Annotated in this window: 104 protein-coding genes, 1 tRNA gene and 1 riboswitch (2 of these 106 only partly in view); of the genes, 44 read left to right on the top strand and 61 right to left on the bottom strand. The window is 60.2% G+C overall.

Features of this window, described 5'->3' with window-relative positions:
* Positions 1–405 carry the beginning of a glycoside hydrolase family 43 protein gene (locus tag PY308_RS13000; protein ID WP_275783166.1) on the bottom strand. Its footprint begins 1,212 nt before the window's first position, so 405 of the gene's 1,617 nt are visible here — the first part of the coding sequence; it begins with the start codon at positions 403–405; its stop codon lies off the left edge, out of view.
* Positions 406–668: 263 nt separating this feature from the next.
* Between PY308_RS13000 and PY308_RS13005 the strand changes: the two genes are divergently transcribed.
* Together PY308_RS13005 and PY308_RS13010 are read left to right on the top strand one after the other, a co-directional pair.
* Complete coding sequence (locus tag PY308_RS13005) at positions 669–1,259, top strand: TRAP transporter small permease subunit (RefSeq protein WP_275783169.1); 591 nt, start codon at positions 669–671, stop codon at positions 1,257–1,259.
* On the top strand, positions 1,256–3,046 hold the full coding sequence (locus tag PY308_RS13010; protein ID WP_275783172.1) for a TRAP transporter large permease: 1,791 nt from the start codon (positions 1,256–1,258) through the stop codon (positions 3,044–3,046). The genes PY308_RS13005 and PY308_RS13010 overlap by 4 nt, the downstream gene beginning before the upstream one ends.
* Positions 3,047–3,154: 108 nt before the next feature.
* Here the strand turns inward: PY308_RS13010 and PY308_RS13015 are convergent, their stop codons facing one another.
* The 9 genes from PY308_RS13015 to PY308_RS13055 all read right to left on the bottom strand — a co-directional run bounded on the left by PY308_RS13015 (position 3,155) and on the right by PY308_RS13055 (position 14,511).
* The gene (locus PY308_RS13015) at positions 3,155–4,261 is read right to left on the bottom strand and encodes a TRAP transporter substrate-binding protein (RefSeq protein WP_275783175.1); all 1,107 of its coding nucleotides are present in this window, start codon (positions 4,259–4,261) and stop codon (positions 3,155–3,157) included.
* Between the two features lie 185 nt (positions 4,262–4,446).
* On the bottom strand, positions 4,447–5,478 hold the full coding sequence (mgrA, locus tag PY308_RS13020) for an L-glyceraldehyde 3-phosphate reductase (RefSeq protein ID WP_275783177.1): 1,032 nt from the start codon (positions 5,476–5,478) through the stop codon (positions 4,447–4,449).
* 123 nt (positions 5,479–5,601) lie between these two features.
* Positions 5,602–6,735, bottom strand: a complete 1,134-nt coding sequence (locus tag PY308_RS13025; RefSeq protein ID WP_275791113.1) for a Gfo/Idh/MocA family protein — start codon at positions 6,733–6,735, stop codon at positions 5,602–5,604.
* 30 nt (positions 6,736–6,765) lie between these two features.
* Positions 6,766–7,527 (bottom strand): sugar phosphate isomerase/epimerase family protein, encoded by a 762-nt coding sequence (locus PY308_RS13030; protein ID WP_275783179.1) that lies wholly within the window; start codon positions 7,525–7,527, stop codon positions 6,766–6,768.
* Between the two features lie 28 nt (positions 7,528–7,555).
* Positions 7,556–10,006, bottom strand: coding sequence for a beta-mannosidase (locus PY308_RS13035; protein WP_275783182.1), 2,451 nt, complete (start codon positions 10,004–10,006; stop codon positions 7,556–7,558).
* A gap of 187 nt (positions 10,007–10,193) precedes the next feature.
* Positions 10,194–11,285 (bottom strand): ABC transporter ATP-binding protein, encoded by a 1,092-nt coding sequence (locus tag PY308_RS13040; RefSeq protein ID WP_275783184.1) that lies wholly within the window; start codon positions 11,283–11,285, stop codon positions 10,194–10,196.
* A gap of 4 nt (positions 11,286–11,289) precedes the next feature.
* Positions 11,290–12,117, bottom strand: coding sequence for a carbohydrate ABC transporter permease (locus PY308_RS13045; RefSeq protein WP_275791114.1), 828 nt, complete (start codon positions 12,115–12,117; stop codon positions 11,290–11,292).
* A 97-nt stretch (positions 12,118–12,214) separates the two neighbouring features.
* Complete coding sequence (locus PY308_RS13050) at positions 12,215–13,117, bottom strand: carbohydrate ABC transporter permease (protein WP_275783186.1); 903 nt, start codon at positions 13,115–13,117, stop codon at positions 12,215–12,217.
* Positions 13,118–13,275: 158 nt separating this feature from the next.
* Positions 13,276–14,511, bottom strand: a complete 1,236-nt coding sequence (locus tag PY308_RS13055; RefSeq protein WP_275783189.1) for an ABC transporter substrate-binding protein — start codon at positions 14,509–14,511, stop codon at positions 13,276–13,278.
* Between the two features lie 438 nt (positions 14,512–14,949).
* Here PY308_RS13055 and PY308_RS13060 point away from each other — a divergent pair, with 438 nt between their 5' ends.
* Positions 14,950–15,975 (top strand): LacI family transcriptional regulator, encoded by a 1,026-nt coding sequence (locus tag PY308_RS13060; RefSeq protein WP_275783192.1) that lies wholly within the window; start codon positions 14,950–14,952, stop codon positions 15,973–15,975.
* 71 nt (positions 15,976–16,046) lie between these two features.
* Here the strand turns inward: PY308_RS13060 and gnd are convergent, their stop codons facing one another.
* Entirely contained in the window at positions 16,047–17,477 is a 1,431-nt protein-coding gene (gene gnd / locus PY308_RS13065) for an NADP-dependent phosphogluconate dehydrogenase (protein WP_275783195.1), read from the bottom strand.
* Between the two features lie 312 nt (positions 17,478–17,789).
* Here gnd and PY308_RS13070 point away from each other — a divergent pair, with 312 nt between their 5' ends.
* Both PY308_RS13070 and PY308_RS13075 read left to right on the top strand, forming a co-directional pair.
* On the top strand, positions 17,790–18,188 hold the full coding sequence (locus PY308_RS13070) for an SRPBCC family protein (RefSeq protein ID WP_275783197.1): 399 nt from the start codon (positions 17,790–17,792) through the stop codon (positions 18,186–18,188).
* Positions 18,189–18,234: 46 nt separating this feature from the next.
* On the top strand, positions 18,235–18,585 hold the full coding sequence (locus PY308_RS13075; RefSeq protein WP_275783200.1) for a VOC family protein: 351 nt from the start codon (positions 18,235–18,237) through the stop codon (positions 18,583–18,585).
* Between the two features lie 31 nt (positions 18,586–18,616).
* Here the strand turns inward: PY308_RS13075 and PY308_RS13080 are convergent, their stop codons facing one another.
* From PY308_RS13080 to PY308_RS13140, 13 genes are all read right to left on the bottom strand, one after another.
* Positions 18,617–19,327, bottom strand: coding sequence for a PAS domain-containing protein (locus tag PY308_RS13080; protein WP_275783202.1), 711 nt, complete (start codon positions 19,325–19,327; stop codon positions 18,617–18,619).
* A gap of 257 nt (positions 19,328–19,584) precedes the next feature.
* Positions 19,585–20,517 (bottom strand): lipid A biosynthesis lauroyl acyltransferase, encoded by a 933-nt coding sequence (locus tag PY308_RS13085; protein WP_275791115.1) that lies wholly within the window; start codon positions 20,515–20,517, stop codon positions 19,585–19,587.
* Between the two features lie 9 nt (positions 20,518–20,526).
* Entirely contained in the window at positions 20,527–21,555 is a 1,029-nt protein-coding gene (locus PY308_RS13090; RefSeq protein WP_275783204.1) for a zinc-binding dehydrogenase, read from the bottom strand.
* Between the two features lie 48 nt (positions 21,556–21,603).
* Positions 21,604–22,887, bottom strand: a complete 1,284-nt coding sequence (locus tag PY308_RS13095; RefSeq protein WP_275783207.1) for a beta-ketoacyl-ACP synthase — start codon at positions 22,885–22,887, stop codon at positions 21,604–21,606.
* Between the two features lie 12 nt (positions 22,888–22,899).
* A complete protein-coding gene (locus PY308_RS13100; protein WP_275783209.1) occupies positions 22,900–24,105 on the bottom strand; it encodes a beta-ketoacyl-ACP synthase in 1,206 nt (401 codons plus the stop codon).
* A 2-nt stretch (positions 24,106–24,107) separates the two neighbouring features.
* Positions 24,108–24,608 carry a 3-hydroxyacyl-ACP dehydratase FabZ family protein gene (locus PY308_RS13105; protein ID WP_275783211.1) on the bottom strand — a complete coding sequence of 167 codons (501 nt, stop codon included), beginning with the start codon at positions 24,606–24,608 and terminating at the stop codon, positions 24,108–24,110.
* A 215-nt stretch (positions 24,609–24,823) separates the two neighbouring features.
* Positions 24,824–25,108, bottom strand: a complete 285-nt coding sequence (locus PY308_RS13110) for an acyl carrier protein (RefSeq protein ID WP_112834592.1) — start codon at positions 25,106–25,108, stop codon at positions 24,824–24,826.
* 128 nt (positions 25,109–25,236) lie between these two features.
* Entirely contained in the window at positions 25,237–25,665 is a 429-nt protein-coding gene (locus tag PY308_RS13115) for a L,D-transpeptidase (protein WP_275783214.1), read from the bottom strand.
* 146 nt (positions 25,666–25,811) lie between these two features.
* Entirely contained in the window at positions 25,812–26,789 is a 978-nt protein-coding gene (gene cbiB, locus PY308_RS13120; protein ID WP_275783217.1) for an adenosylcobinamide-phosphate synthase CbiB, read from the bottom strand.
* Positions 26,790–26,800: 11 nt separating this feature from the next.
* Entirely contained in the window at positions 26,801–27,820 is a 1,020-nt protein-coding gene (cobD, locus tag PY308_RS13125; RefSeq protein ID WP_275783219.1) for a threonine-phosphate decarboxylase CobD, read from the bottom strand.
* Positions 27,820–29,118 (bottom strand): cobyrinic acid a,c-diamide synthase CobB, encoded by a 1,299-nt coding sequence (locus tag PY308_RS13130; RefSeq protein ID WP_275783223.1) that lies wholly within the window; start codon positions 29,116–29,118, stop codon positions 27,820–27,822. Before PY308_RS13130 ends, cobD begins: the two co-directional genes overlap by 1 nt.
* On the bottom strand, positions 29,115–29,957 hold the full coding sequence (gene cobA / locus PY308_RS13135) for a uroporphyrinogen-III C-methyltransferase (RefSeq protein ID WP_275783226.1): 843 nt from the start codon (positions 29,955–29,957) through the stop codon (positions 29,115–29,117). Before cobA ends, PY308_RS13130 begins: the two co-directional genes overlap by 4 nt.
* Positions 29,954–30,475 carry a cobalamin biosynthesis protein gene (locus tag PY308_RS13140; RefSeq protein ID WP_338051068.1) on the bottom strand — a complete coding sequence of 174 codons (522 nt, stop codon included), beginning with the start codon at positions 30,473–30,475 and terminating at the stop codon, positions 29,954–29,956. Before PY308_RS13140 ends, cobA begins: the two co-directional genes overlap by 4 nt.
* Positions 30,476–30,819: 344 nt before the next feature.
* On the opposite strand from PY308_RS13140, the gene PY308_RS13145 reads away from it, so the two are divergent.
* Complete coding sequence (locus PY308_RS13145) at positions 30,820–31,605, top strand: TSUP family transporter (RefSeq protein ID WP_275783228.1); 786 nt, start codon at positions 30,820–30,822, stop codon at positions 31,603–31,605.
* 13 nt (positions 31,606–31,618) lie between these two features.
* Here the strand turns inward: PY308_RS13145 and cobO are convergent, their stop codons facing one another.
* The 5 genes from cobO to PY308_RS13170 form a co-directional block, all read right to left on the bottom strand.
* Positions 31,619–32,263 (bottom strand): cob(I)yrinic acid a,c-diamide adenosyltransferase, encoded by a 645-nt coding sequence (gene cobO, locus PY308_RS13150; protein ID WP_275791116.1) that lies wholly within the window; start codon positions 32,261–32,263, stop codon positions 31,619–31,621.
* 48 nt (positions 32,264–32,311) lie between these two features.
* Positions 32,312–36,409: a cobaltochelatase subunit CobN gene (gene cobN / locus PY308_RS13155; RefSeq protein ID WP_275783229.1), complete on the bottom strand. Its 4,098-nt coding sequence runs from the start codon at positions 36,407–36,409 to the stop codon at positions 32,312–32,314.
* A 199-nt stretch (positions 36,410–36,608) separates the two neighbouring features.
* Positions 36,609–37,673: a cobalamin biosynthesis protein CobW gene (gene cobW, locus PY308_RS13160; protein WP_275783232.1), complete on the bottom strand. Its 1,065-nt coding sequence runs from the start codon at positions 37,671–37,673 to the stop codon at positions 36,609–36,611.
* Between the two features lie 3 nt (positions 37,674–37,676).
* The gene (cobU, locus tag PY308_RS13165) at positions 37,677–38,201 is read right to left on the bottom strand and encodes a bifunctional adenosylcobinamide kinase/adenosylcobinamide-phosphate guanylyltransferase (protein ID WP_275783233.1); all 525 of its coding nucleotides are present in this window, start codon (positions 38,199–38,201) and stop codon (positions 37,677–37,679) included.
* Between the two features lie 153 nt (positions 38,202–38,354).
* A riboswitch (cobalamin riboswitch) is annotated at positions 38,355–38,752 on the bottom strand.
* A 43-nt stretch (positions 38,753–38,795) separates the two neighbouring features.
* The gene (locus tag PY308_RS13170) at positions 38,796–40,250 is read right to left on the bottom strand and encodes a cobyric acid synthase (protein WP_275783236.1); all 1,455 of its coding nucleotides are present in this window, start codon (positions 40,248–40,250) and stop codon (positions 38,796–38,798) included.
* Positions 40,251–41,001: 751 nt separating this feature from the next.
* Here PY308_RS13170 and PY308_RS13175 point away from each other — a divergent pair.
* The 3 genes from PY308_RS13175 to PY308_RS13185 all read left to right on the top strand — a co-directional run bounded on the left by PY308_RS13175 (position 41,002) and on the right by PY308_RS13185 (position 44,109).
* Positions 41,002–42,000, top strand: coding sequence for an ABC transporter substrate-binding protein (locus PY308_RS13175; RefSeq protein ID WP_275783238.1), 999 nt, complete (start codon positions 41,002–41,004; stop codon positions 41,998–42,000).
* A 164-nt stretch (positions 42,001–42,164) separates the two neighbouring features.
* The gene (locus PY308_RS13180; protein ID WP_275783239.1) at positions 42,165–43,076 is read left to right on the top strand and encodes an ABC transporter permease; all 912 of its coding nucleotides are present in this window, start codon (positions 42,165–42,167) and stop codon (positions 43,074–43,076) included.
* Positions 43,069–44,109: a quaternary amine ABC transporter ATP-binding protein gene (locus tag PY308_RS13185; protein ID WP_275783241.1), complete on the top strand. Its 1,041-nt coding sequence runs from the start codon at positions 43,069–43,071 to the stop codon at positions 44,107–44,109. Before PY308_RS13180 ends, PY308_RS13185 begins: the two co-directional genes overlap by 8 nt.
* A gap of 30 nt (positions 44,110–44,139) precedes the next feature.
* Here the strand turns inward: PY308_RS13185 and PY308_RS13190 are convergent, their stop codons facing one another.
* The gene (locus PY308_RS13190) at positions 44,140–45,420 is read right to left on the bottom strand and encodes an acyltransferase family protein (protein WP_275783244.1); all 1,281 of its coding nucleotides are present in this window, start codon (positions 45,418–45,420) and stop codon (positions 44,140–44,142) included.
* Between the two features lie 282 nt (positions 45,421–45,702).
* On the opposite strand from PY308_RS13190, the gene PY308_RS13195 reads away from it, so the two are divergent.
* The 3 genes from PY308_RS13195 (at position 45,703) to PY308_RS13205 (ending at position 48,572) form a co-directional block, all read left to right on the top strand.
* The gene (locus tag PY308_RS13195) at positions 45,703–47,043 is read left to right on the top strand and encodes an O-antigen ligase family protein (RefSeq protein WP_275783247.1); all 1,341 of its coding nucleotides are present in this window, start codon (positions 45,703–45,705) and stop codon (positions 47,041–47,043) included.
* A 68-nt stretch (positions 47,044–47,111) separates the two neighbouring features.
* Positions 47,112–48,131: a betaine--homocysteine S-methyltransferase gene (gene bmt / locus PY308_RS13200; RefSeq protein WP_275783250.1), complete on the top strand. Its 1,020-nt coding sequence runs from the start codon at positions 47,112–47,114 to the stop codon at positions 48,129–48,131.
* A gap of 96 nt (positions 48,132–48,227) precedes the next feature.
* Entirely contained in the window at positions 48,228–48,572 is a 345-nt protein-coding gene (locus PY308_RS13205; protein ID WP_275783252.1) for a hypothetical protein, read from the top strand.
* A gap of 12 nt (positions 48,573–48,584) precedes the next feature.
* On the opposite strand, the gene PY308_RS13210 is transcribed toward PY308_RS13205, so the two are convergent.
* The 5 genes from PY308_RS13210 to PY308_RS13230 all read right to left on the bottom strand — a co-directional run bounded on the left by PY308_RS13210 (position 48,585) and on the right by PY308_RS13230 (position 54,553).
* A complete protein-coding gene (locus PY308_RS13210; RefSeq protein WP_434064152.1) occupies positions 48,585–50,765 on the bottom strand; it encodes a vWA domain-containing protein in 2,181 nt (726 codons plus the stop codon).
* Positions 50,762–51,283, bottom strand: a complete 522-nt coding sequence (locus tag PY308_RS13215) for an RNA polymerase sigma factor (protein ID WP_275783255.1) — start codon at positions 51,281–51,283, stop codon at positions 50,762–50,764. Before PY308_RS13215 ends, PY308_RS13210 begins: the two co-directional genes overlap by 4 nt.
* A gap of 79 nt (positions 51,284–51,362) precedes the next feature.
* Entirely contained in the window at positions 51,363–52,112 is a 750-nt protein-coding gene (locus PY308_RS13220) for a phosphodiester glycosidase family protein (protein WP_275783258.1), read from the bottom strand.
* Positions 52,113–52,175: 63 nt separating this feature from the next.
* A complete protein-coding gene (locus tag PY308_RS13225; protein ID WP_275783261.1) occupies positions 52,176–52,874 on the bottom strand; it encodes a ferredoxin in 699 nt (232 codons plus the stop codon).
* Between the two features lie 107 nt (positions 52,875–52,981).
* Complete coding sequence (locus tag PY308_RS13230) at positions 52,982–54,553, bottom strand: trimethylamine methyltransferase family protein (RefSeq protein ID WP_275783264.1); 1,572 nt, start codon at positions 54,551–54,553, stop codon at positions 52,982–52,984.
* Between the two features lie 360 nt (positions 54,554–54,913).
* Here PY308_RS13230 and PY308_RS13235 point away from each other — a divergent pair, with 360 nt between their 5' ends.
* Positions 54,914–55,612: a corrinoid protein gene (locus PY308_RS13235; protein WP_275783266.1), complete on the top strand. Its 699-nt coding sequence runs from the start codon at positions 54,914–54,916 to the stop codon at positions 55,610–55,612.
* A gap of 71 nt (positions 55,613–55,683) precedes the next feature.
* Here the strand turns inward: PY308_RS13235 and PY308_RS13240 are convergent, their stop codons facing one another.
* Positions 55,684–55,842, bottom strand: a complete 159-nt coding sequence (locus PY308_RS13240) for an entericidin domain-containing protein (protein WP_060640439.1) — start codon at positions 55,840–55,842, stop codon at positions 55,684–55,686.
* A 59-nt stretch (positions 55,843–55,901) separates the two neighbouring features.
* Between PY308_RS13240 and PY308_RS13245 the strand changes: the two genes are divergently transcribed.
* The 10 genes from PY308_RS13245 to PY308_RS13290 all read left to right on the top strand — a co-directional run bounded on the left by PY308_RS13245 (position 55,902) and on the right by PY308_RS13290 (position 64,831).
* Positions 55,902–56,504, top strand: a complete 603-nt coding sequence (locus PY308_RS13245; protein WP_434064153.1) for a DUF1638 domain-containing protein — start codon at positions 55,902–55,904, stop codon at positions 56,502–56,504.
* A 122-nt stretch (positions 56,505–56,626) separates the two neighbouring features.
* A complete protein-coding gene (locus PY308_RS13250; RefSeq protein ID WP_275783270.1) occupies positions 56,627–57,268 on the top strand; it encodes an exopolysaccharide biosynthesis protein in 642 nt (213 codons plus the stop codon).
* A 15-nt stretch (positions 57,269–57,283) separates the two neighbouring features.
* Positions 57,284–58,060, top strand: coding sequence for a formyl transferase (locus PY308_RS13255; RefSeq protein WP_275783272.1), 777 nt, complete (start codon positions 57,284–57,286; stop codon positions 58,058–58,060).
* A gap of 112 nt (positions 58,061–58,172) precedes the next feature.
* A complete protein-coding gene (locus tag PY308_RS13260) occupies positions 58,173–58,475 on the top strand; it encodes a virulence factor (RefSeq protein WP_275783275.1) in 303 nt (100 codons plus the stop codon).
* Positions 58,468–59,067, top strand: a complete 600-nt coding sequence (locus PY308_RS13265) for a methylenetetrahydrofolate reductase C-terminal domain-containing protein (RefSeq protein WP_275783278.1) — start codon at positions 58,468–58,470, stop codon at positions 59,065–59,067. Before PY308_RS13260 ends, PY308_RS13265 begins: the two co-directional genes overlap by 8 nt.
* Positions 59,068–59,070: 3 nt before the next feature.
* Positions 59,071–60,165 (top strand): methylenetetrahydrofolate reductase, encoded by a 1,095-nt coding sequence (locus PY308_RS13270; RefSeq protein WP_275783281.1) that lies wholly within the window; start codon positions 59,071–59,073, stop codon positions 60,163–60,165.
* Between the two features lie 94 nt (positions 60,166–60,259).
* Positions 60,260–61,207, top strand: a complete 948-nt coding sequence (locus PY308_RS13275) for a methyltetrahydrofolate cobalamin methyltransferase (RefSeq protein WP_275783283.1) — start codon at positions 60,260–60,262, stop codon at positions 61,205–61,207.
* A gap of 47 nt (positions 61,208–61,254) precedes the next feature.
* Positions 61,255–61,599, top strand: a complete 345-nt coding sequence (locus PY308_RS13280; protein WP_275783285.1) for a hypothetical protein — start codon at positions 61,255–61,257, stop codon at positions 61,597–61,599.
* Between the two features lie 84 nt (positions 61,600–61,683).
* Complete coding sequence (locus PY308_RS13285) at positions 61,684–63,684, top strand: ASKHA domain-containing protein (protein WP_275791119.1); 2,001 nt, start codon at positions 61,684–61,686, stop codon at positions 63,682–63,684.
* 70 nt (positions 63,685–63,754) lie between these two features.
* Entirely contained in the window at positions 63,755–64,831 is a 1,077-nt protein-coding gene (locus PY308_RS13290) for a DNA topoisomerase IB (RefSeq protein ID WP_434064154.1), read from the top strand.
* A gap of 2 nt (positions 64,832–64,833) precedes the next feature.
* On the opposite strand, the gene PY308_RS13295 is transcribed toward PY308_RS13290, so the two are convergent.
* Positions 64,834–65,718, bottom strand: a complete 885-nt coding sequence (locus PY308_RS13295) for a LysR family transcriptional regulator (protein ID WP_275783288.1) — start codon at positions 65,716–65,718, stop codon at positions 64,834–64,836.
* Positions 65,719–65,831: 113 nt separating this feature from the next.
* Between PY308_RS13295 and PY308_RS13300 the strand changes: the two genes are divergently transcribed.
* The 8 genes from PY308_RS13300 to PY308_RS13335 all read left to right on the top strand — a co-directional run bounded on the left by PY308_RS13300 (position 65,832) and on the right by PY308_RS13335 (position 74,581).
* Entirely contained in the window at positions 65,832–66,077 is a 246-nt protein-coding gene (locus PY308_RS13300) for a hypothetical protein (RefSeq protein WP_275783290.1), read from the top strand.
* 139 nt (positions 66,078–66,216) lie between these two features.
* Complete coding sequence (locus PY308_RS13305) at positions 66,217–68,034, top strand: sensor histidine kinase (RefSeq protein ID WP_275783293.1); 1,818 nt, start codon at positions 66,217–66,219, stop codon at positions 68,032–68,034.
* Complete coding sequence (locus PY308_RS13310; RefSeq protein ID WP_275783296.1) at positions 68,031–69,389, top strand: sigma-54-dependent transcriptional regulator; 1,359 nt, start codon at positions 68,031–68,033, stop codon at positions 69,387–69,389. The genes PY308_RS13305 and PY308_RS13310 overlap by 4 nt, the downstream gene beginning before the upstream one ends.
* 195 nt (positions 69,390–69,584) lie before the next feature.
* On the top strand, positions 69,585–70,568 hold the full coding sequence (locus PY308_RS13315; protein ID WP_275783299.1) for a tripartite tricarboxylate transporter substrate-binding protein: 984 nt from the start codon (positions 69,585–69,587) through the stop codon (positions 70,566–70,568).
* A 219-nt stretch (positions 70,569–70,787) separates the two neighbouring features.
* On the top strand, positions 70,788–71,249 hold the full coding sequence (locus tag PY308_RS13320) for a tripartite tricarboxylate transporter TctB family protein (protein WP_275783301.1): 462 nt from the start codon (positions 70,788–70,790) through the stop codon (positions 71,247–71,249).
* A 9-nt stretch (positions 71,250–71,258) separates the two neighbouring features.
* Positions 71,259–72,764 (top strand): tripartite tricarboxylate transporter permease, encoded by a 1,506-nt coding sequence (locus PY308_RS13325; protein WP_275783302.1) that lies wholly within the window; start codon positions 71,259–71,261, stop codon positions 72,762–72,764.
* Positions 72,765–72,936: 172 nt separating this feature from the next.
* The gene (locus tag PY308_RS13330) at positions 72,937–73,143 is read left to right on the top strand and encodes a hypothetical protein (protein WP_275783304.1); all 207 of its coding nucleotides are present in this window, start codon (positions 72,937–72,939) and stop codon (positions 73,141–73,143) included.
* A gap of 433 nt (positions 73,144–73,576) precedes the next feature.
* The gene (locus tag PY308_RS13335) at positions 73,577–74,581 is read left to right on the top strand and encodes a GlxA family transcriptional regulator (RefSeq protein ID WP_275783307.1); all 1,005 of its coding nucleotides are present in this window, start codon (positions 73,577–73,579) and stop codon (positions 74,579–74,581) included.
* A 34-nt stretch (positions 74,582–74,615) separates the two neighbouring features.
* Here PY308_RS13335 and PY308_RS13340 read toward each other — a convergent pair whose 3' ends face one another.
* The 5 genes from PY308_RS13340 to PY308_RS13360 form a co-directional block, all read right to left on the bottom strand.
* The gene (locus tag PY308_RS13340) at positions 74,616–75,881 is read right to left on the bottom strand and encodes a GGDEF domain-containing response regulator (RefSeq protein WP_275783310.1); all 1,266 of its coding nucleotides are present in this window, start codon (positions 75,879–75,881) and stop codon (positions 74,616–74,618) included.
* A 248-nt stretch (positions 75,882–76,129) separates the two neighbouring features.
* Positions 76,130–76,969 carry a response regulator gene (locus PY308_RS13345; RefSeq protein WP_275783312.1) on the bottom strand — a complete coding sequence of 280 codons (840 nt, stop codon included), beginning with the start codon at positions 76,967–76,969 and terminating at the stop codon, positions 76,130–76,132.
* A gap of 161 nt (positions 76,970–77,130) precedes the next feature.
* Positions 77,131–77,394: a hypothetical protein gene (locus PY308_RS13350; RefSeq protein WP_275783314.1), complete on the bottom strand. Its 264-nt coding sequence runs from the start codon at positions 77,392–77,394 to the stop codon at positions 77,131–77,133.
* A gap of 235 nt (positions 77,395–77,629) precedes the next feature.
* Complete coding sequence (locus PY308_RS13355) at positions 77,630–80,191, bottom strand: GcvT family protein (RefSeq protein ID WP_275783317.1); 2,562 nt, start codon at positions 80,189–80,191, stop codon at positions 77,630–77,632.
* Between the two features lie 151 nt (positions 80,192–80,342).
* Positions 80,343–82,883: a mechanosensitive ion channel family protein gene (locus PY308_RS13360; protein ID WP_275783320.1), complete on the bottom strand. Its 2,541-nt coding sequence runs from the start codon at positions 82,881–82,883 to the stop codon at positions 80,343–80,345.
* Between the two features lie 575 nt (positions 82,884–83,458).
* Here PY308_RS13360 and PY308_RS13365 point away from each other — a divergent pair.
* The 6 genes from PY308_RS13365 to PY308_RS13390 all read left to right on the top strand — a co-directional run bounded on the left by PY308_RS13365 (position 83,459) and on the right by PY308_RS13390 (position 89,795).
* Positions 83,459–84,466, top strand: a complete 1,008-nt coding sequence (locus PY308_RS13365) for a sulfate ABC transporter substrate-binding protein (RefSeq protein ID WP_434064256.1) — start codon at positions 83,459–83,461, stop codon at positions 84,464–84,466.
* A 6-nt stretch (positions 84,467–84,472) separates the two neighbouring features.
* Positions 84,473–85,330: a sulfate ABC transporter permease subunit CysT gene (gene cysT / locus PY308_RS13370; protein WP_275783326.1), complete on the top strand. Its 858-nt coding sequence runs from the start codon at positions 84,473–84,475 to the stop codon at positions 85,328–85,330.
* Entirely contained in the window at positions 85,320–86,210 is an 891-nt protein-coding gene (gene cysW / locus PY308_RS13375) for a sulfate ABC transporter permease subunit CysW (protein ID WP_275783329.1), read from the top strand. Before cysT ends, cysW begins: the two co-directional genes overlap by 11 nt.
* Before the next feature lie 14 nt (positions 86,211–86,224).
* Positions 86,225–87,262, top strand: coding sequence for a sulfate/molybdate ABC transporter ATP-binding protein (locus PY308_RS13380; RefSeq protein WP_275783332.1), 1,038 nt, complete (start codon positions 86,225–86,227; stop codon positions 87,260–87,262).
* Positions 87,263–87,405: 143 nt separating this feature from the next.
* Complete coding sequence (locus tag PY308_RS13385; protein WP_275783334.1) at positions 87,406–89,454, top strand: acyltransferase family protein; 2,049 nt, start codon at positions 87,406–87,408, stop codon at positions 89,452–89,454.
* A 116-nt stretch (positions 89,455–89,570) separates the two neighbouring features.
* A complete protein-coding gene (locus PY308_RS13390) occupies positions 89,571–89,795 on the top strand; it encodes a hypothetical protein (RefSeq protein WP_275783335.1) in 225 nt (74 codons plus the stop codon).
* A 236-nt stretch (positions 89,796–90,031) separates the two neighbouring features.
* Here the strand turns inward: PY308_RS13390 and PY308_RS13395 are convergent, their stop codons facing one another.
* The 5 genes from PY308_RS13395 to PY308_RS13415 form a co-directional block, all read right to left on the bottom strand.
* Positions 90,032–90,268, bottom strand: coding sequence for a hypothetical protein (locus PY308_RS13395; protein ID WP_275783339.1), 237 nt, complete (start codon positions 90,266–90,268; stop codon positions 90,032–90,034).
* 175 nt (positions 90,269–90,443) lie between these two features.
* A tRNA-Lys gene (locus PY308_RS13400) sits at positions 90,444–90,519 on the bottom strand.
* 127 nt (positions 90,520–90,646) lie between these two features.
* Positions 90,647–91,564 carry a PhzF family phenazine biosynthesis protein gene (locus PY308_RS13405; RefSeq protein WP_275783342.1) on the bottom strand — a complete coding sequence of 306 codons (918 nt, stop codon included), beginning with the start codon at positions 91,562–91,564 and terminating at the stop codon, positions 90,647–90,649.
* A gap of 64 nt (positions 91,565–91,628) precedes the next feature.
* On the bottom strand, positions 91,629–92,357 hold the full coding sequence (locus PY308_RS13410; protein WP_275783344.1) for an NUDIX hydrolase: 729 nt from the start codon (positions 92,355–92,357) through the stop codon (positions 91,629–91,631).
* Positions 92,358–92,369: 12 nt separating this feature from the next.
* A complete protein-coding gene (locus PY308_RS13415) occupies positions 92,370–93,476 on the bottom strand; it encodes an endonuclease/exonuclease/phosphatase family protein (RefSeq protein WP_275783346.1) in 1,107 nt (368 codons plus the stop codon).
* Positions 93,477–93,638: 162 nt separating this feature from the next.
* Here PY308_RS13415 and PY308_RS13420 point away from each other — a divergent pair, with 162 nt between their 5' ends.
* From PY308_RS13420 to PY308_RS13430, 3 genes are all read left to right on the top strand, one after another.
* Entirely contained in the window at positions 93,639–95,540 is a 1,902-nt protein-coding gene (locus PY308_RS13420) for a CASTOR/POLLUX-related putative ion channel (protein ID WP_275783348.1), read from the top strand.
* A gap of 101 nt (positions 95,541–95,641) precedes the next feature.
* Positions 95,642–96,691, top strand: coding sequence for an aldo/keto reductase (locus PY308_RS13425; protein WP_275783350.1), 1,050 nt, complete (start codon positions 95,642–95,644; stop codon positions 96,689–96,691).
* Positions 96,692–96,812: 121 nt separating this feature from the next.
* Complete coding sequence (locus PY308_RS13430; protein WP_275783353.1) at positions 96,813–98,486, top strand: M20/M25/M40 family metallo-hydrolase; 1,674 nt, start codon at positions 96,813–96,815, stop codon at positions 98,484–98,486.
* Here the strand turns inward: PY308_RS13430 and PY308_RS13435 are convergent.
* The 3 genes from PY308_RS13435 to PY308_RS13445 all read right to left on the bottom strand — a co-directional run bounded on the left by PY308_RS13435 (position 98,483) and on the right by PY308_RS13445 (position 101,905).
* A complete protein-coding gene (locus tag PY308_RS13435) occupies positions 98,483–99,709 on the bottom strand; it encodes an aminotransferase-like domain-containing protein (protein WP_275783354.1) in 1,227 nt (408 codons plus the stop codon). The genes PY308_RS13430 and PY308_RS13435 overlap by 4 nt on opposite strands.
* Positions 99,710–100,175: 466 nt before the next feature.
* Positions 100,176–101,195 (bottom strand): ketol-acid reductoisomerase, encoded by a 1,020-nt coding sequence (gene ilvC, locus PY308_RS13440; RefSeq protein ID WP_275783356.1) that lies wholly within the window; start codon positions 101,193–101,195, stop codon positions 100,176–100,178.
* Between the two features lie 47 nt (positions 101,196–101,242).
* Positions 101,243–101,905, bottom strand: a complete 663-nt coding sequence (locus PY308_RS13445; protein WP_275783358.1) for a TetR/AcrR family transcriptional regulator C-terminal domain-containing protein — start codon at positions 101,903–101,905, stop codon at positions 101,243–101,245.
* A gap of 224 nt (positions 101,906–102,129) precedes the next feature.
* Between PY308_RS13445 and PY308_RS13450 the strand changes: the two genes are divergently transcribed.
* Positions 102,130–102,576, top strand: coding sequence for a hypothetical protein (locus tag PY308_RS13450; protein WP_275783360.1), 447 nt, complete (start codon positions 102,130–102,132; stop codon positions 102,574–102,576).
* Positions 102,577–102,599: 23 nt separating this feature from the next.
* Here the strand turns inward: PY308_RS13450 and PY308_RS13455 are convergent, their stop codons facing one another.
* A complete protein-coding gene (locus tag PY308_RS13455; RefSeq protein WP_275783361.1) occupies positions 102,600–103,853 on the bottom strand; it encodes an FAD-dependent oxidoreductase in 1,254 nt (417 codons plus the stop codon).
* Between the two features lie 87 nt (positions 103,854–103,940).
* Positions 103,941–104,348, bottom strand: a complete 408-nt coding sequence (locus PY308_RS13460; RefSeq protein ID WP_275783365.1) for a winged helix-turn-helix transcriptional regulator — start codon at positions 104,346–104,348, stop codon at positions 103,941–103,943.
* A 158-nt stretch (positions 104,349–104,506) separates the two neighbouring features.
* On the opposite strand from PY308_RS13460, the gene PY308_RS13465 reads away from it, so the two are divergent.
* A complete protein-coding gene (locus tag PY308_RS13465) occupies positions 104,507–105,394 on the top strand; it encodes an SDR family oxidoreductase (protein WP_275783367.1) in 888 nt (295 codons plus the stop codon).
* A gap of 50 nt (positions 105,395–105,444) precedes the next feature.
* On the opposite strand, the gene PY308_RS13470 is transcribed toward PY308_RS13465, so the two are convergent.
* Complete coding sequence (locus PY308_RS13470) at positions 105,445–106,197, bottom strand: pyridoxine 5'-phosphate synthase (RefSeq protein WP_275783370.1); 753 nt, start codon at positions 106,195–106,197, stop codon at positions 105,445–105,447.
* A gap of 337 nt (positions 106,198–106,534) precedes the next feature.
* Here PY308_RS13470 and PY308_RS13475 point away from each other — a divergent pair, with 337 nt between their 5' ends.
* Positions 106,535–107,632, top strand: coding sequence for a hypothetical protein (locus tag PY308_RS13475; RefSeq protein WP_275783373.1), 1,098 nt, complete (start codon positions 106,535–106,537; stop codon positions 107,630–107,632).
* Between the two features lie 30 nt (positions 107,633–107,662).
* On the opposite strand, the gene PY308_RS13480 is transcribed toward PY308_RS13475, so the two are convergent.
* The 6 genes from PY308_RS13480 to PY308_RS13505 form a co-directional block, all read right to left on the bottom strand.
* Entirely contained in the window at positions 107,663–108,793 is a 1,131-nt protein-coding gene (locus PY308_RS13480; RefSeq protein ID WP_275783376.1) for an ATP-dependent DNA helicase, read from the bottom strand.
* A 313-nt stretch (positions 108,794–109,106) separates the two neighbouring features.
* Positions 109,107–109,472, bottom strand: a complete 366-nt coding sequence (locus PY308_RS13485; protein WP_275791121.1) for a nitrile hydratase accessory protein — start codon at positions 109,470–109,472, stop codon at positions 109,107–109,109.
* Positions 109,465–110,124, bottom strand: a complete 660-nt coding sequence (gene nthB / locus PY308_RS13490) for a nitrile hydratase subunit beta (RefSeq protein WP_275783379.1) — start codon at positions 110,122–110,124, stop codon at positions 109,465–109,467. Before nthB ends, PY308_RS13485 begins: the two co-directional genes overlap by 8 nt.
* On the bottom strand, positions 110,121–110,750 hold the full coding sequence (gene nthA, locus PY308_RS13495; RefSeq protein WP_275783380.1) for a nitrile hydratase subunit alpha: 630 nt from the start codon (positions 110,748–110,750) through the stop codon (positions 110,121–110,123). The genes nthB and nthA overlap by 4 nt, the downstream gene beginning before the upstream one ends.
* A 14-nt stretch (positions 110,751–110,764) precedes the next feature.
* Complete coding sequence (locus tag PY308_RS13500) at positions 110,765–111,574, bottom strand: bestrophin-like domain (protein WP_275783384.1); 810 nt, start codon at positions 111,572–111,574, stop codon at positions 110,765–110,767.
* Positions 111,575–111,635: 61 nt separating this feature from the next.
* Entirely contained in the window at positions 111,636–112,229 is a 594-nt protein-coding gene (locus tag PY308_RS13505; protein WP_275783385.1) for a LysE family translocator, read from the bottom strand.
* Between the two features lie 192 nt (positions 112,230–112,421).
* On the opposite strand from PY308_RS13505, the gene PY308_RS13510 reads away from it, so the two are divergent.
* Complete coding sequence (locus PY308_RS13510; RefSeq protein ID WP_275783388.1) at positions 112,422–113,267, top strand: aldo/keto reductase; 846 nt, start codon at positions 112,422–112,424, stop codon at positions 113,265–113,267.
* A gap of 51 nt (positions 113,268–113,318) precedes the next feature.
* On the opposite strand, the gene ilvN is transcribed toward PY308_RS13510, so the two are convergent.
* A complete protein-coding gene (gene ilvN, locus PY308_RS13515; protein ID WP_275783389.1) occupies positions 113,319–113,891 on the bottom strand; it encodes an acetolactate synthase small subunit in 573 nt (190 codons plus the stop codon).
* A 22-nt stretch (positions 113,892–113,913) separates the two neighbouring features.
* Positions 113,914–114,729, bottom strand: partial view of an acetolactate synthase 3 large subunit gene (locus tag PY308_RS13520; protein WP_275783392.1) — the final stretch only. It continues 978 nt past the right edge of the window; only the last 816 of its 1,794 coding nucleotides appear in the window; the start codon falls outside the window, past its right edge; the stop codon is at positions 113,914–113,916.

Here is a 114,729-nt window from a genome sequence, read left to right on the forward strand (position 1 = left end):
ATCGTCGTGAAAGAGCGAGGGATCGAAGCCCGAGGAATTGACGTAGATCGGATCGGACCATGCGCCCTCAATCGTCGGCGAGGTCACGATATAGTTGTGAGCATCCTTGAAGTTGCCGTCCAGCCGCTTGACGTCGGTATAGACCAGCCAGAACAGGCCGTCGGCGTAAGAAAGGCAAGGCGCCCAGACACCGCAGCTGTCGGGATTACCGCGCATGTCGAGCTGGCTTGCCCGCTCCAGCGGCCGACGGACCAGACTCCAGTTCACAAGATCCCGCGAATGATGAATCTGCACGCCAGGATACCATTCGAAGGTGGAGGTAGCGATATAATAATCGCCACCGACACGGCAGATCGAAGGATCCGGATTGAAGCCCGGCAGGATGGGATTGCGAATCGTCGTCATCGTGTGAATCCACCTTGTTACGCGCAGGAATCGAATCGTGCCGCTGGCAGTTTTGCCCGGCGCAACGCAGCTGCGCAACCTTCGCCTCGTCCGTTTCTGCCCAAGACTTGAGCATATTCGCAAAGCCAATATTCGACTTTCGGACGACGCTTGGCGGCGAACCGGGAAAATCACGATCCAGACTTGAATCACCACTTGAAATCGGCAGTGTGAACGTGCTTGGCAAAAAACACGAAGAACCAGCCATTGCGGGGAGGAACCGAATGACATCGTTACTCGGCATAAGCCGACTGATTGACACCATCACCGAAGCCATCGGCAAGTCCGTTTCCTGGCTGATCCTGATCGCCGTTCTGGTCAGCGCCGGAAATGCCGTCATTCGAAAGACATTCAACATGTCTTCGAATGCCTGGCTCGAAGCGCAATGGTACCTTTTCGGCGGGGCCTTCATGCTCGCTGCCGCCTATACTTTGCGTCAGAATGAACATATCCGCATCGACGTCGTCTACGGCGCGTTCTCGCGGCGGGTGCAACACTGGATCGACCTGCTCGGACACTGCCTGTTCCTGATGCCCTTCGTGGCGCTGATGATCTACTATCTCGTTCCCTATGTGCTCATGTCCTATCGCAATGGCGAGGTTTCCTCGAGCGCCGGAGGGCTGATCATCTGGCCGGCCAAGGGCATCCTGCTCGCCGGCTTCCTGCTTCTCGCGCTGCAGGGCGTCTCGGAAATCATCAAGAAGATTGCCATCATGCGCGGCGACATGGAGGATCCGACGCCCTATGTGCCGACCCATGCCCCCCTCGACATGGATACGGTTACGGATGCGACCGTAGGGGAGAAGCGCACATGATCGAATTCATTGCCCAGAACATGGCGCCGATCATGTTCATTTCGCTTATCGTCTTTCTGCTAATCGGTTACCCCGTGGCGTTCGCGCTGGCGGCCAATGGCCTGGTGTTTTTCATCATCGGAGTCGAGCTTGCCCCCTTTTCCGACTCAATCAACCTGTCCTGGCCGCTGCTGAATGCGCTTCCGGAACGTTTTTGGGGAGTGATGTCGAACGATACGCTGCTCGCCATCCCCTTCTTCACCTTCATGGGCATCGTGCTGGAACGCTCTGGCATGGCGGAAGACCTGCTCGACACGATCGGGCAATTGTTCGGTCCGATCCGCGGAGGCCTTGCCTATGCCGTCATCTTCGTCGGCGCGCTGCTTGCAGCAACCACCGGCGTGGTGGCTGCCTCGGTCATCGCCATGGGCCTGATCTCGCTGCCGATCATGCTGCGCTACGGCTATGATCGCCGCGTCGCATCGGGCGTCATCGCCGCCTCCGGCACGCTCGCCCAGATCATCCCGCCATCGCTGGTGCTGATCGTTCTTGCCGACCAGCTCGGCCGCTCCGTTGGCGACATGTATGCAGGCGCGCTGATTCCGGGCATGATCCTGACCGGGCTTTACATGGGCTATATCCTGCTCATGAGCTTCATCCGGCGTGATTCCATGCCGGCCCTGCCGCTTGAGGCGCGCACGCTCGGACATGGTGTCACGTCCCTGTTTGTCGCGCTGCTGGTTGCCGCAGGCATTGCGTATGCTGCCCATGTTTACTTCTCACCGACCCAGGGCGACAACGCCGACATTCTTGGTGCTACAGTGGGCATCGCCGTCATTTACATCGTCGCGATCATCGATCGTGCAACCAAGACCAACATGATGTCGCGGCTGGCCCAGCAGGTCATCATCGTCCTCATTCCGCCGCTGGCGCTGATCTTCCTCGTTCTCGGCACGATCTTCCTCGGCATCGCCACGCCGACCGAAGGCGGCGCCATGGGCGCTGTCGGCGCGCTTGTCATGGCGGCGGCCAAGGGACGGCTCAGCATGGACGTCATCAAGCAGGCGCTGGCGTCCACCACGCGGCTGTCGTCCTTCGTGCTGTTCATCCTGATCGGCGCGCGCGTCTTCTCGTTAACCTTCTACGGCGTCAACGGCCATATCTGGGTCGAGCACCTGCTCACCTCCATGCCCGGCGGCGAGGTCGGCTTCCTGATCGCGGTCAACCTGCTCGTCTTCTTCCTGGCCTTCTTCCTCGATTTCTTCGAGCTTGCCTTCATCATCGTGCCACTGCTCGCGCCGGCGGCGAATGCGCTCGGCATCGACCTGATCTGGTTCGGGGTCCTGCTCGGCATCAACATGCAGACGAGCTTCATGCATCCGCCCTTTGGTTTTGCGCTCTTTTACCTGCGTTCCGTTGCTGCCAAGGTGCCCTATCTCGACAAGGTGACGGGCAAGACCATGCAGCCGGTGACGACAGGGCAGATCTATTGGGGTGCTGTACCCTTCGTCGGCATCCAGATCCTCATGGTGGCACTGACGATCATGTTCCCGCAGATGGTCATGCATTACAAGGGCGAAGGCACCGGCATCGATCCGAACACCATCAAGATCGAGGTGCCCGGTTTCGGCGCCGGCAATGGGACGCCGGGCCTTGGTTTGCCCGACAATGGCGGCGGTCTTGGCCTGCCCGGCGGATTGCAACTTCCGGCGGGAAATCCGCTCGACGCCAAGCCTGCGGACGGTGCAAACCAGCAGCCGGAAACCAAGCCGGCCAATGATCTGAACACACCGCCTTCGTTTAATTGAAGCTCAGCGGCCGGCAAAACCGGCCGCTATTCTCTTCAAAGATAAACGCAAAAGCCCCGGAACATCACTGTTCCGAGGCTTTTTTTGATCGGGCAGGTCAGGCAGCGCTTAGAGCTTGCCGTTGCGCTGCTGGATCATCATGAAGGTATCGTAGTTGTATTCGGCGATCTGCGCATTGAGGAAATACTCGCCGCGGAAAGCCTTGATCGATCCCCAGATCTTCTTGAAGGTCGGGTTCGAGGCTTCCATTTCGGCATAGACCGTGTTGGCCGCGTCGAAACAGGCCGACAGGATTTCCTGGCTGAACGGGCTGAGCTTGGCGCCCCCAGCCACAAGACGCTTGATCGCCGACGGATTGAGGAAATCGTATTTCTGCAGCATGTTGGCGTCGGCGGCCTGGCAGGCCGTGCGCAGCAGGGACTGGTACGCCTTTGGCAGGCCATCGAAGGCGGCCTTATTGAAAATCGCGTGGACCGTCGGGCCACCTTCCCACCAGCCAGGATAGTAGTAATAGGGCGCGACCTTGTAAAAGCCGAGCTTTTCGTCGTCATAGGGGCCAACCCATTCCGCCGCATCGATCGTGCCCTTTTCGAGCGACGGATAGATATCGCCGCCAGCGATCTGCTGCGGAACGACGCCAAGCTTCTCCACGACCTTGCCGGCGAAGCCGCCGATGCGCATCTTCAGGCCCTGCATGTCGGCGACGGTCTTAATCTCCTTGCGGAACCAGCCGCCCATCTGCACGCCCGTATTGCCCCCGGGATAGCCAACGAGACCCTGTGTCGCCAGGAATTCGTTGAACATGTCGATGCCGCCGCCGTGATACTGCCAGGCGTTCATGCCGCGTGCGTTGAGCGCGAAGGGAACAGCAGCGCCAAGCGCCCAGACCGGATCCTTGCCCCAGTAGTAGTAGGAGACGGTGTGGCAGGCTTCGACGGTGCCGGCGGCGGCCGCATCCGCAGCCTGCAGGCCGGGGACGATTTCACCGGCGGCAAAAACCTGGATCTGAAAATTACCGTCCGTCGCTTCGGACACATATTTCGAGATGACTTCTGCGCCGCCATAGATCGTGTCGAGCGACTTCGGGAATGACGACGTTAGACGCCAATTGATCTTCGGGGTCGTTTGCGCGATTGCGGGCGCGGCCAGCGTGGTGGCAGCAACGGCTCCGACGCCGCCAAGGCCTGCGCGCGTAATGAATGAACGGCGATCCATAGTTCCTCCTCTTGAATTCAACTGCGGCAAGCCACGGGAAACCCCGGCCTTCTCCTCCGCACGGGCAGCTTACACGCTGCCCTACTCATGTCCAGCAGGGCTTTTTCGCCCCGCCCACTACTTTTGTCTAAGACGGCAAAAAATATCGAAACCGCCTAAAACATAGGCAAATCAACGGCCTGCGCCTATTCGAGTTCGGCCGACGAGGTCCAGAGATTGATGTCGGCTTCCTTGGCGTAGAGATCGATCTCGGCCAGTTCCTGCGCCGTGAAGCTGTCGTTCTTCAGCGCATTGACGCAATCGACGATCTGGCTCGAACGGCTGGCGCCGATCAGTGCCGAGGTGATCCGGCCCTCGCGCAGAACCCAGGCTATGGCCATCTGGGCCAGCGTCTGACCACGCTCTTCGGCAATTTCGTTGAGCTTCCTGATGTTGTCGATGATGGAGGGGCGAATAAAGTCCTTCTTGAGGAAGTGATTCTGCGCCGCGCGGCTGTCGGCCGGGATGCCGCCCAGATATTTCGTCGTCAACATACCTTGCGCCAGCGGTGAAAAGACGATCGAGCCGACCCCGAGGTCGTCAAGCGCATCAACCAGACCGTCATCCTCAATCCAACGGTTCAGCATGGAATAGCTTGGCTGGTGGATCAGGAGCGGTGTGCCCAGTTCCTTCAGGATCGCAGCCGCCTCGCGTGTCCGTTGCGCATTGTAGGAGGAAATCCCGACATAGAGTGCCCTGCCCGACCGGACGATCTGGTCAAGCGCGCCGCACGTTTCCTCAAGCGGCGTGTTGGGATCGAAACGGTGGGAATAGAAGATGTCGACGTAGTCGAGACCCATGCGCTTCAGGCTCTGGTCGCAGGACGCGATCATGTATTTGCGGCTGCCCCATTCGCCGTAAGGGCCGGGCCACATGTCATATCCGGCCTTGGAGGAGATGATCAGTTCATCGCGAAAACCGGCGAAATCGGTGCGCATGATGTCGCCGAAGGCAGTTTCCGCTGAGCCGGCGGGCGGGCCGTAGTTGTTAGCCAGATCGAAATGGGTGATACCAAGATCGAACGCCGTGCGGCACATGTCCAGCTTGCGCTCATGCGGTGTGTCATGGCCGAAATTGTGCCAGAGGCCAAGCGAGACCGCCGGGAGCTTCAATCCGCTTTTGCCGCAGCGATTGTATTTCATGGTGTCGTAACGGGTCTCTGCCGGTTGCCAGCTCATGTTTCGTCCTGCCTTGCCCTGAAAAATGCCAATCCCGAAGCAGCGCTTCGGGATTGGCGGATGTGCGATCGTTATATTTCCGCGGCGGCCCACGCAAGCGTATCGCGCCGCCTCTCCAGTCCATCAGCGCAAGAGCGCTTTCGCCTCTTCGATGCCGAGCGCGGCCGGCTGTGTGCAGGTGGTTGTCAGTTCGACAAACTGGCCGGTTTCACCGGAGTGCAGGATCGACACCATCACATCGACGCCGTGCAACGCCCGCTCCAGCGAGCAACGTGCGTCGCGACCATCGAGGATGGCGAGCGCCATGTCGGCAAGGCCAGCCGTCCGGTAGTTGGCCATCGGCCCCTGCGGATGCTCCTGGTTGGCGACGGCAAAGGGATGATCCCACATTTCGACGGGCTCGATGATCTTGTCGCGGCCGCTTGCCAGCACCGTGCCGCCGAAGAAGTTCGGATCGGGCACAAAGAGAGAGCCGTCGGTGCCGTAGAGTTCCATATTGCCGTGCCGGTGCGACCAGACATCCCAGCTTGCCGACAGCGTGATGGTGGCGCCGTTCTGGAATTCGAGCAATGCATGAATATTGGTCGGGGTTTCCACCGGAATGACCTCACCCTTGCGTGGCGCGCTGGTAATGGTCCGGGTTGTATTGGCCATGGAGGTCAGGGCGGCCACACGCTTGACCGGGCCGATCAGGTTGACGAGATTGGCGATATAATATGGCCCGAGATCAAGGATAGGCCCACCGCCCGGCAGGAAGAAGAAGTCGGGATTGGGGTGCCACATTTCCATTCCGGGGCTCATCACGTGGCAGGTGCCGGATGTGACGCGGCCGATCCTGCCCTGGTCGATATAGTCGCGCGCCAGCTGATGCGCGCCGCCGAGAAACGTATCCGGCGCGCAGCCGACCTTGAGATTGTTGGCCGTGGCAATGCCGCGCAACTGCTCGCCCTGCGCCAGAGACAGAACCAGCGGCTTTTCCGAATAGACATGCTTGCCAGCGTCGAGGATCATCTTCGAGACCGGGAAATGCGCCTCCGGAATCGTCAGGTTGACGACGATATCGATGGCCGGATTGGCGAGCAGTTCCTCGATCGTCTGTGCCTCGACGCCATATTCCGAGGCGCGGATTTCGGCGGCTGCCGGATTGATATCCGCGCAGGCAAGCACCTTGATGCCCTTGAAGAGCGGAGAGAGCTTGAAATAGGTGGTGGAGATGTTGCCGCATCCGATGATGCCGACCCCCAGCTCCCCGGCGATGTTGTCCTGTGTCATGGCCTGATCTTTCTGTCAGTAGGTCTTGATCGACGCGATCGAGCGCTCGGCCGTCGCTTTGAAATCCTTGGGATTGTCGTGCTCGACGACATAGTATCTGGCGGGCGTTGCCGACAGCGCCGTGAAAAGCTTCGCCCAATCGACGGTGCCGTGACCGACATCCGCCCAGCCGTCCTGGTCCGTATTTTCTCCGGCTGCGGCGATGTCCTTGACATGAACCGCGGTAATGCGATTGCCGTATTTCTCGATATAGCCAAAGGGATCGCCGCCGCCGTGGACGACCCAGGCGATGTCCGCTTCCCAGGAAAGATTGGGGCCCCCGGCAAAGATGTGATCCTGCGGAACCGATCCATCCGGCAGAGCCGCAAATTCGAAATCATGGTTGTGCCAGCCGAAATCGATCCCTGCCTCGCGGAACGGCTTGCCGGCCGCTTCCAGTCGCTCGCCGAAAGCGTGCCAGCCGGCAGCATCGCCCGGACGCTGATCAGCTGCGATATGCGGGCAATAGATGGACTTGATGCCCAGCACATTGGCAATCTGCAGCGCGCGCACCGGATCGGCCTCCAGAAGGTCGATGCCGAAATGGGCAGAGGGCATGGTCAAGCCATTTGCTGCAAGATCGGAGCGAAGCGCCTCGATCGCCACGTCATCAAGCGACGCATAGAGTGCACCATACCCTTCGACCTGCGTGTAGCCGGCGGCGGCCACCGTTTTGAGAACATCGGAAAGCGGCGGAAAATTGCGGGCACTGTAGAGCTGGAAACTGATGTCTTTCATCGGGATTCTCCTTGTAAGCTGGGATGGGCTAGCCGTTGCCCTGGCAGGATTGAAGATCGAAGGCCACGAAGCGCGGAACGTTGCCGGGTGGATTCTTCGGGGTAAAGCGGATGATGCGGCTGTCTCCTGCCGTCAGGTCGAAAGCATTGTCGCTGTAGCGGCCTTCGATATCGGCCTCGATCATCACATGCAGAGCAAGGCCGGATGCCGAAACCTCGACATCGTAGGTGCCGTTGCCCGCTGGACGTGCCGAGATGGAAAGGCCGGACGGTTCAAGATCCAGGGCTTTATAGCTTCCCTGCACATGATGCCCCTCGCCGCGCATTCCGTTCGAGGCCTCGAAAGACCAAAAGAGCAGCATGTCGGGGGATATGTCGGAGGCAGCGATCGTCAGCAATGGTGCGGCCCGGTCGGGGCTGCAGGTTCCGGCTGCCGCCGTCAGCGGCTGCTTTTCGCCGGCGAGCGACACCAGGAAGGTTTGCAGTTCGACGGTGACCGGTTCAGCGGTGTCGTTGACCATGGAGAGGCTGATCGTCTCGCCGTCGTCCGACGGGATGGCAGCGACGGCGACCGGCTGGAAGAACCGGCGCGCCATATAGTGCATGGCCTTCCAGTTCCCGCCGTAGTCGAGGCTGGCCCAGGAGGCGACCGGCCAGGTGTCGTTGAGCTGCCAGTAGAGCGTGCCCATGCAATGGGGTTTCAGCGACCGCCAGAAATCGACGGCCGTGCGGATCGCCAGCCCCTGCTGGATCTGGCTGAGATAGACGAAACTGGCGAAATCCTTGGGGAATCGGAAATAGCGGAACATGGTGCCGGCGATACGCTCGTTGCCGCCGACATTCTTCTGATGAGCTTCCATGACGGGAGACGCAACGTTCAGGTCCTTCTGCTCGGCGAACTGCCTGACGATCGGCATCGAGGTATAGGACTGAAAGCCGAATTCGGAGCAGAAGCGCGGCCGCACCGTACGGTAGTTGTCGAACGACTTGTTCTCGTGCCAGACCGACCAATAATGCATGTCGCCGGAACCATCGGCATGCCAGGCATCACCGAAGTTGAGATAGCCGACCGACGGACTCGACGGCCACCAGATAGCGTCAGGTGCCGCGGCCTTGAAGCTGGTCTCGATGACGCGGTTGAGGCGGTCGTAAGACACGAGATAGCGGTCGCGATCCCTGCGGCTTTCCTCGAACCAGGTCAGTGCGCCCACCAGTTCGTTGTCGCCGCACCACAGGACGATCGACGGGTGGGACGAAAGCCGCTTGACCTGATAATCGACCTCCACGGCGACATTGTCGAGGAAGTCCGGCGTCGATGGATAGAGGTTGCAGGCGAACATGAAATCCTGCCAAACCATCAGCCCGAGGCGGTCGCAGAGATCGTAGAACCAGTCCGGCTCATAGAAGCCGCCGCCCCAGACACGGATCATGTTCATATTGGCATCGACCGCCGAACGCAGCAGATCCTCGACGGCCTCCGGCGTCACCCGCCCGGCCAGCGCATCGGCCGGAATCCAATTGGCACCGCGGCAGAAGATTTCGCGCCCGTTCACCCGAAAGGCAAAACGGCTGCCCGCCTCGTCCTTGTCCGTCAAAAGCTCGACGGTGCGAAAACCGATCTGGTGGGTGATGCTGTCGCCGGCAAGCGAAACCGTGAGTTCCGAGAGCGCCTGCTCGCCGCTGCCCGCCGGCCACCAGAGGCTGGGCTCATCGACCACAAAGACATGGGTGACCTCGGTCTGGCCTGGATTGACGCCCCAATCGAGATGTTCTCTCATCCCGTTCAGAGAGAAATCCAGGCCTACGACACCCGGCTCTTCCGCAAAAAGCGAAACCGTGACTTGCAGATCCACAGCACCGCCCGGCTGCGGTACCTGTCGCGTCTGCACATGCTCGATACGCGCAGCGCCGAGCTTCTTCAGAGCGACGACCCCGTAGATGCCGAGCGGCGCAATGGCGATGTTCCAGTCCCAGCCAAAATGGCATTGCGGCTTGCGCAGCATATTGCCGTTGGCAATCGGTGAATTGCCTGTGGAATAAGGAACGTAGAAAGGCTGCGCCGCCTGGCGTTCCGCTGCCGCTGCAATGGAAGAGTGGATCACGACCCGCAGCCGGTTGCCACCGGCCACGAGGACCGAACCGACCGATGGCCGGTACCGGCGAAAACTGTTGTCGGCCTCCAGCACCAGCTCATCATTGATATAGACGGATGCAACGGTATCGAGGCCGTCTATATCGAGATACCAGGCACCAGAGAGATCGCCGCCATCCAGATCGAAGGTTCGCTCCAGCACCCAGTCCTTCCGTGCCACCCACTGCACATCGTCTTCGGTACGGCCCGCATAGGGATCACCGATCATCCCCGCCGTCTGCAACGCGGTGTGCACATCGCCCGGAATGGCCATTGTCAGCGCGTGGCTGTTGTCCAGCGATGCGAGCAGCCAGTCGCCGGATAGATCAATGATGTTTTGCGTGGTCATGCTGAATACCCGATATGTTTTCGTGTCCGAGGAGGTATATGCCCCTCTGTCCTTCCGGCGAATCTCCCCTTCATGGGGCGGTATCGGCCGCTAGAATGCCGTGCGATGGCGGCAGCTTCCATGCCTCTTGAGGGCGAGATGCCAGCATCGCGAACAGGGGGTAAGCCCACAACAACCGTTCACCCGACTAGATGCGGTCCTCTGTCACGGCGTCGAAGACCGAGGCCATTGCCATGTCGAAACTGATTTTCACCGCCGTACCGGGCGTATAGCGGCGGGATCCGGCAATCCGGACCGACATGGTCTGCCCGGCATGTTTCAGCCACAGCAGGTTGTCGGCTCCCATCGGCTCCTCGATATCGACGACCGCATCGTGAACCTCGAAGCCCGACACACGCTCATCCACTTTGACATGTTCCGGGCGAACACCGAGCACGACCTTGCGGCCGGCTTCCAACGGACCGCGGGCAGGATAAGTCTCCATGCCAAAATCGACGCCCTTGACCTCGATTACCTTTCGCCCAGCCTTCTCCCTGATCTCGCCGTGGAAGAAATTCATCGATGGCGATCCGATGAAACCTGCAACAAAGAGGTTTTCGGGAAAATTGTAGATCGTCATGGGATCGGCGAGTTGCTGGATGACGCCGCTTTTCATGACGGCAATCCGGTCGGCAAGCGTCAAGGCTTCGATCTGGTCATGGGTGACATAGATCATCGTGTTCTTCAGCGCCTGGTGGAGACGCTTGATTTCGACACGCAGTTCGGACCGCAGCTTGGCGTCCAGATTGGACAGAGGCTCGTCGAACAGGAAGACATCGACATCCCGCACCAGCGCCCGGCCGATGGCCACACGCTGACGCTGGCCACCCGACAGTTCCGACGGCTTGCGCTTCAGGAGTGGCTGGATCTGCAGGATTTCAGCAGCGCGCGCGACACGCTTGTCGATTTCCGCCTGCGGCAGCTTGGCGACGCGCAGGCCAAAGGAAAGGTTCTTCTCCACGGTCATCTGCGGGTAGAGCGCATAGGACTGGAACACCATGCCAATGCCCCGATCCTTGGGTTCTTCCCAGGTGACATTCTTGTCCTTGATGAAGATCTGGCCGCCGGTGACGTCGAGAAGACCTGCGATGCAGTTCAAAAGCGTGGACTTGCCGCAGCCGGACGAGCCAAGCAGGACGAGGAATTCACCGTCTTTGATGTCGATGTTCAACGTATCGAGCACGGTAACCGCGCCGAAACTCAACGACAGATCCTTGACGGAAACGCTGACGTTATTCATGCACTCACCCTTTCACTGCGCCGGCGGCGATACCGCGGACGAAAAGCCGCCCGGAAACAAAATAGACGAACAGCGGAACGGCACCGGTCAGGATGGTTGCCGCCATGTTGACGTTGTATTCCTTCACGCCCTGGACTGAATTGACGATATTGTTGAGCTGGACGGTCATCGGGTAATATTCCGGGCGGGTGAAGACCACGCCGAACAGAAAGTCGTTCCAGATGCCGGTGACCTGCAGGATCATGGCCACCACGAAGATCGGCAGAGACATCGGCAGCATGATCTTGAAGTAGATCGTCCAGAACCCGGCGCCATCGACGCGCGCCGCCTTGAACAGTTCCTCCGGCAGCGAGGTGAAGTAGTTGCGGAACAACAGCGTGAGGATCGGCATGCCGAAGATCGTGTGAACGATGATCAGACCGGTCAGCGAACCGTAGAGGCCCATTTCCCTCAGCACGATGACGATCGGATATATCATGACCTGATAGGGAATGAAGGCACCGACGATCAGGATCGTGAAGAAGAAATCCGCGCCCTTGAAGCGCCAGTTTGCCAGCGCATAGCCGTTGATCGACGCGATCACGATCGAGACGAGCGTTGAGGGAATGGTGATGCGTACGGAGTTCCAGAAGCCTCGCGACAGGCCATCGCAATTGAGGCCCGTGCAGGCGCTCGACCAAGCTTTGATCCAGGGTTCGAAAGTGATTTCGACAGGTGGCGAGAAGATATTGCCGAGTCGGATTTCCGGCATGCCCTTGAGCGATGTCACGACCATCACGTAAAGCGGCAATAGATAGTAGCAGGCGAACAGCAGCAGCGTGCCGTAGATCATGATGTTCCGCGGCGAAAATGTCGGGCGGGGCTTCTTGCCGCTCGGTCCTTGCACCTGTCTTGAGGCCGAACCGGCCGGACCTCCAAAAGCTCGTGTATCAGCCACGCTTGCGTCCTCCGAATTCCAGATAGGCCCATGGCACGATGATAATGGCGACGGTGATCAGCATCATGGTCGATGCCGCGAAACCCTGGCCGAGATTTTGTGCCTGGAACATGTAATCGTAGACATATTTGGCGGGCACTTCCGAGGAGATGCCGGGACCGCCGCTGGTCTGCGCCACGACGAGATCGTAGACCCGGACGATACCGCTGGCGATGATCACGAGCGTGGTGATGAAAACCGGGCGCATCATGGGAATGACGATGAGCAGATAGGTTTTCCACATCGGAATCCCGTCTACGCGGGACGCTTTCCAGATGTCCTCATCGATCCCGCGCAGGCCGGCGAGCATCAGGCACATGACAAGCCCCGTTCCCTGCCAGAGCGCGGCAATGAGGATGCCATAAATGACGATACTTTGATTATAGAGAGGGTCGAAGGCAAAGCTCGTCCAGCCCAGCGACCGCACCACCGACTGGATTCCGAATTCCGGGTTGAGAACCCATTGCCAGACAAGGCCTGTGACGATGAAGGACAGCGCGAAAGGATACAGAAAGATTGTGCGAAACGTGTTCTCGAAGCGGATTTTCTGGTCCATCAACGCGGCAAGGATAAAACCGATCGTGAGGCTGAAGATCAGCGAGAAAACACCGTAGACCGCAAGATTCTCGATCGACACCAGCCAGCGGGGCGCGGACCAGAGGCGCTCATACTGGTCGAGACCGACAAAATTCAATCGCGGCAGCAACTTGGAATTCGTGAAAGAATAAAAGACCGTCCAGAGCGTCCCGCCGAGAAAAATAACAACAGCGGTCAGCATCATGGGAATGGAGGCAATCTTGGAATTAAGATTGCGCAGCAACTGGTTCGGCCGGCCGGCATGCGCTTGGCCCGTCATGGATCACTCCTCTGCTGGATCGGTTATCGGGTAAGCCCCGGGGCAATCGTGCTACGACCCTGCCTCGCTCACGCCACCGCCGCATCGACGACACGGCGACGGTTGAGCCTGGGTTCTGCCGGCCCGCCTTGCGGAGCCGGCATCACACGTGAGATCGGTCAATCGGCGGCTGCGATGATGTCCGCAAAGCGCTTCTGCGCATCTTCCGGCGTCATGGACGCGGTCGCAAAGAACTCGGAGAAAAGATCTTCCGTTTGCTTCTGCGTGTCGGCGGAGACCATCTGGTCGGTGCTGGTCACGACATTGCCCTTGGCAAGGATTTCCAGACCCTTCTTCATGCAGTCGTTTGCAGCGGCAAGATCGACATCGCCGCGAACAGGAAGCGAGCCTTTCTTCAGATTGAAGGCGACCTGAGTTTTTGGATCAAGCAGCGTCGATGCCAGCGCCTCCTGCGCCTTTGCCTTTTCCTCGTCCTCCAGCAGCGGGAAATAGAAGGCGTCGCCACCGGTGGAGATGATTTCGTTCACACCGAGACCCGGAAGGCAGGTGTAGTCCGTGCCGGCTTTCTGACCCGCCAGTTGGAACTCGCCCTGTGCCCAATCGCCCATGATCTGACCGGCAGCCTTGCCGGTGATCACGAGATTGGTCGCCTGGTTCCAATCCTGGACATTGCTCCCTTTGGACAGGCGGCGCGCATCGTCGGCCGCCTTAAACACTTTTGCCATCTCGGCGCCGCCTGCCGCCTCGGCGTCCTTGTCAGCAAAAACCTTCTGGTACAGATCCTTGCCGCCGATCGCGATCATGAGAACGCCAAAAGCGCCATTGGCCTGCCAGGCCTGACCACCGACAGCCAGAGGGATGATCCCGGCCTTTTCAAGAGCCGGACCCGCCGCAACGAATTCGTCCCAGTTTTTCGGAACCTCGACGCCAGCCTGTTTGAACGCCGCATTCGAAAGCCACAACCATTGCCAGGAATGAATATTGACCGGCGCGCAATAGATCTTGCCGTCGATCGTGCAGGAGTCGAGCAGGCTGATCGGCTTGATGATATCCTTCCAGTTTTCCCGGGTCGCGACATCGGTCAGGTCGCGAATAAGTCCGGACTGAACCAGTTCTTCTGCCTGACGGCCATGATTGAACTGGGTTGCCCCCATCGGATCACCGCCTGTGAGGCGGCTGACCATGATCGGCCGCGCCGTACTACCGCCGCCGGCAATGGCTCCATCGACCCATTTATTGCCGGTCGCATCGAAAGCCTTGGCCAGCTCGGCGACGGCCGCAGCCTCACCACCCGAGGTCCACCAATGGGTCACCTCAAGATCGGCAGCACGGACCGCACCAAGCGGAAATACGACAGTCGCCGCCAGGACAGCAGCCAACAAACGCAATTTCATGAGTTTTTCCTCCCTCACTGTAACGTTACCGTAAAAACTTAGTTGAAAGGATTTCGAGACGCAACAGTCAGCGCTAAAATTTTCTTGGGAAAAGGTCAAGTACAATCTAAGGTTACAAGATATCCGTATGCAAGAAGATCGAGACGTCTTGATCAGATCCGGCTGTTATCCGTTTTTTTTTCAAGATATTCGATGATTATTGTGCTTTCCTCCTTATTTCTTCGGTCAAAAAATCTCGCGTTTGCACAAAATTTTTTTGCACTGCAATATTCAACTTCGTGTTTAAGTTTAGTATCGGGCGTCAAAAAAAGCACTCGACAATCTTCCTGCATCGTTACAGTTTCGCGAAATCATACGAGCGCAGGACGAGTTTCACTTGGCCGTATTTTTCATATAGGGCATAGGTCGCCATAGAGCGCAGGAGAAGAGGCATCGGGCATGGATGACAAGACCACGAGGAGGCCGGCCCTGCCGCCATCGTTGCAGGATCGCCCGACTTTGAAGACGATCGCCTTTATGACGGGGCTTGGCATTACCACTGTATCGCGCGCCCTGAAGGATGCGTCCGATATCGGTGCCGAAACCAAACAGCGTGTCCGGCTTGTGGCGCAGCAGGTGGGTTACCAGCCGAACCGGGCGGGCGTCCGCCTTCGGACAGGCAAGACCAATGTCATCAGCCTCGTACTGTCGCTTGAGGAAGAGGTCATGGGACTGACGAGCCCTATCGTCGTCGGCATTTCGGAAATCCTCGCATCGACGCCCTACCATCTGGTGATTACGCCCTATCGGACATCAAAGGACGCCCTTCAGCCAGTTCGGTACGTTCTCGACACAAGTGCCGCCGACGGCGTGATCATTTCCCGTACCGAGCCGAAAGATCCACGCGTTGCGCTGATGATGGAGAGGAACTTCCCCTTCGCCACCCATGGCCGGACCGATATGGGACTTGTTCATCCATACCACGACTTCGACAACGAGGGCTTCGCCTATGAATCCGTGCGGCGGCTGGCCGCTCTCGGGCGAAGGAAACTGGTGCTTCTGCAACCACCGCCGCATCTCACCTTCCATCGCCACATGCGCAGCGGCTTTGATCGCGGCATACGCGATTTCGGCCTTGAGTCCGTCGCGCTCGACATCGTCGATCTCGACAGCAGCCTTCTGGAGATACGGGCCGCCTTCGAGACGCTGATGCGTGCTGAGGACGCGCCGGACGGCATCGTCTCAGGCTCAGGCGCCGGCTCGATTGCGGTCGTGGCCGGGCTGGAATCGGCTGGAAAAAAGTTGAAACGCGACGTCGACATGGTCTCAAAAGTGCCGAGCGATTTCCTGAGCTGGCTGCGGCCGGAACTCATCACCATGAACGAAGATATTCGCCATGCAGGCAGGGAGCTTGCAAAGGCCGTAATCGGCCGCATTGCCGGGCTGCCCGCCGTCGAACTTCAGAGCTTGAGCAAGGCACTCTGACATCCGCCGGCGGAATTCAAAGCCGCGCGAACCTATCGCGCGGCTTGAAGATCGTTCCAGTCTGATTGCACTCAGGCGTTCAGGCCGCTACCCCAGGGGCCATGATGGGCATCAACGCCATCGGTGCGGTCGAAGCCATGGGCACCGAAGAAATCCCGTTGCGCCTGGATGACATTGGCAGTCCCGCGCGCGCGGCGGTAGCTGTCGAAATAGCCGAGCGCCGAGGCGAGAGCCGGAACCGGCAGGCCGGCCAGAACTGCGGATGAGACGACACGGCGCAGAGGGCCGTCGCTGTCCTTGACCATCTTGGCGAAAGCAGGGGTGACGATCAGGTTGGCAACATGCGGATCCTTGGTGAAGGCGGTGGTGATTTCATCCAGGAACTGCGAACGGATGATGCAGCCGGCACGCCATATACGGGCGATCGTCGGCATCGGCAGGTTCCAGCCGAATTCCCTGGATGCCGCAGACATCACCGCGAACCCTTGCGCATAGGCGCCGATCTTCGATGCCAGCAGAGCGCTTTCCAGATCCTTGAGGAAAGCCGCCTTGTCCGCTATCCGGAACTCGCCGACATCCGGCAGGCCGAGCACCTGCTCCGCGGCCTCGCGCTCCGCCTTGACCGAAGAAATGCTGCGAGCGGCAACGGCGGCTTCGATCGCCGTTGCGGGAACACCCATGTTCTGCGCCTCGATGACCGACCATTTTCCGGTGCCTTTCTGGCCGGCCTTGTCGAGAATGAGATCGACGATCGGCTTGCCGGTGATCGGATCAGCGGCGTTCAGAACCGTCTCGGTGATCTCGATCAGGTAGGAATTCAGCCGTCCCTTGTTCCACTCGCCGAAGACCGCGCCGATTTCCGTCGCACTCATCTTGAGGCCGTCGCGCAGGATGCCGTAGATCTCGGCGATCATCTGCATGTCGGCATATTCGATGCCGTTGTGGATGGTCTTGACGAAATGGCCCGCGCCGTTTTCACCGAGCCATGCGACGCAAGGATCGTCTCCGTATTTCGCGGCGATCGAGGTCAGCACCGTCTCGACACGCTTCCACGACTCTTCCTTGCCGCCCACCATGATCGACGGGCCGTGACGTGCGCCCTCCTCGCCCCCGGACACCCCCATGCCGATAAAGGTCAGGCCACTATCCTTGAGGTTGTCGAAACGGCGCATCGTGTCGCGGAAGTTGGCATTTCCCGCATCGATCATGATGTCGTTTGTCTCGAGATAAGGCTTGAGAAGTTCCATCTGCTGATCGACGGGATCACCAGCCTTGATCATGATGATGATCGGGCGCGGCGGGCGGATGGCGGCAACGAATTCCTCGATCGTCTCGCAGGGAACAATCTGGCCCTGCAGGGCGCCAGCCTCGGCATAAAATTTGCGGGTGGCATCGACGGTGCGGTTGAAGACCGCGATCGTGTTGCCTTTTTCCGCAATGTTGAGCGCCAGATTCGATCCCATGACGCCGAGACCGATAAGGCCGATTTCTGCCTGTGCCACGTATGTGCCTCCGTTGAACGGTGAAGATGCCCTGCCCATTGACACGAAAGCCGCTTCACCAGATTGATTGAAGCAAGACGTTTTCCCCGCTTGGGAAGCCGGACCACACCTTGCGGATGCCGGGGGAGTTTTGGCACTCAAATCGATTAACGACAAGGGATTGTTGCTGAAATCGAGACTTTTCCGAATGGCGTCCGGAGCCTCGCAGAAAGATGCAGGCGCGGTGGTGACGGAACGCCTGCAGGGACGCATACTGCAATGGGAACGAGGTCCGGCAAGCTTGCCGGAACTGCTGACACGGAGAATCCCGCAATGAGCGTCATGGAAGCGCAAATCGTCCATCTCGGCATAGAAAAGACCTGGCAGGAGGTCTACGCCTTCGCCTGCCGGCCGGAAAACATGCCGCTCTGGGCTTCAGGGCTTAGCGACGGGTTGGAACGCGAGGGTGATCATTGGGTCGCGCGGGGCCCCCTCGGTGTGGTTCGCGTCCGCTTTGCAGAAGAGAATGATTTCGGCGTGATGGACCATACCGTCACCATGGAAACAGGGCTCAACGTCAACAATGCCTTCCGCGTCGTGCCAAACGGCAGCGGCGCCGAGATTATGTTCACAGTGCTGAAATTGCCGGATATGGATGATGAACAGTTCCGGCGGGATTCGGATTGGGTCCTGAAGGACCTTAAGACGCTGAAGGCCCTTCTGGAAGCCTGAAGCATGTCCCCGAGATAAACCAGGAAGCTCTAACCGAGGTCACACAATGGCGCAGAAGGGTATCGATCGTCAGATCGACAACATTGAGTTTGCCGTCGCCGATATCCCGCGCTCCAAGACATTTTACGGCGCAGCCTTCGGCTGGTCGTTCACCGATTACGGCCCGGATTACTGCGAGTTCAGCGATGGCCGGCTGACAGGTGGCCTCACGACGGGCGAGGCAAAGCCAGGCGGACCGTTGGTCATTCTCTACGCCGATGATCTCACCGCGACGCAGGCGCGTCTTGAGGCTGCGGGCGCGCGGATCGTCAAGGAAACCTTCTCCTTTCCGGGTGGTAGCCGGTTCCAGTTCCTGGATCCGGACGGCTACGAACTCGCCGTATGGTCTGACCGATAGCAGCAGCAGAGCGGCCGGATCCTGACGTCCATCAGGCAGCGATCATGCGGCGGCGGTCGGCGATTTCCTGCAGGGTGAGAATTGCGCCGATAATCTTTCCGGTATTCGACTTGCAGGGGGTCATGCGGCACCGCACCACGACCGTATGACTGTTGAGGTCCTTCGCAAAAGTATAGTCGATCATTTCTCCGCAAAAACATCTGTCGAGATTCGGTTTTACTCGCTGTTCGAAGCGCCGGAAGCCCACGAACTCGACGATATGGCGACCGACGAGATCCATCGGCCGCTCGTTGAGGCGCTCCGCATTGGCAGGGTTGGTGTAGAGATAACGGTAATCCGTCGTGATCACCGCGATACGATCCGGCATGCAGTTCAAGATAGCCTCGTTGAGAAAGCCCTCATCCCAAGGATTGTTCTGCCGGCACTGCGCAGACACGGTCGCACGGCTATTTTCGAATTTCTCGCCGTGGTCCGCGGAAAAATAGCGGTCCACCAATGCCTGCAATGCTTCGCATTGCCGAAGCACGCTCGACATGTCGTCTGCCTCCTTTTGAAGGAGATCCACTATGAACTGGAACTGTAACCGCGCGTCGGTTGCCGTCAAAGCGTCTTGCTGATGTATGGCATTGAGCAGGGGTAGCATTTCGCGGTCAAGAACATTAACCAGCACTGTATCTCCAGATTTCACCGCCTGCCGCAACTGGCGATATTTCAACCAGAAAAGATCGATCGATTTCTGCAAATCTGCCCCCACCCCTCAAGCCGCTTTCAAAGGCAGCCGCATCTTCACCCAGAGATGCATATCAGCTCTAACTGTACACTACCGCGATTTGCATACAACTCCTGGACAGTAAACTTTATCGCATGTTTCCACGAGATTGGTCCCAATATGAAACCTGCAAATCCATCTCGGGGAAGAGGTTCGCGCAAGAAAACAGTCTTTTGCAGATTGCCAAGGAATGCCCTACACGGCTTTCACCATTGCCAGAGGCTGCAAGGTCAGAACTTGAGCTTGCGCTTGATGCTCCAGCGATCATGATACCACAGCCACTGGCCCGGATATTCCCGCACCCAGCTCTCTACCTTGTCGTTCAGAACCTGGGCAGTCGCATTGACATCGACGCTGCCATCGGGCTTTCGCGGAATGGCAATGGCGGGCTCGAGTTCCAGACGAAAACGGCCGTTCGGCAGGCGAATCGACCGGGCAGGATAAACCTCGCAGTTGAACTGTCGCACCAGTTTGGCAAGCAGCGGATTGGTGCGCACGTTGCGCCCGAAAAATTTCGTCGTCAGGCCCTTTTTGAACTTCTGATCGACCAGCACGCCAACCGATCCGCCCGCTTCGAGCTTGCGGGCGAGTGTAAACGAAGATCCGGCATGCGAAGGAACGAGATTGCCCATCCGCTGCTTTCGGAACTCGAAAACCTTGTCTGCGACAAAAGGGTTGTTCGGCGGCCGGAAAAGCACTGTGACATCAAGCCCGAAAGCGGCGCTTGCGACGGGTAACAGCTCGAAATTCCCGGTATGGGCGGTGAAAACGATAAAGGGCCTGGGATTGTCGCGCAATTCAAGAAACAGAGATATTCCAGACACTTCGATACGGCCGGGCTTCACGTTTTGCGGATCGAAATCGAAAATCTCGTCGAGAAACACATATTCCGCCGCAAGCCGGCCGATGCTCCCCCAGCTTTCGAGCGCAATCGCCTCGATTTCCGCCGCGGTTTTTTCAGGAAAGGCGTTGCGCAGATTGGTTGTCGTCAGCGCGTGACGCTGCTTGAGCTTCGGTCCCAGCCAGCGGGTAAATTTCTCGGAAAACCGGATGGCCGGATCGGCCGGGAAAAGCTTGAGAAGACCCAGAAGAAGAAACACAAACTGCGCGATCGACCACTGGCGGAAACGCTCAAGCCTCAGAACCAGCCTTGTGATCAGCATGCGCACGGATCAGTCCATCCGTAGAATGATTTTGCCAAAGACCTGACGGGTCTCCATCCGCTCCAACGCCTTGTCGATCTCGGAGAAGCCGACCTCGGTGTCGATGACGGGATGGACAAGACCGCGGGCCATCTTCTGCATGGCATTCGCCATGTTTTCCATGCGGCAGCCGAAGGAGCCGATCAGCTTCAGCTGCTGCTGGAACAGCATCATCAGATTGATGTCGGTGGAGACGCCGGAGGTGGAACCGCAGGTGACGAGCCGGCCGCCGCGCTTGAGAATGAACATCGAACCGGCCCAGGTATCCTTGCCGACATGTTCGAAAACCACGTCGACCCCCTTTTTCTTGGTGATCTTGCGGGCCACACCCTCGAAACGGTCGGTGCGGTAATTGATGACGTGATCGGCGCCAAGCGCCTTCGCCCTCTCGATCTTGTCGTCGGACCCGACGGTAGTGATCACGGTGCAGCCGATCTTCTTGGCAAGCTGGATCGCCGCAGAGCCGATGCCGGACCCGCCGGCATGGATGAGGATCGTTTCGCCCGGTTCAAGCTTGGCATTGTCGAACAGCATGTGTTCGACCGTGCCGAAGGTGACAGGCGCCACGGCGGCGCCGATGGCATCGACGCCCGGAGGGGCGGGAACCAGCAGCCGTGCCGGGAGATTGACCTTTTCCTGCGCGAAACCGTCCAGGTGAAAGCCATGCACGCCGCCGACGTGCTCGCAGAGATTGTCGCGGCCTTCCCGGCAGGGGCGGCAGAGGCCGCAGGTGCGCGCGCCATAGATGGAGACGAGCTGTCCCGGCAGGACATTGGCGACGCCGGGGCCGATTTGGTCCACCACCCCTGACGCTTCCGCGCCGATCACAAGCGGCATCTTGCGCTTGGCAAACGCCATGCCGCGCCAGCCCCAGACGTCGATGTGATTGAGGGCGACGGCCTTGACGCGCAAGGTCACCTCGCCCGGACCCGGGGCCTCGGGCTCGGGCAGATCGGTGATTTCGAGCTTACGGTCGTCGACCAGTTGCAAGGCGCGCATGATACAGTCTCCCGCCCCAAGGCGTGTTCGTCAAAATAGGCTGTGCGATTAAGCCGGTTCGGCCGCCATGACAAGGCTGGCATTCTGGCCGCCAAAGCCGAACGAGTTCGACAGAACGGCGGTAACCTGCGCATCGCGTTTCACGTTCGGCACGACATCGAGCACGATGGCCGGGTCCGGGTTCTGGTAGTTGATCGTCGGCGGCAAGGTCCCCGTCAACATCGTCTGCAAGGAGAAGACCGCCTCGACCGCGCCGGCGGCTGTCAGCGTATGGCCGATCATCGACTTGTTGGACGAGACCGGAATGGATGGCAAGGCCTCGCCAAACACCGACAGCATCGCGCCATATTCCATCTTGTCGTTCTCAGGCGTCGAGGTGCCGTGCGCATTGATATAGCCGATATCGCTTTCGTTCAGACCGGCATCGGCAAGCGCCGCGCGGATCGTCGCGATCGCGGGGGCGCCATCCGGCGAGGAGCGGGTACGATGAAAGGAATCAGCCTTCTCGCCGCATCCCTTCAGGATGCCGTAGATTTTCGCGCCGCGCGCGACGGCTGCTTCCAGCGATTCGAGCACCAGGGTCGCGGCGCCTTCGGCGATGACGAAGCCGTCGCGGTCCTTTGAGAATGGCTTGGATGCTCTTTCCGGCGGATCGTTCTGCGTCGAAAGAGCGGACAGAAGGGAGAAGCGGATCAGGGCTTCGGCACTGACCGAACCGTCCGTCGCGACCGTCAATGCGCGATCGGTGCGTCCCTGACGGATCGCCTCCACGCCGAGCTGGATTGCGGTTGCGCCGGAGGCGCAGGCGGTCGACAGCGTCACCGGCAGGCCACGTGTTCCGAAGCGGTCCGACAGGCGCTCGGATATGGCGCCGAACAGCGAGGCTTCGTGGAAAGCCGGATCGGCACGCTCGCGCATGGCGGCGAGGAAACGATCATAGGCATCACCCGGCTTTTCAGACGGCTTTGCACGGTCGGCAAGCTCGAAACGGGCGCTCCATTCCGGCTCGATCGGTGGAGCCGCCAGAAACAGCGGACCGTTGAAGTCACCGGACAGGCCTGCCTGGGCCAGGGCTTCCGCCGTGGTTTCGCGGGCAAAGGCGTAGGAACGCTCAACCGAGTTTTCGACTGGAATTTCAATGAAATCAACGGTTCCGCAGATTCGCGTCGAAAGCCCCTCTGACGGAAACCGGCTGATCTTGTGGATGCCTGAAACGCCTGACGTCAGCGCCTTCCAATTGTCTTCCACGCCCTGGCCAAGAGAGGTGATGACGCCCATGCCTGTCACCGCGATCAGCGGGCGGCCGAGATGATCCTTATAAGCGCTGGTCATGCCCGCCGCTCCTTATTCTTCTGCCGAGAGAACGGCAATGCCTTCGCCGCGTGCATGACCGATGGTCGTAACAATGGCCGTCTTGGCAGCGTCTTCCATGGGCGTTTCCACCGTTGCATCGAAAGGAGGAACCTTTGCCCCGGAACCGAGCGTCAAGGCAGCGAAGGCGAGACCGAGCGGAAACTGGGCCTCCAGCCCGTGACCGGCAAGCCCGCCATAGGCGCGGATCGCTGCCTTCGGGAACTGCGCGTCCAGAAATGCCTTTTCGCGTGCTGCGAGATCGTGAAACCCCGACGTGCCGGAAAACACGATGGTCGAGGCCGGATCGGCATCGGCGGCAGGCGTCGTCAAATAGTCCAGGCGCTGCTCGAGACGGTCGCCGTCACGGCTGCCGCGATCGCCGCCGATCGCATCGATCGTGGCATAGATGCGGGCACCGCGGGCTGTCGCATGCCCGCGCGATTCCAGCACGAGAAAGGCGCCGACCGATCCGAGTATCATGCCGCCGCCGTGTTCGGGCTTGCGCGACCAGATCGGCTGCCAGTTGCCAAGCGCATGGCCCTGAATGGCTTCGACGAGAAGGATCATATCGAGACGCTCGGCGGAAAATGCGCCACCGACCAGCGTATGGGTGGATTGCCCCGCCTTGATGCGCGCAAAGGCCGTCTCGATCGCCGAGATGCCGGCGCCCTCCTCGCCCATGAAGGTACGCGACGAACCGGTGACCTTGTGGACAATGGAGATATTGCCGGCGAGCAGGTTCGACAGTTGCGCCAGAAACAGCGTCGGGCGCAGTTCGGTCGTCAGCTTCTCGTTCAGCAGGTGCTCGCGGTCGTTCCGCTTCAGCGCCTCATCAACGATCAGCGAATCGACAGTGATGTCCCGCTCGCCACCGCCCGCAGCGACGATCATATCCATGCTGCCGCAGGCTTCCAGATCGTCCTTCAGCCCGGCATCGTCCAGTGCCAGCCCCGCGCTGAAAACGCCGAGCCGCTGCCAGTTCTCCATCTGCCGCTGATCGCCACGCTTCGGAATTTGCTGCGACCAGTCGATCTCGGGCAGCGGATGGACCGGATAGGGCGCAAAACGCTCGGTCTCGACCCGGACTGCGGGTGGCTGCACAGCTGTCAGCAGCGTCGTATGCACATCTGTGCCGACGCCCTGGCTGGTCACGATACCAATACCGGTGATGACGACGTCGTTTGCAGATTTGCCCATCGTCATTCCCCCACTACCCCGGCCCCTGGCAGCCCGGCGCGTTCCATCGCAGCCACCAACCCGACCTCTTTGGCCCGCTTCCTGACGATCGGGCCGAGCGGCACCTGGTCGAACGGCATGGTGCGCAGCTTCAGTTGCGCATCGCAGACCTTTTTGCCCTGCGACGTGATCTTCGCCTTCGTCACGGCAAAACCGGACCCGTCATGCTCCAGGAAGGCCTCTATATCGAGCACGGCCTCGGGCTCGACGAACGTCCGCATCTTGGCTCCATCAACCGACATCAGAAACGGCATGGCGGCAAAATTCGTGGCGGCAAGCACAAGAAAACCGGAGGCCTGCGCCATGGTCTCGATCAGAAGAACGCCGGGAACCAGCGGGTAGCCGGGAAAATGTCCTTCGAAGACCGGGCTTTTGGCCGGAACGACCGAACGCGCCGTCAAGGTTCCAGTGGTGAGATCAAGGCTTTCGACCCGGTCGATCATTTGAAAATATTCAAGAAGCATCAGGATGAAATCCAGCTTGGCCCGGAACGCAGTGCAGCGGAAACAGCACTTGGAATGCTCCGGATTTCTAATCAGCGCGGCACCTGTCGGCTATGTCCGGCAGCATGTTCGCCAAGCGTCAAGTAAAAACGCGAATGCCGCCTGTCAAGCGCGGGAGTGCGCCACAAGCGGCATCGATCTCGTCGAGGGCACCATCATGAGGCACCCATTCTTCGTCAGCCCTTGGCGGCTTTCAACTCGTCGATCTTGGCGCAGAGGTTCTTGAGGACGAAATATTCCTCGGTCGAAACCTTGCCTTCGTTGACCTCCTGGGTCCACTGCTCAAGCGGGATCTTGATGCCGAATTCCTTATCGATCGCAAAGACGATGTCGAGGAAGTCCAGGCTGTCGATGCCCAGATCGTCAATGGTGTGGCTTTCAGGCGTAATGGTTTCGCGGTCGATCTCGCTCGTTTCCGCAATAATGTCCGCAACCTTGTCGAATGTAGCTGTCACGCGCATACCTCTTTAGAATTCGTGGTTGCGCGAACCTATAGGTAACTGCGGCTGAAAAGCCAATGGCCTCACGCCCATGTGTTGCATTTCTGCTGGCTGTGTTGCGCAAACGTCAGACGGAGATGATCGATTGTTCAGCGGGTCACGACGATCCGCGTATTCTTCAAGCCGTTCCGGCTGGCGAGCGAAAAGAACGCCGCCGCATCGTCTGGATGAAGACGGATGCAGCCATGTGAAGCCGGACGGCCGAGACGCTTCAGGTCGTATGTGGCGTGTACGGCATATCCGCCGTTGAAAAACACCGCAAATGGCATGGGCGCATTGTCGTATTTGCGCGACCGATGATGGCGCGACAGCCATTTTGCGCGCCAGCTGCCCTTTGGCGTGACGTAACCCTTGCGGGCCGTCGAAACCTTCCACCGATAACGGACAATGCCGTTCTGCGAGACGACCATGGTTTGAGACGAAAGACTGATATTGGCAGTAAGATTGGCGGCAAAGGCGGGAACCGCTTGGAAGACCATGAAAGAAAGCGCCAGAATGGCCATAACGAAGCTGCGCATAAGGTCCCCCTCAGGACGAAATATGATTTTTACTGAAAAGTACGCAAGGACAAAACTTAGACGACGAGAAATGACATCGGCTTAATACGAATGGGAAACAGATCATTAAAAATGACACTGGTGTCGTCAATAGACAGTATTTCAAACTATAAGGAAAGGAGCGCCGCCAAAGCGGTAACCCCGAACAGCATCCCGCATGCAGCATAGAATATCGCAACGCCCCGATCGACATCGCCGGCCGTGGCGACGGGACGTCCTGCAGCATGGATCATCGGCTCCTGGACCAGGGAACCGGAATAGATGCGTGGCCCGGCCAGTTGAAGACCGAGCGCGCCAGCCATCGCGGCTTCCGGCCAGCCGGAATTCGGCGAACGGTGAAGACCATGGTCCCGCAGGGCTGCATCCATGGCGCTGCGCCCTGCACCGCGGCTGACGCTCGCTGCTGCACCGGCGGCAATCAGAAGAACTGAAAACCGAGCAGGCACAAGGTTGGCCAGATCGTCGAGGCGCGCCGATGCCCAGCCGAAATACAGATATTTTTCGTTTTTGTGGCCGATCATCGAATCGGCGGTGTTCAACATCTTGTAGGCAAAAAGACCCGGAAGACCGAATAACGCATACCAGAACGCCGGGGCAACGACACCGTCGGAGAAATTCTCGGCGAGGCTTTCGATCGCGGCCCGGCAGACGGCCGGTTCGTCCAGCGTTTCCGGATCGCGGCCGACGATCATTGACACCGCCTGTCTTCCCCCCGCAAGACCGTGCGATCTCAAGCCGGAAGCAACACGTCCGACGTGATCGGCAAGGCTTTTCTGCGCAAGAAAGACCGCGACCACAAGCGCTTCCAGGGCGATCCCGGCAAGCCCCAGCGGCATCAGCAACCAATGCAGCAGCCAGCCGCAGGCGAAGCTCCACAGGAGAAGCAGGAGAATGACGACAAGGCCACCAAGCCTGCGCTTGTCGCTGCCGACCGGCGGACGGTTGAAGCGTCCGTCGGCCCAGCCGATCATTGCGCCGAACAGCACGATCGGATGCGGCAGCCGGCGCCAGAGCCAGTCCGGATCACCGAAGACACGATCGAGAATCAGAGCAACCGACAGGACAAGAAAGATTTCGGTCGACATGCAGGGTCCGTTCAGGCGGTATCGAAGTGGCGCAAGGCTTCTCTCAACCGTGTATCGCCTGCGGCGTCGGGCGCAAGACCCACCCTCAACCAGAACGGTGCATAGTCGAACTTTCTCGTCAGGATTTTTGCGCGGCACAGATGCGCGTGCAGCCGGTCAGCATGATCATGGACAACGAGCGAAAATAGAGCGGTGCCGCCGACGGGGAGCAACCCTGCTTCCGTCAGAACGCCATCCAGTGCCGTCTTGCGCTCTCGAATGAGGGCGTGAACAGCGTGCCGATTGCCGGTGAGCAATGATGCGGCGATGCTCAGCGCAGGCCCCGAGACCGGCCAGGGTCCGAGCCATTCCTCAAAGGGGGAGAGAACCGGCGCGGCGGCAATGACGAAACCGAGCCTCAATCCTGCCAGCCCGAAGAATTTGCCGAACGAGCGGAAGACGATGAGGTTTGGGTGGTCATGGACCAGCGATGCCGCGCTCCGCTCCGGCTGCATGTCGCCGAAGGCTTCATCGACCAGGAGCAGGCCGCCGGTCTGCGCCAAACCTCGCGCCATGCCTGAGATGTCCTGCACGGAAAAGGCCCGGCCCGTCGGGTTGTTCGGGTTGACGAGCACGACCATCCCGTGATCCGCGAGCCCTTGCCCGATGGCTTCGACCCCGATGGTTTCGACAGGATCGATGACAAAGCCCCCAGCGTCAAAGACCCGGGCATATTCGCCATAGGTCGGCGTGAAGATCGCGACGCGGCGGCCAGGCACGACCAGTCGGGGCAAAAGCTGGATGACTGACTGGGTTCCCGGGACGGGCAATGGCCGAATGCCGCCCGAGCCGTAGTAGTGGGCTGCAGCCGTCCTCGCCGCATCGGCAAGATAGGCATCCGGCAGCCTGTGCCAGGCTTCGGGCGGGATAGGCGGCAGCGCGACCGGATTGGGATTGATACCGGTGGAAAGATCGAGCCAGTCCTTCGGATCGCCACCGTAGAGGCTTGCCGCTTCCGTGATGCCGCCGCCATGAATGATCGGAGAAGGCATCAAGCCGCCCTGTCGATGATATGCATGAAGGACCCGGCGACCATGCCGCGCCGCAAGCCGGCAGGACCCAGCCGTGTCTCCGCGGCGTCCGCCGTGTCGAACAGCCGGTCGGCATCCCCTTCGGATACGATCGAGGCATAGTGAAATTCATGTGCCATCAACGGCCCGTCGAAGAAGCTGGCATCAAGCGGGCTCACACGCCGATAGCCGAGGTGACGCTTGCGTTCGGCAAAGCTCGTCACCAGCGGCAGGAAGCCAAGCATTTCGTGGCGAATGCCGTCGGCCGCGACGAGGCCCTCACCGAGTGTCATGTAGCCGCCGCATTCGCCGAAAATACGGGCTCCCCGGTCCCGGGCGTCGATCATGCCGGCTCTGAAACGACCGGCATGTGCCAAAGCCGCGGCGTGAAGCTCCGGGTAACCACCAGGCAGATAGACCGCATCGGCGTCCGCGTCCGGCCCTTCATCGGCAAGCGGCGAGAAGAACGACATCTCGGCGCCCGCCCGCTGCCAGCCTGAGAGAAGATGCTCGTAACAGAAGGCAAAGGCGATATCGCGGGCGATCGCGATCGTCTGTCCGAGCGGCTTCAGCGGCATTGCCGGGCAAGCGGGCGGATGCGCCATGCCCGTCTGCGTCACAGCGAGGATGGCATCCAGATCGCATTGTTCAACAACCATCCGCGCCGCATTCTGGATGAACAGATCGAGGTCGCCATGTTCTCCGGCCTGCACGAGCCCGAGGTGACGTTCGGGCAGCTTCAGGGTCTTGTGCTGTCTCAGCGCCCCGAGGATAGGCATATCTATGGACGCCAGCGCGACACGCAGCATCGCCTCGTGACGCTCGCTGCCGACCTTGTTGAGGATGACGCCGGCGATATGGATGTCCGCCCGGTAACCGGCAAAGCCGCTGACAAGCGCCGCCACGGAATGGGCCATGCGGCCGCAATCGACGACGAGGATGACGGGAAGACCGAGGAGCGCCGCGAGATCGGCCGGCGAGCCCCTGCCGTCTACCGCCGCGTCGTAAAGCCCCATCATGGCCTCGATGACAAGTGTTTCGCCGCCTGCGGTCGCTTCCGCGGCGTTGCTCAGCAGAAGATCGGCACGCATCGCCCAGGGGTCGTAGTTCAGGCAAGGACGCCCGGAGGCCGCCGTATGGAAGGCAGGATCGATATAGTCCGGCCCGGCCTTGCCCGGCGCCAGACGCACGTTGCGGTCTCTCAACGCCCGCATCAGCCCAAGCGTAATCGTCGTCTTTCCGGATCCGGAGGACGGTGCGGCGATCAGGAAACCTGTCATGCCCCGCCCCTGACTGCACGGCTGGCAAAGGGATCGCCGACCAGCACCCGCCCCTCCAGTGCGCCCATCCAATCGAGCGATTGGCGCAACAGCACAACCTCGCCGACGACAACGATGGCCGGCGGCTGAAGTCCGGACGCGACAACGTCGGCCTCGGCCCGGCCCAAGGTCGTTTCAAGCACTGTCTGCTCGCGGGTTGCAGCATTGCAGACGAAAGCAACGGGCTCGTCCGGTGACCGCCCAGCCGCAATAAGATTGCTGGCGATCTGGCCGATATGCTTCATGGCCATATACATGACGATGACGGGTGAGCCCTTGGCGATACCCTCCCAGTTGATGCGATCGGGAACGAGACCGGACGAATCATGGCCCGTCAGAAAGGTGACGGCGTGATTGACCTCGCGATGCGTCACCGGAATGCCGGCATAGGCCAAACCACCGATGCCGGCGGTAATGCCGGGCACGATGCGGAACGAAACGCCATGCTCGACCAGCGTCAAGGCCTCTTCGCCGCCCCGTCCGAAAACGAAGGGATCGCCGCCCTTCAGCCTGAGAACGCGTTTGCCCTGCCGTGCAAGCTCCACCAGGCGAAGCGAGATGTCACGCTGCTTCGGCGACGGCTTCCCGCCGCGTTTTCCCGCGAACTCCAGAACGGCGCCGGGCTTGGAGAGCGCCAGACAATCCGAATTGACGAGCGCATCATGGACGATGACATCTGCCTGGCGCAGCGCATTGACCGCATGCAGCGTCAACAGGCCGGGATCGCCGGGACCGGCGCCGACGAGCCAGACGGACCCGGGATCAATGTTCGGCAGCCCTGAAAACAGCGCGTCGCTCATGATGCGGTCTCTGGCGAGATCGCCTGCCAACGACCTGAATCGGATTGTGAAGACCGCGATTCTCTTTCGTCAAAACCCGCAGCAAACCGTTGATCCCACCCATAAACGTCGCCTTGCGCGATTGCCACCGTGGCACGCGCCGACTTGATCTTCGGGACGACCAGTCGGCTTGAGCCACCTGCGGCGGCGAGCGCCGCAGCCTCCGCCACGCCATGACAGCCGGTCAGGGCAAAGACGATATCGGACGGTGTCTGCAGCTTGTCTTTCTCGGCCGCAAGTTTTGCCGCATCGAACACCTCGAAGGGAACGGCAAAATATTCGGCGGCGGCCATCATCGCGGGTTCGGCGGCACGGACATCGAGCGAGGCAATGCAGGACAGCGCCTGCCGGCCGATGCCGGCAGCCTCCATCGCCGCCTCGGCCAGCCGGATCAGTTCATCACCCGGCGTTCCGCGCTCGCAGCCAAGCCCCAGCGCGAAAATTGTGTGCCGGGCAGGATCTCCGCTCTGTGACTGCATCCGAAAGACGGCCTCCCGCGCCAAAACAATCATGCGCGGGCCTGCGAAGCCGTTGAACTTCACAGTGATTGGACAGCACCGGATGGAAGCCCCCTGACTGGGTCGGCCGCACCGGACGCTCTTTCAGCCTATCGGAATAGGCACCGTCGCATCGGAGCATTGTTACCGGAGGGAAAAGGGCCGGTCAAACCGGTTTGCGGCGTTCACCCTGCCGCCTGCGCCATGGCGTGGATATAAGGTCAGGCATTAAATTGCATCGGGCGACCTATGCTTTCCCTACCCGGTCTGACAAAGAGGGCACGAATTGTCGCATCCATGAATCGCCACATCGTCGAGTTCCCGCCTTGCAAGACCTTGCGCTACACCTTTTCGCCCTTCTCTTCCTCGCAGCCTTTCTCGCCGGCTTCATCGATTCCATTGCCGGCGGCGGCGGGATGATCTCCATTCCCGCCATGCTGCTGGCCGGCATTCCGCCGCTGGAAACGCTTGGCACGAACAAGCTGCAATCCCTGTTCGGCTCGGGCTCCGCAACGATCGCTTATGCGCGCAGCGGCCATGTCGATCTGCGCGGGCAGATGCCGATGGCCGCCACCTCGGCGCTCGGTGCGGCACTCGGCGCCGTGCTCGCGACCTTCGTGCCGGGCGACGTCTTGAAAGTGCTTCTGCCCTTTCTGCTGATGGCGATCGCGCTCTATTTCGCGTTCAAGCCGAATGTCGGCGATGTCGACAGGTCGCAACGGATGACATCGTTTGTGTTTTCGTTGACGCTGGTGCCACTGATCGGCTTTTATGACGGGGTCTTCGGTCCCGGCACCGGCTCGTTTTTCATGCTCGCCTTCATCGCCCTTGCCGGCTTTGGCGTGCTGAAAGCGACGGCCCACACGAAATTCCTCAACTTCGGCTCCAATCTCGGCGCCTTCGTCGTTTTCGTCTTTTATGGCGTCGTGTTGTGGAAGGTCGGCCTGATCATGGGCGCCGGCCAGTTCGCCGGAGCGCAGGTCGGCTCGCGCTTTGCGATGAAGAACGGCGCCCGAATCATCAAGCCGTTGCTCGTCATCACCTCCATTGCGCTCGCAATCCGGCTTCTGGCCGATCCGGCGCATCCGATCCGGCTGTGGCTCGGTCTCTGAGCGCCCGGCCTTTTCAGTATTCGACCCCGACCTGCGCCTTGATGCCGGAGCGGAAAGGATGCTTGATCAGCTCCATTTCAGTGACCAGATCGGCCACCTCGATCAGCTCTTCCTTGGCATTGCGACCGGTCAGAACGACATGGGTCATGGGCGGCTTCTCATCTTTTAGAAACTGCACGACCTCGGCGACATCGATATAGTCGTAGCGCAGCGCAATGTTGATTTCGTCGAGCAGCACCATGGAATTGCGCTCGTCGCGAATCAGCTCCTTGGCCTTTTCCCAGGCCTTGTGCGCCATGGCGACGTCGCGTGACCGGTCCTGCGTTTCCCAGGTGAACCCCTCGCCCAGCGTATAGAACTGGCAGACATCGCCGAAATGTTTCTCGATCAGGTCGCGTTCGCCGGTCTGCCAGGCGCCCTTGATGAACTGGACGACGGCAGACGGCATGCCGTGGGCGATGTGGCGGAAGATCATGCCAAAACCGGCCGTCGACTTGCCCTTGCCCTTGCCGGTGTTGACGATGATCAGGCCCTTCCGGTCCGTTTTGGTCGCCATGATTTTTTCGCGCGCGGTCTTCTTCTTCGCCATTTTCATGGCATGGCGGGCCTCGTCCTGGACGGGAACGGTCTCGGTTGCCGATACGTCTTCTTCGTTCATCATGTGTCCTCTCAGAATCCGATTTTTATAAATGCGGCCTTTTGTGACCTATTCCGCAGCCACCGGTCGGCCCTGCAGCTCGAAGCGGGCCGAATTCGACCGCGGCGACCACAGCCCCCGGTCGATCGCCTCCATCAATTTTTCTCTCATCTCGCGAAATGCCGCCGGGTTCTTGTCTTCCATGAAGCGCCGGACACGCTCGTCCATCACATAGGCCTGATAGACCGCCTCGAAGTGATGGTCGCGCACGGCGCCGGTCGTCGCCGCGAAGGCGAACATGTAGTCGACGGTCGCCGCCATCTCGAAGGCGCCCTTGTAGCCATGGCGCATGACGCCCTCGATCCATTTCGGATTGACCACGCGCCCGCGCACGATGCGGCCGATTTCCTCTTCCAGCGAGCGGATCACCGGTTTTTCCGGCCGCGAATGGTCGTTGTGGTAGATAACGGGCCGGCGGCCGGCCATCTCCTCCACGGCAAGGCTCATGCCGCCTTCGAACTGGTAATAGTCGTCGCTGTCGAGCAGGTCGTGCTCGCGGTTGTCCTGGTTCTGCACGACGGCCTCGACGGTCTTCAGCCGCGCTTCGAGCAGCCCGCGTTCGGCCTTCCCGTCCTCGCCGGCGCCATAGGCATAGCTTCCCCAGGTGAGATAGGCATCGGCAAGATCGGTTTTGCTCTCCCAGCCCTTCTCATCCATGACAGCCTGCAACCCGGCGCCATAGGCGCCCGGTTTCGCGCCGAAGACGCGGTAGGACGCACGCCGCGCCGCCTCCTTCGGCGACAGGCCGGAGGCTTCGAGTTCTGCCGTCTGCAGCCGCATCCGCGCTGCGATCATATTGTCTGCATCCTCCTCCTCAAGCGCGCCGACCGCCCGGATGGCGGTGTCGAACAGCGCGATCTGATCGGGAAAGGCGTCGCGGAAGAAGCCGGAGATGCGCAGGGTCACATCGACACGCGGACGGCCAAGCACCGCCAGCGGCAGGATTTCATAGCCGGTAACCCGGCGGGACATCATGTCCCAGACAGGCTTGGTTCCAATCAGCGCCATCGCCTGGGCGATGTCGTCACCACCGGTGCGCATGTTCGACGTGCCCCAGGCAGTCAGGCCGATCGAGGTCGGCCAGTCGCCGTGATCCTGCAGGTAGCGGCGAATCAAAAGGTCTGCCGATTTCTTGCCGAGTTCGAACGCCGCCGGCGTCGGCACCGCGCGGCTGTCGACGGAGTAGAAATTCCGGCCCGTCGGCAGCACATCCGGCCGTCCGCGCGTCGGTGCACCGGAGGGACCGGGCGCGACGAACCGTCCGTCGAGCCCTGCCATCAGCGCGGCGATCTCGGCCGGACCGGATTGCACGATGGACGGCTTGAGGCGTGTTTCGACCTCGTCGAGCACGGTCCGGGTGACCGGCCAGTCCGGCGGGCATGGCACTTCGCCGGAGACAAATTTCGCGGCCAGAAGCTCGATCCGTTCCACCGCGTCCCCGGCGGTGCGCCACGGGGCGTCCGTCTGGTCGTCGAGTATGGCGGGTTTGTCGCCGGCCCAGGGGTCGGAGAGGACGCAGTCGAGGGGATCGAAGAGTCGCTCCGGATTGATCTCCCCCCTTGTGGGGGAGATGTCGGCCCGGCCGACAGAGGGGGGTATGGCAGACTCTGAACTGGAGGAGGCTTTACCCCGCTCTGTCTTGTCGGACATCTTCCCCACAAGCGGGGAGATCAATGAGGAGATTTCCAGCCGGGCATCCCGCGCAATCGCCCGCTGCAGGCTCATGTCGCGCCCCTCGCCCTGCCCGCGCGGCACCCGTGCAAGTGCCACCGTCAAATCGGTCAGCAGACGTCCCTCGGGAGCCACGCCAAACACATGCAGGCCGTCACGAATCTGTAGCTCCTTGAGGTCGCAGAGATAGGCGTCGAGCTTTTCGAGCGCCTTGTCCTCACCATCAGCCTGTTCGATCCCGGCATCCTGATCGAGGCCGATATCGCGAACGAGATCGAGGATCTGACCGCTCAGAAGCCGCAATCGGCGCGGATCGCCGCCGGCCGCATCGTAATATTCATCGACCAGCGCCTCCAGATCCTTCAACGGGCCGTAGGATTCGGCACGCGTCAGGGGCGGTGTCAGGTGATCGATAATGACGGCGCTGGTGCGGCGCTTGGCCTGCGTGCCCTCGCCCGGATCGTTGACGATGAACGGATAGAGATGCGGCATCGGGCCGAGGACAGCTTCCGGATAACAGGTCTCGGACAAGGCCAGCGCCTTGCCGGGCAGCCATTCGAGATTGCCGTGCTTGCCCATGTGGATGATCGCATGCGCCCCATAGTCCTGCCGCAGGAAGGCGTAGAAGGCGAGATAGCCATGCGGCGGCACGAGATCAGGCGAATGATAGGTTTCCTTCGGATCGATGTTGTAGCCGCGCGCCGGCTGGATACCGATCAGCGTCCTGCCGAAGCGCGCCAGCGGCAGGGCAAAGCAGCCGTGTCGGAAGAAGGGATCGCTCTCCGGCTCACCCCATTTGTCACGCACTTGATTCTGAATCTGAACCGGAAGAGACGCAAAGAAGCTGTTGTAATCACAAAGTGAAAACGTCTCGCGGATGTCGCAATCGACGCGGACGGAGTTGGTCGGGCCGCGCATGAGGTGGTCGATCAGCGCGTCACCGCTCGCTGGAATATCATCAATGCCGTAGCCGGCGGCGGCCATGGCCTTCAGCACTTCGATGGTGCCGGCAGGTGTATCGAGGCCGACGCCATTGCCGAGACGCCCGTCGCGGTTCGGATAATTTGCGAGAATGATCGCAACACGGCGGTCGCCGGCAGCGGTGCGGCGGAGCTTCGCCCAGTTGGCGGCGAGTGCCGCTGCGAAGGCAACACGGTCGGTCACGGGCTCATGGCCGACGATGTTGGCCTCGACGGCGCTGTCATAGACCGCTGCGGCCTTGAAGGACACCGCCCGCGACAGGATGCGGCCATCGACCTCCGGCAGCGCGACGTTCATCGCGAGGTCTCGCGCCATCAGCCCCTGCGCCGAGGCTTGCCAGGCGGCACGGGAAGAGCCCGAAAAAATCACCTGCAGCACCGGCGCATCGCTGCTCTCCAGCACAGTCGGCTTGCGGTCGGCGCCCGGTGCCGAAACCGCGAAGCCGGTGGCGTTCATCACCACATCCGGCGGCACATCGGCAAAGATCGCCTCCAACGTGCCGACGGACACCGGATCCTTGAGGCTGGACACAAACACCGGCAGCGCCGCCATGCCTTCGGCCGCAAGGGCCGCGATCAGGGCTTCGACAGGTCTGGTTTCGCCGCTCTGGACGAGCGCACGGTAGAAGCAAAGGGCAACGACGGGACGCGTGGAAGCGATAGCCGCGGTCGGGGTGGGCTTACCCCCCTCTGCCCTGTCGGGCATCTCCCCCACAAGGGGGGAGATCGATGCAGCGCGCCCCGGCTTTCCCCATTCACTTTTACGAATATCAACATCGACCTGCGACTGATGCAGTTGGTCAATCTCCCCACTTGAGGGGGAGATGTCAGCGAAGCTGACAGAGGGGGGTGCCTCTCCGGCGACACCAAACCCGATGGCTTTCCTCCACGCCTCGACCCCGATCACGCCCAAACCCGGCCACCAGATGCCTGCCTTCAGCAAGGGCGCTGCGGGTTCCGGCTTTTCCGAGCCGTCGATCAGCGCCTCGCCATAGCCAAGCAGCCGGCCCATATTGTCGGCACCGCCCTCGGTGAAATAGGCCCACATCCGGTTGCGGTCGTCTGCGGAAACCGTGGAAAACCGCTCAAGACCCGGATCGGGCTTGTCGCAACCCGGCAAGACCGCGATCTGGAACCTGTTTGTCACCGCAGCCGCATGCAGGGCTTCCAACACATAGTGGAAATAGCTATCGCCGCCGAGCGGACGCACGATAATGAGCCGGGCATGCCGCGCGGTGCGCTCGACATAGGTATCGACGGACATCGGATGCTTGAGCGTGAGCAGGCTTGCCACCCTCAGGGTTGCGCCGCCCTGTCGGGTCCGGTGCGCGGCAGCGATCGAGGACAGCTCGGTATCGGCGGCCGACAGAAACAGGACGTCGGCGGGAGACTGACCGAGATCAATCGCCTCCTCGCCATCGGTGATGGTGCCCTTCTGGGCTAGGAGAAGGTGCATGACGGCCTCCGGGGGCAGCAATACCCCCCTCTGTCCTGTCGGACATCTCCCTCACCAGGGGGGAGATCGATTGCGGCAACCCTAAGCACAGCCTTGGCTTTGGTAGAGATCGGACGACGCTGCCTTCCGATCTCCCCCCTTGTGGCGGAGATGTCACGCAGTGACAGAGGGGGGTAATCCGCGAACGCCCACATCAATTTCAAACCGCCGCTTCAATCGCAGCCCGTACGGCAGCCTGATCCATGTCATGCAGGCCGATGACGACGAGCCGTGTCCGGCGCACCTCGCCAGCAGCCCAGGCGCGATCGAAATACTGGTCGATGCGCGTGCCGACCCCTTGAATCAAAAGCCGCATCGGCTTGCCCGGCACATCGGCAAACCCCTTCAGACGCAGCACGTCGTGCGTGGCGATGACAACCTTCAGCTTTTCGAGGAAAGCGGCGGGATCGGCAAGCGGACCCAGTTCAACGACGAAGCTGTCGAATTCGTCGTGATCATGCTCCTCGCCGGCCTCGTGCTCCATCTCGTGATGCGACTTGCGGTTGGCAATGTCGCTTTCCGTGCCAATGCCCAGCCCCAGAAGAATGGCGGCGGAAACCTCGCCATTTTTCGCTTCGATCATCGTCGGCTTGCGGCTGGTGCGCGACGACACCTCCCTGCGAACGAAAGCCAACTCGACCGAATCGAGCAGGTCCGTCTTGTTGAGAATGATCAGGTCGGCCGCCGTCAGCTGGTCCTCGAACAGTTCCTCGATTGGGCTTTCATGGTCGAGATTGTCGTCGCCGACGCGCAGCGCATCGACCTTGTCGTGATCGTCGGCGAAACGGCCAGCGGCCACGGCGGCGCTGTCGACGACGGTAATGACGCCGTCGACGGTCACTTCGCTGCGGATGTTCGGCCAGTTGAAGGCGGCGATCAGCGGTTGCGGCAAGGCAAGGCCCGAGGTTTCGATGATGATATGGTCAGGCCGGTCCGGGCGGTCGAGCAGCTTGCTCATGGTCGGGATGAAATCGTCGGCCACGGTGCAGCAGATGCAGCCATTGGTAAGTTCGATGATATCGTCTTCGGTACAGGCCTCAGCGCCGCACCCCTTCAACACGTCGCCGTCGATACCGAGATCGCCGAACTCGTTGATGATCAGGGCGATCCGGCGCCCTCCGGCATTCTGTAGGATGTTGCGGATCATCGTCGTCTTGCCGGCGCCAAGGAAACCGGTGATGACGGTCGCCGGGATCTTACCCTGGGCGGACTTTGCAGTGGTCATGGATCAACCCTTCATTTTCAGCGGCAATCCGGCCGCGATAAAATAGACATCCGCAGATCTCGCGGCAATGATCTGGTGCAACCGGCCGGCATGGTCGCGAAAATCGCGCGCCATGCGGTTGTCCGGCACGATGCCGAGACCGACTTCGTTTGACACGAACACGAGCCTGGCCTGCGCTTGCGTGACAAAGCCCGCCAACCCTTCAAATTCCGCGGTTACGTCCTTGTTCTCCATCATCAGATTGGTCACCCACAGGGTCAGGCAATCGACGAGAACAGCCCGTCCGGACGCATCGATCCTGTGCAGGCACTCAACAAGATGGAGCGGCTCCTCATGCGTCTGCCAATCAGGGCCACGGCTGTCGCGGTGCAGGGCTATTCTTGCCCGCATTTCGTCGTCCCAAGCCCGCCCCGTCGCGACATAGTGCCTGTCCAGACCCGACCGAACGATCCATTGCTCGGCAAATGCCGATTTGCCGGAACGGGCGCCGCCGAGGACCAGCATGGATCCTGCTGCAATCGATGTCATGAAATTATACCGGCCTCAGCACATGCCGGAGGGATCGCAAGCCGCGGGCCGCGAGATGAAGGGCAAGCCGCGTGAGCGGGATGATAGAGCCATGACAACCTCCGTGCTGGCATCGGGAGTATCTCTCCCTGGGTCGGGCGGACCCCTGGCGAAGACGGGGCCCTGCGGATGGCAGGTCTCCTGGCTCACGGCGTCACGAACCTCTCTCTGAGGCCCGAACGGGTCCGCCTCGCCTTCCCGGAGTTTTGACGCCATATTGCAGGACTGCAATCGACGGGCAGAACGAAGAGGTGGACGATTCGTAGAGTGAGAGGCGTCCGGCCCCGGCTGATCGCACTGCAACTCCAGTGGCTTTTCCGGTTGGACCGCAGATTGCGCCGCCGCACCATGCGGCCGGTGGAAACGACGGCTTTCCCGGATGGCGAACCCTGACCGTTCTACAGTCGCGGGGTCGGCTGCGATAAGAATGCCCGGTTTGGGTCCACTCCTCCACATTCCCATTTACTCCCGAGCCGGAAACCGGCACGGGAACCATCCAATCATCGATGATTAGGCCCTCTGGCGGAAGCTGTCAATCGAGAGCGGAACCGGCGATCAGGGCATCAGCCCGTCAAGCCAGCCCGGGTCGAGAACGGCTTCGAGTTCAACGGCGACGTCGTCCAGCGCCGTGTCAACAGACTGGCGATAGTTCTGTCCGCCCGCCTCGATGCCGAAGCTCTTGAGAAGGGCGGCGCGGTAGGCGTCGCTGGCGAAAAGCCCGTGCAGATAGGTTCCGCTCACCCTGCCATCCGGCGAGACAGCGCCGTCCGCGCGACCGTCGATGAGGACCATCGGACTGGCGCAATCCGGGCCGGTCGTGCGTCCGAGATGAATTTCATACCCCTCCAGCACCACATCGAAAACCGCCGAGCGGGCACTGCTGTTGCGAACGGTCTTTTCAGGCGCCATCTCCGTTTCGACAGCGAGAAGGCCCAGACCGGCAAGCTCTGCGACATTGCCCTCGATGCCGTGCGGGTCGCGGACGCACTGGCCGAGCATCTGGTAGCCGCCGCAGATACCGATGACATGGCCCCCACGCCGAACATGGGCCTGCAGATCGCGATCCCAGCCGTTGGCCCGCACATCGGCGAGGTCTGAAATTGTCGCTTTCGAGCCCGGAATGATCACCAGCCCCGCATCGTCCGGGATGGGTTCACCGGCGGGCACGAAGACGAGATCGACCTCCGGCTCGGCAGCCAGCGGATCGAGATCGTCAAAATTGGCAATGCGGGAAAGGACGGGAACCGCCACTTTCAGCGCCCGGCCGTTGGCGCGCGTCAGCCGTTCCAGAACGACGGAATCCTCGGCCGGCAGACGCTTGGCGCTTCTCAGCCATGGGACGACACCGAAACACGGCCAGCCGGTAAAGCCGCGGATCGCATCGATCCCCGCGTCGAAAAGCGTCACGTCTCCTCGAAACTTGTTGATGATATAGCCGCTGATCATGCGGCGATCGTCGTCCGTCAGGATGGTATGCGTGCCGACAAGCGAGGCCATGACACCGCCACGATCAATGTCGCCGACCAAAACCACCGGAACGCCGGCGCGGGTCGCAAAGCCCATATTGGCGATGTCGCCGGCCCGAAGATTGATCTCTGCGGGCGACCCCGCACCTTCGACGATAACAAGATCGCGGCCCCGGCTCACCTGCTCGAAGCTTTCAAGGACGGCGCCCATCAGTTTCGGCTTCAACGCCTGATAGTCCCGTCCCCTCGCCTGTCCGGCGACCTTGCCCTGGACGACGACCTGACTGCCGGTTTCCGATTGCGGCTTCAGGAGAACGGGATTCATATGCACGGACGACGGCACCCGCGCCGCCATCGACTGCAGCCACTGGGCGCGCCCGATCTCTCCACCGTCATCGGAGACGGCGGCATTGTTCGACATATTCTGCGGCTTGAAAGGCGCGACCTTGACGCCGCGATTGGCCATCAGGCGGCACAGCCCCGCCACGAGCACCGTTTTCCCGACATCCGAGCCGGTCCCCTGAAGCATGATCCTTTTTGCCATGCCGATCCTCTAGCACCGCATCCGCCCGAAGTCGTCCCTTTCGCAATCCGGCGACGCTTTTTGCTGACGCAACCAGTATGATGACAGATGTTCAACGCAAAAGCCGCACCGGTTCCTCAACGAAACCGTGCGGCTTGCCATGACAATCCGGCTCTCCGGCGTACACCCGAAGAAAGCGCCGATCCGGGACGCAGTACCTGATCCGGTCGGGCGGCAGTGTTTGCTGCCGCAGGGAACAATTAGCCTGACAGGCGTTACCGGATGGTTATTAAGACCTTAAGCAAAGGTGAATTCGCGATTTTTTCGATTTTTTTTTAAATGCCGAAAAAATCCGGGACGGCGTAGACTGAACAGAATCCGTCTGCAATCAGCCGCGCTTTCTTGAAAGCCTATGAGTGCGGACCGTTTTTTCGGCCAATCGTCACGCATCTGCACAAAAATTTCGCGCACAGCTATATATTTCAACAGCTTGCACGCCAGGTGCCATGAGAGCGACGGCTGTCATCACGGCCGTTTGACAAGGGAGAGGTTGATTTCTTCCTAAGAATATCTAGGCTTACCCATACGGCAAGAGAGAGGGCTGACATGCGATGAAAGCAAGCAGACAAACCTCCGGATACCGTGGCAGCGGGGAATACGGCGACCTCGCCAAACAGCCCCTCGCTTCGACTTGAGCAATGGCCGCCAGGGCAAGCAGTATTCTGGCCGGCCCCGATTTTTTGGCTGCATTAAGACTGGGAGGTCTTAAATCATGAAGAAGCTTCTCGCTTCCACCATCCTCGCCGCCGGCGTCTATGCTATGGCCGGTTCGGCTCAGGCCGCAGATTGCGGCGATGTCAGCATTGCCGAAATGAACTGGGCTTCCGCTGGCGTAGCCGCGCAGGTCGATGCCTTCATCCTCAGCAATGGCTATGGCTGCAACGCGTCTCTCGTCGTCGGCGACACGATGCCGACCTTCACCTCGATGAACGAAAAAGGCCAACCGGACGTCGCCCCGGAAATGTGGATGGACTCGCTGCGCGTCCCGCTCGATGCGGCCGTCAAGGAAGGCCGGTTGATCCAGGCTGCGGAAATCCTCAGCGACGGTGGCGTACAGGGCTGGTGGGTTCCGAAATATTTCGCCGATGCCCATCCGGATATCAAGACCGTCCAGGATGCGATCAAGCATCCCGACCTGTTCCCCGCGCCTGAAGATTCGTCGAAAGGCGCCGTCTTCAACTGCCCGGCGGGATGGAGCTGCCAGATTTCCACCACCAATCTCTACAAGGCGATCGACGGCGATGCCGCCGGCTTCACGCTGGTCGACACGGGCTCGGCAGCCGGCCTGGACGGTTCTATCGCCAACGCCTACGAAAAGAAGGCCGGCTGGCTTGGATATTATTGGGCACCGACGGCTATTCTCGGCAAATACGAGATGACAAAGCTCGGCTTTGGCATGGAGACGGACAAGGCTGAATGGGATCGCTGCACCAGCGTGACCGACTGCCCCGACCCCAAGGTCAACGGCTATCCGACGTCCGAAGTCTACACCATCGTTACCAAGGGCTTTGCCGAAAAGGCCGAAGTCGCGATGGATTATATCAAGAAGCGCAGCTGGGAAAACGCGACGGTGAACAAGGTTCTGGCCTGGATGGACGAGAACCAGGGCAACAATGCCGACGCCGCCAAGCACTTCCTGGAAACTTATCCGGAAGTCTGGACCACCTGGGTCACACCGGATGTAGCGGAAAAGGTCAAGGCCGCTCTGTAGCATCGAGAACTGACAGAAGGCCGCCGGACATGGGGCATTGGCGGCCTTCTGCAGCAAAGCACTTCCGGACGAAAAGAAACAACACCGGACCTCTGTCCGACGGCGTTTCGAGCCGCCGCCCGCCATCGAAGGTTGAGCGATTTCGGCATATAAAGGGGGACTGAATGGCAACTGTTTGCAGCTATCTGCCGACCGTTCTATGCAAATTTCCATCCATCAGCGATGGCGCGATCCGCGTCGTCCGAAAATTTATCGATGACGGTTTCAAGGCCTTCGTTCGTGCCTGGGGCGATGTCATCGACACCCTCATTCAGCCATTGCAATGGTTTTTGAATACGCTCGAAGGAATTTTCACCGGCTCTCCCTGGCCGATCATCCTCATCATCATGGTCGCGATCGTCTACTACGGCAGCCGCGACCTTAAAATCGTTATCGGCACCGTCTTTTCGATGATGGCCATCGGTGTGGTCGGACTCTGGAACGACACGATGATCACGCTTGCCATGGTCACTGTCTGTACCCTGATCTCGGTTATCGTCGGCATTCCCATCGGCATCGCCATGGCGCGCTCCAACCGGACGCAGTCGGTCGTCAATCCGATCCTGGATGTGATGCAGACCCTGCCCAGTTTCGTCTATCTCATTCCCGTCGTCATGATTTTCGGCATCGGCAAGGTGCCCGGCCTGATCGCCGTGGTCATCTACGCCATTCCGCCGATGATCCGGCTGACCAATCTCGGCATCCGGCTGGTGGACAAGGAGGTGCTGGAAGCGGCCGATGCCTTTGGCTCCTCGACATGGCAGCGGCTGAAGAACGTGCAGATGCCGCTTGCATTGCCGACGATCATGGCCGGCATTAACCAGACGATCATGATGTCGCTGGCGATGGTGGTGATCGCCTCGATGATCGGCGTTGGCGGGCTGGGCCGAAACGTACTTCAGGCCATCAACAACCAGTTCTTCACGGTCGGCTTCCTCAACGGCTTCGCGCTCGTGGCCATCGCCATCATTTTTGACCGTACCAGCCAGGCCTTCGGCAAACGCCTGCAGAAGCATTCGGAGATCGTTCATGGCTAGTCACGCTATCGAGATCAAAGCCCTCTACAAAATCTTCGGGCCCAACGGCGCAGACTATGTTGAGCGGGTCGTGGGCGGAATGACCAAGACCGAACTCAACGAACAATACGGACATGTGCTCGGTCTTCAGGATATCAACATCTCCATGCCGGCAGGCGGCATCATGGTGGTCATGGGCCTGTCGGGATCGGGCAAATCGACGCTGATCCGGCACATCAATCGCCTGATCGACCCGACCGCCGGAGAAGTTCTCTACGATGGCGTCGACGTCTGCAAGATGAGCGAGAAGGATCTTCGCGCATTCCGCCGTCTCAAGACCGCCATGGTGTTCCAGAAATTCGCCCTTCTGCCGCATCGCACGATCATTGAAAATACAATCTACGGACTGGAGATTCAGGGTGTTCCGGATGCGGAAAGCCGCAAGAGGGCGCAGGGCTGGATCGAACGCGTTGGCTTGAAAGGGTTCGAGAATAACTATCCGAACCAGCTTTCCGGCGGCATGCAGCAACGGGTCGGCCTCGCGCGCGCGCTGACCAACGATGCCGACATTCTTCTGATGGATGAAGCCTATTCGGCGCTCGATCCTCTGATCCGCGTCGATATGCAGACAGTGCTGCTCGACCTGCAGAAGGAACTGAAGAAGACAGTGGTCTTCATCACCCATGACCTTGATGAAGCACTCAGGCTTGGAGACAAGATCGCTATCCTGCGGGATGGCAAAGTTATTCAGCAGGGCACAGGACAGGAGATCGTCCTCAACCCGGCCGATGAGTACATCACCGCTTTCGTCAAGGAAGTGAACCGCGGCCGGGTCATCAATGTCGAAACCATCATGAAGCCCCTGGCCGGTGATCCACAGGGCATCCCGCTCAAACTCGGCACCGTTCTGGAAAATGCCGCCCGGATGATGACCTCTGCCAATCAGACAGCCGCGCATGTCATCGACGAGAATGGAAAGCCTGTCGGCTGGCTCGATCTTGCCACCGTCATTTCCGCCATGGTGACACCCACCAGCCACCTTGAGGCAGCCTGAGAACCGTTCCGGGTTTCCCCGACAGATCGCTCAGCGTGCTGGGGACGAAAGGATGGACCGGGCAAGTTTACTCGGCTCGGCCACAGCCTGTTTTCGCCCCAGCCTGGCGGCAAGCGCCCTGGACAGCCGGATGCCCGGTCTCTCGACGAGAAAATGCGCAACGAGCGCAGTTGCGATCACGGCAGCGATCATCGTTAAGGTTACAACGGTTCCAACCACAGGCCCCTGAACGCCGAACCCGAAAAAAGCTTCGTCTCCGATCCTGAACGAGCCAACAAGCGGCATGCCAGTGATTTTTTCCAGTACGCTGGCGACGTTGATCATGCGCGACTGGACGAAGATGTGAACCATGTAGATCCCGTAGGACAACGTGCCGAGCCACAGGAATGCCGGCCGGTTCAGGACACGGCTGACCAAGCCGCCCTGATAGCTGAAGACGCAGATCGACAGGGCGAAGACGAAAGGGGCAAAGATGTTCGCCGGACCTCGCCCCGCGACGCTGACGAAAGCCAGAACCCCTGCAAGTGTGAACACCTCGGCAAGTGTCGCGACATGCGACGGACGCGCCGCCGCGCGCGCACGGCCATGCCCGGCGACGAGTGTTTTTCCAAGCCAGTGATAGAGAAGCGCGCCAAGCGAGAAGCCGTAGAGACAACGCAGCAAACCGAGATGCCATGTGGTATCGATAGTGGTCGGCGACCACGCGTGGATTGCAGCCATCCCGGCAATCACAACCGCCACAAGGACGATCCAGTGACGGCGGCCGAGGATCATGACGGCAAGGCCGAAGATCAGGTAGGTCCAGATCTCCGCCGAGATGCTCCAGCTCGGGCTGTTCCAAGTCGGCCGGCTATCGACGCCGGTTCCATTCAGCATCAGGAGGCTGTTGATCAGCTCCGGTATGCTGTTGCCTTCCGAAAAGGGGGCAGGTCCCTCCCCGCGCAAGGCCGGCACCGTCAGCCTCAGGAGTTCAAAGACGAGGAAAACCATCAGCACCGCGAAATGCAGCGGATAGATGCGGCCGACACGCGAAATTCCGAAACGGAGATAATCGACACCGCTGGAAAGCGATTCCCTGTACCGGTGGGCGATCACAAAGCCTGACAGAACGAAGAAATAATCCACGAACAAATAGGCGTGGCGAATGATCAGGCTTTCGGATAGCGGGCCGGAGGCTGGAAAATGCATCATTGCGACCAGCAATGCGCAGATGCCGCGCCAAGAATCGAGAACGGAAAACCGAACACCAGACAGATCGCTCGTTCCAGTTTGATCCAGCCGGGAAGGCCGGACTGTTCCAAGAGTGTCCATGATCGTGTTCGCTCCAAAGAAAAAGACACAATCGCCGTCGAGGGCGAGGGTAGCCAAGGATCGAGCAAGCCTTATGCCACCCTTCGAAATTTTTGTTTAAGCCAGCAGCAGGGCGCGCGGTAAAAGTAGAAACGAGGTAAATTTTCATTCGCCGCGCGGGCTTTACCGCGGTTTAACCATGACGCCGTACAATGCGCGAGATCCTGGCGATCAATGCCATGATGTGCTTGTCGCACCCCCGTCGCGGCGCGAAAGACGCCAAAGGGCGGATGAAAACCACTCATGGACGCATCTGCCGTGCAACACCCCGACGCCACAGCCCTCTCAGCGCAGCCGGCCCCGGATGGACTGGCGCGCAGTCTGCGCTCTGCAGCCGCCTTCCTGTCGGGCTTCGGCCTGTTCGTGATGATCTTCACGCTCGATCCCTTCGTCGGCGATGTCGCGTCCGATCCGACCCAGACAAGCACCGCCAACGTCGTCAACCAGATCGGTTATCTCGGGCTGGGCGGCCTGTATATTTTCGCCATGCTGGCGATCGTGGATCCCCGGACCTTCGTGCGCCTCGCCTCGCCGACCTGGCTTGTCGTGTTTGCCATCGCCTATATATCCTGCCTCCAGTCCTACGACATGGTCGCTTCGGCGCGCGGCGTAACGCTCAGCCTTGTGGCCATGCTGATCGTTGCCGGGGTCCTCGCCCTGCCACGCAGCGAAAAGGACTTCGTCACGGCCTGCGCAAATGCCGTCCTGTTCCTGATCATCATCAATTATGCAGCCCTTGTCGTCATACCGGACAAGGCGATCCATCAGGCATCGAGTCTCGAATCCTGGCATGCCGGCTTTTGGCGCGGACATCTGTCCCACAAGAACGTGACGGCACCGGTCTTTTCCGTGCTTGCCATGTTCGGCATCTATACCATCCGGTCCGGCTTGCGCCTACGCGGCTGGCTGATCACGGGACTTGCCCTCATCTTCGTTCTTCACACCGGCTCCAAAACCACCATCGGCTTCCTGCCTCTGGCCATTGGCGTCGTCCTCGGCGGTCGCGCCATCCGCAGTCCGGGCGGGATGGTCTTCGCCCATCTCTGTCTTGCGATCCTGATCGGCTGTCTGACCGTCGGAACGATCTACTCCCCGGCTCTTCTGGCAGCGACCAGGGCCATCCTGGAGGACTACACCTTTACCGGCCGTGACGCGATCTGGCAGTTCGCTACCGAAAGCATCGCCGCGCACCCCATGTTCGGCCACGGCTATGCAAGCTTCTGGCAATCGCCGGTCATTCGCGGCATGGAGGCAAATTTCGAGGCGGACTGGGACGTGCGCGGCATCATTTCGGCGCATAATACGTTTCTGGATGCACTCCTGACCTTCGGCATTCCCGGCGGCGGTCTGCTCATCGTGCTGCTTTTCCTAAAACCGCTTGTGGATTACATGCGCGCCGCGCGCCGTGAAAGCAGCCGGAATTTTGCTGATTTCTGCGTCATGATCGTTGTTTTCATGACCTATAACGGCATGCTGGAATCCTTTGTTCTCAACCGTGCCGACCCGCAATGGATGCTGCTGGCGCTCGGCGTTTTCGGCCTCGGTCTCTCTGCGCGATCGGACATCCGGCGGAGAGCCGACTGACGCCGGCCCTTGCGTTCACATAAAGATATCTTTATATGATCCAAACCGACCAACCAGGAACAGCCTCCATGTCCGTGTCTTCCAACCCGCTTTCCGATCTTCTCGCGCAGAAGGGCGTGTTGCTTGCCGATGGCGCGACGGGCACGTCGCTCTTTGCCATGGGGCTGGAGGCCGGTGAAGCGCCGGAACTTTGGAACGAAGCAAAGCCGGAAAACATCACCAAGCTGCATCAGGATTTCGTCGATGCCGGCGCCGACATTATCCTGACCAACTCGTTCGGTGGCACGCGGCACAGGCTGAAACTGCATCAGGCGCAGGACCGTGTGCATGAACTCAATAAGCGTGCCGCGGAAATCGCCCGCGCCGTTGCCGACAAGGCGCCGCGCAAGGTGATCACCGCAGGTTCCGTTGGGCCGACCGGAGAACTTCTGGTTCCGCTGGGTGCCATGACCTATGAAGAGGCGGTGGCCTCCTTCGCCGAACAGATCGAGGGCCTGAAAGCCGGCGGCGCCGAGGTTGCCTGGATCGAAACCATGTCCTCGCCGGAGGAAATCCGCGCTGCTGCCGAAGCCGCGGTGAAGGTCGGCCTGCCCTATGTTTATACCGGCTCCTTCGACACCGCCGGAAAGACCATGATGGGCCTGCATCCGAAGGATATGTTCGCGGTGGCGCAGGATATCGGCAATGGCCCGATTGCGACCGGCGCCAATTGCGGCGTCGGAGCCTCGGACATCCTCTCGTCACTTCTCGACATGACAGAAGCCAACCCGTCCGCCACGATCATCGTCAAGGGCAATTGCGGCATTCCCGAGTTTCGCGGCGCGGAAATCTACTATTCCGGCACGCCGCCGCTGATGGCGGACTATGCGCGTCTTGCCCGCGACGCCGGCGCCAAGATCATCGGCGGTTGCTGCGGCACGTCTTGCGAACATCTGGCGGCCATGCGCGTTGCCCTCGACAGCTATGTTCCAGGCGAACGCCCGACCATCGAAACTATCGTCGAGCGGATCGGCCCGATGCGCAACAAGACAGCCAACGAAACCCCGTCCGCGCCTGTCCGCGAACGCGGCAGCCGCCGCCGGAGCTGATCCGAAGACTGTTTCGTTTCCGGACTCCAGTTCTGGTCCAGTTTTCGTGGTTACAACACCGCGAACGCACAACAAGGACGGATGTGAGGCGATACTATGCGGGCCACAGGGAATTTTTTGAACCGGGATTCCGTTACCGAGAAACTGAGAGACATGGGCGACGGCGACCGGGCGATGCTGGAGCTTGTGATGGAAAACGCGGCACAGGATGAAAATCTGGTCGAAGGCCTCTACCACCATCTCAGCCTTGCCTCCGAGGCGCGTCTTCTGAATTCGCTGAAACTCGAAAAGCTGGGCGAGTGGCTGGGCACCCATGCTCCCGCCCGGTTGCAGATCCGCCTGATGGAAGCGGCGCGCTCCAGCCAGCACGCCGCCTATCTCGCCTTCAGGACCGGTCTTGTCCGCTCCGGCGGTCTCGAACGGGCTTTTCCGAAGGCGTGACCACCAGCGGCTTCATTCGCCGCTGATGCTTTTTGCCAGACGGACAAGATTGAGGAATTCCGCCCGGTAGCCGTAGGGATCGTCGCCCCGGGCTGTGGCGGCAAGATCGACGATCGAGCCATAAGCGTACTTCGAAACCGCATCCGTGCCGTGCAGCTTCTGGGCGAAGGCAGCCACCGCGACGGAGAATCGAACATCCGGCGACGCCTGTTCCAGCGAAACCGCCGCGTTCTTTTCCGTGACCGGCGTGCTGCTCAGGCTGCTCGTATCGCTGTCCGGCTTCTTGTAGCGGATTTTGAGAAAGGCCAGTTCGCCGGACTGCCCTGCCGCCTCCGCCTGCTGTTCCGACGCAGCCGCGCCATAGCGAAGATCGTCGTTCAGCACGGCGGGACTCCCCTTCGGCATGATCTCGTAGATCGCTGTGACTGTATGACCGGACCCGATATCGCCGGCATCGACCCTGTCATTGTTGAAATCTTCCCGCCTCAGGGCACGCGTCTCGTAGCCGATCAGGCGATATTCGGCGATTGCCTGCGGATTGAACTCAACCTGGAATTTCACATCCTTGGCAATCGGGAAGAGCGATGATCCAGCCTCCTCCACCAACGACTTCTGCGCCTCCGCCAGCGTGTCGATATAAGCGGCCGTGCCGTTGCCGTTCTGGGCCAGCGTCTGCATCAGCGCATCATTGTAATTGCCGCGCCCAAACCCGAGTACGGAGAGGAAAATCCCGCTCCTGCGCTTTCTCTCGATGACCGCCTTGAGATCCTCGTCGCTTGACGGGCCGACATTGAAATCGCCATCGGTCGCCAGCATGACCCGGTTGACACCATCCTTGACGAAGGCCCGTTGCGCGAGATCATAGGCGGCTTCCAGCCCTTGCGCCCCAGCCGTCGATCCGCCGGGCTCGAGCCTGTCGATTGCCGAGAGGATTTTCGCCTTGTTCCGGATCGCGGTTGGTTCCAGCACCGTGCCGGCATTGCCTGCATAGGTGACGATGGAGACGGTATCCTCGGGCTTCAGCCTCTCGACCAGAAGGCGGAAGGCGCTTTTGAGCAGCGGCAGCTTGTCCGGCTCGTCCATGGACCCTGAAACGTCGATCAGGAAAACCAGGTTGGCGCGCGGCGCCGTGGCGGGCACCACGTCGTAGCCCTTGATTCCGACATGCATCAGCCGGGTATTGGCATTCCACGGCGTTGGCAGAACGGTCACCGTCGCCTTGAAGGGCTGGTCCTTGCTATCCGGAGCCGGCCAGTCAAAGGGAAAATAATTGATCATCTCCTCGACGCGCACGCTGTCGCGGTCCGGCATCTGCCCGGCCATCAGCGCCTTGCGGGCAAAGGAATAGGAGGCCGTATCGACATCGGCAGAGAACGTTGATACCGGATCCGTAGCGACCGATTTCACCGGGTTGGTGTCAGCAGAGGTGAAGCGATCGCGGTTTTCTCCTTGGGGCATCGTCTGAGTTTTCGGATCAAGTTGCATCACGCGTCCCCCGACCACCTGTTGCTCGATGGCAGGGGCAGCCGCGATCGCTCCCTGGGCCCGTTGGGGAGATGCTGCCTCTGCATTAGCAACGTTATCCTGCGGCTCGGCAGATAGAGGCTGCCTGAACCTCGTCGCACCGAGAGACTCGTGACGTATGCCTTGCTGGCTTTGTTTATTCAGAAGCGCGGCCATCCGGTCAGCCGAAAAGTCATCATCTGAGTTGTCCGCAGCGCTGCCTCCGTCCTGTAACTGCTCTCCGACCTCCTGAGAACGTGCACGGTGTGCATTCTCCTCCGGCGACGGCTCATGTTTGACCGGGCGTTCGGTTGCGCTTTGCGAAGGAGTGACCGATTTGACGTCCTCCTTCTGGTCCACCTTGTTTTCAGCAATGACGACAGGCTGCCCACCCGTATCCATCGGCGGGCTACCTCTCGTCAGTTCCAGCGTCAGAAATGCGGCGGCGGGGGCGATGATCAGGGTGGCGAGTGCCGAACCTGCAAGAAATTTCCTGTTCATGACGGGGCTCCATAGCCTGTTGAAGATGGAGCTTTGACGCCGTTCTACGTTCAATCCTTGGGTAGCGGTCGACGTTTTTTCGGCCGCGTCGAATGCCGCCATTGCGAGCGACAGCGTACGGGCGCGGGCTTCTGCCGAAGGCGCCGGGGGCGTCATGGTTTTGAGCGTGTTCAGGTCATCGTTCATCATACTGTCTCCCTGCCGAGCAGGATCTTCAGGCGTTTGCGCGCCTCGTGCACATGAAAAGACACCGTGGCCTCCGCGCATCCCATGACCTCGGCTGCCGCCGCATGGGCCAGCCCCTCGCCATAGACCAGAAGCACTGCATCGGCCTGCTTGTCCGGCAATTGGCGCACCGCCTCCCAGAGCGCTTCGGCCTGATCGCGATTGTCGTTGGCGGCCGTCACCGTCGGATCGGCCATGTAGTTCGCGGCATTCCGCTGCTCGCGTGCCCTGCCGCGCTGATGGTCGCGGGTGGCATTCAAAGTCAGCGTGTAAAGCCAGGTGCGAAACCGGCTTGTGCCACGAAAGCCGCGAATCGCCTGCGCGAGCTTCAGGCATACCGTCTGGGCGACATCCTCCGCATCGGCGGCATTGCCGCACCAGCGCCACGCGACGGCGTGGACGAAATCATAATGCTGTTCCACGATGGCAGCAAAGGCGCTACGGTCGCCGTTCCTAGCCCTCTCGATCAGGTTTTCGTCCAAGGCGAACCAGCCATATCTGTTGCAACCGAGCATAGGACGTTTCGCAAAGCCCGATCCTTGGGTCCGGGTGCAATTTATTTCAGGAACCCGGCGCTTTTTTCACCACTGCGATAATCGGCCCCATCGGGTTAGCGTTGTCATAGCGATCAAGACCGGGTGCGAAAAGGCTTGAGATCGAACCATCCAGAAACAGCGCGTCGGGGCAATTCAGTTGGTCGCGAAACAGCGTCGCAAAGTCATGGAAGCGGACGGGGACAAGGGAGATCGCAAAAACGGCTTCACCCGTTTTCGAAACGCCGACGCCGTTGCGGATCTGCAGACTGTCGCTCTGCGGCAGGAAGGCCAGGTGCAAGGCTCCGCCGATGACGAGCATCGGCCCGGATTGCGTCGCGAAATCGGGCGACATCCCCGCCGCAGCATAGGCCTCGGTCTCCATGACGCCGGCCCTGCCATCTTTTAGAAAAAAAACGCCGTTCGGCTTCAGGTAAAAATTGCCCCAGCTTTCGCCGCGGTCAAGCGCCTTGCGCTCGACGCCATCAGTCACAAGAAGGCCGACGGAACTGAGGTCGCGCTCATACATGCCACCGTTCATGGCAAATTCCAGATACTCGCCTTCCTGTCTCAGATCGAGCGATACTCTGTCGAAGCCGCCATAGGGACGTCCGTCGCGACCGCGATGCAGTATCCGGATATCGTCCGCGGTCGGGTCAAAGGTGCAGACGGCAAAAGGCTGTGTCAGGTGCTCGACCTTGCGACAGGCTGCGGCGGCTTTACCGCTGGAGAAAGCAGAGGCGGTCATGAGCACACCGAAGCACAGGAAACGAAACATATCTGCCCCTATCGAAAAAGAACGGGCATGACACGCGACAATGCCGGAATGCGGGCAGAATTTCTACAAATCCAAGGCAGCCATGTGAAACTGCAGTTGTTCGGGACCATACCGATAATCTGCCCCGACCGGACAGGCATTGCGGGCAAGACATCCGCTGGACATGCAGCCTGTGCGGCCCTGAGCCGTGCCCAGATGCTGCCTGCACGCTTCGACGTGAAAACCATCGCTCTCGACAGCGCTGGCCGGACAGGTCGACAGGCAGGGACGGTCGGCGCATTGATCGCACGGATGCGGCGCCGCGACCGAACCATTGGCGGGAAGGACATCGCCAAATCCCAGCGCGCCGCGATAGCCGTGCCAGAGACCATAGTGCGGGTGAACGAGAATACCGAGCGGCGAGGCCCGCAGTCCCTCTGCCTGCGTTGCCCATTGCTGGAAAGGCTGCCAAGGCGGATCGGACGGAAAATAGGCGGTCGCTCCAAAGGCCTGCGCAACCGGCCCGATGACTGCTTTCGACCAGTTGTCCAGTGGATCCGGCCGATCGCGATTTTCGGGCAGCCCCTGCCATCGCGTGAAGTCCGGCCAGATGGACCGTCCGACATTGCCGAGCAAGACGACGCTGAGCGCCGGTCGTCCGTTGGCAAGCAGCGGCGCGGGCTCGTCCTCGCCGAAGGTCACCACGCCGCGCAAAAAAATACCGTGCGGTTCGAACGCCGCACGGAGATTGTTCAAAACGCTGTCGTGGGCCGGGCCGGTCATTTCGGCTTCGGTCCCTGGCGAATATAATGCGGACGCCAGACCTCCTTCTGGATGAGGTCTGCCACCTGTGCCGCGCCGCCTTGCTCCCTGGCGTTTTCGGGCTCGCTTCAGGTGAAGGCGTCGGGCATCGAATCCTTGCGGCTGGCGATATAGGCCTTCAGCGCATCGTCGGTCGCAGGGTCGAGATAGGGTGCCTCGTAGTGATCGAGCCAGCTGCGGGCCAGCGCATTGGCACGTTGTTCGACGCGCTTTTCGCCCTCGACTTCCCACTGCTCGTATGAATTGTTGTCGGCAAGCGCCGAGCGGTAGAAGGCTGTCTGGAAATTTGCCTGCGTATGGGCGCAGCCGAGATAGTGGCTGCCGGGGCCGACTTCGCGGATGGCATCGAGCGCCTGCGCGCTTTCCGAAAGATCGATCCCCTCGGCCATCTTTTGCATCATCCCGAGCTGATCCTGATCGATCATGAACTTCTCGTAGGACGACACAAGGCCACCTTCCAGCCAACCGGCCGCATGCAGCACGAAATTCGTGCCGGCAAGCAGCGTCATGTTCAGCGTGTTGGCCGATTCGTGGGCTGCCTGCGCGTCCGGAACCTTGGAGCCGCAGAGCGAGCCGCCGGTGCGGAATGGCAGGCCGAGACGACGGGCAAGCTGGGCCGCGCCATAGGACACCAGAGACGGCTCAGGCGTTCCGAAGGTCGGTGCGCCCGATTGCATCGAGATCGACGCAGCAAAGGTTCCAAACAGCACCGGCGCGCCCTTGCGGATCAACTGGGTAAACGATGCGCCGGCCAGAACTTCCGCCAGAATCTGCGTCAAGGTTCCAGCGACTGTGACCGGGCTCATGGCGCCGGAGAGAATGAAAGGCGAAACGACGCAAGCCTGGTTGTGGCGCGCATAGACCTTGAGCGCCCCGACCATGGTTTCGTCAAAAACCATCGGCGAGTTGGCGTTGATCAGGTTCAGCGTGACGCAATTGTTCTCGACGAAATCTTCGCCGAAAACGAGCTTCGCCATGGCGATCGTGTCCTCGGCGCGCTCCGGCGCCGTGACAGAGCCCATGAAAGGCTTGTCGGAATATTTGATATGGCTGTAGATCATATCGAGATGGCGCTTGTTCACCGGAATATCGACAGGTTCGCAAACCGTGCCGCCCGACGAATGCATCGACGGCGCCATATAGGCGAGTTTTACGAAATTGCGGAAATCCTCGATCGTCGCATAGCGTCTGACACCCTCCAGATCGCGCACGAAGGGCGGGCCGTAGACCGGCGCAAACACCGTCGCCTTGCCGCCGATGTGTACGCTTCGCTCGGGATTGCGGGCATGCCAGGTGAACTCCGAAGGCGCGGTTTTGAGGATTTCACGGCAGAGACCCTTGGGAAAATGCACCCGCTCGCCCCGGACATCGGCGCCGGCTTGCCTCCACAAATCAAGCGCTTCGGCATCCTCGCGAAATTCGATGCCGATTTCCTCAAGGATCGTATCCGCATTGCGCTCGATCAGCGCCAGACCTTCCTCGTCAAGAACTTCATATTCCCGGATCTTGCGCGTTATGTAGGGAAGCGATGGCGCAGCGCCTCCGCCGGTGCGGGATGCACGCCGCGCCGCCGCGCCGCGACCTTCTCCCCGTGTCCTGCGGCCGCCGGTTGCTTCCGTCTGTTCCGTAACGTCGCTCATTTCTCATCCTCTCCCGCGCAGCCGATGCGCCCTTGCCGAGTCTATGCTACCAAGCCCCTGCACCGGAACGGTTCTCAAAGCGCCAACGGGTGGCGCAACTCGAACACGGCACCCCTCAAATCGTGCCGGAGGATTGTGCGTGCCGCAACCCGGCGCTTGGCAGAATCGCCGGGCTTCGTCATATAAAATCTTGTTTTGCAGGCGTACACATCGCGCAGCCGCAAAGACAGCCGGAACCGTCGTTTTTTGCCGGCTGCGGCGTCGCTTTCGAAAAGAGCTTTTGGAAGCGGGAAAGCTAAGTATAGTCCAGTCCGTCCGGGAGGTTGAGCCGGGCATCGCCAGGAACCGAGGAAACCTATCATGGCAGACGATGACATCATTCTCGATGATCTCTCCGACGACGAACTCGTGCAGCAGATGCATGACGATCTCTACGACGGCCTGAAGGAAGAGATCGAGGATGCCACCCGCATCCTTCTCGATCGCGGCTGGGCGCCCTATGACGTGCTCACCCAGGCGCTGGTCGAAGGCATGCGCATCGTCGGCGTCGATTTCCGCGATGGCATCCTGTTCGTGCCGGAAGTCCTTCTTTCAGCCAATGCCATGAAGGCCGGCATGTTCATCCTGCGGCCGCTTTTGGCCGCAACCGGCGCGCCCAAGCAGGGCAAGGTCGTCATCGGCACCGTCAAGGGCGACATCCACGATATCGGCAAGAACCTGGTCGGCATGATGCTGGAGGGCGCAGGCTTTGACGTTGTCGATCTCGGCATCAACAATCCCGTGGAAAATTACCTCGACGCCATCGAGCGGGAGAAACCGGACATTCTCGGCATGTCCGCCCTTTTGACCACGACCATGCCTTATATGAAGGTTGTGATCGACACGATGAAGGAAAAGGGCATGCGCGATGATTATGTCGTGCTGGTCGGCGGCGCGCCGCTCAATGAGGAATTCGGTCGGGCGGTTGGAGCCGATGCCTACTGCCGGGATGCGGCCGTCGCTGTCGAAACCGCGAAGGACTTCATGAAGCGCAAGCATAACCAGTTGTCCGGCGCCTAATCCGGATTCGGAGAAGACAAAAACCGGCCGCCTTGCTCAGGCGTGCCGGTTTTTGCTCGTCAGATCACACGTTAGTTGGCGGCGCGATCAACCTTGCGGCCTGCATCCTGGGTCGCATCCACCGTATTGGCAGCGTCGGCGCCCATGCCGCGAATGGTATTGCCGCAAGACGCAAGCGTTGTAACCGAGAAAAGAACGAGACCGATGGTGGCGATTGTCTTTGCTGTCATGGTGTGAATTCCTTACACTTTGTGACGGGTAAATGGACCTGGAAGAAAGATCTCCGGCTATGGAACGCGTGAAAGCGGAAAAGGTTCACGTCATAGGTTGCGGCGCGATTGCCCGTGAAATCCTTGCGATCTGCGAAGCCAACCGGCTGTCCCACATCGACCTCACCTGTCTTCCCGCCATCTGGCACAACACGCCGGAGAAGATTACCCCCGGCATCAAGGAAGCCATCGACAAGGCCCGCTCGGAAGGCTTTGCCCGGATCTTCATCGCCTATGCCGACTGCGGCACCGGGGGTCTGCTGGACCGTCTTTGCAAGGAAGAACAGGTCGAGCGCATCGACGGACCGCACTGCTATTCCTTTTTTGCCGGCAATACGGCCTTCGAAGCGGCCTGGGACGATGATTTCACCTCCTTCTTCCTCACCGATTTCCTAGCCCGCCAGTTCGAGGCCTTCGTCATCGAGCCCTTGGGCCTCGATCGTCATCCGGAACTGCGGGACATGTATTTTGGACACTACAAGAAACTCGTCTATCTCTCGCAGGTGGAAGACGAAAAGCTGCAGGCCAAGGCGATGGCTGCGGCCGAAACACTGGGTCTTGCCTACGAATACCGGTTCACCGGATATGGCGACCTTCTGCCGGCACTTCTCGAAGCGCATTGAACAACGGCAAAAACCTTTTGTTATCCTTCACGAAATTTGGTTGCCTGCCGCGCATTTTATTTAATTTCATCGTAACGCCTACCCGCCAGATTGTTCTCAAAACAGAACGAGGGGAAACGGGGATGGCAGACACTTTTGCGGCTGGGATATCGTCAAGACCCTATGCGGACCATCATCCGCAGCAGCTCTCGCAGCTCCTGCGCACCCTGTCGCTCAACGCAGGTCCGAAAGTCAGTCTGCGGGATCTTGCCATCGCCATGGAAGATCGCTCCTTCGGCGCCTTTCTGGTCGTATTTGCGCTTCCCAACCTCATTCCGCTGCCGCCGGGCGCCACCTTCGTCCTCGGGCTTCCGCTGGTCTTCGTCGCCTGGCAGATGTTTGCCTCCAGCCGCAGCCGCATCTGGCTGCCCAGGCGTATGGGTGACTATGCGTTCGACAACGCCACCTTCTTCATCTTCGTCAACCGCATCCTTCCCTGGCTGCAGCGCGCCGAAACCGTCATCAAACCGCGCGGCTGGTTTCTGTCCGGCCGTCTTGCCGAACGGCTGATCGGGCTGCTCGCACTTGTTCTCGCCATCGTCATTTTCCTTCCCATTCCGTTCGGCAACTGGTTGCCAGCCTTTGCGCTTGCGGTGATCGGCTTTGCCCATATGGAACGGGACGGCATCGGCCTCGTCGCCGGCGCGCTGATCGGGGTGACGGCCATCGCAATCGCGGCGACGGTCGTCGCAGCCGCTGGCGCCTTTCTTGTTTTCCTCATCTGAGCGTCGGACCCGGCCATGACCCAGAGCAACAAGCGGCCAGTCCTGGTCGTCACGGCCGGGGGCCGAAATCCGCAAATTCTGATCAACGCGCTTCAACACCGCTTCGAAACAGTGTCAGTCCTGCTCGAGAAGCCGGAATCGAAGACGGTTTTTTTCAAACGCCGCGCGCGCAAGCTCGGACGAGCGATGGCGGCCGGGCAACTGGCGACGATGGTCGTGTCGAAATTCGGCAAACGCTTTACCGAGAAGCGCGCGCAGGAGATAATTCGCCAGTACAATGTCAGCGACACGATCAATCCGACCGTGCCGGTCATCGACATCCTCTCGGTCAACTCGACTGAGGCGATCAACCATATCCGCCGGCTCGATCCCGGCGTCGTCTTCCTTGTCAGCTGCCGCATGCTGTCATCCGGCATACTTGCCGCAATCCCCTGCCCCGTCATCAATTTCCATGCCGGGATCAATCCGCAGTATCGCGGCCTGATGGGAGGCTATTGGTCGCGCATCGCTGGCGACGAGCGGAATTTCGGATCGACAGTGCATCTTGTCGACAAGGGCGTCGATACCGGCGGCATTCTGTACCAATCGCGCATGGCACCTTCGAAAGAGGACACGCTGCACACCTACCCCCTGCTGCAAACCGCTGCCGCAACCGATATCGCCATCCGCGCCGTCGAGGACGCCCTTGCGGGCAACCTCAGGCCCTTGACGGTCGGCGGACCGTCGCGCCAGTGGTATCATCCGCCAGTCTGGACATGGCTCTGGAACGGATTTACGCGCGGCATCTGGTAGATATTTCTTCGATACCGGTGCCGGGTCGCTTTTAAGCATGACCGGCGTCGTGCCAAGGTGAGCCATGACGCATGTGGATGCGCATTGTCGGCCAAGAGGAGAATTCGGGCATATGGCAGATCGCATTATCGTTTACTGGCGCGATATTCCGGCGCAGGTCATCATCAAGCAGGGCCGCAAGACTGCAAAACGCGAACTGACCCTGCGCTTTACCGAGGCGATCGACATGTGCGCCATGCGCACCGGTGCGGCCGATAGCGGCGACTATCTGGCCGAATGGCGCAAGGCCGAGCCGACGCCAGTCTCCGACGATCTGGAGATGGAAGCCGACAAGGCCGCAGCCGAACTGGAAGCGGCCTACGACAGGGACCGTCTGGTGGCTCTTGTCAAATCCGGCGGCAAAGACAATGGCTGACACCGCGCCCGTCGTGAACAACACCAAAGGCAACGCCGCCCCTGCAAAGAAAGCCGCGACGGGCGCCTACACGCCATCCGGCGTTTCGCCCAACCGCCGCGCGCGGCGCAGCTATACGATCCGCCTCTGGGCGGTGCGCCATTCGCGCTTTCTCGAATGGTTTTACCACCGTTTCGCCAATCTCTTCCTGCTGCTTCATCCGCTGTGGAAGACGATTGGCTACAGCCGCGTGGAAGCGCCGGTCACCTTCGTCGAACGCAATGTCAAAGGGCTTTTGTTCGACTGTCGCATGTGCGGCCAGTGTGTCTTGTCTTCGACGGGCATGTCCTGCCCGATGAACTGCCCGAAGCAGTTGCGCAACGGTCCTTGCGGTGGCGTGCGCGCCAATGGCAATTGCGAAGTCGAGCCCGATATGCCCTGTGTCTGGGTCAAGGCCTGGGAAGGCTCGCGAAACATGGCGAAGGGGGACGCGATCATGAACGTACAGAAACCGGTCAACCAGTCGCTCAGGGAAACATCCTCCTGGCTGCGCGTCACGGCGCAGGCCGCCGAAGCGCGTGAAGCGGCCGCAGCAGCCGGCAAGGATAGCTGACGCATGGCCCATATCGATGAAAATCCCCTTGGCCGCCATCTTCCCCTCGATCCCCAGCCGGGTCACTCTTCCCGCGGTCGTCTGGAGCGCGTTCTGCGGCGCGGCGAATTCGCCGTCACGGCCGAACTCAACCCGCCTGATAGCGCCAATCCGGAAGATGTCTACGAGCGCGCCGCGATCTTCGAAGGCTGGGTGGATGGTATCAACGCAGTCGATGCGTCCGGCGCCAATTGCCATATGTCGTCGGTTGGCATCTGCGCGCTTCTCACCCGCATGGGTTATGCGCCGATCATGCAGATTGCCTGCCGGGACAAGAACCGCATCGCCATCCAGGGCGACGTGCTGGGTGCCGCCGCCATGGGCGTCACCAACATCATGTGCCTGACCGGCGACGGCGTGCAGGCGGGCGACCAGCCGGGGGCCAAGCCGGTCTTCGACCTCGATTGCATGTCGCTGCTCGAAACCGTGCGGACCATGCGCGACAGTGGCAAGTTTCTGTCCGGCCGCAAGCTGACGACGCCCCCGCAGGTCTTTCTCGGCGCTGCGATCAATCCCTTCGCGCCACCCTATGATTTCCGCCCCTATCGCCTTGGCAAGAAGATCGAGGCCGGCGCGCAGTTCGTCCAGAGCCAGTACTGCTTCGACGTGCCGATGTTCCGCGACTACATGACGAAGGTGCGCGATCTCGGCTTCGACGAGAAATGCTACATTCTCGTCGGTGTCGGGCCGTTGGCATCTGCGAAAACAGCAAACTGGATCCGCAACAACGTGCCGGGCATCCATATTCCGGATGCGATCATCAAGCGGCTGGAAGGCGCGCAGGATCAGAAAAAAGAAGGCAAACAGCTCTGCATCGACATCATCAACGAGGTGAAAGAGATCAAGGGCGTTTCGGGCGTGCATGTCATGGCTTACCGGCAGGAAGAAACCGTCGCTGAAATCGTCCATGAATCCGGCGTTTTGAAAGGCCGCGTGCCATGGAAGCGCGAGGAGAACCCCGGCGATCATCGGGTTGCCGCGCGCCTCGAAGCGCTGAAGGACGGCAAGACGGAAAACCAGGAACAAATGGCGGATGTCGCCGCCCATCGTCCGCATTGAACGACTATTTCAGGCGCGGCGGGGAGCCGGGCTTTGACAACACCTTCCGGCGCATGACAGAGATCAGGCGCTCAACCGGACCCAGAGGATCAGCATGACCCGCACCATCGTTGCCTCCGCTACCCGCGAAATTATCATCGGCTTCGACCAGCCTTTCTGCGTCATCGGCGAACGCATCAACCCGACCGGCCGCAAGAAACTTGCCGCCGAGATGATCGAGGGCAATTTCGACACCGTGATCAGGGATGCGCTGGAACAGGTTGCCGCAGGCGCCACCATGCTTGACGTCAATGCCGGTGTGACCTCAGTCAATCCCAACGAAACGGAGCCGGGCCTGCTCGTCCAGACGCTGGAAATCGTGCAAGGGCTGGTCGATGTGCCGCTATCGATCGACAGCTCGGTGACGGCCGCAATCGAAGCGGCGCTGAAGGTCGCCAAGGGCCGGCCGCTGGTCAACTCCGTCACCGGCGAGGAGGAAAAGCTCGAAGCCATCCTGCCGCTGTGCAAGAAATACGACGTCCCGGTGGTCGCCATCTCCAATGACGAGACCGGCATTTCGATGGACCCGGACGTTCGTTTCGCAGTTGCGAAGAAAATTGTCGAGCGGGCGATGGATTATGGTATCAAGCCGCACGATATCGTCGTCGATCCGCTGGTCATGCCCATCGGCGCGCTTGGCGACGCCGGCCGTCAGGTTTTTGCGCTGCTCTATCGGCTGCGCAACGAACTGAAGGTCAACACCACCTGCGGCCTGTCGAACATTTCGTTCGGCCTGCCGCATCGCCACGGCATCAATGCAGGCTTCATCCCCATGGTCATCGGTGCGGGCATGACGTCGGCGATCATGAACCCCTGCCGTCCGCAGGAAATGGAAGCGGTCCGCGCAGCCAACGTGCTGAACGGCACGGACCCGAACTGCGGCAACTGGATCATGAGCTATCGCGATCACAAGCCGGGCGAAGCCGCCGCGACTTCGACAGCAGCGCCGGGCGCTTCCAGCGGCCGCCGCGGTGGGCGTGCCGGCCGCGCAAGGGCGGAATAATCCGCCGGCAAGACGTAACAGGCGGAGAGATCTGCCCGAAAAGAGACATGATGTTTTTCAGTACCGATCTGCTCGACGAATTTGCGAGCCTCTGGTTCCAGGCTCCGATGGTGATGTCCACGCGCATACAGGACCTCGCCGTCTCCGGAATGAACGGATCCACCGGCGGACCGACGGACGTCGGGCAGATGATCACTGAAAAACTGTCCGCCGCCGTTGAAAGCATCATGGCCGTCAACATGGCCATGATGGGCGAAGGCCTGATCGCTGCGACCGCGCTTGCCACCGGCACCTGTGCTGGTCTTATCGGCGCGTCCGATCGCGTTGCGGTCGCCGCGCTGAAACCCTATGGCAGCCGTGTCCGCGCCAATGCGCGGCGGCTGAGCGAATAAGAGCTGAACGAATAAGAGCTGAACGAATAGGATGTACTGACCGTGTCGGCCGAGCAAAACAAAAAAGATCCCCTCGTCCTGTTCATGCCGTCAGGAAAGCGCGGACACTTTCCCGTCGGTACGCCCGTGCTGGACGCCGCGCGGTCGCTTGGCGTCTACGTCGAAAGCGTCTGTGGTGGACGGGCCACCTGTGGCCGGTGCCAGGTATCCGTGCAGGAAGGCAATTTCGCCAAGCACAAGATCGTCTCATCGCTCGACCATATTTCCGTCAAGGGACCGAAGGAAGAGCGCTATGAGAGCATCCGCGGCCTGCCCGATGGCCGCCGCCTCTCCTGCTCGTCGCAGATCCTCGGCGATCTCGTCATCGATGTGCCGCAAGACACGGTCATCAACGCGCAAACCATCCGCAAGGCGGCAACCGACCGGGTGATCGAGCGCAATGCCGCGATCCAGCTCTGTTATGTCGAGGTTGACGAGCCCGACATGCACAAGCCGCTCGGCGATCTCGACCGCTTGAAGGTCATGCTGGAAAAGGACTGGGGCTGGAAGGATCTGTTGATCGCGCCACACCTGATACCGCAGGTCCAGAACATCCTGCGCAAGGGCAACTGGGGCGTGACCGCCGCCATCCATCGTGACATGGATTCGTCGCGCCCCTTCATCGTCGGTCTCTGGCCGGGCCTGAAGAACGAAGCTTACGGCATTGCCTGCGATATCGGCTCGACCACCATCGCCATGCATCTGGTCTCGCTGCTCTCCGGCCGCATCGTCGCCTCCTCGGGCACCTCGAACCCGCAGATCCGCTTCGGCGAAGATCTGATGAGCCGCGTTTCCTATGTGATGATGAACCCGGACGGACGCGAAGCCATGACCAAGGCCGTGCGCGAGGCGATCAACGTCCTCATCGGCAAGGTCTGTGGCGAAGGCAACGTCGATCGTCACGACATCCTCGACATGGTGTTCGTCGGCAATCCGATCATGCACCATCTGTTCCTTGGCATCGATCCCACCGAACTTGGCCAGGCGCCGTTTGCGCTCGCCGTATCCGGCGCATTGCAATACTGGGCGCACGAGATCGATATCGACGTCAATCGCGGCGCGCGCATCTACATGCTGCCTTGCATCGCCGGCCATGTCGGCGCCGACGCGGCCGGGGCGACGCTGGCTGAAGGCCCCTATCGCCAGGACCGGATGATGCTTTTGGTCGATGTCGGCACCAATGCCGAAATCGTGCTCGGCAACCGGGATCGCGTCGTCGCCGCCTCCTCGCCCACGGGGCCGGCTTTCGAAGGCGCCGAAATCTCCTCAGGCCAGCGGGCAGCACCCGGTGCTATCGAGCGTGTGCGCATCGACCCGGAAACCTTGGAGCCGAAATTCCGTGTTATCGGGGTCGAGAAGTGGTCGGATGAAGAGGGTTTTGCCGAGGCAGCAGCCGCCGTCGGCGTCACCGGCATCTGCGGCTCGGCGATCATCGAGGTCGTTGCCGAGATGTACCTGACGGGCATCATCTCCACCGATGGCGTCGTGGATGGCGGCATGGCGGAAAAGAGCCCGCGCATCCTGCAGAACGGCCGGACCTTCTCCTATCTGCTGCATGACGGCGCCCAGCGCATCACTGTGACGCAGAACGATGTGCGCGCCATCCAGCTTGCCAAGGCCGCGCTCTATGCCGGCATCAAGCTGCTCATGGAAAAGCTCGGGATCGATCATGTCGACACGATCCGCTTTGCAGGCGCGTTCGGATCGTTCATCGATCCCAAATACGCCATGGTCCTCGGTCTCATTCCGGACTGTGATCTGTCGGAGGTGAAGGCCGTCGGCAACGCGGCCGGCACCGGCGCGCTGATGGCGCTGCTCAACCGTGATCACCGCCGGGAAATCGAGCAAACCGTCAATAAAATCGAGAAGATAGAGACGGCGCTTGAATCGAAGTTTCAGGAACACTTCGTCTACGCCATGGCGCTTCCCAACAAGGTCGATACCTTTCCCAAACTGTCGGCAGCCGTGAAACTGCCCGAGCGCAAGGTATTGTCCGACGATGGCGGAGATGGCGGCGGCAGGCGGCGGCGGCGCAGCCGCGAATAACCGGCAAGACAAACCTTGTGTTTTGACAACAGGCTCCGGAACCAAGTCCGTATCGCGACGTTCTGCGGCTGTGGATCAGATCATCACGCATATTGCGCCGGAAAACGGCGGAGAAGGCACAAGCAGCGATGCCTCTGCCGACCTCCTTTATATAGACTGCCTTGATCGCGGCATCACCAGAAAGGCCGGCAAAAGCGAGTTTCTCTACTATGACGAGGACGGCAAGCGGATCACCGACCGGGCTGTCATTGATCGTATTTCGGCTCTCGTCATTCCCCCCGCCTATACCGACGTCATCATCTCGTCGGACCCGCGGTCGCATCTGCAGGCGACAGGCCGCGACGCCAAAGGCCGGAAACAATATCGCTATCATCCGGACTGGTCGCAAGAGCGCGGCAGGGCCAAGTTCGCGCAACTCGCCGATTTTGCCGGCCATCTGCCGAAGATTCGGGAGAAGGTCGATACGGACCTGCGCCTGCGCAAGCTCGGCATCGACAAGGCTCTGGCAACCGTCGTCTGGCTGCTGGACAATCTGTTCATTCGCGTCGGCAACGCAACTTACGTCGAGGAAAACGGTTCCTATGGGCTGACGACGCTCCGGAACCGTCACGTCAAGGTGGAAGGCTCCACCATTCATTTCAATTTCAAGGGTAAATCCGGCAAGGAATGGCGGCTCAGCCACCGTGACCCGCGGATCACGCGCGCCATCCGCATGCTGCAGGAATTGCCAGGCCAGCATCTGTTTCAGTATCTGGACGATGACGGCAAGCGACACCCGATCAACTCCCAGGACGTCAACGCCTATATACGCAGCGCCAGCGGCGGGGCTTTCTCGTCCCGGCAGTTCCGAACCTGGGGCGCGACCCATATGGCGGCGACTGCTCTGGCGGCAATCGAGCCGGGACCGAGCCAGCGCCAGCGAACACGTCAAGTCAACGAGATCGTCGATTCCGTCGCGGCTCAACTGGTGAATACCCGGGCTGTGTGCCGCTCGTCCTACATCCACCCGAAGGTGTTCGACGACTTCGAGACCGGCGATCTCACGGAAATCCTTAAAATCCGTCCCAACCGCAGCGAGACCCTGACACGCTGGATGGACGACAGCGAAATCAGGGTCCTGCGCTGGCTGAAGACAAGCGGCGGCTAGATCTATTGAAGGCCGATAAAGGCCGTCCGCACATATTCCGCGACGGCTAGCACCGGTGCCGAAGGATTGTCGATCATCTGCAACCCGATATTGTAGGAACCAAGCTCCGGCAGGCCGTCGGCCTCGCCGAGCGCGACCAGATCGCCCTGTATCAGATAACGCGGCAAGGGAGCGATTGCGAGGTCTGCCTGAATGGCGGCCCGCTGGCCGGTGGTGTGGGCGCTGAGGAAGGCAACCCGAAAGCTGCGGCCGCTTTCCGACAGTTTTTCCACCGCATTGGCGCGCCACACGCAGCCGTCCTCCCAAAGCGAAACCGGTAGTGGTTCGCGCTTATGGGCCGTGCCGCATTTGATTCCTGTCCAGACCAGCTTCTCGGACATGAGGATTTCACCGCCACCCGTGTTTTCACCGGTGAGAGAATTGAAGATGACGATATCCATCCGGTGTTCCTCGACCCGCTTGCGCATGACGCTGCTGGTGCCGATGGTCACGTCGACGGTCACGTTCGGATAAGATTCCGAAAATCGTTTCAGCACTTCCGGCAGGATGCGCTCACCGATATCCTCCGGCGCGCCGACCCTGACCACGCCGTTCATGTCCGGCAGCAGGAAGCGTGACACGGTCTCGTTGTTAAGCGCCAGCATGCGCCGCGCATAACCCAGCAGGATTTCACCCTTTGGCGTCAACGACACCGAGCGGGCGTCGCGCAGGAACAGTACGCAGCCCAGCATTTCTTCCAATTTCTTGATCTGCATGGAGACCGCAGAGGGCGTCCGATAAACCGTTTCGGCCGCAGTCGTGAAATTGCCGGTTTCCGCGATCGCGACAAAGGTCTTCAAAATGTCCAGTTCCAGAAGCGGCAGCGCGTGCCTGAGCATCATGTTCATAGGAGCCTCAAAGATAAGATTTTTTGAATGATAAGCTGACTTGATTTCGTTTGATTGAACATCAACTTCGGCGGATAGTCAATCTGCAAACGGACTTCTGGAAAGGAAACGTCATGTCAGAATTGCAAAAGCAACGGCAATGGAACGGCGAAACCACGCACCAGCCGACCCACGCCCCGGAAAATGCGTTGAACCGGATGGTCGGCGCTCTTGCCGGACAAATCAACGACGCGCTGGCGGCGCAACGCATAGCCGGCATCCGCAGATCGACGCGACGGGAGATCGAGAACCTGCCAGTTGGCCTGCAACGCGATCTCGCCTTTTCGGACGGAGCGCTTGTGGACGGGAAGCGATCGTGAGAGCGGCCCATTCTCCCAGTGACCATGTCTTGCCGCCTCTGGTCATTCGGTCGCCGGCACTTGGAATTACCGGCATTGCCCTCTAAACTCCGGTTCCGGCCGGAATGCGCGCCGGTGTGCAGGGAGGAGCCTCGACGTCGTGAAACATCGCCTTGTCCTGGCCGCCTGCCTCATTCCGCTGCTTGGCTACGCCGTAATTTTTCAAGGGGGCGCGCTGGCGACCCGGAGCTATCTGAACGAAGCCTCGCTTCAGGCGAGTTCGGCTCTGCGTCTGGCGGTTTCGGCGCTCAGCGGCCATTTGAGCCGCTACGAGCCTCTGCCAGCGTTGATCGCGGATCATCAAGGCATCAAGGACCTGATCGCCAACCCGGACAACAACGCCCTGCGGGAGGCGGCAAATTCTTATCTCCGCAATATCAATGCCTTGCTCGAATCCTCGGACATTTACGTGATGACCATGGATGGCAGCACCATAGCCGCCAGCAACTACGAGCAGCCAACGAGTTTCGTCGGGCAGAATTTCAGCTACAGGCCCTATTTTCAGGAAGCCGCACAGGGCCGCCAGTCCCGTTTCTACGCGCTTGGCACCACCTCCCTGAAACGCGGCTATTATTTCGCCTCGCCCATCAAGCTCGACGGCCGGATCAGCGGCGTCATCGTCTTCAAAGTCGACATCGATTCGATCGAGACATCCTGGCGGGGCGGCGAATACAAGATCTTTGTCTCCGATCCTGAAGGCGTCATCTTCATGACCGGAAGCCCGGAATGGCTCTATTCCGGCATTCTGCCGCTGAACAGGGAACGCCTGCAGCGAACTGAGGCATCGCGGCGTTATGCCGAAGCGAAACTGAAACCTCTGCCGATCAGGCTCGGACAGCTCGACGGTCATCGTCTCATGACGATCCGCGCCGGCCAGGAACGGGAATATCTGGTGTTGTCGCACTACATGCCGGATGCTGCATGGACCGTGAACGTCCTTATGGACACGGCGTCGGTAAGAACACAGGCGCGCACCACCATTATCGCGATCATGCTGTTTTTATGCTTAGCAGGGCTGACCTTGGCGATCGTCCTTCAGCGTCGCGCCCGTCTGGCCGAACGCATGCGCATGCAGATCGAGGCGCGGGGCGAACTGGAGTTGCGCGTCGAGGAGCGCACCGCAGACCTTGCCCTCGTTAACCGGCGGATCGAGGAGGAAATTGCCGAGCGGCGGGCGACCGAACAGGAATTGCGCAAGACGCAGGCCGATCTCATTCAGGCGGGAAAACTCGCCGGACTTGGCCAGATGTCGGCAGCCCTGTCCCACGAACTCAACCAACCCCTCGCCGCAGCCAAAACCTATGCCGACAGCGCGGCCATGCTGATCGATCTCGATCGCACGGAGGAAGCTCGCGACAATGTCCGCCGTATCTCCAACCTGATCGACCGTATGGCCTCCATCAGCAGGCACCTGAGAAATTTCGCGCGAAAGCCCAACGAAAAACTCGGGCCGGTGGCCTTGGACGGTGTCATCGCCGACACGATCGAAATCGTCGCAGCCCGTCTGAAAACCGCGCATGCGGAGCTGCGTGTCGATGTTGCCGGCGCTCCGATGGTCGTGGCGGGCTCTGTGCGGCTGCAGCAGGTTCTCGTCAATCTCATCACCAATGCCGCCGATGCGATCGAGGATCTTGCCGACCGGTGCATCGACGTTGCAGCGGTGCGCGATGGCGGGAACGTCGTCCTGACCATTCGCGACCGCGGCCCCGGCGTACCGCCGGCAATCGCAGAGCGAATCTTCGACCCGTTCTTCACCACCAAGGGTGTCGGCAAAGGGCTTGGGCTCGGATTGTCGATCTCCTACAATATCGTCAAGGATTTCGGAGGCAGCCTGTCCGTGTCCAACCACGCCGACGGCGGCGCCGTCTTCCGCATCGAACTCAAGGCCGCGGCAGCTGCACGCGAGGCCGCAGAATGAGCGAAGGCCGTGTGCTGCTCGTCGATGACGAAGAGGAAATGCGCCATTCCACAGCCCAGGCCCTTGGTCTGTTCGGCTTGCAGGTCGACACGTTTGCGAGCGCCGAAAACGTGTTGGAGTTGCTCGGCTACAGTTTTTCCGGTCTGGTCATCAGCGATATCCGCATGCCCGGCATGGATGGCATGACCCTGCTCCAGCGCATCCGCGAACTGGACGCCGAAATTCCCGTGATCCTTTTGACCGGCCACGCAGACATCCAGCTTGCCGTCAAGGCGATGCGCGAAGGGGTGTATGATTTCATCGAAAAGCCGTTTGCAGCCCAGCATCTGGCAGCGATCGCAAAGCGCGCGCTCGATCGGCGCAACCTCGTGCTGGAAAACCGCCGGCTCCGTGCAGTCGCGGGCAAACGCGACGATATCGAAGCGCGGCTGCCGGGACGGACGCAGGCGATGGTCGATCTGCGCTACCGCCTGCGTGCCATCGGCGCGACGGATGCAGACACGTTGATCATCGGCGAAACCGGCGTCGGCAAGGAGGTCGTCGCCCGGGCGCTTCATGATATCAGTGCCCGCGCCGACCGTCCGCTAATCGCGATAAACTGCGCCGCCCTCCCCGAGAACCTTATCGAGAGCGAACTGTTCGGCCATGAGGCCGGCGCGTTTCCCGGCGCGCTCAGGCCGCGCTACGGCAAGTTCGAACATGGCCGGGGCGGTACCATCCTGCTGGACGAAATCGGCTCCATGCCCTTCGATCTGCAGGCGAAATTCCTGCGGGTGCTACAGGAGCGGGTGATCACCCGGCTTGGATCCAACGAGCCGGTGCAGCTCGACGTCAGGTTCGTCGCTACCAGCAAGGTCGATCTGGAGGCGGAGGTCACGGCCGGCCGGTTCCGGGCAGATCTTTTGTACCGGCTGAATGTCGCGACGCTGCACGTGCCGGCCCTTACGCAGCGCAAGGCTGACATCCCGCTTCTCTTCCTTCAGCTAGTCCGGGAGGCGGCGGCGCGGTATATGCGCAACGACATCGACGTGCCGCCGGAGATGATCAGCGACATCGCCGAACGGTCTTGGCCCGGCAATGTGCGCGAACTGCGCAACGCTGCAGACAGGCTGGTGTTGGGGCTGGATCCGAAGCCGGACGACCCTGCCGGACCCGTGGAATCACAAAAACTGGCCGACAAGGTGGCGGCCTACGAGCGGAGCCTCATTGCACGCGCGCTCGCAGCCCATGGCGGCAGCCTGCGGCCTGTTTACGAACAGCTCGGCATTTCCAGAAAAACACTCTACGAGAAGATGCAGCGCTACGGTCTGGACAAGAAACTGCCCCTTTATGACGACGATCCACGCAATCCATGACTTGAATGGGTGGAAATCCACCCACTCGCGGCGGCTTTTGTTCCCGATTTCACCCATATTGCAATGCACTGTTTGAGAATCATTGCAGATTACCCCTGAAGCCCGTTGCTCGCCGCCCGGTGGAGGCGGCAAATAGCGCATCCAGAATCGGCGCGGGAGGAGCTGCGCCGGCTGGCAATCATCAGGGAGGTTCCGATGAAAATTCTGAAAACCATGCTCGGGCTGAGCGCTCTTGCTGCAGTGTCGCTCCTGGCAGTCTCGGCCAGCGCGCAAACCTATCCCGAGCGCACCATCACGATGGTCGTGCCATTTTCCGCCGGTGGTCCAACGGACACGGTCGCCCGGCTTGTCGCCGAATCCATGTCGAAGGATATCGGCCAGCAGATCATCGTGGAAAATGTCGGCGGCGCCGGCGGAACACTGGGTGCCGGCCGCGTGGCGCAGGCAGACCCGGACGGGTACACCGTTCTGCTGCATCACATCGGCATGGCAACGAGTGCCACGCTGTACCGCAAGCTCGCCTATGACACGTTGAACGCCTTCGAATATGTCGGCCTCGTCACAGAAGTTCCGATGACGATCGTCGCGCGCAAGGATTTGGAGCCGACCGATCTCAAAGGCCTTATCGATTACGTCAAGGCCAACAAGGACACGGTCACCGTCGCCAATGCCGGTATCGGCGCCGCATCGCATCTCTGCGGCATGATGCTGATGAGCGCCATCCAGACCCCGGTCGTCACCGTGCCCTACAAGGGAACCGGTCCGGCCATGACCGATCTGCTCGGCGGCCAGGTCGATATCATGTGCGACCAGACCACCAATACGACGAAGCAGATCCTCGGCGGCACGATCAAGGCCTATGCCGTAACCTCCGGCGACCGCCTGCCTGTCCTGCCGGACGTGCCGACGGCCATCGAAGGCGGCCTGGCCGATTTCAAAGTTGGCATCTGGCACGGCATCTATGCTCCGAAGGGCACCCCGGCGGAAGCCACCGAGCGCCTGTCCAAGGCGTTGCAGGTTGCCCTGAAAGACCCCAACATCGTGGCTCGCTTTGCGGAACTCGGCACCGTTCCGTCCCCGGAGGCGGATGCGACCCCGGCTGCCCTGAAAGCCAAGCTCGAAGCCGAGATTGCCCGCTGGAAGCCCGTCATCGAATCGGCAGGCCAATACGCAGACTAAGCTTCGTCGATCCCGGCTCGATGAACGCGCCTTCCTCCTTCAGAAAGCAGGAAGGCGCGTTCCCTCTTCCCTGGTCGAAGACGGGGAAATGATGAGCCGTGCGGCGCCATGCGGCAGCTGCCGCGAGCGCCTGGAGGGACAGTCTGCGCAGCAACAAGGTCCTGCCTGCGATGAGGCGAGCGCCCCCAAGCGGACACGGCCGATTTCAAGGAGGCAATCATGAAACCTTTATCCTTCGATACGACCAACGCGCTTTGCGGCGCGATCCTGGTCGCCATTGGCGGCTTCTTCATCTATCAAAGTCTGACGCTCGAACTTGGGACCGCGTTGCGCATGGGCCCGGGCTATTTCCCGCTAATGCTGGCCATTGTCCTGACGCTGCTCGGTGTCGTGGTTCTCGTCCAGTCGACGCGGGTCCAGGGCGAACCGATCGGGCCGATCGCGGTCCGCGGCATCCTGTTCATCCTTCCCGCGCCGATTTTCTTCGGGCTGACGGTGCGGGGCCTGGGCTTTGTTCCGTCGCTGTTCTTCACCGCGCTGATCGCCTGTTTCGCATCGCAACGGATGAAGCCGATGATGGCTCTCCTGTTGTCATTGGCGATCACGGTGTTTTCGGTGGGGGTGTTCAGCTACGCGCTCGGCCTGCCCTTCGAGCGCTTCGGCCCCTGGCTCAGATTCTAGGATATTGTCATGGATCTTTTCAGCAATCTTGCACTTGGTTTCGCGACGGCCGCCTCGCCGGAAAATCTCCTGTTCTGCCTGATCGGCGTTCTTCTGGGCACACTGATCGGCGTGCTGCCGGGGATCGGCGCAACGGCGACGATCGCCATGCTGCTGCCGATCACCTTTCAGCTTGAACCCGTCTCCTCGCTGATCATGCTGGCCGGCATCTATTACGGCGCCCAGTATGGCGGCTCGACGACGGCCATCCTGATCAACATGCCCGGCGAATCCTCGTCCGCCGTGACGGCCATCGACGGCTACCAGATGGCGCGAAAAGGCCGGGCCGGCGCGGCGTTGTCCATCGCCGCTCTCGGGTCGTTCTTCGCCGGAACGGTCTCGACCTTTCTGGTGGCAATCTTCGCGATCCCGCTGACCGGCATCGCGCTGCAATTCGGTGCTGCCGAATATTTCTCGCTGATGATCGTCGGTCTCGTGTCCTCCATCGCGCTCGCTCACGGGTCGATCGTCAAGGCTCTGGCAATGGTCGCATTGGGCCTGCTTCTGGGGCTTGTCGGCACCGACATCTACACCGGCACACCGCGCTTCACGCTCGGAATCCGGGAATATTCGGATGGTCTGAATTTCGTCGCGGTGGCGGTCGGGGTATTCGGCATCGCTGAAATCTTGCGCAATCTGGAGGGCGAAAAGACCCGGACGGTCCTGATGGCAAAAGTCAGCGGCCTCATGCCGACGCGGGACGATTTCAAACGCATGGTTGGGCCCGTCCTTCGGGGCACGGCAATCGGTTCCGCGCTCGGCATCCTACCCGGCGGCGGCGCCATCCTCGCGGCCTTCGCGTCCTACACGGTCGAGAAACGCCTCTCGGACCGGCCGGAAGAATTCGGCCATGGCGCAATCGCCGGCGTCGCAGGCCCGGAGTCGGCCAACAATGCCGGTGCCCAGACCTCCTTCATTCCGCTTCTCACCCTTGGCATCCCGGCCAATCCGGTCATGGCGCTGATGGTTGGGGCGATGATCATCCAAGGCATCGTGCCCGGTCCGAATGTCGCGGTCGAGCAACCGGCCTTGTTCTGGGGCATCATCGCCTCGATGTGGATCGGCAACCTCATGCTGGTGATTCTGAACCTGCCACTGATCGGGCTCTGGGTAAAACTGCTGACTATTCCCTATTATGTCCTCTTCCCGATCATCATGGCCTTCTGCTCGATCGGCGTCTACAGCGTCAACTCCAACGTCTACGACCTCTATGCCGTCGCCTTCTTCGGTCTCGTGGGCTATGCCCTCGCCAAGCTGCGCTGCGAACCGGCTCCGCTTCTTCTCGGCTTCGTTCTCGGGCCGTTGCTGGAAGAAAACCTGCGCCGGGCGATGATTCTTGCCCGGGGCGATCCGATGACCTTCGTCACGCGACCGATCAGCGCCTTCCTGCTGTTACTGGCTGTCGGCGTCCTCATCGTCGTCTTCCTTCCCTCCGTCAAGTCCAAGCGCGAAGCGGTCTTCACTGAAGAAGACTAGCCTAGATAGGCATTTGCCGGCGCCTGTATGCGCGCCGGCAAATGCCGAAAGCAACATCACTCGAATTGATCAGAGAGATCAAATATATTCGTTTGAATGATGAATGCTGTTTCGGCATTATCCTCCCATGGTCGCGACCTTTTGACACCTCCCATCAAAAGGAACCAGAGAAATGGCTTTCTACAGTCTTGAACATACACAGCAGTCGCAACACGCCCCGTCCTTCGTTTCGGTATTGGGCAGGTTGCCCGGTCGTATCGTTGCGTCCTGGCAGCGTCACCAGGCCGAACGGGCGCTTGAAGGCCTGTCCTACGATACCCTGAAGGATATCGGCTTTCCGTCCGTCCATGGCATCAACAGCGCTTCGCATGCCAGATGACAGCACGAGCGTCGGCGGCGGCGCATAACGATTGCTGTATCCACCCGGGATATCTCCGACTAACATGAAAAGGGCATTTCGACCGTTGGTACGAAATGCCCTTTGTCATTTGCGACGTTGCAATTATTGCCTGTTTCCGACATCGCCCATCACTCGCCCCGGGTTGCACACCACCAAAAGACCCAAAAAGAGTGCGCGGCACACGCGCTTGGACACATACAGTTCAAGTGCCAAATGCGACATCGAAAATTGCATCAGCGAAGAATTTGCGCAAATTTCAGGTGAATCGCCTATTTTCCAGCCATTCATTCTTGAATGTTCCGGATTTATTTCTTTTCAGTCGCTGCAGTCCATGCCAATGTCGCAATTGGAAAAGCCGTAGATTTGTCTCCAAGGGACAAATGCGACATCTCCGGCGCATGGAAACCTCGTCATGAACAAGCCACTGACCAAGAAACGCTCCCTCGTCTTCTTTCTGGTGCCGAATTTTTCCATGCTGCCCTTTGCCGCCGCAATCGAGACGCTGCGCATCGCCAATCGTATGCTGGGCTATGACGCCTATACATGGCGCCTGGCATCGGTCGACGGAACGCAGGTCATGTCTTCGAGCGGTATCGGCCTGGAGGTGAACAGCTCCCTCGCCGACGAACGGAAATTTCTCGGCGGCGAAAACCGTCCCTCCATGGTGCTGGTCTGTTCCGGGGTCTATGTCGAGGATTTCAACAATAAGTCTGTCAATGCCTGGTTGCGCGAGGTTTACAATCGCGGCGTTTCCGTCGGCAGCCTCTGTACGGGCGCACATGTGTTGGCGACTGCGGGCCTTTTGACCGGCAAGCGCTGCGCGATCCATTGGGAAAACCTTCCGGGCTTCGCGGAGGCCTTCCCGCAGGTTGATGTCTACGCCGACCTCTATGAGATCGACAGCAATATCTACACCTGCGCTGGCGGCACGGCGTCGCTCGACATGATGCTCAATCTGATCGACCAGGATTTCGGTGAAAATCTCGTCAACCGCGTCTGCGAGCAAGCCTTGACCGACCGGGTACGTGGTCCCCACGATCGCCAGCGCCTGCCGTTACGCGCACGTCTTGGGGTGCAGAATGCAAAGGTTCTATCAATCATCGAGTTGATGGAGGGCAATCTCGCCGAGCCACTGTCGCTGCTCGACATTGCCGACAGCGCCGGTCTATCCCGCCGCCAGATCGAGCGCCTGTTCCGCCAGGAAATGGGCCGCTCCCCTGCCCGTTACTATTTGGAGATACGTCTGGATCGAGCCCGGCATCTGCTCGTGCAATCGGCCATGCCTGTCGTGGAAGTCGCGGTCGCCTGTGGCTTCGTGTCCGCCTCGCACTTTTCCAAGTGTTACAGGGAACTCTATAACCGATCTCCTCAACAGGAGCGCGCCGAGCGGAAGCTGACACTTCAGGCTGCGCGCTAAAGGTCTCGACGCAATGACGACGTGAAAGGTTACGTCAGGAAGCAAGAGCCTTGAGCGCCGTCATTTCAGAGACGATGCGGTTTCGCCCGCCATGTTTGGCCATGTAAAGAAACTGATCGGCGGCATTCAAATAGTTGTCAAAGGTTTCAGGACCTTCGATGGTGGCGACGCCGATTGAGATCGTGATCGACAATTCTTCGCCATCGGCGACAAGCTTGGTGCAGCCGATGTCGTGGCGGATAACTTCACAGAACTCGCTTGCCTTCGCAACGCTTAATTCATTGAAGAGAATGCCAAACTCCTCGCCGCCCAGACGAGCCAGCAAATGCTCCTCGTCGATCATGCCACGCAATCGCTCCGCCACCGCTTTCAGAACCAGATCGCCCACTTCATGCCCATAGGTATCGTTCAAGCGCTTGAAGTGATCGATATCAACGACGGCAATCGACGTCGTTTCTCCGCGCCGCAGGCACTGATCCACCATCCTCGGCCCGTGCTGGAAAAAATGTCGTCTATTGTAGATTCCGGTAAGATAGTCGCGGGCGGCAATGCTGTGGAGCGACTGAAGGCGCTTCTGCAGATTGGCGACCTGAAACAGGCGCCCATTGAATTCCTCGACGCAAAACGGCTTCTGGATGAACTCCGTGCCGCCAGCATGCAGAAATCGTCCGGCTTGAATGCCGTCCGCCGAGGGCGCCATCGCCACGACGCTGAGGTCATCTTCACAGTAACGCTGGCGGATTTCGCGCAGCAGAGTGCAGGCCGTCATATCGCATAGTGCGATGTCGCAAAGCACGATATCAATCGTTTCACCCGCATCGAGCATTTGAAGGGCGTCTGCGCCGCTCAACGCCTCTGTGACCATGAACCGCTGCCGGCGAAGAAGGGCGTAAATCTCCCTGCGGGACGCATCTTCGGAATCCGCCAACAGGATATGAGTAAGCGAGTTGGTCATCGCGCGATCGACCACCGAGATCAGTTGCGTGATTGAATCCGGCCGATTTTTGATGACACAGTCGACGACAGGACGCGACAGAACGTCTTTGTGCGTATCGTCGTTGAACGAGGCGGTAAAGACGATGGCGGCAATTCCCTGGTCAAGGACATAGTCGAGAGCTTCACAATTGGGTGCGTCGGGCAGATTGAGATCGAGAACGGCCAGGGAGAAGACAATTCCACTCTCAACAGCCAGGCGAAGAGATGCCAGCGACGAGCAGTGAATGACGGAAAGGCCATGGGTGGTTTCCAGGCCATGCGTCAAGACCGTCGCGAACATGCGCGAGTCCTCGACGAGAAGCATTCGCTTTCCCGAATGCTTCTGCACATTGCCCCCTCGCTCAGGCTGCCTGCGAAAGCTCACGTCCCTGCCACTCCATGTGAGCGCAGGCGATGCCGATGGCAGCGCTGGCTCTCCAACCAATTACACAACACGTCAGTTTCTCAGCCAAACCGCCATAATGTTTGCATCCGCCATTTACTCTACTTAAAATTGCAATTCTCTTAACGATCACAACACATAGCGAAATCCGCTCTCGGCGGAGGTTTCGCTTACCGTTTCGCGGTTGCTGCAACCTTCGTGCTTAGCGTCTGGATCCTCGTCAGCGTGTCGAGGTTCTGGTTGACACGGCAGTAGAACTCCTCGTTTACAAAGGGCCGCAGCATGAAATCATTACCGCCAGCTTTCAGAAACCTGGCCGACAACAGCCGGTTATCAGAGGACGACACGCCGATGATCCGCAACTGGTGGGGACCATAGGCGCTACGAATGCGCCGTGTCAGTTCGAATCCGTCTATATCAGGCATATTGTAGTCGGTGATCACGAGACCGATATCCGGATTTTTCTTCAGGATCTCCAGCGCTGCAGCACCGCTTTCAGCCGAACTGGTGCGAAAGTTGAAACGCTTCAGCCGCGTTGTCAGCAAGGCCCGTGCCGTCGGGCTGTCATCGACGATCAGAACATGATGCCGGTGATTGGTCAGAAACCGGCAGACGGATTCCGCCAGCATATCCACGGCGAAAACGCTGTCCTTGATGACATAGTCAACGATCTCCTTGGCCAGGATCGTTTCACGCGTGCTTTCCTGGAACGTGCCGGTAAAGACGATCGTCGGGACGCTCATGTCGATGAGATAGGTGAGCGCCTCCCCGTTTTCGGCGCCGGGCAGGTTGATGTTCGAAATCGCGAGCTTCGCCGGAAAGGACGCGTTCTCGACCGAAAACTGCAGATCCTCATAGTCTCGGCAAACGATGACGTCGATATCCAGGAGTTCCTTCAGCCGCTTGGAGACCATTGAGGAAAAGAGATTGGAATCTTCGGCAAGCACGATACGGTGATGCTGCAAGGATTCACCGGAATAATACATTCCGGACACGCCAAAAAATGACATTGCTCGCCTATCTGAAAAGAATTGTACTCGGAGACGAAGCTACGCAGAAAGGTTTTCCCAGTCGTTAACCGAATGCTGAAATACGACCGGCATCGCAGAGCTTCGCGTGACTGGGAAACGGCGGCGGCGAACAGGCTTGTGATCCCTCTCAGGCAGCAATCCTACTTGAAGACAGCCGAACCTTTGACGATTTCGATCGTTTCGTCGCCCTGAAGGCCGACGCGGTCGCCGCTGGGCGTGGTGATGAAGCAGCCGCTCGGGCAAAGCGAATCCGTTCCCCCTGCACCGATCGCGATTTCCATGCGGTTCTCGCCTTCAACGACGACGAGAACGGCCGTTTCGCCGTCCTTGTTGGTCACCGTTGCCGACCATGCGGGAAAAGCAGCAATGACGCTGAGAACACAGGCACTTGCGAATGTTTTCATGGCCCTTCGGCGCCGTGCGCCGCCCCTTGTATGCCGCGCGGTTCCGGGCGATCTGCCCGGACGAGACGAGGCGTCAGTTCGTTCCGACGCCAGCGTAGCGCATGCGGCAGAACTGCATGATACATATCGTCAGGCGGCTGAATAGAGGCTGAATATTTGGCGTTGATCGCGGTCTGATAAGACTGGAATTGATGAGCGCCACCGCCGCAATCGACTTGACGGTGGCGTTTGGTTTCTAGCTCCGCGGCTTGGTATTGTCCGGATCGTACAAGGGCTTGTAGCCGACACCCGTGACTTCGACCGGATAAGTCTCGCCGAAATATTCCACGGCCAGCTTGCGGCCCGCCTGACAATAGGCCCAGGGAAGATAGGCCAGCGCAATGTTCTTCCCGATCGTCGGGCCGTAGGCGACCGAGGTCGTGTAAGACCGGCGGCCGAGTTCGTCGATCAGAACCTCGCGGGTGTCCGGGTCCATGACCGGCATCGAACCGACCGGATAACGCTTCACACCCTTGCTGTCGGTATTTTCGGTCATCACCAGCGTGCAGAGCATGGCCGGCTGGTGTTCCCGCGCTTTGTACTCCAGGTGTTTCGCCTTGCCGCGGAAATCGGCTTCCTTGACCTTGGGGCGTGCGAGGTCTGCCTCGATCAGGTTGTACTGCGTGAGCAGGTCGGCATTCTGCAGGCGCAGGCTCTTTTCCATGCGGCGCGAGTTTGCATAGGTCTCGACCCCAAACGCCATGACGCCGGTGGAACGCAGCGTGTCCCAGACGGCAAGGCCATCCTCGTATTTCATATGCAGTTCCCAGCCCTGCTCGCCGACATAGGAGATGCGGAAGGCGGTGACCGGCTTGCCGCCGATCTCGATCTGCTTGATCTGGGCAAAAGCAAAGTTTTCCGGGTCGAGGCCATCAGGATTGGCAACGACCTTTTTCAACGTGTCGCGGGCGTTCGGCCCCCAGATGCCGATGGTGATGAACTTTTCAGTGACATCAGTAATAGTGACGTCGAGACCGCGATCCTCGGCCACGCGCTTCATATAGTGGAAGTCGCGCGGCCCGGCATCCGCCCCGTTGATCAGCCGGCAACGGTCGGCCATGCGGATGATGGTGAAGTCGGCCCGCACCATGCCCTCGTCGTCGAGGAAGTGGGTGTAGATGCCCTTGCCGATATTGCCGTCGCCGCCGATTTTGGCAGCACAGAGCCATTCGAGCAGTTCCACATGATCCGGGCCTTCGATATCCACCATGTGGAAATGCGACAGGTTGACGATGCCGCAATCCTCGCTCATCGCCAGGTGCTCGGCGTTGGAAACGCGCCAGAAATGGCGGTTATCCCACTCGTTCTCGCGAACCGGAACCTTGTCGCCGTATTTCTCCAGAAGGTGCTCGTTGGCAGCATAGCCGTGCGCACGCTCCCAGCCGCCAAGTTCCATGAAATATCCGCCGAGTTCCTTCTCGCGTTCATGGAACGGCGAGCGCTTGACGCCGCGGCTCGAGGCATAGGGTTCGCGGGTGTGAACGGCCGGGAAGTAAATCTTCTGGGCAGCCTCGTAGCAGCGGTTCTCGATGAAGTCTTCGGTCAACTGGTGCGGATAGAAACGGGCATAGTCGATCGAATTGTGGTCGATCTCCGTGCGGCCATCGGTCATCCAGTCGGCGATGAGCTTGCCGTAGCCGGGTCCATCCTTGACCCAGATGGCGACGCAGTACCAGAGTCCACGTACCTTTTGGCTCTCGCCGCAGGACGGGCCGCCGGCGGCAGAAACCTGCAACAGGCCATTGAAGGAATGGCCTTCATTATAGCCGAGTTCGCCAAGTATCGGCGTCAGTTCCATGGCCTTTTCGAGTGGCTCGAGGATCTGCTCCATGTCGAGGTCGCGCTGCGACGGCGAGAGACGGGCCTCGTGTTTCTCGAGAATGTCGCGCGGATGGCAGAGGCGCGGATTGGTCTGCTCGTAATAGCCCCATTCGATCTGGCCACCCTCGGTCGTCTTCGGATCGCCGGTATCGCGCATATAGGCCGAGTTGCCCTGGTCGCGCAAAAGCGGAAAGCCGATTTCCTTGCCGGTGCCTTCGAACTCGTTGTACGGGCCGAAAAAGGTCAGCGGATGATCGACCGGCATGACCGGAAGATCCTCGCCAACCATTTCGGCGATCAGGCGACCCCAGATACCGGCGCAGACGATGACGTGGTCGGCCATGATCGTGCCGCGATGGGTGACGACGCCCTTGATGCGGCCGCCTTCGACGATCAGCGACTTTGCCGGCGTATTGCCGAAGATCTGCAGCTTGCCGGATTTCTCGGCGGCATCGACCAGCTTGCCGGCAACCGTCTGCGAGCGCGGAACGACGAGGCCGGCATCGGGATCGAACATGCCGCCCATCACCTGATCTTCCTCGATCAGCGGGAACATCGCCTTGATCTCGGAAGGCGAAACATAATGGGCGCGCGTGCCGAAGGCCTTGGCGGAGGACAGCTTGCGCTTGATTTCTTCCATCCAGGTGTCATCGCCGGTGCGAACCACTTCCAGCCCGCCGATGCGGGCGTAGTGGCCCATCTTTTCGAAGAAATCGATCGAATACTGGGTGGTCCAGACCGAGAGATAGTCATGGCTGGTCGTGTAGCAGAAGTCGGACGCATGCGCTGTCGAGCCGATATCCGTCGGAATGCCCGATTTGTCGATACCGACAATATCGTCCCAGCCGCGCTCGATCAGATGATGGGCGATGGAGGCACCGACGATGCCGCCGAGGCCGATGATTACGACCTTCGCCTTTTGAGGAAATTCTGCCATTGCATGCGACCCTGATTGAAGACTGAAACGGAGTTTAAAGCTTGGCGTGCAGGGACCAGAGCCTGTCTACGACATTATCATCATGCTGCACGACCAGCCGTGCGCGCGCTATAAAATCCGGAAAAGGCTTCGCCCGCAATCGGGTGAAAGTTCAAGCCTTTTCGTTTGCGGGCTCGACGCTCACCCTGCGCGGGCGGCGCTGGGTTCCGCCGCGCTTGACGGTCTCCAATTCCACTGGCCGCTCTTCCTCTTCGGGGGCCTTTGCCAAGACCTGCGGCTCCAGCGTCAATGCGTCCGTCTCCGGTCCGGGCGGCGGCGGCACCGGCTCAAGCTCCTCCTTCTTGAAGAACGGCGCACCGATCTCCTCGTCACGGAAGCGCTCGTAGATCGAAAGCCTGAGATCGTTTCGAACGCCGTTTCCATTGACGATATCGGCGAGAAAGACGCGAAGTTCGAATGTCATCGTCGCCTCCCCGAACGCCGTGAAGACTGCCTGAGGTTCCGGGTTTTTCAAGACCATCGGGTGCGCAGCGGCAATCTCAAGCAGCGCATCCATCACCTGGCGCGGCGCCGTGTCGTAACCGACCGTCACGGCGATATCCGACCGGCCGAGCTTGTTGCGATGCGTCCAGTTTCCGACCGAAGCGTTAATGAACAGCGAGTTCGGCACCATGATCGTCTGGCGTTGGAAGGTTTCGATTTCCGTTGCCCGTACTGAAATACGCCGGACGAAGCCTTCGGTCGTACCGGTCACCACCCAGTCGCCGACCTTGAACGGCCGTTCGACAAGCAGGATCAGACCCGAGACGAAGTTCGAAACGATGTTCTGCAGGCCGAAACCGACGCCGAGCGAAAGAGCGCCGGCGACCAGCGCGAGATTGGACAAATCAAGCCCGGCCGCAGAAATGCCGATCAGGCCCGCGAGACCCAGCCCGAGATACCCAACGCCGGTGCGCACCGAATTGCGCACGCCGGGATCGACGCGGCTGCGCGCCATGACGCTGCCGTCGAGCCAGCGCTGGAACCAGCGCGTAATGACGAATCCCGCAGCAAACAACAAGATGCCGGCAATGATGCCCGTGATCGAGATCGAAATGCTGCCGATCTTGATCTCCGTGAAGATGCGGAAGGTCCAAGCTTGGATATCGGCAATCTGGAAACCCCACTGCAGGAGAACCAGCGGAATGAAAAACAGCACCACAAACGCGTAGATGCCGAGGCCGGCGGCCAATCCGGCCTGATCGAGACCCACCTGCTCCATCCGGAAGCGCCGCTGCAGATAGCGTCCGACTACGGTATCGGAGAGCGCGTTTTGCTTTGCGACCGCCTTGCCGGTGAGAATGCCGATATACATCGTCACCAGGATTGCGCCGGTCATGACGATCTGCGTTGCGACGAAACGGGCAAGCCCGACATAACCGGACAGCGCGGCAATGATCAGAGCGGCGCCGGTGACCACGAAGAGGACCGAGCCGCCGCGTGGCCACGGCAGACCGCGGCTGCTCAGCGATTCGCCGGCCGGCACGATCGGCCTGATAAGCGCCATCGCCATCAGGATGAGACCGGTGATGACGGATGCGATCAGGCTCTTGACAACGGTGAGCACGACGGGCGAGCCAAGAACCTCGCTGATCGTGCCTGCAAGGTAGTCCAGCACGTTCACCAGCGCCATGGCAAAGATCGCGAACACCAGCTGGCGCGCGCCACGATCCGACACCCGCACGAGCCGCCAGCCGCTTTCCCGCGGCGCAAACACCGCCTGGGCCAGTGTGGTGACGAAAATCAGAGCGATGCAGACGGCGAGCGATGCCGAAACGATGGGCGCGATATCGAGCCGCAGCACATTGAAGGTCTGCAGAAAGAAATAGCTGGTGACGGCAAAGGCCGCCATCGACATGGTCGGGATCATCGTCGACCAGAATGCGACGGACAAACGGGTGATGTAACCGGGAGCCTCCTTGCGGATCGCCCGGTGGATGAGCGGCGCAAAGACCTTGCGCGTGCCGGCCAGCAGAACGAGTGCCGCGCAAAGCGACAGGAAAAGCGCCGTAAGCAGCTGCAGTCTCTTGAAGTTCCAGGCGAAGGAAAGCCAGCTGCCAAGCGTTCGGGACAGGGCCTGCCGCTCCAGGGTGATCGCAGCCATGGCCTCGGTCATGACGGACCGGTCGATACCTGTATATTTCAGCAGCGTGTTGCTGAAGAGTGCGCGTCGCGCCGCCGTGATGCCGTTCGACAGTTTCGTCGATTGAATCGACAGTTCTTCGGCTGTGCCCGTCAGAGCGTTGATCGCGCCGCGCTCCGCGGCGAGACGCTTGCGCTCCTCTGCCACCACATCGGCCTCTGGTGGCGCCCCCTCGGCGGGCGGTTCACCGAGCTCCGTCAGACGCGCCTTGATCTGATCGAGCCGGGGACGGCTTGCGACGGAGATGCCGATGATCTGTTTGCCGATGGCATCGATCTCGACCTTCAGTTCCGCCAGCCGGTTGTCGTCATCTTGTGCGGCGGCGGCCAGCTCGGCGAAACGCGCCAGCTGCTTGCGTGCCGCCTCGAGCTGCTCGGTCGTCTGCACCTCGGGGCTCGCAGCGTCCGCAGCCGGTTGCTGTGTCGCATTTACGGCAGACTGCTGTGCCAGTGCCGGCGCGGCGGCAACAAGAAGCAAAGACAGAAGCATACCAGCCAGTTTAGACATCATCGGCAACGACATTTCCTTTCACCGACCGCTTTCCCGCAAGAACCGGGTGACAGCCCCATTTCGGCAGTGGCATAATATCAGGCGCCACGGCATGCAAAAACGTTTCCCGGCATTGGCGGCTTTTCTTCGCATTCGAAAGCGCGAGCCCGGCTGAGACGGAATGCGTTCCGCCGCCGAGGAATGCCGGTCGAACCTCGCCACGGTTCAGAAAGCGGCCGAGTGGCGAATGCCCTCGCAGTGCCGGATGGCAAAATTGAGGTATTCGGCTCCCAAGCTCCGTATACAATGTGACCAAGCCTCAGATCGGCAATTTTTCGAATGCCCGGAGAGCTGAGAGAAACGCTGGCTCTTCGCTCGTCATCACAGGATCAAGACCTGCTACGATGGAAGTTGCAATCTGGGTTGATCAAGGCAATTGGATAATGAAGGCAAAGGATTTCCGCTTTTCCGGTAACGAGGGCAAGACTTTCTCTGGCCGTCATATCGAAGGAAAAACTTTGCGTTATAATGTTCGACTTAATAGGTAGACTAAGCCAGCTAACAACGGAGGGCAGGACATGCGTAAGAAACGCTTTATGAAGATATTGACGGTGGCGCTTCTGGCCAGCGGTATCCAGATGGGCGGAACGGGTTTCGCCTTTGCCGACGCCACCCTGCTGAACGTCTCCTATGATCCGACCCGCGAGCTTTACAAGGATTTCAACGCGGCCTTCGCTGAGAAATGGAAGACGGACACGGGCGAGACGGTGACGATCCAGACCTCGCATGGCGGATCCGGCAAACAGGCCCGCGCCGTCATCGACGGGTTGGAAGCCGATGTCGTGACGCTGGCGCTTGAAGCCGATATTGACGCGATCGCCAAGGGCACGGGCAAAATTCCGGCCGATTGGAAGACCAAATTAGAAAACAACAGCGCGCCCTATACCTCGACGATCGTCTTCCTGGTTCGCAAGGGCAACCCCAAAGGCATCAAGGACTGGGGCGACCTGGTGAAGGACGACATTCAGGTCATTACGCCGAACCCGAAAACCTCGGGCGGTGCCCGCTGGAACTTCCTGGCGGCCTGGGCCTGGGCACGTGCCGCCAACGGCGGAGACGATACAAAAGCGCAAGACTATGTGTCGCAGTTGTTCAAGCATGTTCCGGTGCTCGATACCGGTGCACGTGGCGCGACCACGACCTTTGTACAACGCGGTCTGGGCGACGTCCTCCTCGCCTGGGAAAACGAAGCCTATCTGTCGCTGGAAGAACTCGGTCCCGACAACTTCGACATAGTAACGCCATCCATTTCGATCAAGGCTGAGCCTCCGGTGGCTCTCGTCGATGGGAATGTCGATGCGAAGGGAACGCGCAAGGTCGCGGAAGCCTATCTGCAATATCTCTATTCGGATGCCGGACAGAAGATCGCGGCAAAACACTACTATCGCCCATTCAGGCCCGAAGCGGCCGATCCGGACGACATCAAGCGTTTTGCCGATGTGAAGCTGACGACTATTGACGAATTCGGCGGATGGAAGGAAGCTCAGCCGAAATTTTTCGGAGATGGTGGCCTGTTCGACCAGATCTACAAGCCGGGGCAATAAGACTTAATGACCGCACGCACAGCTTCGCTGTGGCAATTCAGACAGCCGAGCGTCATTCCGGGATTCGGATTGGCGCTCGGCGTTACTTTGTCATGGCTCACTCTCATCATCCTCATTCCGCTTTCAGGTCTCGCCTGGCGCTCGAGCGCTCTTGGGTGGACCACGTTTTTTCAGCTGGCGACCGACCAGCGGACCATCAACGCCCTCAAGATCAGCTTCGGCACCGCCTTCGCGGCGGCTCTTGTCAATGTCGTCTTCGGCGTCATTCTGGCTTGGGTGCTCGTTCGATACCGCTTTCCTGGCAAACGCATCGTTGATGCAATGGTGGATCTCCCCTTCGCACTGCCGACGGCCGTTGCCGGCATCGCGCTGACGGCGCTCTATGCACCGAACGGCTGGATCGGCAGTCTTCTGGAACCGCTCGGCATCAAGATCGCCTTCACGCCCCTTGGCATCATATTTGCGCTCATTTTTGTCGGGTTGCCTTTCGTGGTCCGCACCGTGCAGCCGATCATGGAGGAAATCGATCGCGAAGTGGAAGAAGCAGCCGCAACGCTGGGCGCCAATCGCTTCCAGACCATCAGCCGCGTTCTGCTGCCGGGGCTTGCTCCCGCGGTGCTCACGGGATTTGCGTTGGCTTTCGCCCGTGGCGTCGGCGAATACGGCTCCGTCATCTTCATTGCCGGCAACCTTCCCTATGTCTCGGAAATCGCGCCGCTTCTGATCGTTATCCGGCTTGAGGAATTCAACTACCCCGCAGCCACCGCCATTGCAGCCGTGATGCTGGTTATTTCCTTCGCCATGCTGTTGATCATCAATGTGATTCAAGCCTGGAGCAGAAGGAGGTACGGCTATGGCGCATGACGCCTCTTCTACCCACCGTGGAAACGGCAATACGGAAATGGTCCGCGTCGCGACGTCCGAAAGCCGCTTTGCACGTTACTGTCTGATCGGGCTTGCCCTCGGCTATGTGGGACTTTTTCTCGTGCTGCCGATGGCGGCGGTGTTCACGGAAGCGATGCGCAAGGGTCCGGGCGAGTTCCTGACCGTTCTCGCCGACGCGGAAACCCTGTCCGCGATCAAGCTGACGCTGCTCGTGGCTGTGATTGCCGTGCCGCTGAACCTTGTCTTCGGCATTGCGGCGGCATGGGCGATCGCCAAGTTCGAGTTCAAGGGAAAGGCTTTCCTGACAACGCTGATCGACCTGCCCTTCTCGGTTTCGCCGGTCATTTCGGGTCTGGTGTTCATTCTTCTGTTCGGCTCCCACAGTCTTCTCGGCCCCTGGCTGCAAAGCTATGGCATCCAGATCCTGTTTGCCGTGCCGGGCATCGTGCTCGCGACCGTGTTCGTCACGTTTCCCTTCGTTGCCCGGGAGTTGATCCCTTTGATGCAGGAACAGGGGACAAGTGACGAGGAGGCGGCGCTATCGCTCGGCGCCAGCGGCTGGCAGACATTCTGGTACGTAACCTTGCCGAACATCAAATGGGGCCTGCTTTACGGCGTCCTGTTGTGCAATGCGCGCGCGATGGGCGAGTTCGGGGCCGTTTCGGTGGTCTCCGGCCATATTCGCGGCTTGACGAACACCATGCCGCTCCAGGTCGAAATACTTTACAACGAATATAATTTCGTTGCTGCCTTTGCGGTCGCAACGCTTCTCGCCCTGCTGGCGCTCGTCACTCTCGTTCTGAAATCGCTGCTTGAAATGAAGTACAGCGCCCAGATCGCAGCCAGCCGCCGGCATTGAAAGGTTAAGTCACGATGGAAGTCCGCGTTCAAAACATACGCAAGGAATTCGGCCGTTTTCCCGCACTGAACGACGTGTCGCTCGACATCCGTTCCGGCGAACTGATCGCGCTGCTCGGCCCCTCCGGCTCCGGCAAAACGACGCTGCTGAGGCTGATTGCCGGTCTGGAAAGCCCGACCGACGGCACGGTCTATTTCGGCAACGAGGACGCGTCGCGCAAGACGGTGCAGGAGCGCAATATCGGCTTCGTGTTCCAGCACTATGCCTTGTTCCGCCACATGACGGTGCTCGATAACGTATCCTTTGGTCTGTCGATCCGGTCGGCCGACCGCCGTCCTTCGAAAGCCGATATCCGCAAACGTTCGCTGGAACTGCTCGACCTCGTGCAGTTGAGCGGACTGGATAAACGCTATCCGGCACAGCTTTCGGGCGGTCAGCGCCAGCGGGTCGCCCTTGCTCGCGCCATGGCTGTCGAGCCGAATGTCCTGCTTCTGGACGAACCCTTCGGCGCGCTCGATGCGCAGGTGCGCAAGGAGTTGCGGCGCTGGTTGCGGGAAATCCACGACCAGACTGGCCACACCACCGTCTTTGTGACGCATGATCAGGACGAGGCACTGGAACTTGCCGACCGCGTCGTTGTCATGAGCAAAGGCAGCATCGAGCAGATTGGAACACCCGACGAGATCTACGATACGCCCAACTCTCCCTTCGTCTTCGGCTTTATCGGCCAGTCGAATATCCTGCCGGTGCGGGTCGAAAACAGCCAGTTATGGCTCGACGACCGGTCGATCGGCGTCAGCGCTCAAGGGGAGCCGGACGGCCCGGCGCAACTCTATTTTAGACCGCACGACATCGAGCTTCTGGATGGCTGCGGCGGCTGCATCGCAGGCATCGTCACTGTAACGCGGCGCGTTGCCGGCACGCGGCATGTCGAGCTTGCCATCGGCACCGGCCACAGCAAGGTCGAGATCGAACTGCCGCCGGAAAAAGCCACGTCCGAACGATCGCGTATCGCCTTCCGCCCCACCCGGTGGAAGCTGTTCCGCGCCTGAATGTTCGCCTAAAGGTTGCTTTCAACAATAGGCCATTCTTCGTGCAAATGCTCGCAGAAAGGCTTGATCCGAGCACCTCCTCCGTCGCATCCTGCCGACCTTATCCGCCTCATTGCGACTCGGCAGACAATCATGAATTTTAGATGCGCATGAAATACAGACGCGAAATCGACGGTCTCAGATCCGTCGCGGTCATCCCCGTTGTGCTCTTCCATGCGGGCGTCAAAGGCTTTAGCGGCGGGTTTGTCGGTGTCGACATCTTTTTCGTCATCAGCGGCTATCTGATCACGTCGATCATCGCTGCAGAGCATGAAAAAGGCCAGTTTTCAATTGTCCGCTTCTACGAGCGGCGCGTGCGCCGCATTCTGCCGGTACTGTTTGTAGTCCTTCTCTGCTGCCTGCCCTTTGTATGGGCCTGGATGCTGCCGCAGCAGATGGAGAGTTTTGCCGAAAGCCTTGTCGCCGTCTGCCTGTTTCTCTCCAATGTGTTTTTCTGGAGCCAGAGCGGCGGCTATTTCTCATCCGCCGCCGACGAGCAGCCCCTGCTTCACACCTGGAGCCTGGCGGTGGAGGAGCAGTATTACGTGCTCTTCCCCTTGCTTGTTGCCCTGCTGTGGCGTTTCGGCCGCAGAGCATTGATCGGGACAATCGCAGCATTTGCCGTTGCGAGCCTGGCGCTCGCCCAGTACGGCTCGCTGAACTTTGCCAACGCCAATTTCTACCTGCCGCACACGCGCGCATGGGAACTTCTGGCAGGCTCCCTCTGCGCACTGCTGGTGCGGGGCGACAGAACCTTTCGCAGCAACAGCCTCTCGCTTGCCGGACTGGCAATCATTCTGTTTTCCGTGCTTGCCTATGACGAGGCGACGCCGTTTCCCTCGCTGTACGCGGTGGTTCCCGTGCTCGGCGCCGTTATGGTCATTCTCTGGGGTACGTCCGGCACCGTCACCGCCCGCCTTCTGTCGACGCCGCCGATGGTCGGTATCGGGCTGATCAGCTACAGTCTCTATCTCTGGCATCAGCCGGTTCTGGCCTTCGCCCGCATCCGCAGCCTGACCGAGCCGTCGGCTCTGCTGTTGGGATCGCTCGCCCTGGCCTGCGTTCCCCTTGCCTATCTGTCATGGCGGTTTATCGAAGGGCCCTTCCGCAAGGGCAAAGCGGTCACACTGTTCCCGCAACGCGGTCGTCTCTTTACGGCCGCCGCCCTCACCGCCTCATTCTTCATTGCCCTTGGCTTCTATGGCAGTACCCATAATGGGCTGGATTTCCGCCTCCCGCAGGAAGCGCGGCTTGCGATTGCTCGGGAACGACACGATCCGGTGCTCGACACTTGCCTCTTCGACAAGGGTGAAATTTCTCTGCCCCATCCGGTCCGCGCCTGCCTGACCGCCCATTCGAACGACAGCGAAACAATTCTGATCGGCGATTCCCACGGGGCAGCGCTTGCGGGCGTGGCGCTACGCAGCTTCGATGCCGCCGCGCTCGACCTCTACGTTATGACGCATTCGGCCTGCGTCGGCTTTTCAGGGTTTTTTGTCAGCAATCCGAAATATCGGCTGCGCTGCAATGCCTTCTTCACAGGCATCGAGGATTATATCGACAAGACCGACAAGAAAACGGTGATCATGGCAAGCCGCTGGACCCTCTATGTCGAGGGAACGCCCTTCGACAATGGCGAAGGCGGGATCGAATCGCTCGGCCCGACCTATGTTGATCTCCTCGATCGCATGGACGAGCCCGCAAGCCGCGACGATCCGGCCCGCAAGGCCCGCGTCCTCAAGCAATATGTGGCGGATGTGCAGAAATATCTCGATGCCGGCCGAAATGTCGTGCTTGTCTACCCCATACCCGAGGCAGGCTGGAACGTGCCGGAAATCGTCGCAAAGTCAGCGATGGCCGGGCGCACCGATCTGGCGTTCAGCACGGGTTACGACCGGTATCAGGAGCGGAACCGGGCGGTAATCGAGGCGTTCGACGGCATATCCCATCCCAACTTGTTCCGCGTCAAACCGGCCGGCAGCCTTTGCAACAAGGCAATTCCCGACCGCTGCATCAACAGCCTCAGCGCCGAAAGGATCTTCTATTTCGACGACGATCATCTGTCGGATGCAGGAGCGGCGCTGGTGGTTCCCGCCTTGCTGGAGGCCGTTCGTACCATCGCCGGCCGCACGCCGGCTGCTGTCACGCAATAACGCGACTTCGCAACATGTCTTATTGAATTGCGCCGTCCGTAAATCAGGGTAGATTCAAACCTTGATGCAAACCAGCAGAGACATTCATTTCGCTGGCAGCACTCGGGAGGTCCGCCATGATGAACGATGATCACTACAAGCACGTCCTCTGTGCAGATGATATCGCCGCATTGCGGGACGCGTTCGAGCTGTTCTGCCGGGAGCACCACAAGCTACGCTGCGATGCCGACATGGAAGCTTCGGCCGACTTGATGATACGGCTTTATCGAAACGGCGAGCGCAATCCCGACGCATTGCGGCAAGCCTGCGAAGCATCGCTGGATTATCGGAACGTGGCGTGAATCTCGTATGCCTCGCTTGAGGGCGAGCAGTAAACCCGACGCATGGCGCCGGGCTTGTTTGCTGCCGTGATCGGCGTGATGGCTGCTATGCTCACGACAGCGCAGAAGCCGTGTGGACCTCGCCGTTATCATCAGTCTCCGCAACAATGAAACTGTCGTCCAGCATTTTCAGTCTGCGGCAACAATAGAGATGTGTCAGCCAATCGAACAACGTCCCCGTTAACCGGGCGACCAGATTAGCGTCTTGGCAACAGAGCACGGCCAGCGTTGCGTATGGTGATCGAGGAGTCGGACATCTGGGCAACCAGTCCGGCCGCCATGGCCGATTCAAGCGCGTCGGTGTAACTCTTGCCTTCCAGGCCTTGCTTTCTCGCATGACTTTCCACAGCGCCGCGGGTGGCAGTCGGGGAAATCCCATATCGGGCGTTCTTGAAGGCATTGACGATTATTTGATGCTGGTCGGCGAGGGTCATGATTGTGCTCCGATGGATTGCCCCGGTGCTATCAGGAAAGCCGCGAAGTAGATAGGGCGATCCGGGTTTGGCTGAGAGAAAGCGTACAAGACGCGACGCTCTTCCAGATACAATCAAAAAGGCCGTTACCCTGAGGTACCACTGCGCGCGTCATTAAAATTCTGACTGAAAATTTTGGTGGGTGATGTAGGGTTCGAACCTACGACCCGCTGATTAAGAGTCAGCTGCTCTACCAACTGAGCTAATCACCCGTCCAGAACCGCGTTGCTGCGGTCTGATGGGGCGTATAATGGCCTTCTGACGGCTTGTCTACCCCCGCAATGCATTTACCGCCGCTTTCCGCGGAAAAATCTGTATGGGCCGTTTGTGCCCTGTTTTTCAAAGATAAAGTTCGCCGGCGGCAATTTTGACCGCTTGTCCGCCGATCCGGGCAGCGGCAATTTCGCCGCTCGCGATATCGAGGTGGAGGTGCAGAAAGGACGGTCGGCCCATTTCCACGCCCTGCTCGATCATAAAAGGATGATGGCCGTCAATCAGGCGGTCGAAATGATGGATCGTGCCGGCAAAGGCTGCAAGGGCCGAGCCCGTGGCGGGGTCCTCGACGATCCCCATTCCCGGCGCGAACATGCGGCTGTGAAACCGTGCCGTATGGTTGACGCCGCCCCGGCAGTAAACATAGGCGCCGGCAAGCCGTCCTTCCGCCATGGGCGCGACCTTCTCCCAAAGCCCCGGCTCGAACTCGATTGCCGCGGCAGAAGCGACATCGTGCACCGGGATCATCGCGAAGGGCACGCCGGCGCTCCAGAAGGTCGGGACATGATTTTCGAAACCGACCTGCGTCACCTTGAGGCTCAGGGCATTGGCGATTTCCAGCCGGTCGAACTCAGCCGGCAGTTGTACGGGCTTTCTGGGAACATCGAACTCGGCAAATGTGACCGCACCCTCCCGTCCCTGTATTGCGCAGCGCACCGGCCCGACATTTTCCTCGAGCATCTGGACGAGGTCGAAATTACCGCTCGCAGCGTCCCTGCCGTCCTCTGCGAGGGCAACCGCTGCACCAACGGTGGGATGACCGGCGAAAGGCAATTCGTGTCCCGGCGTAAAGATCCGCAGCCGGGCGGTATGGGCCGGATTGTCCGCCGGCTGCACGAATACCGTTTCGGACAGATTGAACTCCATGGCGATTGCCTGCATCCGCCTGTCGCTCAAGCCGTCGCCATCGAAGACCACCGCAAGCGGGTTTCCCTCCAGCCTGTTTTGTGTGAACACGTCGTAGATTGCGTAACGCCGAGCCACGATAACCTCTCTTTCCGGTTTTCCCTGACCTTGCATGCCGAACGGCGGGCAGCAAGCGGAAACGCTAAAGCACCGTCTGGAAAACCCAGGCCAGTACCGGCGGCATGAACGATGAATAGGGGTACAGATGCGGGTCCGGGCTGTGGATCGCCACGGCCTCGTCGATCTCGGGTTGGGCATCGGCAGCGAGATGCCTGTCGATGCAGTTGATCAAATCCCTGGCGGTCACGGAAAAGCGGTAGACGCGGAACACAGTCACGACACCGTTGTCATGCATGGCCTGAAGTCCCGCAACATCCGTGGCGTCGGCCAGGTCCAGGCCAGTTTCCTCGCGCACCTCCCGCGCCATGTTGCTGTCGAGATTGCAGAAACCATCTTCCACGTCGCTGGGGTCAAGCGACCCGGCGGCGCAGTAGACCCGCCCCGGATTGGCGGTGTGGGCGGCCATCCTGATGGCGATCACGGCGCCGTCCGAGGACAGAATGACCGGTAGCGCGAAAATATGCAGGGCGGCATCGAGCGGTCGGGTCTTTCGCCAGAGCAGGAAGGCGGAAAACGGTACCATATGCATGTCGCCGGAAATCACCCCATCCTCGATCCTGATCCAGCGAGGAAGCATCATGGGGCCGTCGAACAAAGCCGGATTGGCCGCGACCTCCTGCTGCCAATTCCGCGCGATCGAGTCCCGTTCGGCGATGGCGTAGGGATGTGGCCCGCCGATCACCGGAAGCTGTATCCGATCGACGGAAAAGACTGTGCGCTCATCGGGCCACGCGGCTCTGTTGCTGATCATGGCGTTCCTCCGTCAGACATCGAGGGTCACGACGACCGGGCAGTGGTCCGACGCTTTCGGACGGTCCCAGCCCGTCCGCGGATAGCGCTCGACCTCCTGCCCCGGCGGGAAAAGCGTCCGATAAGGCTGGCCCGCACGGATGATTTCCGGGACGCTCGATGGATTGCGCTGCGCCAAGGCCTTCGAAAGCCAGATATAATCAAGCTGGCAGAGATGCCGCTCCTGCGGCCCGCGGCTGTGGAAGAGTGTCCAACGATCCAGCTCCGGACGGCGCCGGACGACATTTTCAACGAAGCCGTCATGGCTGAAAATATCGAGCGCGCTGGCGCTTTCCTGCCGCGGGACGAAGCTGTAGCCGCCGCGCCGGTCGCCGGTCACGTCCACCCTTTCCTGGTAGTCGTTCATATCGCCGCAGACAGCGAACATCTCGCCATCCGTATTGCCCGCACCGAAACGATTTTCGATGATCCTGCGAACGGCAGCCACTTCGGCCGTCCTGACCGGCATGGTCGAAGTCCGTCCGTCAAACCCGTTCCGCGCCGGTCCCATAGACTTGAGATGCACAACGAAAAGCGTCAGTGGCCGCCCGCCGATCCTGAAATCGAGCTCCAGACAGTCCCGCTTGAAGATCCTGTCCCCTGGCACGTTCGTTGCGGCAAGCCCGTCGTTGAACAGATCGAGATCGGCATAGGTGAGGCTTGCGTGGGATTTGACGTCGATGCATTCGATCTTGCGGCCGTCGCGCGTTTCCTCGCGCACCAGCACCGCGACATCGATGCCGCGGCTGTCGTTTCCCTCAATCAGGTATTTCTGCCGATAGCCATTACCAACCATCTTGAAAAGATAGCCATATTCGAAAGCCTGCAGCGCGGCCATGTTGTCGGCCTCCTGCAGGCAGAGAATGTCGGCGTCGCAATCGGCAATCGCCAGCGCCGACATCTGTCGCGTATCATCGGTATGTGAGATCGTCCGCGCCTCCTCCAGCCTCTGATATTCGCCTTCGCTCTTCACCTCGAACAGGCGCAGCACGCGGTCCTGTTTCAAGATGTTGCGAAATCCGGAAAAATCGAACCTGCTCATCAGGTTCTCGATATTGAAGGTGGCAAGGCGAAGGGACATCAGACGATTCCGTATGCGGTGCCGCGACTTTAGACAAAGACTGGCAAATGTCGAACCTCTTTCGCACCCGGCCGCGGAACGTCGCTATGCATGGTAGTTGATTATATTCAGCATATCTGCGATCCGGAAGCGGGCAGGCTGTTGCTGGCGGGGAGAAACAGAATGGGTACAGAGACCGGGTGGCGCGCGCGGATGCGCTACGAGTTCGACAAGAGCATGGCTGCCGGTCCCATCGCCCTGATCGGCTGGCTAACGGTTATTTCTCTTGTCGTCATCGTTCTTGCAGGCCTTTTCCTGGCCCTGACGCAGATTGCGCCGGAAGGCGGGGAACCCGTCAGCTTCATCGAAGGCGCCTGGGAATCGCTGATGCGGACCATGGATGCCGGCGCCATGGGCGGCGATGTCGGCTGGGCCTTTCGCGGTGTCTCGCTGTTCGTGACGATCGCCGGCATTTTCGTCTTCTCGGCCTTGATCGGCGTTTTGAGCGCAGGCCTTGAAAACAAGCTCGAGGAATTACGCAAGGGTCGTTCGCAGGTGCTGGAACAGGATCACACGATCATCCTCAACTGGTCGCCATCGATTTTCGATGTGATCGCCGAGCTTGTCATTGCCAACACGAGCCGCCGCAAGCCGCGCATCGTCATCATGGCCAACAAGGACAAGGTCGAGATGGAGGACGAGATCGCGGCCAAAGTCGCCGATCTCAAGAATACGCGCATTATCTGCCGCAGCGGCGACCCGACGGATCTCTATGATCTCACAATCGTCAATCCGCCTACCTCGCGCTCCGTCATCGTGCTCTCACCGGAAGGTGACGATCCCGATTCGCAGGTCATTAAAAGCGTTCTGGCACTGGTCAACGATCCCGGCCGACGGACGAAGCCGTACCAGATCGCGGCGGAAATCCGCGACAGCAGAAATGCCGATGTCGCCCGCATCGTCGGTGGCAGCGAATTGCAGCTCGTTCTCGCCGACGACCTGATCTCCCGCATCGTCGTCCATTCCAGCCGTCAAACGGGCCTGAGCGCTGTCTATTCCGAACTGCTCGATTTCGAAGGTTGCGAAATCTATACGCTGGAGCAACCCGACATCATGGGAAAGAGCTTTGCTGCAGCCGTCATGGCCTATGAGACCTCGACCTTGATCGGCCTTCGCGACGAACGGGGCAAAATTCTTCTCAACCCGCCGCCCGGCCGCATTTTCAAGCCGGGAGAACAGGCTGTCATCGTCGCTGAGGACGATGCTGCGATCAGGTCCGGCAATCATCAAGTCCACATCGAGAAGGAGGCTATTCTGCCCGTCTCGCCGCGCCAGATCGGTCCGGAGCGGACGTTGATTCTCGGCTGGAACCGCCGCGGCCCAATCATCAGCTTCGAATTGTCCCGCTACGTCGCTCCCGGTTCTCTGCTGACCATTGCCGCCGACACGCCGGAACTCGAGCGGGAGATCGGCGCATTGATGGTCGCCAACGGCAACATGGCCGTCGATTACCGGATTGTCGATACGAGCAGCCGCGAGCAGCTCGATGCGCTGGAGATTCCAAGCTACGACCACGTGCTCGTGCTCGGCTACAGTGATCATATGGCGCCGCAGCCGGCTGACACACGGACACTGGTGACGCTTTTGCAACTCCGCAAGATCGCCGAAAAGGCCGGAAGGCATATCAGCGTCGTCAGCGAGATGACGGATGTGCGCAACCGCGAACTGGCGGAGGTCACCCGTGCCGACGATTTCGTCGTCAGCAACAAGCTGGTCAGCCTGATGCTCGCCCAGGCTTCCGAGAATGAATCCATGGCTGCGATCTTCGACGAACTGCTCGATGAGAACGGTTCTGAAATCTATATGCGCCCGGTCAGCGATTATGTCCGGATCGACGAGCCGCTGACCTACTACACCATCTGCCTTGCTGCGCTGCGCCGGGGCGAAGTCGCAATCGGCTATCGCCGCCAGCGCGACGAGGCTCCGGACCCACGCAGGCTCGGCGGTGTCGTGGTCAACCCGTCGAAAGCGGAAAAACTGCTCTACAGCGAAGAGGACCGGGTCATCGTTCTGGCGCAGGATTGACCGTCTGAAAATGCATCTCGATTGCCGAACCGCCCTTTTAACTTGATAAGCTGGCGCTAGCTTGTCTTTCTCGTCTGGCGCGATCCGATCGAGGAACAATCATGGAATATCGTCTTCTCGGCCGTTCCGGCCTCAAGATTTCAACGCTCACCGTCGGCACGATGACGTTCGGCGGCAAGGGCTGGGCAAAGACTGTCGGCGATCTCGGCGTCAATGACGCCCGCCGTCTGGTCGATCTCTGCCTTGACGCCGGCGTCAATCTGATCGACACGGCCGACGTTTATTCCCAAGGCGTCTCGGAGGAGATTATTGGCGAGATCCTCGGCGGCGAGCGCAAGAACGGCGTGCTGATCGCCACCAAGGCACGCTTTCCCATGGGTGATGGCCCGAACGATGCCGGCTCCTCGCGACACCATCTGGTGCGCGCTTGCGAGGCCAGTCTCCGGCGACTGAAGACCGATGTTATCGACCTGTATCAATTGCACGAATGGGATGGCCAGACGCCGCTTGAGGAAACCATGGAAGCGCTCGACCTGCTCGTGCGCCATGGCAAGGTGCGCTATAACGGCTGCTCCAACTTCTCCGGCTGGCACATCATGAAAGCGCTCGGCATCAGCGCGACCGACCATCGCCACCGCTTCGTCAGCCAGCAGATCCACTACACCTTGGAAGCGCGCGACGCAGAATACGAGCTGCTGCCGGTCTCGATCGACCAGGGTCTTGGTGTTCTTGTCTGGAGCCCGCTGGCCGGCGGCCTGTTGTCCGGCAAGCACCGGCGCGACAAGACGGCGGAGGGATCGCGCCAGCTTGCCGGCTGGGACGAGCCACCGATCCGCGACGAAGACCGGTTATGGGCGATCGTCGACACACTGGTCGCGATCGCGGAAAGCCGCGTCGTTTCCGGGGCACAGGTCGCTCTTGCCTGGCTGATCGGCCGCAAGCCAGTCACATCGGTGATCATAGGCGGACGCACGGAAGCGCAGTTCAAGGACAATCTCGCTGCCGCCGAGCTGACGCTCACCGCCGAGGAGCGCAAGCGCCTTGACGACGTCAGCAAGCCGCCCGTTCTTTATCCTTACTGGCACCAGCTGCGCACGGCGAGCGATAGGCTCGGCGAGGCAGACTTGTCGCTGCTCGGGCCACATTTATAGGCCATGCCCACACGTGACAGCCGAACCTGGTTTGGGAAAAGCGGTGTGCAGTGCTGAACGGCCTTGGCTTTTCTCCCGACCTGACGGATATGATCCGGCGAAATAATGCTGGAATCTGATGATGACCCCAAGTCTCCGCCCGGACAATTCCCGCCCGATGTCGCGCGCAGGCGCACTTGCGATCGAGATGACCCGCTGGCCGAGCGTGACAGGAAGTGACGACGAGGCCGCCTTTTCGGGGCGGCTTATCAGCCTTCTTGCAGGACTGGACTATTTTCAAGCGCGTCCTGCCCAGTTGCTGGCGCTCGACACTCACGGAAATCCGCCGCGCCGGAACGTGGCGGCGCTGGTGCGCGGCAAGGGCCGCCACTGCCTTGTGCTGGCCGGGCACTACGATACAGTCTCGATCGACAATTATGGCGGTCTCGCACCCCTCGCCTGCGAACCGGAGGCACTGACCCAGGCGCTGATCGAGGCGCTTTCCGGCAAAACGCGCAGTCCGGCGGAAGACAGGACGCTTGAAGACCTCCTCAGCGGCGCGTTTCTCGCAGGGCGCGGATTGCTCGACATGAAGAGCGGCCTGGCCGCCGGCATCGCTGTTCTGGAACGTTTCGCAGCCCTTGAGGAGCCGCCGGGAAACCTCCTGTTCGTGGCCACTCCAGACGAGGAAAACCGGTCGCGCGGTATGCGGGCTCTCAGGGATAGTCTGCCGTCCTTGGCGAACCAATTCGGACTGGACATCATCGGCGGTATCAATCTGGACGCCAGTGGCGACGATGGCGACGGAACGGAAGGCCGCGCCGTTTATTTCGGCTCTGTCGGCAAGTTCTCGCCTTTCGCTTTCGTCTCCGGCCGACCGACCCATGCCGGCTATGCCTTCGACGGCGTCAGCGCGCATCTGATCGGTGCAGAAATCATGCGCACCATGGAAACGAACAGCGCGCTTTGCGACGAAGCCCACGGCGAGATTTCTCCGGCTCCCGTCTGCCTGGAAGCCAGGGATCTGCGTCGTGGCTACGAAGTGACGACGCCCGCCCATGTCTGGCTGTCGTTCAACTGGTTGACGCACAAGCGCACGCCGCCAGAGCTGTTGGACACCTTCAAAACGCTGGTGGCCGGAGCGATGCAGGCGGCGCTCGACGCCCAGGCGTGCAATGCCGCGGCATTCTTCGAACGGCAGGGCAATGTAAAAAGAACTGAAGCCTGTCAGGCGCATGTGCTGACGTTCGCTCAACTGCACGCGCAAGCGCTTTTGAATGGCGGCGCAGCGGCGGCAGAACGGCTGGCGGCCGTCCAGCAGTCCCTTGCGGACGCGGAAGACCCGATGGCGATCACCCGGCAGATCGTTACTGCCACGCTCGCCGAAGCCGGTCTCGAAGGACCGTTGGTCGTGGTGGGTTTTTCCACCCTTCACTACCCTCGCGTCCATATCGGTAGCCTGGGCCATGCAGGCGAGGTCTTTGGAACGACAATTGTGTCGGCGTCACAGCGGTGTGCGGAGAAGCACGCAACGAGCATCAGGGCGAAGCAGTTTTTTGCCGGTATTTCCGACATGAGCTTCTTCGGCCATCGCCCCGAGGCTGATGAGACGGAGCTTCTCGCCGCCAATACGCCCTGCGCCAGCTTTATCGACAGGGCTCAAGGTGAAGCCTTGTCTTTCCCCGTGGTGAACATCGGGCCATGGGGACGCGACTACCATCAGAAATGGGAGCGCGTCCACATGGACTATACTTTCAACGTTTTGCCGGATGTGATCTACGAGGCGGCGTTTGCCGCCCTCAACGATGCCGGTTAGGCTGCGGCCCGGGCTTCCTCACCGATCAGGCCACCAAGACGCGACATGCCCTCCTCGATCATCGCCTCGTCGGCGCAGGAGAAACTGAGACGCAGCGTATTGGCCCCGGAGCCATCGGCAAAGAAAGCCTTGCCCGGCACAAAGGCAACTTTGGCCGAAACCAGGGACTTGGCGAGAAGCTCCGCTCCGTCCATGCCTGAAGGCAGGGTCAGCCAGATGAACATGCCGCCTTCAGGCTGCGTCCAGTTGACGCCTGCCGGCATATATTTCGCCAGCGCCGCCAAAATGGCATCGCGCCGCGCCATGTAGACAGACTTGATCTTGGCAACCTGCGCATCGAAGCCGCGCTCGGCAACGTGGCAGATGGCCATCTGGTTGATGGTCGAGGAATGGAGATCGGCTGCCTGTTTCATCAGGACCAGCTTCCGGATGACCGTATTGGACGCGCAAACCCAACCGACCCTGAGGCCCGGCGCCAGCGTCTTGGAGAAACTGCCGCAATAAATGGTCCGCGCCTCGTTGATGCTGCCCTTGCGGGCGATTTCAAGGGCCAGGATCGGCGGCACGGCATCGCCGTCATAGCGTAGGGATTGGTAGGCAGCATCCTCGATCAGGGCTATATCGAGTTCCTCGGCGAGATCCAGAACCTTTTCACGCGCCGCGAGATCGAGGCTTTCTCCCGTCGGGTTGGAGAATTCAGCCGACATATAGGCAAATTTCACCTGTCCGCCGGCCGCTGCAGCGGCTTCGCGATAGGCCTGCGGCGTGCGGTTGCCGGCGATCGTCAATTGATCGTAAGCCGGCTCATAGGCATTGAAAGCCTGCAGGGCGCCGAGATAGGTCGGCCACGTCACCAGGGCGGTATCGTTTGGCGACAGGAACAGCTTGCCGAGATAATCCAGCGCCTGCTGCGAACCGGATGTGATCAGGATATTCTCCGGCTCGCAGGCAATGCCGATATCCGCCATGCGGCCGGCAAGCCACTGACGCAGCGGCAGATAGCCCTCGCTGATTGAATACTGCAGGGCGGCGCTGACAGCCGGACCGCCGAAAATATCGGCATAGGCTTCCTTGAATTCCTTGTCGGGAAAAAGTGCCGGATCCGGAATTCCGCCGGCAAAGGATATGATATCCGGCCGGTCGAGCAATTTCAGCAGTTCCCGAATTTCAGAAGCGCGCATCCGCGACGAGCGGGTCGCAAAGATCTTTTCCCAATCCAGCATGGCAGTTTCCTCAGATTATGCTTTTCCAGGACAAGACCACGATGAGCTTATTAAGTCAACAATGCTGACCTATATTTTCACTTCCGAAAGCGCTTTCTTCCGGCAGAATCTAAGCTGAAGCGATGACATGCACGGGCGTCAACGAGGCCCAACGCGGGAGACCGGTCCGGCGGTTGATGCCGGCCGTTTCGATGGCTTATCAAACCGAAACGGCAGACAGCCTGCCGTCAGACCTCATGGCCGTAGAAGCTGAGCGCCACCAGCGTGACGATTGCGCAGATGATGACGACATCGAACACAGCGAAATGATAGAAGAACGTAGACATGGCAGTATCCTCCTAAGGCGGATAATACTCCAAAATGCGTCATTTTCCAAATCTTGCTTTGAAAAAGGGGAAAGGCCGGAGAACAAAACTCCGGCCTTCCAGTACAATGCGATGCAACATTTCCATGTTGCTATGCAAAATCAGTTTTTCGCCTTATCGACCAGCTGGTTCTTGGCGATCCACGGCATCATGCCGCGCAGCTTGGCGCCGACTTCCTCGATCTGGTGGTTGTCGTTCATGCGGCGGATACCCTTGAAGCGGGCAGCACCGGAACGGTATTCCTGCATCCAGTCGGAGGTGAACTTGCCGGTCTGGATGTCGGTGAGGACGCGCTTCATTTCAGCCTTTGTTTCAGCCGTGATGATGCGTGGACCCGAGACGTATTCGCCCCACTCGGCCGTGTTCGAGATCGAGTAGTTCATGTTGGCGATACCGCCTTCATAGATCAGGTCGACGATCAGCTTGACTTCGTGCAGGCACTCGAAATAGGCCATTTCCGGCGCATAACCGCCTTCGACCAGCGTCTCGAAGCCGGCGCGGATCAGTTCGACCAGACCGCCGCAGAGAACGACCTGCTCGCCGAAGAGGTCGGTTTCGCATTCTTCCTTGAAATTTGTCTCGATGATGCCCGAACGACCGCCACCAACGCCGCAGGCGTAGGACAGAGCGAGATCGAGCGCATTGCCCGACGCGTTCTTTTCAACGGCAACGAGGCAGGGAACGCCGCCGCCCTTCTGGTATTCGCCGCGAACCGTATGGCCGGGGCCCTTCGGTGCAATCATGACGACGTCGAGCGTATCCTTCGGCTCGATCAGGCCGAAGTGAACGTTAAGGCCGTGGGCGAAAGCAATCGCTGCACCGTCACGGATGTTGCCCGCGATATCGGCCTTGTAGATGTCGGCCTGAAGTTCGTCCGGCGTCGCCATCATCAAAAGGTCGCCCCACTTGGCGGCTTCGGCAACGGTCATGACCTTGAAGCCGTCGGCTTCGGCCTTCTTGATCGTGGCGGAACCGGCCTTGAGCGCGATGACGACGTTGGAAGCGCCGCTGTCCTTCAGGTTCAGCGCATGGGCGCGGCCCTGGGAGCCGTAGCCGACGATAACGACGTTCTTGGACTTGATGAGGTTGAGATCGGCATCACGATCGTAATAGACGCGCATTGTAATTTCCTTCCCTTTGCTTGTCTGTTTTGGTTCTCCGGCTGCCCTCAAAGGCTCGCCGTATCTCTTTTCGAGCCGCAGAGCGACAGAAAGGCATCGACCGCCCGCTCCGCCCTTTGGCTGAAACCCTGTTTTGCCCGGCTTATGTCCTCGCCGAGCAGCATGCGCAGATGCAGATCGGAAACAACCAGCCCGTACAGTGTGCCGTAAGCCTCCTCGCCGTCCTCGAAGGCCAGAAGCCCGGAGCGGCGTCCGGCGTCGAGCAGAGCCCCTGCCCGCTTGCCGATCTGCCGGCGGCCATGCTCCTGCAGCATCTCGCCGAGCTTGGAGCCGTCGCGGCTCGCTTGCCCGATCGCCAGACGGTTCAGTGCCAGCGACACGTCGCCGGAGAGAACGTCGAGCAGGTCGCGCGCAAACACCACCAAATGGGCGCGCAGGCTCTCGGCCGTCAGCCGTTCCGAACGCTCGTCGAAGGTCCGGACCTTGCTCGCCTGGAAACCGATCATCGCCGACAGGATGCCGTCGCGATCACCGAACCACTTGTAAAGGCTCTCTTTCGAGCAGTTCGCCGCCCGCGCCACACCGGCCGTCGTCAGTGCCTTCTCGCCGCCATCGACCAGAAGCCTGAGCGCGCTATCCAGAACGGCGTTCTGGCGCGGCGAAAATTCCGGCTGGGACTGGTGGTGGACAAGCAAGACATAAAACTCCATCAAAGTACCGTACGGTACGGTTCTGCTTATGTCGCAAAGATTTTGGCGGGTCAAGAGGCAAGTGCAGAATAATCAGGCAGAAATCCCACGGTCACACGCTGAATGCGCGACCAGCCAAATACTCCGAAAATGTGCAGCCGCGGTGTATTCGATATCGCTTTTGTTCCGTGACATGCGCTCCTGCCCTCAGCTATAGATGAGCTTCATTCTCCTGGGGAGGTTCCATGTTCCGGCCTATCGCTACCACTGTCTTGTCCTGCTTCATGCTGCTTGCGCCCTTGACCGCCTCAGCCGAATCCGCGGACGACGTGCGCGGCCGCATCGAGGACCTGCACGGCAATGCGGACGGCTTCGACGAGGCTTTCAAGTTGGTGACGGAAGCAATGAAATTCGGCGATCCGGTCACGATCTCCGACCTCGGCAACTATCCGCTGACGGTGAACGCCAACGGCGAAACCTACGATATCCTGTCCGCCAAGGACATGCTCGACAACTACGGCTCGCTGGTGATGCAGGAAACCCAGAATGCCGTTTCGGAACAGCAATATGGCGATCTGATCGTGAACAGCGACGGCGTCGGTCTCGCCAACGGCGCGCTCTGGATGAGCGCCATCTGCGATAATGATGACTGCACCCAGTCCCACTGGGCCATCATGAGCATCAATAATTAAGGCGAGGACCTGACCCGAGCCCGTCAGGCTATCCAGTGCAGCGGCTCGCAATCTCTCTGCCAGCGGCATTCGGAAAGGCCGGTCGATTCAAAAGGATCGATCAGCGTTCCGGCAACGATCGAGGCGAGCAGGCGCGGCATCGGCGGAACCTTGGCGATGCTGGAAACCAGCCGATCCCGGATCCAGGCAACGGCTGCCGAATCGGATTGATAAAAGGGCGTAAAGGCGAGCGACAGCATCTGGAAAAGCCTGACATGATCGCGGCGCGCGCGTGCATAGGCAGGAAGCGCCAAGGCCAGATCGTCATGTATTTCCAGTGCATGGGAGAGCGCGGCCGCATCGAGCAGGGCCATGTTCGCCCCCTGCCCCAGTTGCGGGCTCGTGGAGTGGGCGCTGTCGCCGATGAAGGCGAGCCGATCGGCGAAAGGCGGAAGCGCCGTGCGATGGGCGTAGCGCGCCAGAACCAGTTGATCCCAGTCGAGAATCTGATCGAGAAACGGCGCACTGTCGGGCCAGTATCCATAAACTCTGTTCTTCCAGGCATTGATTCCCGCGGCCCGGGTTGCCTCCACGTCGGCAAGTTTCAGGCTCCAGAAAAACGCGGTCTTGTCAGCCGCCCCAACCCGAGCCCGACCCGCCGGCAGAACGCCGATCATGACCTTGGCCTTGTCGTAACGCTGCGTCAGGGCGCGTTTGTCGGAAACAGTGTCTTCGGCATCCAGCGTCGCCCAGAAAGCGCCATAGGCGAGTTCGCGGACGATCGGAGCCGAGGACGAGCCGGTGATCAGCGGCGAGCGCGCGCCGCTGGCATCGATCACCAGATCGTAGCTGCCGATTTCTGCACCGTCTTTATCCATCAAACTCCGTTTACCGGCCCGCAGAACCGCGGCCGACAGGGACACGCCGCATCGGATGGGGATGCCTTGGGCAAGGATGGCGTCATGCAGCACCCCGAACAGGGCTGCCCGGTGCACGGCAAGACCGTATCTGCCGCCGGGAGCCGCATCGTAGCGCACGTCGAGTACGGTGCGGCCGCTCAGGGCATCGGCGCCATGGAGCCGATCTATTCTATTCCCCAGCGCCCGGATACTGTCGAAAAGACCAAGCGCATGAAGAACAGTCAAGCCGGTCGGTTGCATCAACAGTCCGGAGCCGACCGGCGCCGCCCTGTCGAATCGCTCAATGATCTCGACCCTGTGCCCCGCCCGCGACAGAAAGAGCGCCGCTGCAAGACCCGCCGGTCCGGCACCCGCTATACCGATTTCGAGCTTCCTCATGCTGCCCCGCTGGTCCTGCCCTCGCGATCATCTGTAGAATGGCATGACCCTGGCGTCCACAGAGCCTGACCGGCCTAATTGTCGCGCTTAGAGCGCAGCCGCATCATAGTCGGCGCGGGCGGCCCGGATCCGGTCGTGATTTGCGCTTGACCATTCGACAAGACCGCCGATCAGCACGAGGAAAGACTGACCGAGCGGAGTGAGGCTATATTCCACGCTTGGAGGCTGGGTCGGAAAGACCTTGCGGCCCAGATACCCGTCGCGCTGCAGGTCGCGCAATGTCTGGGTCAGCATGCGCTGGGAAATATCGGGAATGAGCCGGCGCAGCGCCGAAAACCGCATCGGACCATCAGCGAGGGCCAGGATCATCAGCGTGTTCCATTTGCCGCCGATGTTGTCGATCACATCCCGCACCGGACAATTGGCTCTGGAAAACACCATGCCGTTGATGACGATCACCTGCTCGCCTTCGGTCTTGCCTGCCATCCTGTTCATGAGCCGGTTCCCTTCACGTAACCACGATAGAAAAAACTGCCTCCTTTACATCCGCCGGGCGATAGCGAAATAAGAGCAGGTCTCATTTCGGAACCATATCCCAAACCGGATGCGCCGGCAACGAACCGGCTGCCATCCTCATCAAAAAAGGATCTAACATGTCTGAAACCCTCCTCGTCACCGGCGCCGCCGGGCAGCTCGGCCGCCTCGTCCTCGACGGACTGCTTGCGTCCGGCAAGATCTCGCCGGCCAGTATCGTCGCAACCAGCCGCGACACCGCAAAGCTCGCTGACTACGCGGCCAAGGGTGTCCAGACCCGCCCGGCCGACTTCGATGATGCAGCGTCCCTCGAAGCCGCCTTTCTAGGCGCCAACCGTATCCTGATCATCTCGACGGATGCACTCGACGAGCCGGGCAAGCGCCTTCGCCAGCATAAGGCCGCTGTTGCCGCCGCAGAGAAGGCAGGCGCCAAGCACATTTTATACACCTCCATGCCAAGCCCGGAAACTTCGGCCGTCACCTTCGCGGGCGATCATCTCGGCACCGAAAACGCCATCAAGGCGACAGGCATCCCCTACACCATTCTGCGCAATGGCTGGTACATGGAAAACCTCTTCATGGCCCTGCCGCATGCTCTGGCCTCGGGCCAATGGTACAGCGCCGCCGGAAATGGAGAACTCGCGCATATCGCCCGCGCGGACATCGCCAAGGCCATCGTCGGCGCCCTTCTGTCTGACGCAACGGAAAGCGCGACATACACGCTGACCGGAGAAACGAAACACACGACGGACGAGGTGGCCGCGCTGGTCAGCCAAGCCACCGGCAAGCCGCTGGAGGTCGTGCATGTCACGGACGAACAGCTCGCGGGCGGACTGAAGGCAGCGGGCCTGCCGGAAGGCTTCATTCCGGTGATCGTCTCCTTCGACACCAATACCCGCGAAGGTCATATCAGCATGGTCACTGCGGATGCTGCAAAACTTTCGGGCCAGACGCTGACCACCCTCGAAAGCTTCCTCGAAGCCAGCAAGCCCGTGTTGCTCGCATAATCCAAAAAGGGCTCCGTTTGCGCGGAGCCCTGACCTATCGCATCCTTCAGTCAGATGGTCTGTCCGCAGGCCCGGCAGAAACGCCGCACGGTTTCGTCCATGCCGTATTGAAGCGCATCTGCGGTCAGGCCATGGCCGATCGATACTTCCGCAAGGCCCGGTATGCGCGCGGCAAGCGGCGGCAGGTTGGCGACGGTCAGGTCGTGACCGGCATTGACACCGAGCCCGAGTTCCGCGGCCAGTTCGGCGGTCCAGCCGAGATCGTCCAGAATGGCAATGCTGCGCTCGGGATCGTCATAGCAGCCACCATAGGGACCGGTATAGAGTTCGATCCGGTCAGCGCCAGTCTCGCTCGCAATCTTCAATGCTTCGCCGTCCGGGTCGCCATCGGCAAACAGTGACACCCGAAAGCCCTTTGTCTTCAACCGGCCGACGACAGTGCCAAGAAGAACGTGGTTCTTTCGGAAATCCCAGCCGTGGTCCGAGGTTGCCTGCGCCGGATCATCCGGCACCAGCGTCACCTGATCTGGCTGGTGCTGATCGACAAGATCGAGAAACTCCGAGTTCGGATACCCCTCCATGTTGAATTCCGCCTGCGGGTAGAGATCGTCGATCAAGGCGCGAATCGGCGCCAGATCGGAGAAACGGATATGCCGCTGGTCGGGGCGCGGGTGCACCGTTAGGCCGCTCGCGCCTGCCGCAAGGGCGATTTCTCCAAGCCCTGTCACCGATGGCCAAGGGAGATCGCGGCGGTTTCTAAGCATGGCGATGGCGTTCAGATTTACCGAGAGTTTGGCAGGCATTTCAGGACTTTCGACAAGAGAGGAGCCGTGCCCCTGTCTTAACGGCTCACTCCGCAGGCTGCAAGAAAACGGCCGGTTTAATCTTCGCCTGCAACAAAAAATGCGGATGACGCATATTTCATGTACTATATGCGTGTAACAACCGGACGCCCGCCAAACCAGGAAAAGCCTGATCTGGTGGAGAGGGCGAGCAATCGTCTGAGACTTGCACCGCACCAACACCATGGAAAGACATCTACCGGACCGATGACACGTTGTTTGCCCACCAGCCTTTTGTTTCCAGCCGTCTCTTGCAGAAGAGCCACGTCCATGCCGCTCGCATCGGGGAGACAAGCCGATGACTGAGACGGCGCGTCCCCAGGATGCCCTCATTCTCGAAGCGCTCGAACGGCTGCTGTCGAGCGCGGTCTTCGCCCGCTCGGAGCGGCTTCGGGCGTTCCTGAAATATGTGGTCGAGCGCGAAATGGAGGGCAACGGCCATCAATTGAAGGGCTACACGATCGGGATCGACGTTTTCGATCGGCCGCAGGCCTTCAACGCCGATAGCGACCCTCTGGTGCGGGTCCATGCCGGAAAACTTCGCAAGCTTATGGCAGCTTACTACGCCGGCGAAGGCGCAAAGGACGATTGGCGGATCGATATTCCCAAGGGAAGTTATGTGCCCATCTACAGCCGCCACAATCAACCGCCTGGCCCGGAGCCGGAACGCATTGTGGTCGCCGCGCCCAGGCGCCGTCCCGCCTGGCGGCCGGCGCCCTTCTCGTCGCCGCTCGCCCTCCTTTCCGTTCTGCCTCTGCTTATTTTCGTGCCCCTGTCGTCGCCCGCCATGAGCGTCAGCATCCCCACACCCGCCCGGCTGCACGGAGCTGTCGTCGAACGCAAGTTCGCTGGCGCCCTGCCGCGGATCACCATCCGGACGGAGGGGCCGAAACGCGGCAAGGCTGCCCGTTTCGGCGATGCATTTGGAACGGCAGCGTCCCATTACCGCACCATCACGATAGCTCCGGCAAGATCAATGTCTGCCAATCCACGCCCGGATGCCGACCCGCTTGCCTTTACCGTCACGATCGCCGAAGAGAAACTGCAGGCCGGCCTGCGTGTCGTCATTGTCCAGGATGCGTCCTCGACGATCCTCCATGAGAGTTTGATCGATCAGGCTCATCTGGCTGCGGACGCCGATATTCTCTTCGAAAGCCTGGCGCTTGCAGAAAAAGCGCTGTCGGCGGACGGCGATCTGTACCGCTATGCGCGCAGGACATTGACCGCCAGTCCGTTGATGGCCTGCATGGCGCTGACCGATACCTATGGAAAATTGCAGACCCGGGAGGCCTTTCACGAGGCCAGGTCCTGCCAGGAGGACTTGTCGAGCGAGCATCGCCGCAAGCTGCAGTTCGTGATCAGCGCAGGGGCGCTGCCTTTCACGCTGGCCCGGTAACCAGGACAGCCGCTACGGCTGCCCGAGCCGTCACCGGACGATCGTCAGCGTTTCCGCGGCGCGGGTGATCGCCGTGTAGAGCCAGCGTTCGCGGGTGTCGCGAAAGGCCCAGCTTTCATCGAACAGCACCACATCGTTCCACTGCGAGCCCTGGGCCTTGTGCACGGTCAGGGCATAGCCGTAGTCGAACTCATCGTACCGCTTGCGCGTCGACCAGGGGATTTCGCCCTCGACATCCTCGAAGGCGGTTTTCAAGAGCTTGATCTTGGCCGCGCCGCGATCCATGTCGTCGTCCTCAGGCCGGATCATCAGGTTGATACCCGGCTTCACCGTTTCCTTGGACGAGGTCATGACCTGCCAGAGCGAGCCGTTCAGCAGTCCCTTGGCGGGATCGTTGCGCAGGCAGACCAGCTTGTCGCCCGACTGCGGATAATCGGTGGTAAAGCCTTTCAACTCCCGCAGCCGCATATTATAGCGGCGTCGCGTCTTGTTGGTTCCGACAAGCACCTGATCTGCGTCCAGCACGAGGCTTTGCGTCACCTCGTTCTTGGAAATGACTCTGGCCGTCGTGCCATAGTCTCCATGCATGATCTCCTTACCTTCGCGCACCTGCATGGCGAGCTTGATGATCGGATTGTCACGGGCCTGCCGGTGGATGTCCGTCAAGAGATAATCCGGTTCCTCGTTGGTAAAATAGCCGCCACCGGAGACCGGCGGCAGTTGGCCGGGATCGCCAAGCACGAGGATCGGTGTGCCGAAGCTCATCAGATCCCTGCCCAATGCCTCGTCCACCATCGAGCATTCGTCGACGATGATCAGTGCCGCCTTGGCGACCGGGCTCTGGCGGTTGATCGAAAACATCGGCGCGATGGACGTCTTGCCGGTTTCCTCGTTCGACACTTCCTCCTCGCCGCGCGGCCGGTAGATCAGCGAATGAATGGTCTTGGCGTTCGACGCGCCCTTTGAGCGCAGCACCTGTGCAGCCTTGCCGGTAAAGGCGGCGAACAGCACATCGCCATCGACATGTTCGGCAAAGTGGCGGGCAAGCGTGGTCTTTCCGGTTCCGGCATAACCGAAGAGGCGAAAGAGCGGCGATCGTCCCTCCTTCAGCCAGCGCGAAACGGCCTTCAGGGCTTCATCCTGTTGTGGTGCGAATTCCATGGCCGATCTATTGCCCGATTCGCCGTCTTCTGTCGCCCGGCTTGAAGGGCAGGCTTGGCGCTGGCAATCGCATACGCGTCCGGCAACCTCGGGAAACCGCCACGCGGAAGGCATATCGGCACCCGTGTCGCATAATACATGATAGAAGCAAAAAGACCGTCCACCGCCGTGATTGGTGACTGTGAAAGCGTTGACGTCACGACAGCGCCTTTTGAAAACCCAAAGCTGCGACCGCCTCGGGAATCGGCAGCTGGGAAAAGCCGGTCCAATGGGGCTTTGTCGCGAAGTGCGCCGCGCGGAAGCGATCGTGAGTTTACCGCAGCGGATCGTTGTCCAGCCGGATGGGCTTTCCATGGGGCGTCGCCGCGGCCGCACGCTGCCAGCTTTGCGAGAGTTGATCGAGATCGGCCTTCGAGGTGATCGACAGTTCCGTGACGAGCCGTGACAATGCCGCGACCCAACAGTCGAAATAATCGGCCGCATCGGCGCGCCGGCCCGGGCGATAAAGCTCCTGCGACAGGACTTCCGCCCATTCGCTCCAGGAGAACACGCCCTTCTCGTAGAGGCTCACCGTCATCGCAAAGGCATCCGCCTGCCAGGGTTCGGCAAAGACCGGATCGCCCTCGGGCGACCTTGGAAGTTCGGGCGAGTTCGCCAGCAATGCAGCAGGCTTACGCATGTTCAAGATAGCTCTCCCAGGCATCGATCGACACCGTCAGCGACGGATCCGCCCCCTCGCCCCATATTTCCTCTCCATCGAACACTACCGTATAAACCCATTGTGGATTTTCGCCTTTCCCATGGGCATTCTCGTCGGGAAAGACGAACGAGCCCTGCACGCTCTCGACGATGCCCGTCTTCGAACGGGCATAGCGCGGCAGGCGCGTATGGGTCAGAGGATTGAAATTCCGGGTGCGCACCTGCTGGCCGGGGGTGAACAGCGGATCGGTCGTCGCGGGGCGGTCGCAGGGGGCGCCTTTGGCAAGAACGGACGGGACCATAGCGGCGGTCAATATGCGTTTCGGCTCACGGCTCTTTTCCAGCAACACGCCCGCAGCCAGTTCGTCGGCTGAAACGAAGCCGTGGCGCTGCAGGAGCACCTCCAGCGCTCGCGTCCAGATTTCATAGTAACTGGCCGACAGGTAGGTCGCCGGCGGCAGGCTTTCGCGGGCATGGCGGCTTTCATCGATGGTCCAGGCCCCGAAAGCACCGCAGGACAGGGTCAGCCCCAGCGCACGCTTCTCCCAATCGGCATGAAACAACGGTTCGTTGGTTTCAGGCGCGACCGGGCCGAACCCATGCTGCCCGCCAAGGTCCTGGGCGCCGTTCATGCCGCTTCTCCGACTGTTTTTGCCAGTCCGGTGCCGATCATCGAATCCCGTGTCACAAGATCGGCGAGCGCCTCCGGCGTGAACCCCTCCGTGCCCTCTGGCCGCTCGGGAATGACGATATAGCGAAGCTCGGCCGTCGAATCCCAGACGCGGATCTTCCTGGTCTCGGGCAAAACAACTCCGAATTCACCCAGCACACCACGCGGATCGATCACCGCGCGCGAACGATAGGGCGGTGCCTTGTACCAGACGGGCGGCAGTCCGAGCACCGCCCATGGGTAGCAGGAGCATAGGGTGCAGACCACGAGATTGTGGATATCAGGCGTATTGAAGACCGCGCGCATATGCTCGCCCTGGCGGCCGCTATAGCCGAGGCTGGCAATCGCAGCCGTGGCGTCGCGTCGCAACCAGTCGGCAAAGTCCGGTTCGCTCCATGCCTTTGCGACGACGCGGGCGCCGTTGCGCGGCCCGATCCTGGTCTCGTAGGTCTCGACGATGGCGTCGATCGCTGCCGGATCAATCAGGCCCTTCTGCGTCAGCACGGTTTCAAGCGCCTTCACCCGCGCTTCCATCGGCGAAAAATGGTTGTCATGATGGTCATGCTCATCGTGATGGGGGTGATGCATTTTATCCTCGATGGCTATGGACTGGAAAACGGGTTGTCACCGGCAGGGAGGCTCTTGCCGAGATCTCCGCGCAACAGATTTTCGAAGGGTATAGGCTCAAGTTTCCCCGGCTGCTCGAAGGGATTGGAAAAGGCAAATATGAAGAAGAGGACGACACCCGAATAGGCGGCGAAAGTGGAGAGCAGAAAAACATGCGTCCGTGTCGGACGAAAGACATAGAATGGCACCGCAAGCAGCGCGAGGCCAGTCAGGGCCGGCGCCCAGAACAAGCCGCTGAAACTGCCCGCCGCGGTCTCTTCGCGGATCTGTCGAAACCGTGCGATAGCCGTTGCCCGATCGCGCATTCTGTTGCCCAGATAACGCTGCCGCTCCGTTTCCGCCGTCAGATCGAGCAACCGTTCATAGACATCGTTCCACTCCACCCACGCCTTTGGTGAGAGCCCTTGACGATGGCCCAGCCTGCGCCATTCCTCACCGACCACGGCAAGAACGTATTTGGCCAATCCGGTCTGGATCAGCGCAACCGAAGGCCCGCCATAGCGCCCGATGTCATTGTAGACGTCGGATATCGCCACGGCCTCCTCCATCAGATTGTTTCGGATGCCCTTGTAGTCGTCAAGTTCCTGAGCATAGACCAGGGCAAGGATCAGGCCGTGGAGTGCGGCAATCCGCACGGCAATCGTTGCCGCAGCGTCATGGGTACGATCACCGTCGGCGCCGGGCGCAAGCACTTTCCGCGCAAGAAAATAACAGCCTAAAACGATCGCGAGCGCGCCCGCCACAAAGACAAAACCTGTGATGATTGAAACGACGAACCCGGGCATCGGCACATCTTCGTTCTGAAAAGGACGGAATCGCAGCCCGCCACGGAGAAGCTGAACTACTCTAGCGCAGCATCGGCCAAAGACTGACGACGAGCAAGACCGCCATGATGATATTGAACCATTTGAGCCGAACAGGATCCGAAAGCCATTGCCGCAGAACTGAGCCAAAGCCGGCCCAGGTGGACACGCTCGGCACATTCACAAGCGCGAAAATCAGGCCGACAACCATAACGCTGAACAGATAGCTCTGCTCGCTTGTATAGGTCGCCATGGCGGAAACGGCCATGACCCAGGCCTTCGGATTGACCCATTGGAAAGCGGCAGCCTGCAGGAAGGTCATCGGCACTGCGTTCGCCTTGCCCTCTGACAGCGTCCGCGACGTGCCGATCTTCCAGGCGATCCAGACCAGATAGGCGCCGCCGGCAAATTTCAGCACCGTGTAGAGCAGAGGCACAGAGTGAAGAAGCGCGCCGAGACCGAGGCCAACGGAGATGAGCAGGAACAGGAACCCCGTGCCAATACCGAACATATGCGGAATCGTCCGCATGAACCCGAAATTCACCCCGGATGCGAAAAGCATCATATTGTTCGGACCCGGCGTAATCGACGTCGTGAGCGCAAAGAGAAACAGCGCGACAAGCGTATCGGCCTGCATGAAATTCACTCCAGATATTTTCAGCAACTTAGTTGAGCTGTTTTCCCGGACCACCCGAAACTTGTCACCATGACAAGAAGCAGACAACGCTGCCTTTTCTCTGGCGCCTGACCTTTGCACTGTCGCACTGCGCCATAAATGAAACATTGGCGGCGCCTAGAACGTTCGTCTTTGAAGGCCAGGAGGATATTCATGCACCACCCCATTCCGACGACAGCGTTACCTTCGGGGCGAACCGTTCCCGTCATTGGCCAGGGCACCTGGCACATGGGCGAGCGCAAGCAGGCTTTCGCAGAAGAAGTCAAAAGCTTGCGGCACGGCCTCGACCTCGGCATGACCCTCATCGACACCGCGGAAATGTACGCCGACGGCGGTGCCGAGCGCGTCGTCGGTGAAGCGATCAAGGGGCGGCGCGACGATGCTTTCGTCGTCAGCAAGGTGTTGCCGACCAATGCCGGTGCTGAAGGTGCCAAAAGAGCCTGCGAAGCCAGCCTCCGGCGGCTGGGCACGGACTATATAGACCTCTATCTTCTGCATTGGCGCGGGCGCTATAAGCTGACTGAGACGATCGACGCCTTCGAGGGGCTACGGCGGCAAGGCAAGATCGGCGCATGGGGTGTTTCGAATTTCGACACGGACGACATGGACGAGTTGCTCTCCCTGTCCAATGGAACCGAGGTCGCGACCAATCAGGTGCTTTACAACCTCAACCGTCGCGGCATTGAGTATGACCTCTTGGGGGCAAGCCAGGCGCGGGGCATGCCGGTCATGGCCTATTCTCCGCTCGACGAGGCCCGGCTTTTGCGCCACCCGGACTTGATCCACATCGCCAAGGCCCACCAGGCGACCGTCGCCCAGGTTGCGCTTGCTTTCCTGATCAGCAAACCGGGGGTCATCGTCATTCCCAAGACCGGCATGCAGGAACGTGTTCGGGAAAACCGCGGAAGCGTGGACGTCAAGCTGACCGGGGACGACCTGACGCTGCTCGACAAGGCCTTTCCTCCGCCCATGGCAAAAATGGCACTGGAAATGATCTGACGAAGACGCTGCATCGGTGAGACTGGGCGCCAGCGGCGCCCATTCCATTATCTACATCCCCTGAGGGCCGCGGTTCATCGCTGCGATGCCGGTGCGGCAGACTTCGATGACCCCAAGCGGCTTCATGATAGCCACGAACTGGTCGATCTTGGAGGACTTGCCGGTGATCTCGAGGATGAAATGCTCGAGCGTCGCGTCGATCACCTTGGCGTGGAAGGCATCGGCGAGACGCAAGGTTTCGGCGCGGCTCTCGCCCTGACCATTGACCTTGACCAGCGCCACCTCCCGCTCGATCGGCCGGTCGTGACCGAGTTCAGCGGCGCGAACCGTCAGATCGACGACGCGGTGGACCGGGACGATGCGTTCCAGCTGCGCCTTGATCTGCTCCAGCACATGCGGCGTACCGCGTGTGACGATGGTGATGCGCGACAGGTGCGACTGATGTTCGGTCTCTGAAACCGTCAAGCTTTCGATGTTGTAGCCCCGGCCTGAAAACAGGCCGATGACGCGAGCGAGAACGCCCGGTTCGTTATCGACCAGAACCGAGAGCGTATGGTTTTCCGCCTTCTCGGTTTCCTTGGCGATGAAATAGGCAGAGCCGGTGGGCTGAAGATGTGCGTTCATGATCTTGTCTCTCTCTATTCCATCAAACCAGTGCGCGGCCCTTGGCGTCGATCGCCGTAGCGACCGCTTCGTCCGTGGCTTCGTCCGGCAACAGCATCTCGTTATGCGCCTTGCCCGATGGGATCATCGGGAAGCAGTTGGCGAGATTGGCGACGCGGCAGTCGAAGATGACGGGTGCCGGGCTGTCGATCATCTCCTGGATCGCACCGTCGAGATCTCCGGGCTTTTCGCAGCGTATGCCAACGCCGCCATAGGCTTCGGCCAGTTTGACGAAATCGGGCATGGCCTCGGTATAGGAGTTGGAAAGGCGGTTGCCGTGCAGCAGCTGCTGCCACTGGCGTACCATGCCCATATACTGGTTGTTCAGGATGAAGATCTTGACCGGCAGGTTATGCTGCACGGCACACGACATTTCTTGGATGCACATCTGGATCGAGGCATCGCCGGCAATATCGATGACGAGTGAGTCCGGATGCGCGACCTGAACGCCGATTGCCGCCGGGAAGCCATAGCCCATGGTGCCGAGGCCACCGGAGGTCATCCAGCGGTTCGGATGCTCGAAGCCGTAGAACTGGGCTGCCCACATCTGGTGCTGGCCAACTTCTGTGGTGATATAGGTGTCACGATGCTTGGTCAGCTCATAGAGCCGCTGGATCGCATATTGCGGCATGATGACGTCGTCGCTCATCTTGTAGGCGAGCGAGTTACGGCCGCGCCAGCGAACGATACCGGTCCACCAGTCTTCCAGGCGGCTCTTGTCGATCTCGCTCGCCGACGCCCGCCACTGGCGAACCATGTCCTCCAAGACATTGCCGACATCGCCGATGATCGGAACATC

Source organism: Pararhizobium gei (assembly GCF_029223885.1).
In the GTDB taxonomy this organism is placed as follows: Bacteria; Pseudomonadota; Alphaproteobacteria; order Rhizobiales; family Rhizobiaceae; genus Pararhizobium; species Pararhizobium gei.

Excerpts from the sequence above, each read along its gene's own strand:
- PY308_RS13315 (WP_275783299.1), top strand. The coding sequence starts at position 69,585 with ATGAAAATTCTGAAAACCATGCTCGGGCTGAGCGCTCTTGCTGCAGTG.
- PY308_RS13100 (WP_275783209.1), bottom strand. The coding sequence starts at position 24,105 with ATGGGCAAATCTGCAAACGACGTCGTCATCACCGGTATTGGTATCGTG.
- PY308_RS13380 (WP_275783332.1), top strand. The coding sequence starts at position 86,225 with ATGGAAGTCCGCGTTCAAAACATACGCAAGGAATTCGGCCGTTTTCCC.
- ilvN (WP_275783389.1), bottom strand. The coding sequence starts at position 113,891 with ATGAACGCACATCTTCAGCCCACCGGCTCTGCCTATTTCATCGCCAAG.
- PY308_RS13390 (WP_275783335.1), top strand. The coding sequence starts at position 89,571 with ATGATGAACGATGATCACTACAAGCACGTCCTCTGTGCAGATGATATC.
- nthA (WP_275783380.1), bottom strand. The coding sequence starts at position 110,750 with ATGCATCACCCCCATCACGATGAGCATGACCATCATGACAACCATTTT.
- PY308_RS13085 (WP_275791115.1), bottom strand. The coding sequence starts at position 20,517 with ATGCTGATCACAAGGCTGGTTCTGAGGCTTGAGCGTTTCCGCCAGTGG.
- PY308_RS13240 (WP_060640439.1), bottom strand. The coding sequence starts at position 55,842 with ATGACAGCAAAGACAATCGCCACCATCGGTCTCGTTCTTTTCTCGGTT.
- PY308_RS13330 (WP_275783304.1), top strand. The coding sequence starts at position 72,937 with ATGGCTTTCTACAGTCTTGAACATACACAGCAGTCGCAACACGCCCCG.
- ilvC (WP_275783356.1), bottom strand. The coding sequence starts at position 101,195 with ATGCGCGTCTATTACGATCGTGATGCCGATCTCAACCTCATCAAGTCC.
- PY308_RS13105 (WP_275783211.1), bottom strand. The coding sequence starts at position 24,608 with ATGCTTCTTGAATATTTTCAAATGATCGACCGGGTCGAAAGCCTTGAT.
- PY308_RS13340 (WP_275783310.1), bottom strand. The coding sequence starts at position 75,881 with ATGCTTCTCGTCGAGGACTCGCGCATGTTCGCGACGGTCTTGACGCAT.
- PY308_RS13060 (WP_275783192.1), top strand. The coding sequence starts at position 14,950 with ATGGATGACAAGACCACGAGGAGGCCGGCCCTGCCGCCATCGTTGCAG.
- cysW (WP_275783329.1), top strand. The coding sequence starts at position 85,320 with ATGGCGCATGACGCCTCTTCTACCCACCGTGGAAACGGCAATACGGAA.
- PY308_RS13040 (WP_275783184.1), bottom strand. The coding sequence starts at position 11,285 with ATGAATAACGTCAGCGTTTCCGTCAAGGATCTGTCGTTGAGTTTCGGC.
- PY308_RS13055 (WP_275783189.1), bottom strand. The coding sequence starts at position 14,511 with ATGAAATTGCGTTTGTTGGCTGCTGTCCTGGCGGCGACTGTCGTATTT.
- PY308_RS13345 (WP_275783312.1), bottom strand. The coding sequence starts at position 76,969 with ATGTCATTTTTTGGCGTGTCCGGAATGTATTATTCCGGTGAATCCTTG.
- PY308_RS13410 (WP_275783344.1), bottom strand. The coding sequence starts at position 92,357 with ATGATCAGCAACAGAGCCGCGTGGCCCGATGAGCGCACAGTCTTTTCC.
- PY308_RS13245 (WP_434064153.1), top strand. The coding sequence starts at position 55,902 with ATGGAACGCGTGAAAGCGGAAAAGGTTCACGTCATAGGTTGCGGCGCG.
- PY308_RS13250 (WP_275783270.1), top strand. The coding sequence starts at position 56,627 with ATGGCAGACACTTTTGCGGCTGGGATATCGTCAAGACCCTATGCGGAC.
- PY308_RS13235 (WP_275783266.1), top strand. The coding sequence starts at position 54,914 with ATGGCAGACGATGACATCATTCTCGATGATCTCTCCGACGACGAACTC.
- PY308_RS13010 (WP_275783172.1), top strand. The coding sequence starts at position 1,256 with ATGATCGAATTCATTGCCCAGAACATGGCGCCGATCATGTTCATTTCG.
- PY308_RS13115 (WP_275783214.1), bottom strand. The coding sequence starts at position 25,665 with ATGCGCAGCTTCGTTATGGCCATTCTGGCGCTTTCTTTCATGGTCTTC.
- cobD (WP_275783219.1), bottom strand. The coding sequence starts at position 27,820 with ATGCCTTCTCCGATCATTCATGGCGGCGGCATCACGGAAGCGGCAAGC.
- PY308_RS13500 (WP_275783384.1), bottom strand. The coding sequence starts at position 111,574 with ATGCCCGGGTTCGTCGTTTCAATCATCACAGGTTTTGTCTTTGTGGCG.
- PY308_RS13475 (WP_275783373.1), top strand. The coding sequence starts at position 106,535 with ATGACTGAGACGGCGCGTCCCCAGGATGCCCTCATTCTCGAAGCGCTC.
- PY308_RS13435 (WP_275783354.1), bottom strand. The coding sequence starts at position 99,709 with ATGCTGGATTGGGAAAAGATCTTTGCGACCCGCTCGTCGCGGATGCGC.
- cysT (WP_275783326.1), top strand. The coding sequence starts at position 84,473 with ATGACCGCACGCACAGCTTCGCTGTGGCAATTCAGACAGCCGAGCGTC.
- cobU (WP_275783233.1), bottom strand. The coding sequence starts at position 38,201 with ATGACATCGATTGCAGCAGGATCCATGCTGGTCCTCGGCGGCGCCCGT.
- PY308_RS13485 (WP_275791121.1), bottom strand. The coding sequence starts at position 109,472 with ATGCGTAAGCCTGCTGCATTGCTGGCGAACTCGCCCGAACTTCCAAGG.
- PY308_RS13015 (WP_275783175.1), bottom strand. The coding sequence starts at position 4,261 with ATGGATCGCCGTTCATTCATTACGCGCGCAGGCCTTGGCGGCGTCGGA.
- PY308_RS13090 (WP_275783204.1), bottom strand. The coding sequence starts at position 21,555 with ATGCGCGCCTTGCAACTGGTCGACGACCGTAAGCTCGAAATCACCGAT.
- cobN (WP_275783229.1), bottom strand. The coding sequence starts at position 36,409 with ATGCACCTTCTCCTAGCCCAGAAGGGCACCATCACCGATGGCGAGGAG.
- PY308_RS13050 (WP_275783186.1), bottom strand. The coding sequence starts at position 13,117 with ATGACGGGCCAAGCGCATGCCGGCCGGCCGAACCAGTTGCTGCGCAAT.
- PY308_RS13295 (WP_275783288.1), bottom strand. The coding sequence starts at position 65,718 with ATGAACATGATGCTCAGGCACGCGCTGCCGCTTCTGGAACTGGACATT.
- PY308_RS13075 (WP_275783200.1), top strand. The coding sequence starts at position 18,235 with ATGGCGCAGAAGGGTATCGATCGTCAGATCGACAACATTGAGTTTGCC.
- bmt (WP_275783250.1), top strand. The coding sequence starts at position 47,112 with ATGTCCGTGTCTTCCAACCCGCTTTCCGATCTTCTCGCGCAGAAGGGC.
- PY308_RS13140 (WP_338051068.1), bottom strand. The coding sequence starts at position 30,475 with ATGCAGTCACAGAGCGGAGATCCTGCCCGGCACACAATTTTCGCGCTG.
- PY308_RS13320 (WP_275783301.1), top strand. The coding sequence starts at position 70,788 with ATGAAACCTTTATCCTTCGATACGACCAACGCGCTTTGCGGCGCGATC.
- PY308_RS13310 (WP_275783296.1), top strand. The coding sequence starts at position 68,031 with ATGAGCGAAGGCCGTGTGCTGCTCGTCGATGACGAAGAGGAAATGCGC.
- PY308_RS13505 (WP_275783385.1), bottom strand. The coding sequence starts at position 112,229 with ATGCAGGCCGATACGCTTGTCGCGCTGTTTCTCTTTGCGCTCACGACG.
- PY308_RS13365 (WP_434064256.1), top strand. The coding sequence starts at position 83,459 with ATGAAGATATTGACGGTGGCGCTTCTGGCCAGCGGTATCCAGATGGGC.
- PY308_RS13360 (WP_275783320.1), bottom strand. The coding sequence starts at position 82,883 with ATGATGTCTAAACTGGCTGGTATGCTTCTGTCTTTGCTTCTTGTTGCC.
- PY308_RS13030 (WP_275783179.1), bottom strand. The coding sequence starts at position 7,527 with ATGAAAGACATCAGTTTCCAGCTCTACAGTGCCCGCAATTTTCCGCCG.
- PY308_RS13325 (WP_275783302.1), top strand. The coding sequence starts at position 71,259 with ATGGATCTTTTCAGCAATCTTGCACTTGGTTTCGCGACGGCCGCCTCG.
- PY308_RS13420 (WP_275783348.1), top strand. The coding sequence starts at position 93,639 with ATGGGTACAGAGACCGGGTGGCGCGCGCGGATGCGCTACGAGTTCGAC.
- PY308_RS13255 (WP_275783272.1), top strand. The coding sequence starts at position 57,284 with ATGACCCAGAGCAACAAGCGGCCAGTCCTGGTCGTCACGGCCGGGGGC.
- PY308_RS13455 (WP_275783361.1), bottom strand. The coding sequence starts at position 103,853 with ATGAGGAAGCTCGAAATCGGTATAGCGGGTGCCGGACCGGCGGGTCTT.
- cobA (WP_275783226.1), bottom strand. The coding sequence starts at position 29,957 with ATGAGCGACGCGCTGTTTTCAGGGCTGCCGAACATTGATCCCGGGTCC.
- PY308_RS13480 (WP_275783376.1), bottom strand. The coding sequence starts at position 108,793 with ATGGAATTCGCACCACAACAGGATGAAGCCCTGAAGGCCGTTTCGCGC.
- PY308_RS13095 (WP_275783207.1), bottom strand. The coding sequence starts at position 22,887 with ATGACCAGCGCTTATAAGGATCATCTCGGCCGCCCGCTGATCGCGGTG.
- PY308_RS13170 (WP_275783236.1), bottom strand. The coding sequence starts at position 40,250 with ATGGCAAAAAGGATCATGCTTCAGGGGACCGGCTCGGATGTCGGGAAA.
- PY308_RS13270 (WP_275783281.1), top strand. The coding sequence starts at position 59,071 with ATGGCCCATATCGATGAAAATCCCCTTGGCCGCCATCTTCCCCTCGAT.
- PY308_RS13070 (WP_275783197.1), top strand. The coding sequence starts at position 17,790 with ATGAGCGTCATGGAAGCGCAAATCGTCCATCTCGGCATAGAAAAGACC.
- cobW (WP_275783232.1), bottom strand. The coding sequence starts at position 37,673 with ATGACCACTGCAAAGTCCGCCCAGGGTAAGATCCCGGCGACCGTCATC.
- PY308_RS13430 (WP_275783353.1), top strand. The coding sequence starts at position 96,813 with ATGACCCCAAGTCTCCGCCCGGACAATTCCCGCCCGATGTCGCGCGCA.
- PY308_RS13220 (WP_275783258.1), bottom strand. The coding sequence starts at position 52,112 with ATGTTTCGTTTCCTGTGCTTCGGTGTGCTCATGACCGCCTCTGCTTTC.
- PY308_RS13045 (WP_275791114.1), bottom strand. The coding sequence starts at position 12,117 with ATGATCTACGGCACGCTGCTGCTGTTCGCCTGCTACTATCTATTGCCG.
- PY308_RS13225 (WP_275783261.1), bottom strand. The coding sequence starts at position 52,874 with ATGACCGGCCCGGCCCACGACAGCGTTTTGAACAATCTCCGTGCGGCG.
- PY308_RS13285 (WP_275791119.1), top strand. The coding sequence starts at position 61,684 with ATGCCGTCAGGAAAGCGCGGACACTTTCCCGTCGGTACGCCCGTGCTG.
- PY308_RS13300 (WP_275783290.1), top strand. The coding sequence starts at position 65,832 with ATGTCAGAATTGCAAAAGCAACGGCAATGGAACGGCGAAACCACGCAC.
- PY308_RS13460 (WP_275783365.1), bottom strand. The coding sequence starts at position 104,348 with ATGAACAGGATGGCAGGCAAGACCGAAGGCGAGCAGGTGATCGTCATC.
- PY308_RS13280 (WP_275783285.1), top strand. The coding sequence starts at position 61,255 with ATGATGTTTTTCAGTACCGATCTGCTCGACGAATTTGCGAGCCTCTGG.
- PY308_RS13470 (WP_275783370.1), bottom strand. The coding sequence starts at position 106,197 with ATGCCTGCCAAACTCTCGGTAAATCTGAACGCCATCGCCATGCTTAGA.
- PY308_RS13195 (WP_275783247.1), top strand. The coding sequence starts at position 45,703 with ATGGACGCATCTGCCGTGCAACACCCCGACGCCACAGCCCTCTCAGCG.
- PY308_RS13035 (WP_275783182.1), bottom strand. The coding sequence starts at position 10,006 with ATGACCACGCAAAACATCATTGATCTATCCGGCGACTGGCTGCTCGCA.
- PY308_RS13415 (WP_275783346.1), bottom strand. The coding sequence starts at position 93,476 with ATGTCCCTTCGCCTTGCCACCTTCAATATCGAGAACCTGATGAGCAGG.
- cbiB (WP_275783217.1), bottom strand. The coding sequence starts at position 26,789 with ATGTCGACCGAAATCTTTCTTGTCCTGTCGGTTGCTCTGATTCTCGAT.
- PY308_RS13395 (WP_275783339.1), bottom strand. The coding sequence starts at position 90,268 with ATGACCCTCGCCGACCAGCATCAAATAATCGTCAATGCCTTCAAGAAC.
- PY308_RS13445 (WP_275783358.1), bottom strand. The coding sequence starts at position 101,905 with ATGGAGTTTTATGTCTTGCTTGTCCACCACCAGTCCCAGCCGGAATTT.
- PY308_RS13180 (WP_275783239.1), top strand. The coding sequence starts at position 42,165 with ATGGCAACTGTTTGCAGCTATCTGCCGACCGTTCTATGCAAATTTCCA.
- PY308_RS13465 (WP_275783367.1), top strand. The coding sequence starts at position 104,507 with ATGTCTGAAACCCTCCTCGTCACCGGCGCCGCCGGGCAGCTCGGCCGC.
- PY308_RS13350 (WP_275783314.1), bottom strand. The coding sequence starts at position 77,394 with ATGAAAACATTCGCAAGTGCCTGTGTTCTCAGCGTCATTGCTGCTTTT.
- mgrA (WP_275783177.1), bottom strand. The coding sequence starts at position 5,478 with ATGAGCTGGCAACCGGCAGAGACCCGTTACGACACCATGAAATACAAT.
- PY308_RS13005 (WP_275783169.1), top strand. The coding sequence starts at position 669 with ATGACATCGTTACTCGGCATAAGCCGACTGATTGACACCATCACCGAA.
- PY308_RS13355 (WP_275783317.1), bottom strand. The coding sequence starts at position 80,191 with ATGGCAGAATTTCCTCAAAAGGCGAAGGTCGTAATCATCGGCCTCGGC.
- PY308_RS13205 (WP_275783252.1), top strand. The coding sequence starts at position 48,228 with ATGCGGGCCACAGGGAATTTTTTGAACCGGGATTCCGTTACCGAGAAA.
- PY308_RS13335 (WP_275783307.1), top strand. The coding sequence starts at position 73,577 with ATGAACAAGCCACTGACCAAGAAACGCTCCCTCGTCTTCTTTCTGGTG.
- PY308_RS13450 (WP_275783360.1), top strand. The coding sequence starts at position 102,130 with ATGTTCCGGCCTATCGCTACCACTGTCTTGTCCTGCTTCATGCTGCTT.
- PY308_RS13230 (WP_275783264.1), bottom strand. The coding sequence starts at position 54,553 with ATGAGCGACGTTACGGAACAGACGGAAGCAACCGGCGGCCGCAGGACA.
- PY308_RS13385 (WP_275783334.1), top strand. The coding sequence starts at position 87,406 with ATGCGCATGAAATACAGACGCGAAATCGACGGTCTCAGATCCGTCGCG.
- PY308_RS13130 (WP_275783223.1), bottom strand. The coding sequence starts at position 29,118 with ATGACAGGTTTCCTGATCGCCGCACCGTCCTCCGGATCCGGAAAGACG.
- nthB (WP_275783379.1), bottom strand. The coding sequence starts at position 110,124 with ATGAACGGCGCCCAGGACCTTGGCGGGCAGCATGGGTTCGGCCCGGTC.
- PY308_RS13265 (WP_275783278.1), top strand. The coding sequence starts at position 58,468 with ATGGCTGACACCGCGCCCGTCGTGAACAACACCAAAGGCAACGCCGCC.
- PY308_RS13510 (WP_275783388.1), top strand. The coding sequence starts at position 112,422 with ATGCACCACCCCATTCCGACGACAGCGTTACCTTCGGGGCGAACCGTT.
- PY308_RS13175 (WP_275783238.1), top strand. The coding sequence starts at position 41,002 with ATGAAGAAGCTTCTCGCTTCCACCATCCTCGCCGCCGGCGTCTATGCT.
- PY308_RS13260 (WP_275783275.1), top strand. The coding sequence starts at position 58,173 with ATGGCAGATCGCATTATCGTTTACTGGCGCGATATTCCGGCGCAGGTC.
- cobO (WP_275791116.1), bottom strand. The coding sequence starts at position 32,263 with ATGAACGAAGAAGACGTATCGGCAACCGAGACCGTTCCCGTCCAGGAC.
- PY308_RS13425 (WP_275783350.1), top strand. The coding sequence starts at position 95,642 with ATGGAATATCGTCTTCTCGGCCGTTCCGGCCTCAAGATTTCAACGCTC.
- PY308_RS13275 (WP_275783283.1), top strand. The coding sequence starts at position 60,260 with ATGACCCGCACCATCGTTGCCTCCGCTACCCGCGAAATTATCATCGGC.
- PY308_RS13185 (WP_275783241.1), top strand. The coding sequence starts at position 43,069 with ATGGCTAGTCACGCTATCGAGATCAAAGCCCTCTACAAAATCTTCGGG.
- PY308_RS13210 (WP_434064152.1), bottom strand. The coding sequence starts at position 50,765 with ATGATGAACGATGACCTGAACACGCTCAAAACCATGACGCCCCCGGCG.
- PY308_RS13110 (WP_112834592.1), bottom strand. The coding sequence starts at position 25,108 with ATGCGCGTGACAGCTACATTCGACAAGGTTGCGGACATTATTGCGGAA.
- PY308_RS13190 (WP_275783244.1), bottom strand. The coding sequence starts at position 45,420 with ATGGACACTCTTGGAACAGTCCGGCCTTCCCGGCTGGATCAAACTGGA.